Below are 88,930 nucleotides of genomic sequence, written 5' to 3' on the forward strand. Positions count from 1 at the left end.
GCGGCCGGCGGGGGGGGGGGGGCGTTGGGCTGTGGGGGCGGGGGGGCGCGCCCCCGCCCCCCCCGCCCCCCCCCCAACCGCCGGGTCGGCGGGCCGCTCAGCCCTTGTCGGCCGGCTGCACCACGCACACCGCGTTGCCCAGCATGCCGCCGAAGCCGCCGAGCAGCGCGCCGGTGACGCTCTTGCAGGCGGCCGCCTCCTGCGGGGTCTTGGGGCCGTTGTTGCTGCTGCTGTTGATGCTGGTGTTGTTGCCGCTGGTGCTGGTGGCGCTGCCGGCGGCGGCCGCCGACTGGGCGAGGGCGAGCGGCACGGCCAGCAGCAGGGCGCAACAGGCCGTGGCCAGTGCGGAGTTCTTCGCGAGCATGGGGGAGCCCCTTCGGATCGAGACGGGTTCGGCGGAAAGCCGAGCCATCCCTATCCGAAGGGGCTCCCGCGGTCACGGATCCTGGGCCATCCGTGAGTGTGTCCGGGTCAGCGACCGGCCGTCACGCGGTGATCCGCTCCACCGCCCGGATGGCGGCGACCAGTTCGAGCACCCCGTGCTCCTTCAGCACCCCGTAGTGGTCCCCGGCCAGCTCCACCACGGTGGGCGGGACGGCCGAGTAGCCGCTGCTGCCCTCGATGAAGGAGTAGTCGTCGCCCGCGGCCTTGAAGACGGTCACCGGCGCCGCCAGCCGCCGCTCGGCCAGCTCGCGGAAGCTGTACTCGAACTCGTACGTCCCGCCGACGATCCGGGTGATCCGGCGGATCACCTCCTCGCCCAGCTCGGGCAGCATCCGGTGCACTCCGGCGACGAACGACTCCTCGTCGACCGTCTCGGCCAGGCAGCGCTCCAGCTCGGGCCCGCTGATCGCACCGGCGAACACCGAGAACAGGATGGTCAGGTACGCGGGGTTGGCGTACGAGGACTCCCGGCCGTACTCCCGCCCGTCGGCCTGACGGACCTTCGGGTTGCCCGGGCAGATCAGCAGCAGCTGCTCCACCCGCTGGCCGGCCTGCTCCAGCTGCCAGGCCGCCTCGAAGGCGACCCGGGCGCCGAAGGAGTAGCCCCACAGCGTGTACGGGCCCTCTGGCTGCACCCGCCGCAGTTCGGCGACGTCGGCGGCGGCCGTCTCCCGGATGGTGGCGTACGGCGTCTCGCCCTCGTTGATGCCGTGCGCCTGGACGCCGTAGAAGGCGCGGCCGTCGCTCGCCTCCCGGCCGAGCGGCCGCAGGTTCATCGGGTAGCCGCCCAGCCCGGGCCAGCAGAACACCGGCCGGCCCTGCTCCCCCGGCTGCAGCGGCACCAGCCGCGAGGCCGCCGCGCCGTCCGCGCCCGGGGCCGCGGCCGCACCGGAGACCGAGGCCGATATCCGGGCCGCCAGGTCCGCCAGCTTGGGGCACTCGAAGACCACCTGCAGCGGCAGCGAGGTGCCGAACTCCCGGTTGATCCGGTTGACCAGCGCGACGGCGGTCAGCGAGTTGCCGCCGGCCGCGAAGAACTCGTCGGTCACCGAGACCTCCTCGTACTTCAGCGCCTGCCCCCAGGCCTCGGCCAGCCACCGCTCGTGCGCGCTGCCCGGGGCGACGAACTCGCCGCGCACCGCGTCCGCGCGGACGGCCTCGGAGCCGGCCAGCGCCTTGAGGTCGACCTTGCCGTTCGCGGTGAGCGGCAGGGCGTCGACGATCAGCACCCGGTTGGGCAGCATGTAGTCGGGCAGCAGGGTGGCGAGCTCGTCCTTGATGATCTCGGCCGGGCCCTTCATGTGCACGGTGTCCTCGTGCATGCCCTCGCTGCCGATCTGCTCCTCGCTCACCTTCCCGCCGAGGAAGAAGTACGAGGGCCCGGCGGCGATCCCGGCCGCGGCGAGGATCTCGTCGATCCGGCGCGCGGAGGGCAGCGGGTGGCCGGACTTGGAGCTGTAGCCGGAGGACATGAAGCCCAGGCCCAGGCCGTTGCGCTGGAGGTGGTGCAGCTTGGTGCCGAGCGCGATGTACTCCAGCCAGTCCTCGGCGGCCCGGCTGACCGCCGTGATGCCGAACGCGGCCCGGGCGTAGACGGCCTGGTTGATCGCGATCACCTGCCGCGGCTCCACCACCTCGTCCGCGACCCTGGTCAGCCCGCCGTCGGCGTAGCGGTAGAGGCCGGCCGGCAGGCCGTCCACCCGGTCGGCGTGGGCCTGGACGTACAGCTCGGTGTGCTCCTCGGGGGCGGCGCCGCGGTTGCGGTCGACGGTGAAGCTGCCCAGGTAGTGGTCCTCCTCGGCGACGTCCAGCCGCCGCCGGACGGCCGGGTCGAAGCCGTACGGGCGCACCTCCAGCCCGTACTCGGGCAGCACCTCCTCCAGCACGCCCAGCATGTGGCCGGTCTCGAACTCCAGCACCTCGCGGATGTTGTTCTTGTACACCGGCTCGATCGCCCCGGTCTTCCCGGAGAAGTGCAGCGTCAGGTACGGCTCCGGGCGGGCGTCGGCGTCGCCGATCCGGATCAGGGCGTGCTCGACCGGGTGGTAGTAGTACAGCCCGGCGGCCAGCCCGTCCAGGCCGCCGGTCTCCAGGTAGAGCTGGGTCGCGTACAGCGCGCCGGGCGAGGCGTAGGCGTACTTGGGCAGCAGCCGCTCCTCGCTGTGGAACTGGCCGAACCACCGCAGCACGCGGCCGAGTTCGGGGAAGCTCAGCAGGCCGAGCTCGCGGCCGAAGGGGCCGGCCGGGCGGGGGGCGAGCAGCGCGGTGAGGTCGTCCCGGGTGACCGGGCCGCCGTCGTAGAAGCGGTAGGTCTTGCGGGCGAAGACGGCCCGCCGCTGGCTCTCGCTCTCGCGCCGCCCGGGCAGTTCGACCTTCTCCCGCCCGGCCAGCCGGGCGAGGTCCCGCACCCCGGGGTCGGACAGCTGGGCCCTGACCTGGAGCCGGCTGGCCTTGGACTGGTGGTGGCCGCCGTGGTTGCCCTGGTCCATCAGGGCGGCCTCGCGCGGGTTCAGCTCGACGCAGGCGACCAGGTTCGGGTGGCCGGTGCGCTCGTCGCCGGTGACCACGGCGGCCGAGCGGCGGACCCAGGTGTGCTCCTCGATCGCCCGGGCGATCTCGTCCAGCTCGACCCGGTAGCCGCGCAGCTTGACCTGGTTGTCGACCCGGCCGGCGAACTGGAGGGTGCCGTCGGGGTTCCAGTGCACCAGGTCGCCGGTGCGGTACAGCTTCTCGGCCGGGGCGAACGGGGAGGGCACGAACCGCTCGGCGGTCAGCTCCGGCCGGTGCAGGTAGCCGCGGGCCAGCTGGACGCCGCCGATGTACAGCTCGCCCACCGCCCCGGGGGCGACCGGGGCCAGCCGCTCGTCCAGCACGTAGCACTGGGTGTTGTCGACCGGCCGGCCGATCGGCACCGAGCCGGCGCCGTCGCCGAGCGCGGCCGGGTCGACCGGGTGCGCGGTGGCGTTGATGGTGCACTCGGTCGGGCCGTACAGGTTGACCAGCGCGGCCCCGGGCAGGGCGGCGGTCAGTTCGCGGGCCAGTCGCAGCGAGAGCGCCTCGCCGCCGGAGAACAGGCCGGTCAGGCCGGTGCAGTCGGTGAAGCCCTCGGTCTCCAGCAGGGCCTGGAGCAGGGTCGGCACGCACTGCAGGGCGGTCACGCCGTACCGGCGCACGGCGGCGACCAGCGCCTCCGGGTCCCGGTAGAGGCCGGGCGTGCCGGCCACCACCCGGGCGCCGACGGCCGGGGCGAGGATCTCCCACTGGGCGGCGTCGAAGCTCATCGGGGTCTTCTGCAGCACGGTGACCTCGGGGTCGAGGTGCCCGGCGGTGTGCAGCCAGCGCAGCTGGGAGACCACCGCGCGGTGCTCGATCTGCACGCCCTTGGGGCGGCCGGTGCTGCCGGAGGTGTAGATCACGTAGGCCAGCGACTCCGGCCGCGCCCCCTCCTCGGACCGCCCGTGGGCCGCCGGCACCTCCTCGACGGTGAGGATCGCGGTGCCGGCCGGGACCAGCGCGGCCAGCCGCCCGCGCAGGTGCCGCTGGGTGAGGACGATCCGGGTGCCGCTGTCCTCGATCATGTAGCGGAGCCGGTCCTCGGGGTACTCGGGCGACAGCGGCAGGTAGCCGGCCCCGGCGTACAGGACGCCCCAGGCCCCGGCGACCAGCTCCACCGAGGGCTCGACGTACAGGCCCACGCAGTCGTCCGCCCCGGCACCCAGCGCGCGCAGCTCCGCGGCCAGGCCGCGGGCCCGCTCGGACAGCTCCAGGAAGGTGAGGCGGCCGCCCTCGCCGACCACGGCCGGGGACTCCGGCCGGGTGCGGGCCTGCTGGTCCAGCAGCCCGGTGAGGGAGGTGCCGACGGGCGCCCGGCGGGCGTGCGGGAGGCGGCTGACGGGGGTGCCGCCGGGGGCGGTGGCGGAGACGGTGGCGGCGGTGGAGAGGTCGGTGTTGCGCATGGGAGAGCCTTCGGTGCGTGGACGTACGGGCCCCGGCGGACCTGCTCACCAGGAGCGCCGGGCATGGACTCCACCGTCGGCCGCCCGCCGTCCCGGCCGCATGAGGCACCGGTCTGGACCTGTGACGGGTTCGTCCCGGTGGGACGCCCGCGCACCCCCGGGCATTCGTGCGTTCACGATCACGTAACCGGCCGGAAGCGAGCCGTCGGTAGCGTCGAGCCCATGACGGCATCCCGCACCCGCCTCGAACGGCTCTGGCACCGGCCCTTCCGCAGGTCGAAGCACCGGTGCGCACCGCCCGACGGGCAGGCCGCCCGGCTGCCCGCGCCCACCGGCGGCCCGCACCGCCAGCCCCGTTCGCACCCGCTGCCGGCCGCCCGGTCCCAGGAGGTGTCCCGGCTGTCCCTGCCGGACGGGACCGAGCTCTTGCTGCGCCCGGCCGACCCCGCCGACAAGGCGGCGGTCCTGGCGCTGCACGGCCGCTGCTCCCCCGCCTCGCTGCGGCTGCGCTACCACGGCCCGGTCCGCGACGCCGACCGCTACCTGGACCACCTGCTGGACCCCCGGCACGGCCGCAGCCTGGTGGCGGTCGCCCCCGACGGGCGGGTCGTCGCCCTCGGGCACCTGATGTGGGACGAGGACGAGGCGGAGCTGGCCGTGCTGGTCGAGGACGCCTGGCAGCGGCAGGGGCTGGGCCTGGCCCTGCTCCGGCGGCTGACCGCGGCGGCCCGGGCGGCCGGGATCGGCACGGTGTACGCGGTGACCCAGGCCGCCAACACCGGGCTGATCGCCGCGATGCGCCGGCTGGCGGCGCCGCTGGACTTCCACTGCGAGGACGGCACCCTGGTGATCACCGCCACCCTGGCCGCCGGAGCCGCGCCCGCCGCCGCCTCAGCGCCCGCTCCGGGCCGCTGATCGTTTCTTCATCACATCTCTTCACCACATCCTTACCGGGTGCCCGAGGAGCCCGGGGCCGCGGCGGAGCATCCCGCCGGGGACCAGCGGTCCCTCCGTACACCGCCCTCCTTGACGGGCCGTCAGCAGCCCCCGCCACGTCGTCGCAGCAGGCGGCATGGGGTCCGGATCGTCCGGCCGGGCTACGGAGTCGGTAGGCTGGCCCCGTCCCCGCCGCCCGACGGCCCGTTATCCGGCCAGCGGGTGGTGCCGCAGCAAGGAGGAACCACTGAGCATGGCAGGCACCGAATCGGAGCCCACAGGCGCACGCGACGCCTCGCTGCCGGCCCGCGCCAAGATCGCGGTCACGGCCGGCAAGGTCGCCGCCGCCGTGTCCCGTAAGGCCGGTCGCGGAAGCGGCTCGGTGATCGGCGGCAAGGTCGCCCTCAGGCTCGACCCCGACCTGCTCGCCACCCTGGCCGACCACCTCGACGTCGTCCTGGTCAGCGCCACCAACGGCAAGACCACCACCACCCGCCTGATCGCCGAGGCGCTGCGTGCCGCCGGCCCGGTGGTCTCCAACGCCCTGGGCGCCAACATGCCGGCCGGCATCACCTCCGCCCTGGCCGGCGGCACGGACGCCCGCTTCGGCGTGATCGAGGTCGACGAGAAGTACCTGGCGACGGTCGCCCGCGACACCCACCCCAAGGCGATCGCCCTGCTCAACCTCTCCCGCGACCAGCTCGACCGCGCCGCCGAGACCCGCATGATGGCGGAGAAGTGGCGCGAGGGCCTCCAGGACACCGAGGCCGTGGTCATCGCCAACGCCGACGACCCGCTGGTGACCTGGGCCGCCTCCTCCTGCAAGAAGGTGGTCTGGGTGGCCGCCGGACAGGCCTGGAAGGAGGACGCCTGGTCCTGCCCCGCGTGCGGCGGTGTGATGCAGCGCCCCGGCGACGACTGGTTCTGCCAGGACTGCGGCTTCCGGCGCCCCAACCCGCACTGGGCGCTCCAGGGCACCCACGTGATCGACCCCCAGCGCGGCGCCTGGCCGATCCAGCTCCAGCTGCCCGGCCGCGCCAACCTGGCCAACGCCACCAGTTCGGCCGCCGTCGCCGCCGTGTTCGGCGTCTCCCCGCAGGTCGCCCTGGAGCGGATGCGCTCGGTGTCCGCCGTGGCCGGCCGCTACGACGTGGTGCAGTACCAGGGCCGGGACATCCGGCTGCTGCTCGCCAAGAACCCGGCCGGCTGGCTGGAGACCTTCTCGCTGATCGACGGCCCGCCGGCCCCGGTGATCCTCTCGGTCAACGCCCTCGACGCCGACGGCACCGACACCTCCTGGCTGTGGGACGTCGACTACGAGCGCCTCGCCGGGCACCCGATCTTCGTGATGGGCCAGCGCAAGCTGGACCTGGCCGTCCGCCTGGAGGTCGCCGGGCTGCAGTTCCACGTGGTGGACACCCTGGAGCAGGCCGTCCGGATGGCCCCGCCCGGCCGGATCGAGGCCATCGCCAACTACACCGCCTTCCAGCAGCTGCGGAAGGTCGTGGCCGGCTGATGCCGCGCCCGCACACCAGTCTTTTCGTGACGGAAGGCCTTCGAGGATGAGTGAGAGCAGCCTGCGCGTGGTCTGGGTCTACCCGGACCTGCTCAGCACCTACGGCGACCGCGGCAACGCCCTGGTCGTGGAGCGCCGGGCCCGCCAGCGCCATCTCAACGTGACCCGGATCGACGTCCGCTCCGACCAGGCGATCCCCACCAGCGGGGACATCTACCTGATCGGCGGCGGCGAGGACCGCCCCCAGCGCCTGGCCGCCGAGCGGCTGCGCGCCGACAGCGGCCTGGTGCGGGCCTCCGAGAACGGCGCGATCATCTTCGGCGTCTGCGCCGGCTTCCAGATCATGGGCCACGAGTTCATCAACGACCTCGGCGAGCGCGAGCCCGGCCTGGGCCTGCTCGACGTCTGGACCACCCGCGGCGAGGGCGCCCGCTGCGTCGGCGACGTGCTCGCCGACGTGGACCCGCGGCTCGGCCTGCCGCAGCTGACCGGCTTCGAGAACCACCAGGGCGTCACCCACCTCGGCCAGGGCGTCCAGCCGTTCGCGAACGTCACGGTCGGCCGCGGCAACGGCACCGGCGACGGCACCGAGGGCGCCTGGCGGGACACCGTCTTCGGCACCTACCTGCACGGCCCGGTGCTGGCCCGCAACCCCGCCGTGGCGGACCTGCTGATCAGGCTGGCGCTGGACGTCAACGCCCTGCCGCCGGCCGACACCACCTGGTACGACGCGCTGCGCGCCGAGCGCATCGCCGCCACGACGCGCCCCGCGTAGTACTCACCGGTACGCCCCGCCCGGGTGCCCGCGATGCGGTCACCCGGCCCGCGGGCGGCCCCGGACGTACGACAATGGGGCTGCCGGCTGCACACCCTCCTCGGCAGCAGGCTGCAATTCCGCGCGGGGGCGCCGACGGCGCCGCTCCCGCGTCGGCTCCTGCCCGGCCGGACCAGGGGCCGTATGCTCGACTTCGCGGCCGATTTCGGACGTTCTGTCCGGATCGGCCGGTCCATCACCCCGCGGCCACCTCCCCGCCACCCCGGTGGGAGGAACGCCGCGTCACGGGTGACGGCTCGTCGTCCCAGCCTGTAGTCCGGCCGTTCCTCGGTTCTGCTCGGGAGTTGCAAAGCTAATGCGTATCGGAGTGCTGACCAGCGGCGGTGACTGCCCCGGACTGAACGCGGTGATCCGTTCCGTGGTCCACCGGGGGGTGGTCGACCACGGAGACGAGATCATCGGGTTCGAGGACGGTTGGCGCGGTTTCCTCGAGGGGCACCACCGCCCCCTGACCCTGGACTCGGTGAGCGGCATCCTGGCCCAGGGCGGCACCATCCTCGGGTCCTCCCGGGTGCAGCCGAGCCACCTGCGGGACGGCGTCGAGCGGGCCAAGAAGTACTGCGCCGACCTCGGCCTGGACGCCGTCATCCCGATCGGCGGCGAGGGCACCCTCAAGGCCGCCAAGCTGATGAGCGACGCGGGCCTGCCGATCGTCGGCGTGCCCAAGACCATCGACAACGACATCGCCGCCACCGACGTGACCTTCGGCTTCGACACCGCCGTCTCGGTCGCCACCGAGGCCCTGGACCGGCTGAAGACCACCGCCGAGTCCCACCAGCGGGTCATGGTCGTCGAGGTCATGGGCCGGCACACCGGCTGGATCGCGCTGAACGCCGGCATGGCGGCCGGCGCGCACGCCATCGTCGTGCCGGAGCGCCCGTTCCACATCGAGAAGCTCACCGCCGTCGTCCGCGAGCGCTTCGACCGGCAGAAGAAGTTCGCCATCGTGGTCTGCGCCGAGGGTGCCAAGCCCGAGCCCGGCACCATGCACTGGGAGGAGGGCACCAAGGACATCTACGGCCACGAGCGCTTCACCGGCATCGCCACCCAGCTCTCCCGCGAGCTGGAGCACCGGCTCGGCAAGGAGGCCCGCCCGGTGATCCTCGGCCACACCCAGCGCGGCGGCACCCCCACCGCCTACGACCGGGTGCTCGCCACCCGCTTCGGCTGGCACGCCGTCGAGGCCGTCCACAAGGGCGCCTTCGGGCACATCACCGCGCTGCAGGGCACCAACATCAACCTGGTGCCGCTGGCCGAGGCCGTCGCCGAGCTGAAGACCGTCCCGCAGGAGCGCTACCAGGAGGCCGAGACGGTCCTCTGACCGCCGCCCCTCCCCCGGCCCACCGGCCGACACCCGGCCCCCGGACCGCACCACGCGGTCCGGGGGCCGTCGTGCTAACGGGCCTCAGTGCAGCTGGAGTTGACGATGCGTCAACTTGGCGACCCGGCTCAGGGGAAGAGCAGGACCCGGTAGGTGCCGTCGCTCCGGGTGACGGTGGACTGGATCCGCCAGCCGGCCGGGACGGGGTAGCCGATGATGCGGCCGCCCGGCATCAGGATCTCCACGTAGGCGATGACCGTCGTGCCGTGCGGGGCGCCGCCGAGGTAGCTCACCACCGCAGTCTGGCCGTCGAGCAGGCCGCCGACGAGCACCCAGCCGGCCGGCAGTCCCTGGTTGGCGAGCACCGCGACCCTGGCCCCGAAGGGGGCTCCGCCGAGGTACTCGATGAGCTTGTCCTGGTTCGCATAGTTCCGGCTGATCACTGCCCAACCAGCCGGGACGGGGGCGTACAGCGCGATCCGCGTCTGCGCCCCGAAGGGCGGGTTGGCGGCGGGCTTGGAGTGCGGGGCGGCGGCGGCCGCCGGAGCGGGGTGCGCGACCGGGGCGGCGGCGGCAGTGCCCGCGCACCCGAGGAGGACGGCGAGGGCGGCGGCGCAGACGGCCAGGGTTCTTCGACGCATGACGGGTTCCTCTTCCGTGGTGCCGGACAGGGGTGGCAGGTGCCGGGCTTCACGCTCCGCCCCGCCGACACCGGGCGTCAACGCCGTCCGGCACTTTGCCGGGGGCGCAGTGGCGCACCAGCGGCGGTCGGCGGTCGTGAACTCCGCGCCCGCACCGGAGAGGTGGCTCTGCTACCGTCTCGCACATGGTCAAGATCGTGCCGTTCACCGGCGGTGAGAAGGAAAGCCTGCACGCGGCCCTGGACCGGCACCGCGACGCGGTGGTGTGGAAGCTCCAGGGCCTGGACGACGAGCAGCTGCGCCGGCCGCTGACGCCCTCGGGGACGAACCTGCTGGGCCTGGTCAAGCACCTCGGCGGCGCCGAACTCGGCTGGTTCCGGGAGACCTTCGGCCGGGAGACCGGGCCGCTGCCCTTCGACATCGACGCCGACGACAGCTCCGACCTGCGGATCGAGCCGCACGAGTCGACGGCGGACGTGCTGGCCTTCTACGCCCGCGCCCGGGCCGCCGCCGACGAGGTGATCGAGGAGCTCGACCTGGAGTCCACCGGCACCTCCTGGACGGGCCGGACGGTCTCGCTGCGCTGGGTGCTCATCCACATGACCACCGAGACCGCCCGGCACGCCGGGCACCTGGACATCCTGCGCGAACTCACCGACGGCGCCACCGGCGACCACGACCGCAGCTGACCCCGGGGGCGACCCGGGGGCCGCACCGGCCGGACGGACCGACGGCTACTCCGCCGGTGCGAGCTCGGCGGCCAGCCGGCGCAGCTCGCCGCCGAACTCCGGGTTGGCGAGCGCGGCCGCGAACTGGGCGCGCAGGTAGGCGGCGGGGTTGCCGGTGTCGTACCAGGTGCCGGCGATGACCTGCCCGTAGACGGCGCGGCGGGCCGCGTAGGCGTTGATGGCGTCGGTCAGGTAGACCTCGTCCTCGGGCTTCTCGTGCCAGCGGCGGGTGAGTTCGCGCAGCTCGTCGACGATGCCGGGGGTGATGACGTACCCGCCGATGGCGGCGTACCCGGAGGGGGCGTCGGCCGGCTTGGGCTTCTCGACCAGGCCGGTGATCCGCAGCGACCCGCCGCCGAGGTCCTCCTTCACCACCGGCACGCCGTAGCGGTAGGAGTCCTCGGGCGCCATCGGCATCAGCGCGAGCACCGGCGCGTTGGTCTGCTCGAACGCCCGGATCAGCTGCTGCGCGCGGGGCACCTCGGCGACGAACACGTCGTCCGGCCACAGCACCAGGCACGGCTCGTCCCCGAAGTGCCGGGCGGCGTTGAGCACCGGGGTGCCGTTGCCGTACGGGCCGTGCTGGTACAGGTAGCTGATGTGCCCCTTGCGGGACAGCTCCCCGACCTCCTCGACCGCGTCCGCGAACGCCGCCTTGCCGTCCCGGCGCAGCTGCTCGACCAGCACCGGATTGGGGCGGAAGTGCTCCTGGATCAGGCCCTTGTCGCCGTTGACGACGATGGTGATGTCGGTGATGCCGCTCTCGATCAGCTCGCGCACGGTGTGCTCGATCACCGGCTTGTCACCGACCGGCAGCATCTCCTTCGGGGTGGCCTTGGTCAGCGGCAGCAGGCGGGAGCCGAGCCCGGCGGCGGGGATGACGGCTCGACGGATGGTCCTGGGGGCCATGTGATGCTCTCTCATGTCGATGGTGCTGCGCCGCAGTTGAGCGGCACCGTGACCGACGCTACCAAGGATCACCCCATGATCATCCCCGGCCGCGGGGGACGGCGGACCACCACCGCCCTCCCCCGCACCGGCTGTTCACTCAGGCCGTGTAGCCGCCGTCCACCGCGAGGGCGGTGCCGGTGACGTAGCGGCCGCCGGGGCCGGCCAGGAACGCGACGGCGGCGGCGATGTCCTCGGCCTCGCCGAAGCGGTCCAGCGCGGTGAGCGAGCGCTGGAAGCCCGCGGAGTCGCCGTCGGCCGGGTTCATGTCGGTGTCGATCGGGCCCGGGTCGACGACGGTGACGGTGATCCCGCGCGGGCCGAGCTCCCGGGCCAGGCCCTTGGTCAGGCCGGTGAGCGCGGTCTTGGCCGTCGCCTGGAGGACGAAGTTCGCGCCCGGGACCCGCCCGTTGAAGCAGGAGCCGATGCTGATGATCCGCCCGCCGTCGCCCATGTGCCGGGCCGCCGCCTGGGCGGCCAGGAACACCGACCGGACGTCGACGGCGAGCACCCGGTCGATCTCCTCGACCGTCACCTCGGCGAGCGGTCCGTAGGTGAGGAAGCCCGCGTTGTTCACCAGGACGTCGATCCCGCCCAGCTGCCGGACCGTCTCCTCCACCGCCCGGGCGGCGGCGTCCGCCTCGACCAGGTCGGCGCGGATCGCCACCGCCCGGCCGCCCGCCGCCTCGATCTCCTTGACGACCGCCTGGGCCTGGTCCTCCGCCCGGACGTACGTCACCGCCACCGCCGCCCCCTCGGCCGCCAGCCGCTTGGCCACCGCCGCACCGATACCGCGGCTGCCGCCGGTCACCAGGGCCACCTTGCCGGTCAGGTCACTGCTCATCGTTCTTCCCCCTGTCAACGGACGCGGCGTTCGCCGCGCCTCGAAGGTAGGACCTGACACCGGCGTCAGATTCAACTGGTTTCCCGGGCGGGCCCCCGCCCGCCGCGGGCCCGCCGATTGCCGGGCTAGAGCCCCAACACCGTCCGGTACCAGGGCGCCGCCCCGGCGAGGCGGGTCAGCGGGCCCGGGCCGGCCGGGCAGGCGGCGAGGCGCCAGATCCCGTCGCTGCGGTACCAGTGGTCGCGGGCGACCATGGCGAACTGCCGCTCGGAGACCCGCCCGGGCGTGGCGGCGAGCCGGCGGCGGCACTCCTGCCAGGGCAGCGCCGGTCCGTCCTGGGCGGGCAGCAGGCCGAGCCCGGCGAGGGCGTCGAGCAGGTCGCCGCCGCGGACCGGCTCCGGGTGGGCCGCGTGGTGGACGCCCGCCACCGGGGCCGGGGCGTCCAGGGCCAGCCCGGCGATCAGCCGGGCCAGGTCGGCCCGGTCCACCAGGGAGAGCCGGGCCTCGCCGCCCGCCCAGCGGCCGGGGACCCTGCGGGCCAGCTCGGCCAGAGCGGGCACCACCCAGCGGTCACCGGTCCCGACGACCAGCGCGGGCCGCAGCACCGCGGCGCCGGCCGCCAGGGCGTGGCCCTCGCCGAGCAGCCGGGTGCGGCTGGCCTCGGACACCGGCGCGGCGGGCACCTCGTCGACGTCGATGCCCGCGTGCGGGCCCTCGCCGTACACGGCGGTGGTCGACAGGTGGACGATCCGCCGGATCCCGGCCCGGGTGGCCGCCGCCAGCACGGCCGCCGTGCCGCGGTCGTTCACGGCCGCGCACTCCTCGGCGCCGCCGGCGACCCGGGAGGCGAGGTGGAGCAGCACCCCGGCGCCCGAGCAGAGCCCGTCCAGCGCGGCCCGGTCGGCGAGGTCGCCGGGCACCCAGTCGGTGTGCCCGTCCGCGACGGGCTCCCCGCGCACCAGGGCCCGCACCGGGACACCGCGGGCCGCGAGGGCCTCCCGCACGGCCGAGCCGATGAACCCGGTGGCCCCGGTGAGCGCGACCGCCGTCCGCGCCCCGGGCCGCTGTGCCGCCGCCATGACTGGCTCCTCCCTGCCGACCGGCCGGTCAGTCTAGGGCACCGGTCGGCCCGGTCCGCGGACCGGGCCGGCCGGTGCCCCGCCGACCGGCCGTCCACCCGTACGGTGGGGGCGGCGGCACGCCCGGGGTAAGGCCCACCTAGGCTGTATGCCAAGCAAAACGGGCGAACCGGACCCCACCGGGGGCCACCAGGACGGAAAGCGGGACCCGCCGATGGGCGACGGAATGTCAGGAATGCACCACCACGGAGGGATGACCCCGCTAGGCCCGTTCAGCCTCTCGAACGTGTGGACCTGGTCCCCGGACTGGGTGTTCCTGCTCGGCGGCCTGGTCGCGCTGGCGCTGTACCTGACCGGTGTGGTCCGGCTGTACCGGCGCGGGGACCGCTGGCCGATCGGCCGGGTCGTCGGCTGGGTCGCGGGCGTCGCCAGCCTGCTGCTGGTCACCTGCAGCGGGCTGAACGACTACGGCATGGTGCTGTTCAGCGCCCACATGATCCAGCACATGGTGCTGTCCATGCTGACGCCGATCCTGCTGCTGCTCGGCGCCCCGATCACGCTGGCGCTGCGCGCCCTGCGCCCGGCGGGCAAGGGCCGGCCGCGCGGTCCGCGCGAGCTGCTGGTGGCGCTGCTGCACAGCCGCTACGTCCGGGTGATCTCGCACCCGGCGTTCACCATCCCGATGTTCATCGCGAGCCTGTACGGGGTCTACTTCACCCCGGCGTTCGACTTCCTGATGCAGTACCGCCTCGGGCACATCTTCATGATGGTGCACTTCCTCATGACCGGTCTGACCTTCTTCTGGCCGATCATGGGCGTGGACCCGGGCCCGCACCGCCCCGGCCACGTGATGCGGATCATCGAACTGTTCATGGGGATGCCGTTCCACGCCTTCTTCGGCGTGGCGGTGATGATGGCCAGCCACCCGCTGGTGACCACCTTCACCGTCCAGGGCTCACCACCCGGGACGGACCTCCTGGAGGACCAGAAGCTGGCCGGCGGCATCACCTGGGCGTTCGGCGAGATCCCGACCGCGATCGTGCTGATCGCGCTGGTCTACCAGTGGATGGGCTCCGAGCAGCGGCAGGCCCGCCGCCGGGACCGCGCCGAGGAGCGCAGCGGCGACGCCGAACTGGAGGCGTACAACGCCTACCTGGCCTCGCTGCACAAGAAGGGCCAGCGCCCCGCCGCCGGCCCCGCCGCCGGCCCCGCCGCCCCGGCGGCCGCCCCCGTCCTCCCGGCCACCGACGCCGGCTGAGCCCAGGACCCATTCCCCCCTTCGCCGCCCAAGCACCCCGAAGCCCACGCCCTCCCCGGAGGACGTGGGCTTCGTCATACAGCTCCCGTCATGGTGTGGAACGGTCGTTCCACCGGAGGCGTTCGAGGGGTATGCACGCCCTGTTCCTCCTCGCCGTCCTGCTCGGCGGGTACGCCCTGCTCTGGCTGCTCGGCTTCCTCGGCTGCGCGCTGTTCCAGCGCCGCCGCCCGGTGCCCGCCGGGGCCGACTACCTGGTGGTCCTGGGGGCCGCGCTGAACGGCTGCGAGCCCGCGCCGACCCTGGCGGCCCGGCTGGACGCCGCGCTGGAACGTTTCGCCGCCGAGGAGGCCGCCGGGCACGCGCCGCTGCTGCTGGTGACCGGCGGCAAGGGCCCGCACGAGGAGTGCACCGAGGCCGGTGCGATGGCCCGCTACCTGCTCGCCCGGGGCGTCCCGGCCGAGCGGATCCGGCGCGAGGAGCGGGCCGTGAACACCGCCGAGAACCTGCGGTTCAGCGCCGAGCTGATGGCCGCCGAGCAGCCCGGCTACCGCTGCGTCGTCGTCACCAGCGGCTTCCACACCGTCCGCTCCGCCCTGGCCGCCCACCGGGCCGGCGCCCCCGCCCGGACGCTCGGCGCGGACGGGCCGCTCGCCCACGGCCCGTACCAGCTGCTGCGCGAGGCGGTCGGCACGGCGCTCGCGCTGCCGCGGGCCAACGGCGCCGCCCTCCTGCTGCTGACCGGGACGGGAGTGGTGCTCGGCCTGGCCTGACCGGGCCGTGGGATCCGGCCGCCCGGCCCGCCCCGGCCCCCCGCGGCGGCCTGACACGCGGAGAGGCCCCCGGGCCCGCCGCAGCGGACCCGGGGGCCTCCCGGTACGTCAACCCGACCGGCGTCAGCCGAGGTTGGCGATCGCCTCGTTGAAGGTCTTCGACGGGCGCATCACGGCCGCGGCCTTGGCCGGGTCCGGCTGGTAGTAGCCACCGAGGTCGACGGCCGAGCCCTGGACGGCGATCAGCTCGTCCACGATGGCCTTCTCCTGCTCGGTCAGCGCCTTGGCCAGCGCGTCGAAGGCCTGGGCCAGCTCGGCGTCGGCGGTCTGCTTGGCCAGCTCCTGGGCCCAGTACATGGCCAGGTAGAAGTGGCTGCCGCGGTTGTCGATGCCACCGAGGCGGCGGCTCGGCGACTTGTCCTCGTTGAGGAAGGTGCCGGTGGCACGGTCCAGGGTGTCGGCCAGCACCTGGGCGCGGGGGTTGTCCGTGGTGGAGGCCAGGTGCTCGAAGCTGGCGGCCAGCGCGAAGAACTCACCCAGGCTGTCCCAGCGCAGGTAGTTCTCCTTGACCAGCTGCTGGACGTGCTTCGGGGCGGAGCCGCCGGCGCCGGTCTCGAACAGGCCGCCGCCCGCCATCAGCGGGACGACCGACAGCATCTTGGCGCTGGTGCCCAGCTCCAGGATCGGGAAGAGGTCGGTCAGGTAGTCGCGCAGCACGTTGCCGGTGACCGAGATGGTGTTCTCGCCGCGGCGGATGCGCTCGAGCGAGAACTTGGTGGCCTCGACCGGGGACATGATCTCGATTTGCAGGCCGGTGGTGTCGTGCTGCGGCAGGTACGCCTTGACCTTCTCGATCAGCACGGCGTCGTGGGCGCGCTCGGCGTCCAGCCAGAACACGGCCGGGTCGCCGGTGGCGCGGGCGCGGGTGACGGCCAGCTTGACCCAGTCCTGGATCGGCAGGTCCTTGGTCTGGCAGGCGCGGAAGATGTCGCCCGGCTGGACGGCCTGCTCCAGCACGACGTTGCCCTCGGCGTCGACCAGGCGGACGGTGCCGGCGGCCGCGATCTCGAAGGTCTTGTCGTGGGAGCCGTACTCCTCGGCCTTCTGGGCCATCAGGCCGACGTTCGGAACCGAGCCGATGGTGGCCGGGTTCAGGGCGCCGTGGGCGCGGCAGTCGTCGATGACGGCCTGGTACACGCCGGAGTAGCTGCTGTCCGGGAGCACCGCGAGGGTGTCGGCCTCCTGGCCGTCCGGGCCCCACATGTGGCCGGAGGTGCGGATCATGGCCGGCATCGAGGCGTCGACGATGACGTCGCTCGGCACGTGCAGGTTGGTGATGCCCTTGTCGGAGTCGACCATGGCCAGGGCCGGGCCCTCGGCCAGCTCGGCCTCGAAGGAGGCCTTGATCTCGGCGCCGTTCTCCAGCGCGTCGAGGCCGGCCAGGATGCCGCCGAGGCCGTTGTTCGGGTTCAGGCCGGCGGCGACCAGCGCGTCGCCGAAGCGGGCGAAGGTCTGCGGGAAGAAGGCGCGGACCACGTGGCCGAAGATGATCGGGTCGGAGACCTTCATCATGGTGGCCTTGAGGTGCACCGAGAACAGCACGCCCTCGGCCTTGGCGCGGGCGACCTGGGCGGCCAGGAAGTCGTTCAGGGCGGCGGCGCGCATCACGGAGGCGTCGACGACCTCGCCGGCCAGCACCGGGACCTTCTCGCGCAGCACGGTGGTGGTGCCGTCCTGGCCGACCAGCTCGATGCGCAGGGCGCCGTCGGCGGCGACCACGGCGGACTTCTCGGTGGAGCGGAAGTCGTTCTCGCCCATGGTGGCGACGTTGGTCTTGGACTCGGCGGTCCAGGCACCCATCCGGTGCGGGTGGGTCTTGGCGTAGTTCTTGACCGACAGCGGGGCGCGGCGGTCCGAGTTGCCCTCGCGCAGGACCGGGTTGACGGCGCTGCCCTTGATCTTGTCGTAGCGGACGCGAACGTCCTTGTCCTCGTCGGTGTGCGGGTCGTCCGGGTAGTCCGGCAGGGCGTAGCCCTGGGCCTGCAGCTCGGCGATGGCGGCCTTCAGCTGCGGCACGGAGGCCGAGACGTTCGGCAGCTTGATGATGTTGGCGCTCGGGGTCTTGGCGAGCTCACCGAGCTCGGCCAGGGCGTCGCCGATCCGCTGGGCCTCGGTCAGACGCTCCGGGAAGCTGGCGATGATCCGCCCGGCCAGGGAGATGTCACGGGTCTCCACCCGGACGCCCGCCGTCGAGGCGTACGCCTGGACCACCGGCAGGAACGAGTAGGTCGCCAGGGCCGGAGCCTCGTCGGTGTGCGTATAGATGATGGTCGAGTCAGTCATCGGTACTCCGCTTCACGTCTCCAACGTCTTGACGTCAAGATATCTCGTCCCGGGCCCCACTCTCCACCTCCCCCCGCCCCGGAGCGCGCGCCGGTCGGATCCGGAGGCCCGCGAGGAGCGCGCCGCGGGGCCCGCGCGGGGCGCACCGGGGGCCGGATCCACCGTGGTCCTGGGCGCGGCGCACGGCAAGCGGAGCGTTCCCGGGCCGTACGGGACGGGCGGGGTTGGGACGGTTGTACGACACCGTTCGGGCCGAGTTCGGGCCGATGCGGAACTGGTGTAGTCCAATCGGGTGAGCCGGGTGTCAGGAGTGCGTCAACGCACCACCCCATTCGGTCAACGCTGCGTCAGGACCGGCGATGTCCGGCAGGACCCGGCCTAGCGTCGAGCCAAGCAGTTCCGGCAGCAACCACCACCCCACTCGGGAGCATCCGCATGGCCTGCGTCGTCTGGCACGTTCCGGTCACCACCACCGGCACCGGAAGCACCGCCGCCCTCCGCCTCTTCCGCATGCGCAACGGCGTCCGCTGCGCGGTCGGCTTCTCCAGCCCCGAGGCCCTCACCGCCCTGCTCGGGCCGGACCAGGCCTACACCGAGCTCGGCGAGGCCGCCCTGCGCAACCTGACCAGGCCGCTCGGCGTCGACACCCTGGTGCTCGACCCGGGACTGGTCGCCCCGCCCGTCACCACCCCCGCCGCAGTCGGCGCCACCCCCGGCGCGGCCCCCTCCCCGGCCCCGACCGCCCACCTCCAGCACCGGTGACGGCCCCGCTCCGCCTCGTCGCGGACGGGGGCGAACCCGCTCCGGGACGCCCCGAGCGGACCCGGGCGCTGCACGCCATCGCCCGGATCAGCCACGGGCCCGTCCCGCTGGACTTCGACCGGCTGGCGGCGGAGTTCCCGGCCGTCCGGAGCGGCCTCGCCCTCGCCGGGGACGCCGACCTGGAGCTCCGCCTCGTCTGCACCGGCCCGGAGGAGCTGCGGGCGGTCTCCGCCGCCCTCCACCGGGCGGGCGCCGCCAGGGTGCGGATCGACCTGGTGCTGCGCTCGCTCACCCCGGCCCCGGTGACGCTCCGGCCGGTGCCCTGAGTCTGGTCCCGAGCCGAGTACGGCGGGCCCGCCTCACTCGAACCCGGGGCGCGGGTTCGGATTGACCGCCTGGCCGTCGATCTCCGCACCCCAGGCGTCCTCGCCGCTCGCGTCCACGCAGTAGCCGCTGCCCTCGACGTGGCCGCCCGCGGCCCGGCAGGTGGCCGCGGTGACGTCGCGCCGGGCGGCTCCCGCCGCCGAGGCGGTGGGGGCCGCGACGGCGGCGGCGAGGAGGACGGTGGTCGCGGTCGTGACGGCCACCCGGGCCGCGCGTGAGGTCTTCATGCGGCCCACGACAGCACGGCGGCGTGCCCCCGGCGACCACAGCTGGCCCGCCCGGGTGCACCCCGCCGCACCCGCCCGCTACGCGCGGGCCAGGGCCGCGATCGCGGCCAGCAGCAGCGCCGAACCGGCCACCAGGCCCGCCGTGAACGGCTCGCCGAGGAACAGCACGCCGATCACCGCCGCCGTGGCCGGCTCCAGCAGGACCAGGACCGAGGCGGTGGTGCCCGGCACGGCCGTCAGCCCGGTGAAGTACCACCGGTAGGCGAGCAGCGTCGGCACCGTCCCGAGGAACAGCAGCGCTCCCCCGGTCAGCGCCGGCTGCCCGGTGCTCGGCAGCACGCCCTGGAGCGCCGCGAACGGCAGCAGGCAGAGCAGCCCGGTGACGAAGGCCCCGGTACTGGCCCGGGCCGAACCGCCGCCCCGGGCCCACAGGGTCAGCCCGCTCTGGCCGGCGCCCGCGAGCACCGCGAGGCCCACCCCGAGCGCCGGACGCGGCCCGGCCGCCGGGGCCGCCACCAGCAGGACCAGCCCGCCGAGGGCCAGTGCGACGGCGGCCGCCGCCCGCCCGGTGAGGCGTTCGCCGAGCAGCAGGTGCCCGCCGAGGCTGGTGAGCACCGGCCCGGCGCCGATGGTGATCAGGGTGCCCAACCCCAGGCCCGCGTAGTGCACGGAGGCGAAGTAGGCGCACTGGCTGACGGCCAGTCCGAGGCCGGTCAGCACGGCGGCCCCGCGCCGGCCGCCGAAGGCCCCGGACGTACCGGAAGCCCCGGACACCCCGGAGCGGCCGGAGGCCCGCGCGGGCAGCAGCGCCAGGCAGAGCGCCGCGACGCCGAAGCGCCAGCAGGAGACGGCCACCGGGCCGAGCCCGCTGGTGCGCATCAGCAGCGCGGCCACGGCTCCGCCCACTCCCCAGGCGACGGCGGCGGCGGAAATGGACAACAGGCCGTGCCGGAACGGCACGGCGGCGTAGGAGGTCATGCGTCGGTACTCCACGATGGCTCGCCGGTTCAGGTCCGCGGGGTACGCGGGCGGCAGTCATCGCCCCGGCGCCGAGGGGCTCTCCCGCTCGGCCGGGTCGGATCGGTACGCCGCCCGCTAGCGGACCGGCGGCGGGAGGATCACGAAACGCACGGATCCAGCCTACGCCGCACCTCCGACGGCATGACTATGCGGTTCGCGTCATTCCCATAAACCAGCGGGCGATCCATATTGCCCGACCGGACGGCGATCCTCAATTGACGCTCAAATAGTGAACCTACTCGCGAGTCACGTAACACGCTCATGAACAGACGGCCCCCTACCTGCACGGATATCTGGCAAAGAAAGTAAACATTCAGCAATGGAATCTGTGCAGAGGTCTCTGAATAGCCCTACTGTGTGGCAACTCTCCGCGCTCCGCCCACCCCGGAGCCCCCACACACAGAGAGATCTTCAATGGCTTCCCTCAACCAGATCTCGCCGCCCGGCCAGAGCTCCGGCACCGCCGGGACCGCCCACCGGTCGCTCAAGCGCCACGTCGGACTCGTCGGCCTCATGTGGGCCTCGGTCGGCTCGATCATCGGCTCCGGCTGGCTCTTCGGCGCGAAGAGCGCCGTCACCGCCGCCGGGCCGGCGGCCGTCATCTCCTGGGGCATCGGCGCCGTCGCGATCGTGCTGCTCGCGCTCGTGCACGCCGAGCTCGGCGGACTCTTCCCGGTCTCGGGCGGCACCGCGCGCTACCCGCACTACGCCTTCGGCGGCCTGGCCGGCATGTCGTTCGGCTGGTTCTCCTGGCTCCAAGCGGCCACCGTGGCACCGATCGAGGTCGAGGCCATGATCAATTACGCCAAGGACTCGCCCTGGGCCGGCGGTCTGCTGAACGCCGACAAAACCCTGACCACCAGCGGATTCGTCGTCGCGACCGTGCTGATGGCCGTTTTCGTCGCGGTCAATTTCCTCGGCGTGAAGATCCTCGCCCGGACCAACAGCGTCGCCACCTGGCTGAAGATCTTCGTTCCTCTGCTCACGATCTTCCTGCTGGCGATCACCAGCTTCCACGGCTCCAACTTCACCTCGCACGGCTTCGCCCCGTTCGGCGCCAAGGGCGTGCTGGCCGCGATCAGCACCAGCGGCATCATCTTCGCGCTGCTGGGCTTCGAGCAGGCCATCCAGATCGCCGGTGAGAGCCGCAACCCCAAGCGCGACATCCCCCGCGCGGTGCTCGGCTCGGTCGCCATCGGCACCCTGATCTACACCCTGCTGCAGGTCGTCTTCATCGGCGCGCTGCCGGTCAGCGCCTTCGCCGGCGGCTGGGCGAAGCTCGACTTCCCCGGCATCGACGGCCCCTTCGCCGGTCTGGCCACCCTGGTCGGCCTCGGCTGGCTGTCGTACGTGCTGAAGGTCGACGCGGTGATCTCCCCCGGCGGCACCGGCCTGATCTACACCACCTCCACCTCCCGGATCTCCTACGGCCTGAGCCGCAACGGCTACGCCCCGCAGAAGTTCGAGCAGCTGGACAAGAACGGCGTGCCGTGGTTCGGCCTGATCATCTCCTTCGTGACCGGCGTGATCTGCTTCCTGCCCTTCCCGAGCTGGCAGGAGCTGGTCGGCTTCATCACCTCCGCCAGCGTGCTGATGTACGCCGGCGCCCCGCTGGCCTTCGGCGCCCTGCGCCGCCGGCTGCCCGACCGTGAGCGCTCCTACCGCCTGCCGCTGGGCGGCGTGATCTCCCCGGCCGCCTTCGTGGTCGCCAGCCTGATCATCTACTGGGCCGGCTGGCAGACCCTGTCCCGCCTGGGCATCGCCATCGTGATCGGCTACGGCCTGCTCGGCAGCTACGCGTGGTACGCGATCAAGAAGCGCCTGCCGAACGCGCCGCGGCTCAACTGGAAGGCCGCCCAGTGGCTGCCGGTCTACCTGATCGGCCTCGGCCTGATCTCCTGGCAGGGCGGCTTCGGCGACGGCACCGGCCGGATCCCGATGTGGTACGACATGGCGCTGGTGTCGGTGTTCGCGCTGGTCATCTACTACTGGGCGATCCGGGTCGCGCTGCCCGCCGAGGAGATCGAGCGGGAGGTGGCCGACGTCGAGGTGGTCGACGCAGGCGGTCACTGACCCCCTGAGCACCCCCGCAGACCCCCGACACCTGAAATCTGAAACCTGACGAGGACGGGCCCGCCGGTGACGACCGGCGGGCCCGTCCGCGTGCGTCAGAGTCCCAGCACCGCCCGCAGCGCGGCCTCCACCTCGGCCTCCGGGTCGGCCGCCGGCCCCGGCGAGCGCCAGGCGACGAACCCGTCCGGGCGCACCAGCAGCGCGCCGCCCGGGCCCACGCCGTGCAGGACGCCGAAGTCGCCCTCCGGCTCCGGGGCCAGGTCGTCCTCGGCGCCGTCGCCGATCCGGTAGGCGTCCAGCGGGACGGCCAGCCGGTCGGCCGCCCGCCGGGCGCCCTGCTGCCAGGCCGCGCCCTCCTCGTCGGTGAGCAGCACCATCGCCTGCTCGTACAGGTCCAGCGTGGACAGCCGCACGCCCGCGCACAGCAGCCACTGGTGCGGGGCGCGGGTGCCCGGCTCGCCGGCCGACTCGAACTTCTCCGGGACGACCGCGCCCTGCGGGTCGGTGCCGAGCACCGCGCCCCGCGGGTAGCGGTAGCCCAGCGCCACCGCCAGCACCCCGGCCTGCCGCCCGACGCCCGGGACCACCGCGTAGCCCGGGTGGCTGTGCTCCGCGGAGCGGGCCGAGGCGCGCTCGCCGGTGACCTCGGCGACCGGGCGGCGCTCCTGCCCGTACGTCTCCAGCAGGCCGGGCCCGGCCCAGCCGCAGAGCACCGCGGCCAGCTTCCAGGCCAGGTTGTGGGCGTCCTGGATGCCGGTATTGGAGCCGAACGCGCCGGTCGGCGACATCTCGTGGGCGGAGTCCCCGGCGAGGAACACCCGCCCGGCGCCGTACCGCTCGGCGACCCGCTCGGCGGCGTGCCAGGGCGCCTTGCCGGTCACCTCGACGTCCAGCTCGGGCAGGCCGACGGCGGTGCGGATGTGCCGCTCGCAGCGCTCGTCGGTGAAGGCCTCCAGCGGCTCGCCGTGCTCGGGGTGCCAGGGCGCGTGGAAGACCCACTCGGACTGGTTGTCCACCGGCAGCAGCGCGCCGTCCGCCTCCGGGTTGGTCAGGTAGCAGGCGATGAAGTGCCGGTCGCCGACCACGTCGGCCAGCCGCTTGGCGCGGAAGGTGATGCTGACGTTGTGGAACAGCTCGCCCTTGCCGGTCTGGCCGATGCCGAGGCGGGTGCGGACCGGGCTGCGCGGGCCGTCCGCGGCGATCAGGAACTCGGAGCGCACCACCCGCTCCTCGCCGGTCTCCCGGCTGCGCAGCACCGAGGTGACGCCGTCGGCGTCCTGCTCGAAGGACAGCAGCTCGGTGCTGAACCGCAGGTCGCCGCCGAGGTCGCGGGACGCGCGCAGCAGCACCGGCTCCAGGTCGTTCTGGCTGCACAGGCACCAGGAGCTGGGGCTGAACCGGGCCAGCCGCCCGCCCGGGTCGATCTCCCGGAACAGCCACTCCTGCTCCTCGCCGGTCAGCGAGGGCGCCTGGAGGATGCCGTGGTTCGGGGCCAGCACCGAGGCCGCCTCGCGGATCGCCGGCTCGATCCCGGCCACCCGGTACAGCTCCATCGTGCGGACGTTGTTGCCACGTCCGCGCGGGTGATGCGAGGTGTCGGCGTGCTTCTCGACCAGCAGGTGCCGGACACCCAGCCGCCCGAGGAACAGCGAGGCCGACAGCCCGACCAGGGAGCCGCCCACGATCAGGACCGGCACCCGCTCGTCCACCTTCGGATTCATCAATTGCTCCGCCCTGTAAGGGGATTCCGCGGCCCGGCGACCGGGCCCGGCGCCGCCCACGACGGGCCCGCTCAGCCGGGGGCCCCGCTCTTCCATCCCCCGCCCGAGGGGGGCTGTGCCGCCCCTTCGCCCGGATGGCCCGCAAATCTCGCGCCGCGCCCGGTCGGCCGCTCACGATCGACCTCAGGCCTGGCGCCGCTGCCCCGGGCCGACCGCCACCGCACCAACCTCCCCCCGGCCGGGAGCACCCGCCGGACGCGGCCGTCACGGCCCGCCGCGTGCGGCCAAGAGCAGAAAGTGGATCATGACAACTCTGTCCGAACCGCAGCCGAAGCAGCACGAAGAGTCCGACACCCGGCTGAGGGTGGTGCTGATGCTGGAGATCCAGGACGGCGCCCAGCAGCGTTTCCTCGACGTCTACGAGCAGCTGCGCCACCAGGTCGCCTCGGTGCCCGGCCATGTCAGCGACCAGCTGTGCCAGTCCATCAACGACCCCCGCCAGTGGCTGATCACCAGCGAGTGGGAGGACCAGGAGACCTTCCTGCAGTGGGTGGACAGCCCCGCCCACCGCGAGATGGTCAAGCCGATGCACGGCTGCGTCAGCGACAACTTCCGCTCGCTGCGCTACGCCGTGCTGCGCGAGACCTCGGCGGCCGGCTCCACCGGCACCCGGGCCCCGATGGAGGTCCCGCCCGGCCTGCCGCGCAGCGAGCCCGCCGGGCACGTCGGCCCGCCCCGGGCCGACCCCGGCCCGGACGGCGTGGTGCGCCACGCGCTGACCTTCACCGTCAAGCCCGGCAGCGAGGCGGAGGTGGCCCGCATCCTGTCCGGCTACGCCTCCCCCCGGGCGGAGGTGGACGAGCACACCCGGCTGCGCCGCACCTCGCTGTTCATGCACGGCAACCGGGTGGTGCGGGCGGTCGAGGTGGTCGGCAACCTCGGCGACGCGCTGCGCCACGTGGCGATGCAGCCCGAGGTGCGGGCGGTCGAGGAGGAGCTCAACCCGTACCTGGAGGAGGCCCGTCAGCTGGGCGACCCGCAGTCGGCCCGGGCGTTCTTCGCCAAGGCCGCGCTGCCCGCCCGGCACCAGGCGATCGCCAGCTCCGCCGCCTCCGGGCGGCTGCACCGGCACGCCGTGCTCTACCCGGTCCGTCCGGGTCGGGGGCCGGCCGTCGCCGAGCTGCTCTTCGACCACGACAACCTCGCCACCGCCGACCCGACCGGCCCGGTCGCGGCGGCCACCGTCTTCCAGCGCGAGGACACCGTGGTGCGCCTGGTCGACCTGCGGGTGCCGGCCGAGGCCGAGCCGGCCGCCGCGCTCGGCGTGGCCGGCGACCAGGAGGCCGCCGAGCTGGCCGGCCTGCTGGACCTCGGCCCGGCCGGGGACCTGCGCACCGTCGCGGGCCTGAGCGCGTTCCTCGCCGCCCGCGCCATGAGCCCGGTCACCGACCGCAGCTCCCGGAACGACTGACGTCCGGCCAACCCTCCCGAAGGACAGCCATCATGACCACGAAGTTCCCGCCGATCATCAACGTCGACGAGGCCCCGGAGAACCGCCGCCACGGCGCCCTGTTGCGCACCATGCTCACCCCGCCCAGCTGCGGGGCGACCAGCGGCTTCATGGGGCTGGCCATCCTCAAGCCCGGCGAGCGGATCAACGAGCACTACCACCCGTACTCCGAGGAGTTCGTGTTCGTCGTCTCCGGCGACCTGGAGGTGGACCTGGACGGGGAGACCCGGCCGCTCAAGCCCGACCAGGGCCTGATGATCCCGATCAACATGCGCCACCGCTTCCGCAACGTCGGCGACACCGAGGCCCGGATGGTCTTCCACTGCGGCCCGCTCGCCCCGCGCCCCGACCTGGGCCACGTGAGCACCGAGGAGACCGCCGACACCGGGGAGGGCGTCACCTCCGGCCCGCCGGAACACGCCAAGGTGGGCTCGTGACGCGGCGCGTCGCCGTCACGGGGATCGGTGTGGTCGCGCCCGGAGGGATCGGGATCCCGGCGTTCTGGGACCTCCTGACGGCCGGCCGCACCGCCACCCGGGGCATCACGCTCTTCGACCCGACCGGGTTCCGCTCCCGGATCGCGGCCGAGTGCGACTTCGACCCGGCGGCCCACGGGCTCAGCCCCGAGGAGGTCCAACGGGCCGACCGCTACGTGCAGTTCGCGATGGTCGCGGCCGCCGAGGCGGTCGCCGACGCCGGGCTGGACCTGGCCGCCGAGGACCCGTGGCGGATCGCCGTCTCGCTCGGCACCGCCGTCGGCGGCACCACCCGGCTGGAGCACGACTACGCCCTGGTCAGCGCCTCCGGCGCGCGCTGGGACGTGGACCACCGGCACGCCGAGCCCCAGCTGCACCGGGCCTTCGCGCCCAGCACGCTGGCCTCCGCGGTGGCCGAGCGGGTCGGCGCGCACGGCCCGGTGCAGACCGTCTCCACCGGTTGCACCTCCGGCCTGGACGCGATCGGCTACGGCTTCCAGGCGGTCGAGGAGGGACGCGCCGACATCTGCGTCGCCGGCGCCTCCGACTCCCCGATCTCGCCGATCACCGTCGCCTGCTTCGACGCCATCAAGGCCACCAGCGAACGCAACGACGACCCGGAGCACGCCTCCCGCCCCTTCGACGCCCACCGGGACGGCTTCGTCCTCGGCGAGGGCGGCGCCGTCCTGGTGCTGGAGGAGCTGGAGCACGCCCGCCGCCGCGGCGCCCGGATCTACGGCGAGATCGGCGGCTTCGCCACCTTCGGCAACGCCTACCACATGACCGGCCTCACCAAGGAGGGGCTGGAGATGTCCCGGGCGATCGACCACGCGCTCGACCACGCCAAGGTCGACCGCACCGACGTCGACTACGTCAACGCGCACGGCTCGGGCACCAAGCAGAACGACCGGCACGAGACCGCCGCGGTCAAGCGCTCGCTGGGCGACCACGCCTTCGGGACGCCGATGAGCTCGATCAAGTCGATGGTCGGGCACTCGCTCGGCGCGATCGGCGCGATCGAGGTGGTCGCCTGCACCCTGGCGCTGGCCCACGGCGTGGTGCCGCCGACCGCCAACTACGAGACTCCGGACCCGGAGTGCGACCTCGACTACGTGCCGCGCACCGCGCGCGAGCTGCCGCTGAGCCACATCCTCTCGGTCGGCAGCGGATTCGGCGGATTCCAGTCCGCCGTCGTGCTCAAAAGAACGGGGTGAGTTCCATGACGTCACGTCAGCAGGGCCGCCGGGCGGTCGTCACCGGCCTCGGCGTGGTGGCGCCGAACGGTGTCGGGGCCGACGCCTTCTGGAAGGCCACCAGGCAGGGCGTGAGCGTCCTCGACCGGATATCCCGCGAGGGCTGCACCGAGCTGCCGCTCAAAGTCGCGGGCGAGGTGCGGGAGTTCGATCCGCAATCGGTGATCGACAGCCGCTACCTCGTACAGACCGACCGCTTCACCCACTACGCGATGGCCGCCGCCGACCTGGCAGTGGCCGACGCGGGGTTCCGGCCCGACCCCGAACGGCCCTTCGCGGTCGGCGTGGTGACCGCGGCCGGCTCCGGCGGCGGCGAGTTCGGCCAGCGCGAACTCCAGCAACTCTGGGGCCAGGGGCCGCGGTTCGTCGGCCCGTACCAGTCCATCGCCTGGTTCTACGCGGCCAGCACCGGCCAGATCTCGATCCGCGGCGGCTACAAGGGCCCGTGCGGGGTGGTCGCCAGCGACGAGGCCGGCGGGCTGGACGCGGTCGCGCACGCGGCCCGCTCGGTCGAGCGCGGCACCGACGCCGTGGTGGTCGGCGCCGCCGAGGCCCCGCTGGCGCCGTACTCCATGGTCTGCCAACTCGGCTACCCCGAGCTGAGCCTGTCCGACCGGCCGGACGCCGCCTACCTGCCGTTCACCGCGCAGGCCTGCGGCTTCTCCCCCGCCGAGGGCGGCGCGATGCTGCTGCTGGAGGACGAGCAGGCGGCCCGCCGGCGCGGCGCCGCCGTCCGGGCCCACCTGGCCGGGCACGGCGCCACCTTCACCGGCGCCTCCCGCTGGGCGGAGTCCCGGGAGGGGCTGGCCGCGGCGATCCGGATCGCGCTGGACGAGGCCCGGATCGCCCCCGAGGAGGTCGACGTGGTCTTCGCCGACGCCCTCGGCATCCCCTCCGCCGACCGGGCCGAGGCCCTGGCGCTGGCCGACGCGCTCGGCCCGGCCGCCGAACGGGTGCCGGTCACCGCGCCCAAGTCCGGTACGGGGCGGGCCTATTGCGGCGCACCGATGCTGGACGTGGCGGCCGCCGTACTGGCCATGGAGGACGGCGTACTGCCGCCCACCCCCAACGTCACCGAGATCTGCCACGACCTCGCCCTGGTGACCGACCGCGCCCGCCCGGCCGAACTGCGCACCGCGCTGGTGCTCAGCCGCGGGCTGATGGGCTCCAACTCCGCGCTGGTGCTCCGGCGCGGGGAGCGGTCCTGATCCCCCTTGACCCAACGCCCCCTGATCGACCGCACCACGAAGGGACTCCCCGTGAGCAACACCCTCAGCTATCCCGAACTCGCCGCCCTGCTCCAGGCCCGGGCCGGCGTCACCGTCGCCCCGGGCGACCTGGAGCAGCCGGGCGCGCAGTTCGACGACTTCGGCGTCGACTCGCTCGGACTGCTCGGCGTCGTCGGCGAGTTGGAGAACCGGCACAGCCTCAAGGTCACCTCCGGAGCCGAGTCCGCCAAGACCCCGGCCGAGTTCATGGAGCTGGTCAACACCTCCCTGTCCGCGAAGGCGGGTGCCTGAGATGCCCGGCCACACCGACAACGAGATCGTCATCAACGCCCCGGTCGACCTGGTCTGGGAGATCACCAACGACCTGGAGAACTGGCCGGAGCTGTTCAGCGAGTACGCCTCGGTCGAGGTGCTGGAACGCGACGGCGACCGGGTGCAGTTCCGGCTCACCATGCACCCGGACGAGAACGGCACGGTGTGGAGCTGGGTCTCCGAGCGCACCACCGACCGCTCCTCGCTCGCGGTCGAGGCCCGCCGGGTCGAACCCGGGCCGTTCGAGTTCATGGAGATCCGCTGGGAGTACGCCGAGGTCCCGGCCGGCACCCGGATGCGCTGGATCCAGGACTTCGCGATGAAGCCGACCGCGCCGGTGGACGACGACGGCATGGTCAACCACATCAACAAGAACTCCCGGATCCAGATGCAGCTGATCCGCGAGAAGGTCGAGAAGCGGGCGGCCGAACGGTGACCGGGACCCACCGCGCCCTGATCGTCGCCCGGATGAAACCGGAGACGGCCCCGGACATCGCCGAGGTCTTCGCCGACTCCGACCGGGGCGAGCTGCCGCACCTGATCGGCGTCACCGGCCGCAGCCTCTTCCAGTTCGGCGACGTCTACCTGCACCTGATCGAGGCCGACCGCCCGCCGGGCCCGGCCGTCGCCAAGGTCCTCGGCCACCCGGAGTTCCGGACCGTCAGCGACCGCCTGACCGCCTTCGTCCAGGCCTACGACCCGGCCACCTGGCGCGAGCCGAAGGACGCCATGGCGCGCGAGTTCTACCGCTGGGACCGCTGAGCGCCGTCCCGTCCGACCCCGTTCGATCTGGGCCCGCCCCCGGCACCTGCGCCGGGGGCGGGCCCATGCGCGCATCCCGGTGCGCGGCACCCCTAGCACCCCGCGCCGGATCCGAATCACCCGGATCGCCGGGCCACCCGGGTGAACACGCCCCGGACACCACCCGAAGGGCGCACTCTCCGCACCGGCGCTGCCACGCTCAGGTGGCAGGCGGCCCCACCGTGGTTGACGGTGGATCAGGCGCCACTGTTCGCGAGTCCCCTGACCGGCACCGTGCCGGCGGTCGCGGCCCTCGCGCCGGAAGGATCATCCTCATGCGTTCTGCACGCACGCTGCTCGCCGGAGCGGCCGTCGCCGCCGTCCTCACCGTCGGCACCCCCATGGCCTTCGCCGACGGTTCCTCCTCGGACCAGGGCAAGAACCTCACCTGGCAGGAGAAGCAGCCCGACAAGGCCGGCTCCGACAGCTCGAAGGGCTACGACGACAAGAAGTCCGGCGGCTCCGCCTCCGAGGAGCACAAGGGCTCCGAGAGCAAGGGGTCCGAGAGCAAGGGCTCCGGCGAGCACAAGGGCTCCGAGAGCAAGGGCTCGGACGACAAGGGCTACGGGGGCAAGGAGGAGGAGCACACCCCGCACGGCGGCGTGCACACCGGCGGCGGCGGCCTGGCGCTGTCCGGCGGCGGCCTCGCCTCCGGCGCGGTGCTGCTGCTCGGCGGCCTCGGGGCCGGCGCGTACGCGCTGCGCCGCGGCCGCCGCACGACCGGCGCCGCCGCCGTCTGACGCGCGCCACCGCCGCCTCTGGGCGTGTCTTGTGGGTCTTGTCGGATCAGGCCGCGGCGTTGGGGTGCGTGCATCGCAAGGCGGAGGAGGGAGCCACTGCGGAGCATTGGCGACCGACGACAACGCGGCGAGGTGCGTGCCCCGGCGTCGCGGACCCGGCAAAGACCCGCAAGACACGCCCCAGCCTCTCCCGGCCTCTCCGGCCGGGGTGGGGCGCACGGGGGCGGCGGGCCGTCGCGGAACAGGCTACTGACGAAGGACTTCGAGCGGAGGACAGGATTGACATCCTCCCCGCGCTAGAGCGCGGGGATTACGGCCGGGCCTGCGGCACGGGGCCTGCGCCCCGGTCCGGTGGCGTTCCGGTGGGTTCCTGTTTCAACGGGCCGTGCCCGGCGTGGGATCGCCACGCCGGGGCTCACCGGTCCTCCGCAGGCGTTTAGCCTGTCCGCCCGTCCGGCGGCCAGGATGTTCCGATCAGCATTGAGGTCACGGTCATGCAGCACACCGCACGCACCACAGGCCCACTCGCGGATCGCGGGTGGCTTGGGCCCGTCGCGGTGCCCGCACGCCGAGCAGAGCTGGGAGGACGGGAACGCACGGGGCACGATCCCGACGTACCTCCCGTAGCGGGCGGCCTTCTCTTCGAGCAGGCTCCGGAAGGCGGCCCATCCGGCGTCGTGGACGGACTTGGCCAGACGGCCCCGGCCGAGGCCGCGCACGTTCAGGTCCTCCAGGTACACCGCTTGGGTTTCGCGAATGATCCTGGTGGTCTGTTGGTGCAGCCAGTCCATGCGGGTGTCGGCCACCCTGGCGTGCGCCCTGGCGACCTTGCGGCGGGCCTTGGCCCGGTTCTTCGACCCCTTCGCCTTGCGCGAGAGTTCCCGCTGGGCGGCCTTGAGCTTCCTCTCCGCCTTGCGGAGGAAGCGGGGGTTGTCGATCACGCTGCCGTCGGAGAGGACGGCGTAGGTGGTCAGCCCGAGGTCGATGCCGACCTCGGCATCGACCTCGGGCAGGTGCTCGGGTTCCACGTCCACCACGAAACTCGCGTGGTAACGGCCCGCCGCGTCCAGCACGACCGTCACCGACGACGGCTCGACGGGCAGCGCCCGCGACCACTTCACCCGCACGTCACCGACTTTGGCAAGGTTCAACTTGCCGTTGGACCGGATGCGGAACCCGTTCCGGGAGAACCGCAGCGACTGCCGGTAGTCCTTCCGCGACTTGAACACCGGCAGCCCCACCGGGCGCCCGGCCCGCTTCCCGGACAGCGAGTCGAAGAAGTTCCGGTACGCGGTGTCCAGATCGCGCAGCGACGACTGCAACGCGTCCACCGACACCGACCCCAGCCACGACCGGGCATCCGTCCTCTTCGCATCGGTGATCACCGACCTGGCCAGAGCACCGATCGGGATCCTCGACCCGTCCGCCTTCCACGCGGCCTTCCGCAGGGCGAGCGCATCGTTGTACACCACCCGCGCACACCCGAACGTCCGCGCCAGCGCCTGCCGCTGACCCTCCGTCGGATAGACGCGAAAGGAGTACCTGAGATACACGCAATCAACCTACCGGCAGGCACTGACAACCAGATGCGGCCACCCTCACAGCGGTCCAGCCTGACGACGACGCCCCGCCACCTGACCTGGTCCGCAAGCAGTCCGCTTCTCCCCTGCAAGCCGGAGGTACCCCCACCCCCGGCCAAAGCCGGGGTAATCCACGGAGGTCCCCGATGACGGGCGGTCCCGGCTCCGGAATGCCCAGGCTGCTGCGCGGCGGGATGGGCGCGGCAGCGGTCGGTCTGCTGCTGATCTACAACTCGGTGGACACCGGGCCCGCCGAGGACCAGGCGGCCGGCCAGGCCGCTCCCCCGGCGGCCGCCGCCCCCGCCGTCCCGGGCCCCGCGGCGGCCACCGGCGCCGCCCCGGCCTCGCCCGCCGCACCGGGCTCGCCGGCGCTCAAGCGGTCCAAGCCGACCCGGCTGCGGATCCCGCAGATCGCCGTCGACGCCCCCTTCACCGAACTCACCCTCAACCCGGCCGGACAGCTCAACGCGCCCCCGCCGGACGACAAGAACCTGGTCGGCTGGTACCGCGACGGCGTCACCCCGGGCGAACGCGGCAGTTCGGTGGTCGCCGGGCACGTGGACACCACCAAGGGCCCCGCGGTCTTCCTCCTCCTGAGCCTGCTGCTGCCCGGCAACAAGGTCGAGGTGAGCCGCGCCGACGGCACCGTCGCGGTCTTCACCGTCGACGCGGTGGAGACCTTCGCCAAGAACGCCTTCCCCGACAAGAAGGTCTACGGCAAGACCCCGGACGCCCAGCTCCGGCTGATCACCTGCGGCGGCACCTACGACAAGAAGCGCCGGGACTACCTCGACAACGTGGTGGTCTTCGCCCACCTGGAGTCCTCCCACAAGGCCTGAGCACCACACGGCCTGAGCACGACGACGGCCGCTGGTCCCCGAGGAGTCGGGGAGCAGCGGCCGTCGGTGTGCGGGGCCTGGCCGGGCGGGTCAGGCCCGGACGGTGGCCTCGAAGGCGTGGAGGTAGGGGTTGACGGGGCGGACGGCGACGACGTCGAGGCCGGCCTCCTCCATGAGGTGGACCATGCTCTCCTCGGAGTGCTTGGCGCCGCCCACGTTGAGCATCAGCATCAGGTCCATCGCGGTGGTGAAGCGCATCGAGGGGCTGTTGTCGACCAGGTTCTCGACCACCACGACCCGGGCGCCGGGACGGGCCACGGCGACCACATTGGCGAGGGTGCGGCGGGTGCTCTCGTCGTCCCACTCCAGGATGTTCTTGATGATGTAGAGGTCGGCGCGCACCGGGATCTCCACCCGGCAGTCGCCGGGGACGAGGCGGGCGCGGGCCGAGAAGGCGCCGCCGTCGTGCAGGCGGGGGTCGGCGCCGGCGACGACCTTGGGCAGGTCGAGCAGGGTGCCGTGGAGGGCCGGGTGCTTGTCCAGCAGGCTGGCGAGGACGTGGCCCTGGCCGCCGCCGATGTCGGCCACCGAGTCGATGCCGGTGAGGTCCAGGTAGTCGGCGAAGTCCTGGGCGGACTGCCGGCTGGAGGTGGTCATCGCCTTGTCGAAGACCTTCGCCGAGTCGCCGCCCTCGCTGTGCAGGTAGTCGAAGAACTCCTTGCCGAACAGCTCGGGGAAGACGTTGCGCCCGGAGCGCACCGCCTCGTCCAGCTTCGGCCAGGCCTCCCAGGTCCACGGCTCGGTGCACCAGAGGGAGATGTAGCGCAGGGAGTTGGGGGCGTCCTCGCGCAGCAGGCGGGACATCTCGGTGTGCTCGAAGCGGTCGTCGCCGGTCTCGGCGAAGATCCCGTAGCAGGTGAGGGCGCGCAGCAGGCGGCGCAGCTGGCGGGGTTCGGTGTCGAGCCGCGCGGCGAGGTCGGTGACGGTGGCCGGGGTGTCGCCGAGCACGTCGGCGACCCCGAGCCGGGCGGCGGCGCGGACGGCGGCGGCGCAGGCGGCGCCGAAGACGAGTTCGCGCAGGCGCATCGCGGCCTGGGGGGTGGGGCTGGCGGGTGCGGTGGTCATGGTCTGGTCCTTGTCGGTCGGGGACGTCAACGGGGGCGTCAGCAACGGCCGGACGGCTGGGAGACCGCGCAGGTGTTGCGGGCGTAGGAGTTGTCGGTGCCGGTGTCGCGGTCGGCGAGGTCGGCCGGGCCGTTGCCGCTCAGGCGGTTGTCGGCGATGGTCGCCCGGGTGTTGGGGATGCCGACGACGCTCTTGAAGAGGACGATGCCGCCCGAGAAGTCCGAGGCGCCGACGTTGTCGCGGACCTCGTTGTCGGTGACCCGGGTGTCCTCGGTGCCGGTGAGCACGATGCCCGCGCCCTGGATGGCGCCGAGGCGCGGGTTGGCCGGGCAGAACTTGTTGTTGGCGACCACCTTGTTCTTGCGGACGTCGAGGTCCCCGGCGCGGGGCACGCCCTCGTCGCCGACCACGAAGACGCCGCTGCAGTTGCCGCTGATCTCGTTGCCCTGGACGGTGAGCACCCGCAGCCGGCGCACGGTGACGCCGACCCGGTTCCCGGTGAGCACGTTGCCCTCGACGACGGTGCCCCCGGTGTCGGGCGCGCCGCCCTCGCGGTAGGCGTAGTTGGCGAGGAAGACGCCGGACTGGCCGTTGTCGACCGAGCGGTTGCCCACGATGGCGGCCTTGGTGGAGATCTCCTGGCTGATGCCCTGCTGGGCGTTGTCGTGGACGTAGGTGGCGCGGACGGTCAGGCCGGTGGTGCCGCTGGCGTCGATGCCGTTCTTGCGGAAGCCGGTGACGGCGAGCGCGTCGACGGTGACCCCGGGCAGCGGGGCCTGCTCGGTGCCGACCACGCAGACGCCGTGCCCGGCGGTGGCGCAGGCGTTCTCGGTGCCGTCGCCGGGGGTGATCACGGTGGCCGGCCCGGAGCCGCGCAGGGTGAGGCGGGGGGTGGCGATGCGGACGCTGCCGCGGTAGGTGCCGGCGAGGACCTGGATCGTGTCGCCGGGGGCGGCGGCGTCGACGGCCCGCTGGATCGATTCGCCGGGGTGGACGAGGTGGAGGGTGCCGTCGGCGGCGTGGGCCGCGGGTGCGGCGGCCAGGGTGGCGAGGACGGTGGTCAGGGTGGTGGTCAGGGCGGTGGCGGCGGCGGTGGCCGCGGCGAGGTGGTGGACCCGGCGCGTGGGCATGAGTGGTGACCTGTCTTTCGGCGTGCGCGGTGTGGCGGTGGGCGCGGTGGGCGCGGTGCTCGGCTGTGGGAGGGGCGGTGGGACGGTCCGACCCGGTGTGTGCGGGTGGTGACGGTCGGTGAGTGCGGCCGAGTCGACGGTACGGTCGCCCCCGGAGGGCCGCCACCAGGGCTGGGCTGCCGGACTGACGGGGCGTCGGCCGCTGGTGGGACGCCCCGGCGTGGCGTGCGTAGCCGGCGGGGCACGGCGCGCGGGCGCGTCTGCGCGCCGGGCCCGCGCGCCGAAGCCGTCCGGGCCCGTGACATGCTCGGGGGCATGAGCACCACGCCCGGACCGTCCCCCGCCGCCCGCCGCAACCCGATCGGCGCCCACGTCCCGGTGGCCGGCCGCGGCCTGGCCGGTACGGGCCTGGCGTACGCGAGCCGGGTGGGCGCCGAGACGGTGCAGGTGTTCGTGGCCAACCCGCGCGGCTGGGCCACCCCCGCGGGCAACCCGGCGCAGGACGAGGAGTTCCGTACGGCCTGCGCCGAGCAGGGCATCCCGGCCTGGGTGCACGCGCCGTACCTGATCAACTTCGGCTCGGACAACCCGGCCACCCGGGAGCGCTCGGCCGACTCGCTGCGGCACTCGCTGCACCGCGGCCACGCGATCGGCGCGCTCGGCGTGGTGCTGCACACCGGCTCGGCGGTCGGCACCGCGCCCGGCGGCGGTTCGCGCCGGGCCGAGGCGATGGCGCAGGTGCGCGCCGACGTCCGCCCGCTGCTGGACGAGCTGGACGCGCTCGGCGACGACGCGCCGTGGCTGCTGCTGGAGCCGACCGCCGGCCAGGGCAGCTCGCTCTGCTCGCGGCTGGAGCAGCTGGCCGAGTACGTGGAGGCGCTGGACGGGCACCCCAAGGTCGGCGTCTGCCTGGACACCTGCCACGCCTTCGCCGCCGGGCACGACCTGGCCGTCCCCGGCGGGGTGACGGCCGCGCTGGACGCCCTGGCCGCGGCCGCCGGTCCGGGCCGGCTGCGGCTGATCCACGCCAACGACTCGGAGGACGTGGTCGGCGCCCGCAAGGACCGGCACGCCAACATCGGCGCCGGGATGATCGGCGCGGAGCCCTTCCGCGAGCTGTTCGAGCACCCGGAGACGGCCGGGGTGCCGCTGCTGGTGGAGACCCCGGACCGCAAGCACGGCGGGGACGGCACCGGGCACGCGATGGACATCGCGGTGCTGCGGGAGCTGCGCGAGCGGGCGGCCGTGCCGGTCTGACCGTGGTCCGGCCGTCGTCCTCCGGAGCTGCCGGTCGGGCGGGGCGGTGGCAGGCTGGAACGAGTCACTGCCGCCTGGGGGTGGATGCATGTCCACGACTCGGAAACTGGCCGCGCTGCCGTGCGGGCACCGCAGCAAGTGGGTGGTACTGGCCCTGTGGCTGGTGCTGCTGATCGCGCTGGGCCCGCTGGCCGGGAAGCTGATGGGCGCCGAGGACAACCAGGCGTCCAGCTGGCTGCCGGGCAGCGCCGAATCCACCCGGGTGCTGAACGAGCAGCGGGCCTTCCAGCCGGTGGACACCGCCCAGGCCGTCGTCGTCTACCAGCGGACCGACGGCATCACCCCCGACGACCGGGCCGAGGCCGCCCGCGAGGCCGTCCGGTTCGCCACCGTGCCGCACGTGGTCGGGCCGGTGATCGGCCCGGTGCTGTCCGCCGACGGCCAGGCCATGCAGACCATCGTGCCGATCGACGTAGGCAGCAACGGCTGGAACGACCTCAAGCCGGCCGTGGACAGCCTGCGGCAGACCGCGGCCGCCAACGGCCACGGCATGACCACCCACGTCACCGGCCCCGGCGGGATCGCCGCCGACCAGGCAAAGGCCTTCGCGGGCATCGACGGCTCGCTGCTCGCCGCCACCATCAGCGTGGTGATCGTCCTGCTGCTGCTCACCTACCGCAGCCCGGTGCTGTGGCTGCTGCCGCTGCTCTCCGCCGGCGGCGCGCTGACCGTCTCCCAGGCCTTCATCTACCTGCTCGCCAAACACGCCGGGCTGACCGTCAACGCGCAGAGCGCGGGCATCCTGATCGTCCTGGTGCTGGGCGCGGGCACCGACTACGCCCTGCTGCTCACCGCCCGCTACCGGGAGGAGCTGCGCCGGCACGAGGACCGGCACGAGGCGATGGCGTACGCCCTGCACCGGGCCGGGCCCGCCGTGCTGGCCTCCTCGGCCACCGTGGTCGCCTCGATGCTCTGCCTGCTGATCGCCGAGATGAACTCCACCCGCGGCCTCGGCCCGGTCCTGGCGATCGGCGTCGTGGTCGCCCTGGCGGCGATGCTGACCCTGCTGCCCGCGCTGCTGGTGATCGTCGGCCGCTGGGTGTTCTGGCCGGTCCGGCCGGCCTACGGCACGCCGGAGCCGACCCGGACCGGCCGCTGGGCGCACGTCGGCGCCTGGATCGGGCGGCGGCCGCGCAAGGTGTGGGTCGGGACGGCGCTGGCGCTCGCGGCCTGCTGCGTCGGGCTGGTCTCGCTGAACGCCAACGGGCTGAGCACGGCCGCGTCCTTCACCGGCAAGCCGGACTCGGTGGTCGGCCAGCAGGTGCTGGAGCAGCACTTCCCCGGCGGGACGGGCGCGCCGCTCACCGTGGTCTCCGCCGCGGCCGGCGCCCCGGCCGTACGGGCCGCCGCGCAGTCCACCGCCGGGGTGGCGGCCACCTCGCCGCCGGTGGTGCGGGACGGGCGGGCGCTGTTCCAGGCCACCCTCACCGACCCGCCGGACAGCCAGGCCGCCAAGGCCACCGTCGACCGGGTGCGCGCCGCCGTGCACGCCGTACCGGGCGCCGACGCCCAGGTCGGCGGGAACACCGCCGTCATCCTGGACGCCGGGCGGGCCGCCGGGAACGACAACCGGGCGATCATCCCGCTGGTCCTCGGCGTGGTGCTGCTGATCCTGGCCGTGCTGCTGCGGGCCGTCGCCGCGCCGCTGGTGCTGATCGCGACCGTGGTGCTGTCGTACGCGGCGGCGCTCGGGATCAGCTCGCTGTTCTTCGCGCACGTCTTCCACTTCCAGGGCGAGGACAACGCCTTCCCGCTGTTCGTCTTCGTCTTCCTGGTCGCGCTGGGGATCGACTACAACATCTTCCTGATGACCCGGGTGCGGGAGGAGTCCGTCCGGCACGGCACCCGGCAGGGGGCGCTGATCGGGCTGTCCGCGACCGGCGGGGTGATCACCTCGGCCGGGCTGATCCTGGCCAGCACCTTCGCCGTCCTGGGGACGCTGCCGGTGGTGGGACTGGCCGAGATCGGCTTCGCGGTGGCGCTCGGGGTGCTGCTGGACACCCTGGTGGTGCGCTCGGTGCTGGTCACCGCGCTGACCATGGACCTGGACCGGCACATGTGGTGGCCGGGGCGGCTGTCGCGCCGGTCGTCCGACGCGGTGGTGGCGGCGGGGCCGGAGGGGCGTGATCCCGGACAGGTGTGAGCCGCACGGACGGACGTGAGCCCGGGAACCGCTGTGGCGGTCCCCGGGCTCACGGGTGGATCGGGCTGGTCGCCGGATCAGCAGTCGCCGATGCAGGCGTCCTCGCTGCTCGAGTGGGCGTTCAGCCAGCTGGCGTGCGGGCCGAAGAGGCCGACACCGGCCGAGCCCGACTCCAGGCTCGCGCTGGACGACGAGTCCGACGCGTGCCACGCCGCCATCGCCGGGGCCGGCGCGGCGAGGGCGGCGGCACCCGTCACGACGGTGATCACGGCGAACTTGCGGATGTTCCCACGAAGCGACATCTGATGTCCTCTTGGTTCGTCTCTGGTCGTCAACCCGCGCCCCCGAACGGCCAGTTCGAGCCGGTCCGATGGGCCGGGCGGCGCTCCACCGGGGAGCGCCGGGCCAAGGTTGGCACACGAACCCGCAGGCGGCGCGCGCGCCGCAGCCGCGCTGAGTCATTCGGGTGACACATCTCCCCCGGCCGGGCGAACCCGGTCGTACGACCGCATTCCGGGTCGAACGGCCGGACGAAGCCCACCGGACGAGTGCCCGTCCGAGCGACGTACGACCGCAAGACTTGCGGTGATCGGGGCGGCCGGACGAACAAATCCGGGCGATTTGTCACAGGGAATCGCCTGGTCCGAGCATGAACGGTCGCTCCACCGAGCGCGAGCAGGACCACGAAAGGCGCACCACCCTCATGCAGACCAGCCCCGCCGAAACCCGGCAGGCGACCCGACCGAGCAGCCCGGAGACCCCGGCTACGGCTCCGGCTCCGGCTACGGCTCCGGCTACGGCTCCGGCTCCGGCTCCGGCTCCGGCTCCGGCGAAGAACGGCCGCTTCGGGCTGCCCGTCGCCACCGCCCTGGTGATGGGCAACATCATCGGCGGCGGCATCTTCATGATCCCGGCCGCCGTGGCGCCCTTCGGGACGGTCAGCCTGCTCGCCTTCGTCGTCATCACCGTGGGCTCGATCGCGCTGGCGCTGGTCTTCGGGCAGCTGGCCCGCCGCAACCCGCGCACCGGCGGGCCGTACCTCTACGCCCGCGAGGCCTTCGGCGACTTCGCCGGCTTCCTGTCCGCCTGGTCGTACTGGATCACCGCCGTGGTCAGCAACGCCGCGCTCGCCGTCGCCGCCGTCGGCTACCTGGACGTGCTGCTGCCGATCCACCACAACCTCGCGCTGGAGATCACCGCCGCACTCGTCCTCCAGTGGCTGCCCGCGCTGGCCAACCTGGCCGGCACCCGGTACGTCGGGGCCGTCCAACTCGTCTCCACCGTCCTGAAGTTCATCCCGCTGCTGCTGATCTCGGTGGGCGGACTGTTCTTCGTCGACCCGAAGAACATCGGGCCCTTCGACGCCGGCGGCCAGGGCTGGATGGGCGGCATGACGGCCGCCGCGGCGATCCTGATGTTCAGCTACGTCGGCGTCGAGTCGGCCGCGATGAGCGCCAGCCAGGTCCGCGACCCGGAGCGCAACGTCGGCCGGGCCAGCGTCCTCGGCACCAGCGGCGCCGCGGTGGTCTACCTGCTGGGCACCCTCGCCGTGTTCGGCACCGTCGCGCACCAGCAACTGGTCAACTCCACCGCGCCGTTCTCGGACGCCATGAACGCCATGTTCGGCGGCACCTGGGGCGGCACCGTGATCGCCGTCGCCGCGCTGATCTCGATGACCGGCGCGCTCAACGGCTGGACCCTGCTGGCCGCCCAGGCGCCGTACGCGGCCGCCAAGGACGGGCTGTTCCCGGCCGCTTTCGGGAAGGAGAAGCGCGGCGTGCCGACCTTCGGCGTGCTCGTCAGCGTCGCGCTCGCCTCGGTGCTGACCATCGCCAACTTCGCCAGCGGCGCCAAGGGCGCGTTCGACGTGCTGGTCCTGATCACCACCTTCACCGCGGTCGTGCCCTACCTGCTGTCCACCGCCGCCCAGCTGTACTGGCTGGTCCGCGGCGCCACCGACAAGGTCAACAACGCCCACCTCGTCCGCGACGCCGTCCTCGGCCTCGGCGCCTTCGCCTTCTCCATCTGGCTCCTGGCCGGCGCCGGCTACGCCGCCGTCTACCAGGGCGTGCTGTTCCTGTTCGCCGGCATCCTCGTCTACGTCTGGCTGGCCGGCCGCCGGCCCCGCCCGACGGACACCGCCGCCGCCCCCGAAGCCGGCTGACCCGGACGCCCCGGTCGGCGGGCGGGACGGCGGGGCGGGGCCCAGCCGCGGCCCAGGTCGGGACCAAGGTCCTGGCCTGGGCCGCGGTGTGCGTCACCCCCCTTCACGGTTCGCCGGCCTCCTGGTGGAAGTCCTCGTCCCGGACGGCACCTTGGTCGGAGAATGCTCCGGGGACGACGCCGGTGTGGTGGCGGTGGTCGTGGGCTCGGACGGCTCGGTGGATGAGGCCGAGGGCGAGCAACTCGCCGACGGCGTCGCGGCGGGAGAGGAGACGTCAGGGGTCGTCGGGTGCACCGGCGCCGGCGTCGCCGGGTGCGAACCGCCTCCGCCCCCGTTCACCGGGGAGCCGAACAAGCTGTCCGTCACCTCGACCACGCCGCCGCAGGCGAGCAGCACCGCGGCCAGCACGGACAGTCCGACGGAGGCCCGCAGCGCCCGGGGGGCCGGGGTACGCAGGTCGGTGGCCACGTTCAGTCCACGTATTCCTGGGCGACCTGGACGTACTCGAAGCCCTTGACCTCGGTGGCGATCTGCATCTGACCGGTCTGCGAGGAGGCGATCAGGCTGTTGAGCAGGCCGGTGATCGCCCCGCTCAGCGCCGACTCGGTGTCCGAGCCGTCGGCGATGAACAGCGCCTTGGTCGCCACCTCCTTCAGCACGTCGCGCTTGGCGGTGCCGAAGCCGTAGGCGATCACGTGCGGGTGGCGCGGCCAGTTCCGGTCCACCAGCGTGCGGAAGGAGTCCCGCCACCTCGCGTCGGTCGGACCGCCGTCGGTCAGGAAGAAGATCGCCGGCCGCAGCACGCTGTACTGCTGCGCCCGCAGGTCGCTGACGTCCTGTTCGATGCTCTGCCGCAGCTGGTCGAAGGCCTTGCCGTACTCGGTGCCCCCGCCGCAGATCACTTCGGGCAGGCTCGGCACCTGCTCCAGGTCCGACATCGGGATCACCACGTGCACGTCGGTGGAGAAGGCGACCACGCTGACCCGGGCGAACTCCGAGACGCGCGGGTTGGTCGCCAGGTTGTAGTGCAGACGCGAGAGGGTCGCGTTGAGCACCGCCTCGTGCGGCTTCATCGACGAGGAGGCGTCGATCACCACGTAGGTGGGCAGGCAGAGTGACATCGTGTGCACCTCTGGGCTAGTGGTTGGCGGTGATGAGGATGAGGAGGACCAGGGCCACGACGAAGGCGAGCACCCAGGCCCACTTGGCGGCCGAGCGGGTCGCGGGCTTCTGCAGCTGCTTCTGCTTCTGCTTCTGCTGCTCCACGACCGTGCTGATCCGGGAGACGGTGACGACGGGCTCCGGGATCGTTCGCGGAACGGGCTGAGGGGGTATCACTGTCGGTTGTTTCACGGGCAGTTGAGGAAGCGGCGAACGGGTCGGACGCGGCACGGCCCTGAGGTAGGGCCCGTTGTTGAGCGCCTGGTTCAACTGGGCGGCCGCGGGCCGTCGTTCCCGGTCGGTCGCGAGCAGCATGTCCAGCAGTACCTCGGTGACGGCGGGCTGGTTCGGCCAGGGGGAGTCGGCGACGTGGTGGAAGGTGCTCGCGTCGCGCCGGCCGGTCAGGCACTTGGCGACGAGCAGGGCGAGCCGGTAGCGGTCGGTGTACTGGTCCGCGTCGCAGCCCGGCGGCGTGAGCGGGTCGGCCCAGTTCGGCTGGTGGATGTCGGGCATCTTCTTCGGCTGGCAGCCGTCGACGTCGATCAGGTAGACGGAACTCCGGTACGGGCTCCAGAAGGCGTTGGAGAACGACCAGTCCGAGTAGACCAGCCCCAGGCCCTCCAGGATCGCGGCGAGTTCCGTCAGCCGGCGGCAGGCCGTCAGCCGGCCCTCGAAGCCGGGGCACGGCAGGCCGACGCCCCGGATCGACTCGTCGGACTTCGCCAGCCAGTCGATCTCCAGGAACCGGCGTTCGCTGAACTTCCCGCGCCGCAGCTCGGAACGGTACTGCTCGGGCGCCATCGGGATCACGCACCCGACGACCGGGTTGCCGGGATCGTGGATGCGGGCCGCGGGCCAGCACGTCCCGGCGTACAGGCTCGCCCGCTCCGCCTCCGGCAGCGCGTCCGGAGCCGAGATCAGCAGGTCGATCCGGTGGCCGTCCTCCTGGTGCAGCCCGGGCCGGTAGAGCTTGGCCAGCCAGCCCGGATGGCCCGCCAGCGGCCGCACGGCGACGGCCTGGCCGTTGTGTTCGGAGATCGGCTCGGCGAGCGGCCCGAGATCGGCGAGGCCCACGGTCCTCGGCAACGCCCAGCCGCGCGGGTCCGCCGCCGGGGCGCCGTCGCCCGCGGCGGGATCGGCGTCGGTCATGTCCCGCTGCCGTTCCAGACCACGACGGCGGTGCGGTCGTCGAGGCACTGCGGTGCGTCGAAGCCGACGTCGGCCGTGAACCGGGTGGCCGGGACCGGCGCGCGCCAGGCGTTCGCGAAGTAGGCGTTGACGTTGCCCGCCTGGTCCGCCCACGCGTCGCCGATCCCGTCCGTGACCAGCGCGAGGGCGGCACCGGCCGCCAGGGTGACGTAACCGTCCGCGGCCAGCTGCGGCGTGTCCGGCAACCGGCCGGCGACCTCGTTCGAGACCACCGCGGCCGCGCGGTCCTTGGCCTCGCCGACGGAGAACTGCCACCGCGGGACGCGCGGGTCGAGCGTCCAGGCCGAACTGTCACCGAGCCACCCGACCCACGCCCGCGCCACGCCGTTCGCGTCCGGCTCGGCGATCACCGCGGTGATCAGCACGGTGGCCAGCTGCGAGGCGCCGACGCCGCGCCCGACCGCGTGCGCGGCGACCGATTCCGCGAGCCGCCCGTACAGCGCCTTGACGTCGAGCCGGTCGAAGCCGACGGCCCCGATCTGCTCGCGCAGCAGGGTGACGGCCTGGCTGGAGGCCGCGGTGGCCCCGACGTCGGACCAGGGCGCGCTGGACAGGCCGTCGGCCACGGCCACGATCGCGTACCGGCTGTCCGGGCTCCGCCCGATCCGGTAGGAGTCCTGGCGCGGCTCGGCGGGCCGGCCGCAGCGGTGGCCGGGCCCGACGACGGAGGCCGCGCGGATGGTGAGGGCACCGACCGTGGCCTCGTCGGCGGCGATCCCGTTCTGCACCGTGCGCTCCGGCAGCAGCCAGGGGTAGCCCTGGGCCCGCGCGCCGTCGCCGAAGCGGGGCACGCTCAGATCGGTCGGCCGCTCCCGCAGGAACGGCCGGGGCCTGCCGGGCTGGGCCGTCGGCACCGCCGGTGCCGCTGGTGCCGCCGGTGCCGCGACGAAGCGGCAGACCGGTGCCGCCGCGTCGGGCCGGGGCTCCCGCTCGGACCGGTCCCGCTGCCGGGCGGGCGGCGCGGCGGCCTCGGACCCCAGCGCGACCGCCGCGCCGATGGCACCCACCGCCGCGAGGGCGAAGGCGTCCACCAGCCAGCCGTAGTGCCGGTGCGGCGCGCCGACCTCGGCGAAGGCCCCGATGACGACCACCGCGAGCAGCCCCGCCCGCACCCAGCCGTCCGTCACACCGTCCCGGCGGCCGTCACCCTCGCTCACGGCCGATCCTCACGATCACGCGACCTCGGCCCGGAGGCGAAGTGCTGGTCACCGTGCTGCACCGCGAACACCTCACCGGAGCCGGTGGCGGAGTTGACCTGGACGACGACCTCCGGCCGTCGCGCGGTCCGCAGCGCTACCAGAGCCATGACGTCCTCGGCGAGAGCCGGGTTCCGGTCGAGCAACTGGAACAGGGCCTCGGTCCAGAAGTCCAAGGCCGCGGCGTCGACCGCTCCCCTCGTGGCGGTCGACCCCCGCTCCAGCGCGACGGACAGTTCCCTGCGGCGGCCGCCGTGGGCCCGGGCGATGACGCCGCCCATCAGTCGCCTCGCCTCGTTCCACAGATCGGTGCCCATCGCGGACACCAGAGCGGTCGCTCCGCTCGCGGCCAGTTCGGCGAGTTCCTGGTTCATCGGCGCTTCAGTCCCGTTCGTTGTAGCGGATGTGCTGGTCACCTCGGCCGACGGCGAAGACCGTGCCGTTCCCCGTGGCCCGGACGAGTTGCTCCACGGTCCGCGGCTCGGCCTCCACGGTCCACGGCTCGGCCTCCACCGGCCGCTCCCGGGAGCCGGGTTCCGGGCCGGGACCGCCGTGCGGCCCGACCGGGCTGCCCGGGTACCAGAGCCAGGCCCGGGCGGCGTACTCCTTGACCCGGACCTCGGCCGCGGTGAAGGCGCCGGCTTCGAGTCCCTCGTAGCCGTGCCCGACCGTCTCCTCGTAGTAGTGCTGCGAAAGGATCGCGGCCACCGGGGTGCCGTCCGGACCGGCCAGCGCCGCGTGCCGCAGCGGAGGCGAGTCGAGCAGCCGGGCGAGCGTCTCGAGCGGGGTGCCGGAGACGGTGCCGTCCGGATCGAGCCGGACCTCCCCCGCGTGCGCGGCGGCCCGTACCCGCAGCCCGGTGTCCGGGCCCGCGTGCCGGTTGTGCTCGCGGATCCGCGCGCACAGCTCCGGCAGCAGCGGGACCAACAGCCCGACCTTGGCCAACCCGGCCGGGGCGACGAGCCGGAAGCCGTCGCCGGTGTCCACGTACGCGAAGTCCCGCCGGTCCAGCCCCGCGACGCCGAGGGCGCCGGACAGCGCGGACCGCAGCGCACCGCGGATCTCCTGCAGCCGCTGCTGACCGCGGCCCGCGGAACCCGCGATGTCGCACGCCAGCAGAGCTCGGTACTCGTACCTCGGATTCACATTCCCTCCGCGATCACGACGGGGGCCGGCAGGTCGGGGACCGATCTGCCGTCGGCAGCGAATTCCCGGTGCCGACACGATGGTTGACGAGATCGTAGGGGAGGGGTCCTCGGGTAGACCGGCTACTAATACGGCTTGTCCGGCTTCGGCCGGACGCGGGAGAGGGGTCACCGATGGGCAACACACGGACGCGCGGGGCCGAGGCCCACTGGCCGCCGACCGGGCTGCTCGGCCGGGTCGGCGAGGCCGACCGCCGAGTCCTGCTGGGGCTCGGCCACGGCGTGGTCTACCCGGCCGGTCAGATCACCATCCGCGAGGCCGACACCTCGGACTTCGCACTGCTCCTGGTCGGCGGCACGGTGAAGGTCACCGCGCACGCACAGGACGGTCGGGAGGCGCTGCTGGCCGTACGGATGGCCGGGGACCTCGTCGGGGAGCTCGCCGGGATCGACGGCCAGCCGCGCATCGGCACCGTGACCGCCTGCGGCCGGGTGCTGGCCCGCTACATCCTGCCCTCCGAACTGGTGGCGTGCACGAAGCAGCACCCCGCCATCGGGCTGGCACTCAACGCGAGCGTGGTGGCCAAGCTGCGCACGGCGACCGGGCGGATCGTCGACTTCACCGGGTGCGACGTGCTCGGGCGGCTGGCCAGGATCCTGCACCACCTCGCCGTCACCTACCGGCGCCCCGGCTGCAACGAAGCCCGTCTCCCACTGTCACAACCGGAGATGGCCACGCTGGTCGGCGCCGCGGAGTCGTCGATCCACAAGGCCCTACGAGCCTTGCGGCAATCGGGCGCCGTCGTCACGGGCTACCGCAGCATCACCATCCTCGACCTGGACCACCTCGCCCGGATCGCCGCCGCGGCCGAACCCGCCGGTTCGCCGGCGATCTCACCAAACAGATAAAAGCGCCGGGTTCCGACGACGGGTCGGCGCCAGCATGACCGTGGACGGGTCGGCGCCGGTGTGGCCGTGGGCGGGTCGGCGCCCGCATGACCGTGGACGGGCCGGCGCCCGCATGACCGTGCCGGGAACCGGGCGTTGGAGAGGATCGGGGGAACAGATGCCAGAGAACAACGGTGCTCCGGACGGTTCCGGGCGGATCCGGACGGGCGATGTCTCCGGAACGATGATCGTCGGCAACCGGAACACCGTGACCACCCTGAACATCACCGCCGGGCACGGTTCGGCCATCACCCTGAACGCGGGGCCGCCGCCGAATCCGGTCAAGCGTCAGCCGATCTCCCACCTGCCGCGCTCCGGCGCCGATCCGCTGATCGGCCGGGAGCGGGAGCTCCAGGCCCTTCAACAGGCCATCGGGGCACGGCAGTTGGTGCAGATCTGGGGCACCGCCGGGGTCGGCAAGAGTGCGCTGCTGCGCCACCTCGCCCGCACCCTGCCGCGCGGGCCCGAGGGCGTGGCCTACATCGAAGCCGGCGGACGGACGGCCGACGACCTCGCGCAGGCGATCTTCGACATCAGCTTCGACGCGCCGAACTACAAGCCGTCGCTGGAAGTGCTGAAGGAGCACCTGAAAACCCTGCGGCTGCGGATCTACCTGGACGACGCGGGACTCGACGAGAAGGGCCTGCGCCGACTCTTCGACCTGGCCGGACAGTCCGCCTTCGTCTTCACCTCGCAGCACCGGTCGCCCGTCGGCGGCGTCCACGCGATCCGGCTCGACGGACTGACGGACACGGCCGGGGTGCAGCTCGTCCAGACCGTACTGGCCCGCCAGTTGCGGCCCGAGGAAGCTCAGACCGTGGCGGCGCTGTGCGACGCCCTGCACGGCAATCCGCTCCGACTGCGGCGCATCGCCCTGTCGGTCGCGACCGGCAAGCGCCTGCCGACCATCGCCGACCTCCCCGCGCTGCTCCCCGCCCTGCTCAACAGGCTCCAGCCGGCCGAGCGCGACCTGCTGCACCTGCTCGGCTCGCTGTCCGGCGCCGAGTTGGCGGCCCGGCAGCTCAACGCCCTGCTCGGTCGGACGGACAGCGACGCGCTCGCCGGCGGCCTGGTGCGGCACGGTCTGCTGATCGCCTCGGAAACCGGCTACGGGTGTCCCCCGGACGTCGCCGAGTGCGTACTGAAGAGCCGGATGACGCAGTTCCCGCCCGATCGGCTCTGCCGGGCGCTCACCGCGTGGGTCGAATCACGGGAGACCACCCCGGACCAGGTCGCGGCCCACTTCCAGGCCCTGGACGTCGCGGTGCTGGGAGCGGAGCGGAGCGGACAGGCGCAGCTCGGCGTGGAGTTGGCCCGGGCCGCCTCGCCGAAACTGGCGCTCTCCCGGCAGTTCGACGCGTGGGGCAGCCTCCTCGGAGCGGGTTGGGCCGCCGCGAAGAGCGTGGGAGACCGCGCGGGCGAGGAGTTCTTCCTGCGCGAGGCGCGCACCCGCCGCAAGGCGATCGGCCGGGCGGCGCTGACCACGACCCTGGCGCTGGAGGCGGGGGTGCTCTGGAAGGAACTCGCCGCCCTGCAGGCGCACTCGGTGGCCCATCATGCGGCGACGACGGCGCTCACCGCCGTGCCGCCGGTCGCGCCTCTTGCGCCGGTCGTACCGGTTGCGCCGGTTACGCCCGTTGCGCCGGTTGCTCCTGTGACGCCGGTTGCTCCGGTACACACCCCGGTCACCCCGCCGACGGTCACCCACCCGGTGGTCAGCCCGCCGACGGTCCCCCACCCAATCCCCACCCCCACTGCTCCGGCGCCCGTGCACGCGCCGACTCCACCGCATGTGATCGACCTGTCCCAGGCCGCCCAACAGCCCCCACCCACTGGCCACGTACCCACCGGCCACGTACCCACCGGCCACGCGGCCGGCGCGCACTCCCCCTCGCACGCCCTGCCGCACAAGATCGACCTCTCGGGTGCGCACAGCTCCGCCGCCCACTCGACGCACGCCGCCGGCACCGCCACCACGACCAGCACGGGCCACGCGGCGGTCGCCACCGCCGGTGCAGCGACCGCCAAGGGCGGAGCAGCCCTCGCCGTCGCCTGCGTGGTCGGCTTCACAGCCGTCATCGGCGTGGGTGCCGTGGTCTACGCCAAGAACCAGTCGGACCGGACTCCGGCGGCCCAGGCCGCCTACCCGTCGATCCCGACCCGACCGATCTACACCCCCAGGCCTCCGGTCCCGCCGGTCTACACCCCGAAGCCGCCGGCCCCGCCCCCGTTGGTAACGCCGGACCCCGTCGATCCCGTGTGCGCAACGGTGGTAACGGAATTGGGGCAAGAGAACCAGCAGTACAACGCCGACCTGCCCATGGTGCACAGCGCCGTCGAGTCGTACAACAACGCCGTGGACGCGCACAACTCCGGACGGACCTCCGCCGTTCCCGACGACAGCGCGATGAACGCCCGCGTCGACATCATCCTCAAAGACGTGCGCGCGAGCGAGACCACGTTGCGGGGAGCCATATCGCAAGCGCGGGACAGATCCGTGGTAGCCGACCTCAAGGGCCTTCTGACCGCTCGCCAGCAGGACGAGAGCCAGTTCCGCTCGTTCCGGAACAAGACCAGTAAAAGCTACGACACAGCCAGCTCGGCTTCGGCATTCAACTCGGCCTGGCAGAGCCTGGTGCTCCACTGCACGGCTTTCTGATCCGCCACGAGATCGACCAGGAAAGGCCGACCATGCCTACGGAATCCACCCCCGGCAACATCCACGTCGGAGACGTCTCCGGCACCTTCATCGTGGGCGACGACAACCACGTGACGAACACGACCACGCCTCACCCCGAGCAGCCACAGCCCCAACCGCGCCAGCAGAACTCGGCCGAGGACCGGGCCGCCGTCTTCGCTGTGGAGCAGGGCACCATGCACGTCACCTACTACAACGCCGAATCCGCCCCCGCCCCCGAGCCCGAGGACGGAGAAAGGCCTCAGCTTTGATCGGCCAGCAACTCCAAGTCCTGGGCGTTCAGCGTCGCCGTCCGCAGCAGCTCCCGGATCAGGTTGACGCTGAGCATCGAGCCGACCGGCTCGCCCACCTCGTCGCGCGTCAGTCCGCGCACGCCCCGCCGGCGCAGCCGCTCGCGCACGTCCTCGACCGTGTTGGCGGCCGACTTGTGGGTCCAGTACTTGGTCGTGTGGGGCGAGGCGTTGGCCAGCCTGGCGGTGTCCTCCCAGGCCAGCGGGAGCGGGAAGGCGTCCAGGCCCTCCAGGTAGCGCCGGGCGAGCGCGGTGAGCACCAGCCGCTCCTGCGGGGAGAGCACGTAGACCGTCTCGGGAGCCGCGGTCTCGGCCCTGCTCGTGGAACGGGGGTTCCGGTCGTCCCCGTCCACGACGCGGACCTCCACCAGGTGGGACCGCCGCTTGGACGAGTTGATCACCAGCGGGGTGTACCCGGGCCCGATGATCCGCTTGTGGCCGGTGAGCATCAGCACGCCGTCGGGCAACTCGATCGGCAGATTGCCGGTGTTGATCAGCCACCAGTCGCCCTCCGTGCCGGCGCAGGTGAAGACGCCGTGTCGACGGCTGACGGTCGGGTCGTCGACACCGACCGGTACGTGCACGTCCTCACGGTCGCGCCCGAAGAGCAGGGTGTACCGGCGCGGCGGCACGGCGTACCCACCCTCCGGGCCGAGTACGAAGATCGTCCCGGGTGGTGCCGGGGGCACCCGGTCGGACGGACTGCCCGGCGGCAGCATCCGGGGTGGGAAGTTTCCGTACGCCATCTCACATACCTCCGCCTCGGCTCGCGCCAGTGTATGAGCGCACCGGGAGGACCAGTCCTCCTGCCGGCATGCGCGGTGCCGAGCTTGCGGAACCGCCAACTCTGTTTGTCCTGCGTGGATTTGATCGATAGCCTGCCCGCCGTGAGCACGATCAGCCGGCGAGCTGCTGCGATCGACAGCACGGTCGCCGAACCACTCGGTCCGGGCGATCCGCAGGAGATCGGCAGCTTCAGCATCGTCGGCGTGCTCGGCACCGGCGGCATGGGAGAGGTCTACCTCGGGGTCTCGGACCGGGGCTACGCCGCCGTCAAGCTCGTCCGGCCGCGGCTGGTCTCCAGCGAGCGCTTCGAACGGGAGGTCGGCATCCTCTACCGGGTGCCGTTCGGAGTCGGACCGCGGATGCTGGCGAGCGACGCCACTCCGGAACGCCCGTGGTTCGCCACCGAGTACGTCCCCGGGCTCACGCTGGACGAGGCGGTCCGGCTGCACGGCCCGCTGCCCGCCGAGGCGCTGTGGCTGCTGCTGGCCGAGACAGCCGCGCAACTGCGGGCCGTCCACGCCTCCGGGATCGCGCACCGCGACATCAACCCCGCCAACGTCATGCTGGTGCGCGACGGCGTGAAGCTGATCGACTTCGGCATCGCCCGGGCCGCGGACCAGGCGAGGCTCACCAGAAGCGGTGGCGGCTACGGAACACAGGGCTTCTCGGCACCGGAACAGCGGGCCGGGGACGGGGACGTGGCAGCGCCAGCGGACGTCTACTCGCTCGCGGCGCTCCTCATCCACGCCGCCTCGGGCCGCACCCCCGGCGCCGTCCCCGACGTGGAGCCGCTGCGCGCTGTGGACGCCGACCTCGCCGCCCTCCTCGAGCCCTGTCTCGCCACCGCCCCCGGGGCGCGCCCCACCGCCGACGAGGTCGCCCTGGCGGCCCGGACGCACCGGCTCGTCCCTCCCCCGTCCTGGCCGCCCGAGGTCATGTCGCGCATCGACTCGCGACGTGCCTTCGCCGAGACGCCGGTCGGCAAGCTGGAGACCGTCCCGCCACCGGACGCGAGCACGGACCCGGGGCCCGGCACCGGAAACCCGCCCCTCGCACCACCCCGCCGCCCGCGCAAGCGCCTGTTCCTGTTACCGATCGCCTTACCGATCGCCGCGGTGACCGCCCTCGGCGCGGTCGCGGTGTTCGTCCTCAGCCCGTCCGTCTCCCCGCAGAACCCCCACGCGCAAGAGTCCGGCGGCGCGCTGGTCACCGTGGGACCCCTGGCCGGGACAACGCACGAGCCCTCCACGAGCCCGAGCGCCTCGACCCCCGCCACCGCCGAACCCACTCCCCCGCCGCCACCGTCGACCGCTCCGGCCGGCACCACGCGGACAGCCTCCCCGAGCCTGCGGCCCTCGACCTCCTCCACTGCCGATACCGCTGCTGCCCCGCCTCCGACCGCCCCACCGAGCACGGCCACCACCACACCCTCGGCGGCCGTCCCCAACCCTTCCTCGTCATCGATCAGCGGCATCAACGGCAGCGACGACCCGGCACAGGTCAGGGGCTCCGAGGCGGACACCAGTTGGTTCGGCAACGACGCCGCCTGCTCCGCCTGGCTGGACGACAACGGCTCCGGCTCACTCGCGGGCGTGCTCAACACCTCCCTGAGACAGAGCTGCGTCGCCGAGATCGCCCGCAGCGACGGCTTCACCTACACCTTCCGCGCCTCCTGGGGCGCCACGAAGACGAGCTTCGTCCCGGACATCGGCTACACGATGTGGATCTGCGTCCGGAACGCGAACAGCTCATCCGGCGAGCAGTGCTCCGCCCGCTTCGGCATGAACGGCACCACCCCGGTCCGCCGGTGAGACGGGGCTGCCGCACGGCGCAGAGCGGGGCACTGCGACCGACGGGCAGCCGTGGACGGAAGCCGCCTGACCCGAACGCCCCGGTCGGCGGGCGGGTCGGCGGGGCGGGGCCTAGGTTGCGGTGCCAGGGGGCCATCGAGCGAGAGGCTGTTGAGGGCATGGCTGGGAAGTTCGAGCTGTACAGGGACGAGAGCGGGATGCACCGGTTCCGGCTCAAGGCGAGCAACGGGTCCGTCGTGGTGACCGGCGACCCGCACGAGAGCAAGGACGACTGCCTGAGGAGCATCGAGTCGATCCGCAAGCTCGCGCCGTACGCGGAGCTCAAGGAGGCGGCCGGCTCGGCCTGAGGCGGGTAGCTGGGACGACACGCGGGTCGGCGGTGCAAATCGCCGACCCGCGTTCGCTTGTACGACAGATCCCTTTGGCCGGGTGCACGCCGTGTGCGGAGACAACACAGGCATGCGCGTCGCCATCGTCACCGAATCCTTTCCTCCCGAGGTCAACGGAGTCGCCCACAGCGTGCTGCGGACGGCCGAGCACCTGCTCCGCCGGGGCCACCAGCCCCTCGTCGTCACCCCCGCACCGGCGCGGGGCTCCCAGTGCCCGCCGCAGACCTTCGGCTCCGGCGCCGACGCGGAGCGGATCCCCGTCGTGCGGATCCCGTCGGTGCCGCTGCCCGGGTACCCGCAGGTGCGGATCGCCCTGCCGAGCCGGCAGTTGGCGGCCGCGCTCGCCGGGCACCGGCCGGACATCGTCCACCTGGCCAGCCCCTTCGTGCTGGGCGCGCGCGGCATGCAGGTCGCGGCGCGGCTCGGCGTACCGGCCGTCGCGGTCTACCAGACCGACCTCGCCGGGTACGCCCACGCCTACCGGGCCGGACGGGGGCTCGGCGAGGCCGCCGCCTGGCGGCGCATCCGGGCCGTGCACCGGGCCGCCGCCCGCACGCTGGCGCCGTCCACCCCCGCCGCCCAGGACCTCACCGCGCACGGGGTGCCCCGGGTCCAGCTGTGGCCGCGCGGGGTGGACTCGGTGCGCTTCCACCCCCGGCACCGGGACGAGGCGCTGCACCGGGCCCTCGCCCCCGGCGGGGAGGTGCTGGTCGGCTACGTCGGGCGGCTCGCGCCGGAGAAGCGGGTCGACCTGCTGGCCGCCGCGTCCGTCCTGCCCGGGGTGCGGGTGGTGGTGGTCGGGGACGGCCCCTCGGCGCCCGGCCTCAAGGCCTCGATGCCCGGCGCGGTCTTCCTCGGCCGCCGCACCGGCGCGGAACTCGCGCGATGTTTCGCCACCCTCGACGTGTTCGTGCACACCGGCCCGCTGGAGACCTTCTGCCAGACCATCCAGGAGGCGATGGCCAGCGGCGTCCCCGTGATCGGCCCGGCCGCCGGCGGCCCGCTCGACCTGGTCGCCCACCACCGCACCGGACTGCTGGTGCCGCCCCGGGACGGCGCGGCGGTCGCCCGGGCGGTCGCCGAACTGGCCGCCGACCCGGCCCGGCGGGCCGCGTACGGGCAGGCCGGGCGGGCCGAGGTGACGGCCCGGACCTGGGAGGCGGTCGGGGACCTGCTGCTGCGGCACTACGCCGAGGTGCTGGCGGAGCACCGGGGGGTGGGGGTCGCGGTGGATGTAGTCTCAGCTTCCGTCGAGCCGGTGGTGCCGGTGTCGGCGCCGGTGTCGGCGCCGGTGTCGGCGCCGGTGTCGCCGGTGGTGCCCGTCCTGCCGGAGGAGCTGTCGGCATGACGCCCCTGCCCCGCGGCGGGCCGCTGACCATCGTGCGGCTCGCCAACTTCGTCACCCCGGTCTCCGGCGGCCTGCGCACCGCGCTGCGCCACCTGGGCGCCGGGTACCGGGCGGCCGGGCACCGGCCGGTGCTGATCGTGCCCGGCGAGCGGCGCTCCGAGGAGGAGACCGAGCAGGGCCTGGTGGTCACCCTGCCCGGCCCGGTACTGCCGGCCAGCGGCGGCTACCGGCTGCTCGCCGACCGGCGCGCCGTCGCCGCCGAACTGACCCGCCTCAGCCCCGACCGGCTGGAGGTCTCCGACCGTACGACCCTGCGCTGGACCGGCGGTTGGGCCCGGCGGCACGGCGTCCGCTCGGTGATGGTCTCGCACGAGAGCGCCACCGGGCTGCTGCGCACCTGGGGAGTGCCCGGCCCGCTGGCCGCCGCGGCCGCCGACCGGCTCAACACCGCGACGGCCCGCGCCTACGACTCGGTGCTCTGCACCACCGACTGGGCGGCGGCGGAGTTCCGCCGGATCGGCGTGCCCAACCTGGTCCGGGCGCCGCTCGGGGTCGACCTGGCCGCGATGCGCCCGCTGCCCGCGGCCGTCCGGGCGGCGGAACGGGCCCGGTACGCGGCGCCCGAGGACGTGCTGCTGGTCCTCTGCTCCCGGCTCTCCGCCGAGAAGCGGCCCGAGCGCGCCGTCGAGGCGCTGGCCCGGCTGCGGGCGCGCGGACTGCCCGCCGTCCTGGTGGTGGCCGGGACCGGACCGCTGCGGCAACGGCTGGCCGCCCGGGCCGCGCGACTGCGGCTGCCCGTACGCTTCCTCGGCCACCTGAACGGGCGCGCGGAACTGGCCGCGCTGCTGGGCAGTGCGGACGTGGTGCTGGCCCCCGGCCCGGTCGAGACCTTCGGGCTGGCCGCGCTGGAGGCCCTGGCCTGCAGCACCCCGGTCGCGGTCAGCCGCTCCTCCGCGCTGCCCGGGCTGATCGGGCTCGCCGGGGTGGCCGCCGCCGACACCGGGGACGGATTCGCCGTCGCGGTAAGGGAGTTGCTGCGACGGCCGGAGGCGGTCCGGCGGGCCTCGGCCCGGGCGCAGGCCGAACGGTACGACTGGCCCGCGGCGGTGGCGGCCTTCCTGGCCGCACACGGAGTGCGGAGCACGGGCCCGACCGAAGAAGTACGGAACGCACGGAACGTAAGGAACTCCGATGCCCTGGAGGGTGGTTGGGATGAGCATGCTGGACGCCGAGCCTGACCGGACGGCGCCGGACCGACCCCCGGCGGGCGAACTGCTGCGCTTCGTCGCCCTCGGCGACTCGCTGACGGAAGGCGTCGGGGACCAGGTCGGCGAGCAGTGGCGCGGCTGGGCCGCCGTCCTCGCCCGGTCACTGGCACCCGAGGGGCAGGGCGTCGAATTCACCAACCTGGCGTACAGCGGCGCCCTGACAGCTGACTTGACGATACGTCAGCTACCGGCGGCACTGGCTCGCCGGCCCCAGCTCGCGGCAGTCCTGGTCGGCGGCAACGACACCCTGCGGGCCGGCTTCGACATCCGCCGCACCACCCTGGAACTCGACGCCACCCTCGGCGAACTGTCCGGCCACGGCGCCGTACTGCTGACCGCCTGCCTACCCGACCCCGGCACCCTCCTCCGCCTCCCCGCCCCGCTCGCCCGGCCGCTGGCCCGACGGATGCGCGCCGTCAACACCGTGGTGCACGCCCTCACCTCCCGGCACCGGGCAGTACACCTACACATCGCCGAACTCCCCTGGTACGAACGGCGACAACTGCTCAGCGTGGACCGCCTCCACCCCAGCGCCGAGGGGCACCACCTGATCGCCCGCCGGTTCCACGAACTGCTCACCACCCGGGGACACCCCCTCGGCCCACCGCCCACCGCCGAACCCGCCGAACCCCCACCCGGCCTCGCCGCCGACCTCTGGTGGATGGCCACCCGCGGCACCCGCTGGGTCGCCGCCCGCAGCACCGACCTCCTGCCGGGCCTGCTCGCCCTCGCCGCCATGGAGGGCGCCGCCCGCCTGCGCGGATCGAGCGCCCGCCACGACGAACAGATGGCCCGCGCGGCCGCCCAGGCCCTGGCCTCCCTGGGGTGACGGCCCGGTGGGCGGGGAGGTGGGGAGACGGGGAGGCGGGAAGGCGACGGCCCGGGTGCGGGAGCGACCGCGACGCTTCGGCCTCGCCACCGCGGGTGTCCGTCTCGCTCGGCCTCCTGCGCGTCAGTCCGGCAGCCAGTTCCGTTCGTGTGCCAGGGTTTTGGCGACGGCACGGATGCGGCGGTGCAGCGGCGACTGCTCGCGTGGGAGGACCAGGTGGATCGTCAGGCCGGGCGCGCCCCGCAGCGGTCGCCAGGTGAGACCGGCCGGCTGTACCGTGGCCGCGGCTTCTCCGGCCGGGGCGAGGGTGACCCCGTCGCGCAGGTCGCGCTGGGACATGTCGAAGGAGACCGCGGGCGTGTGGAACCGGGGGTGTGGTCGGGCGTCCCGGAACAGTGCGGACAGCTGATCGTGGATCACGGCGTTGGCCGCGCGGTCCGGGAGTCGCAGCGGATACGCGGCCGCGTCGGCGATCTCGATCTCCGGCTGTTCGGCCAGCGGATGGTGCTGCGCCAGCTGGACCCCGATGCGCGCACGCCGCAGCAGGAACCGGCGTACGCCACGGCCCGGTTGTTCACCGCGGGTGATCCCGGCATCGATGCGGCCGTCGGCGACCGCGGGGGAGATCTCCGGCGTCGCCATCGGGACCGCGCGGACCTCGAGTCCGCTGTTGCCGTCAATCAGCCTGTCCACCAGGGCCGGTACCGTCTCGGCCCCGGTGCTGAGGCTGTATCCGATGCGCAGCGTGCCCAGTTCACCGGCCGCCGCGCTCCGGGCGGTGTCCCAGGCCCGGTCCAGCGCCGCCAGCGCGGCCGGCGCGGACTCCGCCAAGGCCGCACCGGCCGTGGTCAGTTCGACACTGCGCGTGTTGCGGACCAGCAGGGCCGTACCGAGTTCCGCCTCCAATCGGCGCATCCGGGCGCTGAGCGCGGGCTGTGCGATACCGATCCGTGCGGCCGCCCGGGTGAAGTTCAACTCCTGCGCCAGCACCAGGAAGTACCGCAGGCTCACCGTATCCGGCGCCATGCGCCCTCCCCGCCGATTGATAACGATCCGTTCTGAACCTATCCCGTACCGGTCTTTCCCCCGGCGGCACATCGCGCCCTAGCCTGCGCATGCCGGGATCGATCGATCCGGGTGTCGATTCGACGTCGGACGTGTCCGGCCGAACACAGGAGGCTGCCATGGCCAAGGGCTACTGGGTCAGTGTCTACCCCGCCGATACCGACCTCGAGAGGCTGACTGCCTACGAGAAGCTGGCCGGTCCGGCTGTCCGGGCCGGGGGCGGGCGCGTCCTGTCCCGCGGCGGTCGGGTCGTCGCCCACGAGGCCGGAATCACGCAACGCGTCGTTCTGATCGAGTTCGACGGCTTCGAACAGGCCGTCGCGGCGTACGAGAGCGAGGCGTACCGGAAGGCGCTGGTGGCCCTCCCCGAGGGCTTCGAGCGCGACTTCCGCATCATCGAAGGCGTCGACTGACCCGGCGGGGCCGAGCCGTCGCTGAGCATCCGTCACCTGAAGCACGCGCGGTGCTGAACGGCGACCCACGAGACAGCTGCCGGGTGGTGGCCGGGGCGGGTGGGAACCATCGGGCGCGTGGGAACCATCGGGTCTGCGGGGATGTCGTCCCCGGGAGACGAGTCGGTGGAAGGAGCCGGGGTGCAGGCGTCGGGTGCGACGGGGCGGGAGATGATGGCGGCGGCCGGGGTGTTGTTCCCGGACGGGGACGGGCGGGTGCTGGTGGTGCGGCTGCCGTACGACCGGAAGCATCCGGTGGCGGTGCCGGGTGGTGGGTGGGAGCCCGCCGACCGGTCGCCGCGGGAGACGGCGCTGCGGGAGATCGCCGAGGAGTTGGGGTTCACGCCCCGGCTGGGGCCGCTGGCGTGCGTCGACTGGGCGATGTCCCCGACCCGGCCGCCGATCGTGGCGTACCTGTACTGGGGTGAGCCGCTGACGGCGGAGCAGGTGGCCGCGATCCGGCCGGACGCGGCGGAGGTCGGCGGGTGGGTGTGGCTGACGGCGGAGGAGGCCGGGCACGCCCTGCCGCCCCGGCTGTCCCGGCGGGTCACGGCCTGTCTGCGGGCGCCGCGGGCGGACGGGCCGCTGGAGCTGGAGGACAGCCGGCCGGTGGGGCACACCCTGCGGGTGCTGCCCGCGGAGGGGCCCGTCCCCGAGTACACGGGGCTGGCCGCCGTGCCCGGGTCGGCATTGGGGGTGCCGGCGGTGCGGCCGCCGGAGCCCCCGATGGACCGGGACACCTACTACGCCACCCGGCCGCGGATCCGGGCGAAGGCGCGGGCGCTGTTCACGGACGGGGACGGGCGGGTGCTGCTGGTACGGCTGCGGCCGTGGGACGGGCCGCGCGGGCTGGTGCCGTACTGGACGCTGCCGGGCGGCGGAGTGGAGGCGGACCGGGAGACGCCCCGCACGGCGGCGCGCCGGGAGATCCGCGAGGAGCTGGGCTGGGAGGTCGAGCCCGGGCGCTTGCTGGCACTGGACTGGCAGCCGGGGGCGGCGGCCGACCCCGGGGCCGATCCGGCGACCGGCCGGGACACCGCCGTGCTGGTGTACGTGTACGACGGCGGCGCGGTGACCGAGGAACTGCTCGGCACGATCGCGCTGCAGGAGCAGGAGCTGGTGGAGTGGCGGCTGTGCGACCCGGCCGAGGCGCGGGCGCTGCTGTCCGGGCCGTCCTGGGACCGGGTGGCCGCCGCACTGGCGGCCCGGGAGCGGGCGGGCGGGCCGGTCGAGCTGGTGCGTGGGCGGCCGGTCGGTCCCGTGGTTGGGAACCGGCCGGTGGGTGAAGACTGGGAGCATGCAGAACGCGATCACTGAGGTGCTGGCCGGTCGGCGGGTCGAGGCGGTCAGCGGTGGGGTCCGGCTCGACCTGCGGCTCGACGGGCCGGTGACCGTACGGGTGGCGCACGAGTTCCGCTTCGCGGCGCCGTCCTTCACCGCGCCGGAGGAGGTCGAGCACTTCTTCCCCGCGCTGACCTTCCGGCCGACGCCCACCCTGCTGTCCCTGGTCGGCCGGACCGTCGGCGCCGCCCGGATCACCCAGGCCGGCGGCCTGGAGCTTGGCTTCGCGGAGGGCGGTGCGCTGTCCGTGCCGCCGCACGCGGTGCTCGCGCCGTGGAGCGTGCTGACCGCCGAGGGGGCGGTGTGCGCGGGGCTGGCCGGCGGGGAGGTCCGGTGGACGGAGCCGGGTGCGGCGGAGCATGGCGGGGCGGAGCTGGGCGCGACGGAGCCCGGCGGGGCGTGAGCCGCCGCCGGGGCTTCGTCCGTGGCGCGGGACCGGGCCCGGGTCCGGTCAGACCTCCAGGTCGGCCTCGATCTTGATGAGCTGGTGGCGGGCCATCGCCAGGTTGGCGCGTCCCTTGTCCAGCGCCAGGTAGAGGAACAGGCCCTTGCCGGTGCGACCGGTGAGCGGGCGGATCAGGTGGTACTGGCTGCTCAGCGTGATGAGGATGTCCTCGATGCCGTCCTGCAGGCCGAGCATGTCCATGGTGCGCATCTTGGCGCGCACCACGTCGGTGTTCCCGGCCGCGGCGACGTTGAGGTCCAGGCCGCCGGGGCCGTCGAGGGTGGCGAGTGCCATGCCGCTGTTGTAGTCCACCAGGGCCGCGCCGATGGCGCCCTCGATGACGGTCATGGCCTGCTTGAGCGCGCCGGCTGCGTCGGTCATTCTGATCAACTCCTGTTTTTTGGTTGGCTGTTCGGTCGGTGATTGGTGGTTGGTGGGTGGGTCGGTGGGGTGGCAGGGGCGGGGCGGGTCAGAGCGCGTCGCGCGGGTCCTTGGGCACCAGGGCGTCGTTGAGCAGCTCGGCGATGTGCCGGGCGCAGCGGCGGGCCTCCAGGTGGAGCCGGCCGACGTTGACCTCCGGGAGCGCCAGCAGGGTCAGCACGCAGCTGCCGCCGGCCGCGTAGGTGGCGACGTAGCCGTGCTCACCGCGCACCACCGACTCGCGGAACTCCCCCTGCCCGGTGGTGTCGGCGAGCCGCTGGGCGAGTGAGAGCGAGGCCGCAGTCATCGCGGCCAGGCCCGAGGGTTCGGTCCCGTGGGTGTCGTGCGCGACCAGCAGGCCGTCCACGCTGGCCACCAGGCCGCCCGCGAGGTGCGGGACGCGACGTTTGACGGCGCGGAGTTCGGCGAGCAGCTCGGTCTCCAAGGCGATCAGTTGTCTCCTTCCGACACGCTGCTTGAGCGCCCGCCTCATGGCCGGGGCGACGGGGTCGCGGGCGGGGAGTGGCTCAAAGTCGGGCCTCCAGAAGGTCTCGGACCCGGGTCAGCAGCGCGATGTCCGGGTCGGGGACGGTCAGCGGGTGGGCCGCTGCCGTGGTGGGCGGTCGGTCGGAGCGCGTGGGGGCGGGGACTGCGGGGTGGCCGGCAGGTGCGGGGGCTACCGGGCCGGTGGTGACGACGGCGCCGGTGGGTGCGGGGCCGGCAGGTGCGGTGCCCGCGCCCGGGAGCTTGCGGAGGGTGGCGCCGGGGACCCTGCGGTGCAGGCCGCCACCGGGCCGGGCGGGTACGGCGGCCGCCTGGACGGGTACGGCATCCAGTCGGGCGGGCGCAGCGGTCGTGGGCGCGGCGGTCGGGAATACGGCGGTCGGGGGTGTGGCGGTCGTGGGTGTGGCGGGCGGCGCGGCGTGCCGGGGGGCGTCGAGCAGTCCGGCGGCGGCCAGGCGGCGGACGTCCGCCGTCACGCCGAAGCCGGAGCGGCCGAGCAGCCGGGCCAGGTCCGCCGGGGTTCTTCGGCCGTCGGCGTGGTCGAGCAGTTCGCGCCGACGGCGGCCGGGCGGGCGGTGCGAGGGGCGCCGGGTGTGCTCGACCGGGCGCACCGGCGCGGTGTCGAGCTGCGGCCAGGGCCAGATCCGGTCGAGGAGTTGGCGTCGGCGCTCGACCTCGCGGCCGAGCCGTGCCGGGTCGACCGGCGCCACCGGGCCGAGCCAGTGCCGGGCCTCGGACTCGAACCGCCAGGTGCCGCCGGCCCGGTCGGCGAGGACGAAGTAGGCGGCGTCGAACAGCGTGCCCAGGTGGCCGAGTTCGAGTTCGCCGCGGGTGAGCAGCCGCCGTTCGACCAGCACCTCGCCGACCCGCCCCTGCGGGCCGTGGCGGAGCAGGAGGTCGGCCCACTCCTCGGGGGTGATCCGGCCGCAGCCGGTGAGCAGGTCGGCCAGGCCGGGTGCGCGCGGGGACTCGGCGGCGGCCACCTGGCCGTCGACCAGGTGGAGGATGCCGAGCGGGCCGCGCAGGGCGCCGGTGGCGCGGCGGGCGGCGAGCAGGGCGACGGCCTCGGCCGGGGTCCTCGGAGCGGTCGGCTCGACCTGGTCGGTCGGTTCCGCCAGGGGCGGCGCGGCGGTCATGCGGGCCTCCGCCGGAGGGTGTCCCGGCCGGCCGGGTTCGGGGCGGGTGCGCGGTCGGCTGGCCGGATCGCGACGGTCGGTGCGGGCCTCGTGTTCACCCCAGCACCAGTTCCTCGGCGAGGGCCTGGAGGCGGAAGCGGGCGACGGCGAGGTTGCCCGACTCGCGGTCGAGCCAGAGGTGCAGGACGAGGCGGCTGTCGAAGACGGTGTCGATGAAGCGGATCAGGTGGTAACTCCGGCCCGCGGTGACGATGATGTCCTCCAGCGGGGAGCGCCGGTCCTCCGCCACGGTGAAGGTCTGGCTCTCAACGGCCGCTCGTACCAAGTCGGTTGCCTCGGCGGCGGCGGTCTCGTGGTCGCCGACGGGGCTGTCGCCCAGGCTGCCGAGGGCCAGTCCGCTGCTCCAGTCGACCAGGCTCGCCGAGCGGGCTCCGGCGATCGCCATCGCTCCGGAGAGACATTCGTCGATACCCGGCACACCGGCTCCTTCGAGGGGGGTCTGGGTGGCCGGGCGCAGCGCGACTCCGGCCGGATCGCCACCAGCAGTGGCAGGTTCGACACGGAAGGCTACTGCCGGATTCCGTATGACGAACATTCCAATGGCATATTCACACCAGGCACGGCGAGTTCCGGCCAAGGTGTGATGCTGCGTCAGACATGCCTACACGGCAAAGCCGCTGGCCGGTCGTCCGCTACGGACCGTCACTCATCGGTCACCTGGCACGGGACCTTGGCCGATACCGGACCGCTGCCCAGGGTTTCGTGAGCGAAAGTGCGATAAGAGGACTCGCCCGCTGGCGGGCCGATCAGTCGGCCGAACGTAAGGAGCCGGACGTAAGGAGCCAGGCATGACGAGCCGGGCGCGACGAGACGGACATGGCGAGCCGGACATGACGAAGGGGCCCGTTCCGCTGGACGGAACGAGCCCCTTCGGGTGGAGCGCCAGGCCCGGATCGCACGGACTCTTCCTACTGAAAGTAGGACGTGCTCTGGTAGCACCGCTGACGCATGTTCGAGGAATCTTCGTTTCGGAAGATCATTTCCCCTCGACGAGAAGAACAGTAGCAGGTCATCAGGCCTGGTCAGAAATCCGCCCGGACGACCGCGGCACGGTGGGGCGGGCGCGAACCGCAGCGGGTCGGAACTGCCCGACGGCCTCGGCCAGCAGCCGGTAGGAGTCGTACAGCGCGATGCGGTCGTAGGTGCTGGTGGCGACCAGGACCTCGTCCGCGCCGGTGCGGGCCACCAGGGCGGACAGTTCGGCGGCGGCCTGCTCCGGGGTGCCCGCGATGTGGCCCTTGAGCGACTGCTCGAAGGCGGCCCGCTCGCGCCCGCTCATCGTCCGCGCCCGGATCTCGGCGGCCGGGGCCAGTGGCGGGAACTCCCCGTGGGTGCGGGAGTAGGCGCCGGCCCAGGCTTCCGGGAGGAGCAGTTCGCGGGCCTGCTCCTCGGTCTCCGCCACCGCGACCGTGCCCGAGACCACCACGTACGGTTCGGCGCCCTGCGCGGAGGGGCGGAAGCGGCTGCGGTAGCCGTCGATCGCGGCGAGCATCCGCTCCTCCCCGCGCGCGACGGCGATGACCAGTGGCAGGCCGGCCTCGGCGGCCAGGTCGGCGCCCGCGCCGGTGGCCAGGACGAAGGCCGGCACGTGCAGGCCCTCGGCCGGGCGGGCGTGGACGTCGCGGTGCACCTGCTGCGAGCCGTCGAAGTAGCCGAGCAGCTCGGTCAGCTGGCCGCCGAAGTCGTCGGCCGCGTCCTTCTCCCGGCCGAGCGCCCGCCGGACGCCGTCGGTGAAGCCCACCGAGCGGCCGAGCCCCATGTCGATCCGCCCCGGGAACAGCGCCGCCAGCACCCCGAACTGCTCGGCCACCACCATCGGCTGGTGGTTGGGCAGCATCACCCCGCCGGTGCCGACCCGGATCCGGCTGGTGGCCGCCGCGACCGCCGCGGCGAGGACCGTCGGTGCCGACCCGGCCACCCCGGGCACGCCGTGGTGCTCGGAGACCCAGAAGCGGTGGTAGCCCAGCCGCTCGACCTCACGCGCGAAGGCCACGGTGTCGCGCAGCGCCTGCGCCGGCTCCTCGCCCTGTCTGGTCCGGGAGCGGTCGAGCACGGAGAGCCTGGTCGCGGGCGGCGTAGCGCTGGTCACGTGGGGGGACAACGCCCGCCCGCCGCGTGGGCATTCCCCCGGCGGCGGGCCGCCTGGGCTCGCCGTCACCGACCCTCGGGCCCCCGCCCGGCCTCGGCGGGGCCGCCCGCCCCGGGTATCCGGCCCGGGAGCGTACCGGCCGCCTTGCGGCGGCCCCAGGGCTTGTACACCGAGAGGATCACGGTGAACAGGTAGAGCGCGAGGGCGACCGCCGGGACGATCACCGTGTTGTAGCGGACGAAGCCGAGGTCCGCCACCGGGATGGGGCCGGTCGGGTGGGCGTCCGCCACCCGGACCGCGTCGTGCAGCCGGGCGGTGAGGGCGAAGACCGAGGCGGCCATCGCGCCGAGCGTCAGCCAGAACTTGGTGCTCACCCAGTAGTACCGGAACAGGCCCCAGGAGGTGCCGAGCCCCAGCGCCACCCCGCTCAGGAAGGTGAGCAGGCTCAGCGGCAGGACGAGCGCGTCGCCGAGCAGCCCCATCGCCCGGTAGGCCGTTCTCAGCCGGTCGGCGTCATCGGTGGTCAGGGCCATCACCGCCAGGGTGAGCAAGCAGAGCATCAGCGCCAGCCAGCTCACCGAGACGACGACGTGCAGCACCACCAGGCGCTTGCGCGCCCCCGGCGACAGGCGGCGGCCGGCGGACCGCCGCCCCGCGCCGGGGGCCGCGACGGCCGCGGTGGACGGGCTGGACGGGCTGGACGGGCTGGACGGGCGCACGGATACCTCCTTCGAGTCGGGTCACGACGACGCGCCCAGACTCCCCCGCCCGCCCCTCATCGGGCATCTGACGGTGGAAGTAACTCCGGCTACTCCCGGGCGAGTACGTCCCCGCGCCTCGCCCCGGCCGACGGACTCCCCCGGGAGTAGCTCACCCCTCAGTCCGCTCCCCCTCAGTCCGCTCCCCCCTCAAACCGCCCCCCCTCAGTCCGTCACCGCGAACCCCCGCGCCGCGCCCAGCCGGTGCAGCGAGTCCCGCCCGGGGATCCCGTCCGCGGCCCCCGCCGAGTACCCGCAGCGCCGCTGCCACCCCGCGTACGCCGTCACGGTGAGGCTCCCGTAGGACCCGTCCACCCAGCGCTGCTCGAGCAACCCCTCGTCCGCCAGCGCCTGTTCGACGATCGCCACCTCGGCCCCGTACGTCCGGTGCCCCTGCTCCGCCCCCGGGTCGGTGCGCGCCGCCGCGGCGACGTGGGCGAGCGAGACGGTGCGCGGCCCGGGCAGGTAGCCGAGCAGTCGGCGCAGCGAGCCCTCGCCCGGGACGCCGTCCGCCGCCGACCCGGAGTAGCCCAGGCTCGCCTGGTAGTCCGCGTAGTTCTCGGTGTCCGCGTCCGTCCAGGTCGGTCCGGGCCCGGAGTGGTAGTGGCCGCCGAAGCCGGCCGTGACCAGCGCCCGCCCGACGGTGGTGACCTGGTAGCCCTGGGCGCCGTAGCCGTACGCCAGGCCGTTGACGGTGGCCTGGTAGCGGGCCGGGGTCGGGTCGGCGGGCGGCACCGGGTGCTGCTGGGAGGGCGGGCCGGAGGGTGAGCCGGAGCCGCCGGTGAAGGCGGGCCAGGAGCCGGGGTCGACGTGGTCGTTGAACGGCACGTGGGCGTGCGCGTACCAGCCTCCGGCGGTCTCCCAGACCCGCTCGTCGCGGTGCTCGGAGAAGTCGGTCGGCCGTCCCATCGGCCACCGGTCGGGCACGCCCCAGGAGGTGATCCAGGCGTGGATCCGGTCCCAGCCCGCACAGGGGGTGTCGACCAGCCGCGGGTAGACGGTGCCCTGGTGGCGGCAGTAGGGGAAGAAGACCGCCTCGATCTGGATCACCACCCGCCCGGCCCGGTTGGTGCGGGTCGGGCTCTGGGCGGGGCTGAGGAGGCTCTTGGAGCGGGAGTCGGCGGGGAAGAGCTGTGCGGTGCGCCCGCTGAACGGGTCCCAGACCAGGTGCGGGGCGTCGCCGGCTCCGGGGCCGGTGAAGTACCGGACGAGGTCCTCGTAGGAGAGCCAGTCCTGCGGTGCGGCGGCGGTGGCGTTGCGGTCCCAGGTGATGTGGGCGATGGCCTTCGGCGGGTACTGGTGATCGGTCGGCGCGTGGTCGCCGAGGTCGTGGATCTCGGCACCGGGCAGCCACGGTTCGGGCATGCTGGCTCCTCCGAACGGCGTCATGACGTCATTGCCGGTATCGGCAGGTACGCGTCGGGAATTGACCCCGGCGGCGGGATCGGCGGCGTTGAACCCCCGGTAACCGCACGGCCGTTCGGATCATCGAGGGGAGTTCGTCCTGGCGTGCGGGCCAGGGGCCCGCAGCGCGCGCCGCCGACCCCGTACTCCGTGCTGCCCGAAACGGGGCCCGGGGAGGGCCCGGAGGCCCCGGAAAGCCGCCGGGCGGGGGCGCATTCCACCTCGCCGCGACCGCCCTGTCAATCGTTGACTTGGGAAGTGGTCTAGTCCACGGTGGTGCGCTCACAGCCCTCACATCGCCATTGCCGCAACGATTCCGACGAACCGACGGAGAGCCGCCGCCATGCAGAGAGTCTGCCTCGCCCTGCCCACCATGCGTTCCTGCCCCGAGACCATCGCGGAACTCGCCGAGGAGGCGGCCTACGCCGTCGCGAACTTCGGGGTCGAGGTGCACCTCCTGATCCTCGACACCACCGGCGCCGAAGCGTTCGCGGAGAACGCGGGCGCCGTGGCCGCGCTGGCGCCGACCCCCGGCGTGGTCGTCCACCACCTGGGCGAGGAGCGGCAGCGGGAGTTCCTGCGCCGGGTGGCCGAGCGCTCCGGCGCCGGAGACCCCGGACTGCTGCTCGACCTGATGCTCCCGCCGGCCGTCGCGTACGGCTCCTGCGTCAACCGGCTCTTCCTCGGCGCGGCCGCCCTGGGCTGCACCTCGGCGCACCTGCGCAACGACGACGCCGACTTCCAGGTCGTGGACGGCCGGAAGGTCTTCCCGATCCACCACGAGCTGCTCTCGATCGGCCGACCGGCCGGCGAGGCGGTGGCCGGCGTGTCCCGCTCCGAGCTCGACCCGGCCGACGCCGACAAGCCGGTGATGCTGGTCAGCGGCTCCTTCATCGGCGAACTCAACGTGGACATCAGCGAGATCCACGAGCTGAACCCGGCCGTCTACCGCGACATCGTCCGGCTGTGGACCCCGCCGGTGTGGTCGGAGGAGGACCGGGACGCGATGGTGGACGTCTCCTTCAAGGGCGCCGGCTCCGAGCCGTTCCGCACCGACGAGTCCGTCCTCGGCGTGCCCGACATCTGGGACGTCTACATGTGCAACATCGCCCTGGACCACCGGGCCTACGAGGTGCTGCCGCTGCTGCCCTCGATCGAGACCATCGGCAGCGACTACGCCCTGCTGCACGCCATGGTCCACTCCCGAATGCCCGGCGTCGTCCACAACCGCCACATCGTCAACTACTACACGCCCGAACGCCGCACCGGCGCCGGCTTCATCAACTACCAGCTGCGGTTCGTCAAGTTCCTGCTCTCGATGCTGTACCTGTACCCGGTCTACGGCGGCATGATCGACCTCGGCCGCGGACTGCTGGACGAGCGGCACGGACTGAAGGTCGAGCCGATCCTCGACCTGGTGCGCGGCAGCGTCGACTGGGACCGCTCCGGGAACGAGCACTGCCTGGACGTCCTGGACCGCTCCTACCGCAAGCTGGGCGGCAAGTACGCCGACCTCGCGGACGTGGTCGCCGCGCGGCGCGGGCAGCTCCTGGACGAGGCCCGCCAGGACGCCGAGCGCTGGGCGGTGCTGGTGGAGGCCTGGGCGCCGCTGGTGGCCGCCGCCCGCGCCCAGGGGCTGGACACCGGCCCGGAAGGCCCGGACGCCGGTGCGGAGGGGGCGACCCGGTGAGCGAGGACCTCCGGATCCGGCGGCTGGCCGACGGGGACTGGGACGCCGTGGTCGCCCTCGAACACGACGCCTACGCCGCCGACGGCCTGTCCGAGGGCCGGGAGGCGCTGCAGTCCCGGGCCCGCAGCTCACCGGACACCTGCTACGTGCTGGAGCAACAGGGCGTCGTCCGCGGCTACCTGCTCAGCCTGCCGTACCCGCCGCTGCGCTGCCCGGACCTCACCCGGCCGGAGGAGACGGCGTACGCCTCGGCCAACCTGCACGTGCACGACCTCGTGATCGCCGAGGAACTGCGCGGCCGGGAGGTCGCCCTGGGGTTCATGCGGCACTTCCGGGAGCGGGCCGAGGAGTCTGGCTTCGAACGGATCTCGATGGTCGCGGTGCGCGGCGCGGACATCCTGCTGCGGCTGCTCGGCTACCGGGCGCACCGGGAGGTCGCGGTGCCGGAGTGCTACGGGCGGCGGGCCGTCTACATGTCGGCACCCGTGCGCTGACCCGGGGCGACGCCCGGACGCCCCCACGCCCGGACGGCCGGACGGCGGCAGCCGGTCGGGCCCGCACGAAAATCGGCGGCGGGCCCGGCCGGGCGGCGGGCAGAATGCGCGGATGCCATCACTCCTGTACGTCGTCGCCGGCAACCCCGCCCTGCCACCCGAGCTGCTCGGGCGGCTGTTCGCCCGACTCGGCGACAGCAACGAGGAGTTGGCGTACGCACTGGCGGAGCGGACGGACCTCGACCCGGGGCAGGTACGGCTGCTGGCCGAACGGTCCGAGGACGCCGCGCGACGGCTCGCCGGCAGCGGCCTGCTGCACGCCGGGGACGTCGATCCGCTCGCCCTCCCGCACGCGGCGCTCACGCTGCTGGAGCAGGGCCGCGGGGAACCGGCCTGGATACCACTCTTGGCCCGGGCCCCGGACGCGTACCTCCGGCAGCGGCTCGCCTCCTACGACGGCCTGCCGGAGGAGGCCGCCGAGCTCCTCGCCGTCGACGAGGACACCGACGTGGTGGCCGAACTGGCCATCAACACGACACTGCCGGACCTGCTGGCGCGCCTGGCCGCCCACCCCGTGCCGAAGGTTCGGCGCTGGGCCGCGGCGAACGAGGCCGCGCCCGCGGAGCTGCTGACCGCCCTGCTGGACGATCCCGAGGTGATGGTCCGCGAACAGGCGGCGGCCAATCCGACCACCCCGGGGGTTGCGGCCGCCCGCCTGGTGGCCGACCACATGATGATCCGCCAGGCGCTCGCCCTCCACCCCGGGCTGCCCGCCGAGACGTACCACCGGCTCGCCGCGGACGAGGTCCCCTGGGTCCGGTCCAACCTGGCCGAGAACCCTGGGATCGACGCCGCACTGATGCTCCGCCTGGCCGAGGACGACGGGTACGACGTACGGCGTTCGCTCGCCCACCACCCGCGCATTCCGCTCGGCCTGCTCACCCGGCTCGCGACCACCGTCCGGGTCGGACCCGCCCTGCTCCCCCGGATCGCCACCGCCGACCCCGCCGAACTCGCCGAACTCGCGGGCTCGCCGGAACCCCGGGTCCGCAAGCTCGCCGCCGCGCGCCGCGACCTGCCCGCGACTCTGCGCGACCGGCTGATGGCCGACCCGAACGCGAACGTGGTCAAGGCGGTGGCCCCGCACCCCGGAGTCACCGCCGCCCAACTCACGGCCGCACTGGACCGGTTCGGGACATCGGTGGCCCCTGCGGTGGCCTCGAACCCGGATGCTCCCCGCGAGCTGCTCGACCGCATCGCCGCCACCCCCTCCCTCCCCGTCAAGGCCCTGCGCACCCTCGCCGCCCACCCGAACGCCTCCCCCGCCGCCCTGGCCACCTGCCTGGCCTCCCCGGACCCCCGCACCACCTGGGCAGCGGCCGCCAACCCCGCCCTGCCGGTGGCGGTGATGGCGGAGCTGGCCTCTGCGTGACGGACGGGACCGGTGGGCCCCCGGGTGCCCGCCACGTCCGGGAGCGGTTGCAGTTGCGTCTCCGTTCAACCGGATGGGGGTGTGGAGCGACCGGCGGTCCGGGATCGTAGGGGGCAACGACTCGTACGGCGGGGGGAGCTGCCATGGGGGACGGCCGGGAACTGGTACCGGGCGTGGTGGGGGCGCTGGTACGGCTGGCCAGGGGCACGCCCGGCGGCCCGGGGCAGGCGGTGGCCGAGGTGGTACGGGCCCGGCTGCGGCTGATGCCCGAGGGGGCGCGGGCGGTCACGGCGATCGAGGCCGGTCCGGACGACCCGGGGGCGCGGGCCGAGCTGGCCGCGGCCGTCACCCGACTGCTCGCCACCGATCCGGGGTTCGCGCAGTACCTGACCACCACCGAGCTCGGCGGACCGACCGATCCGACCACCGTCCAGCTGCGGACGGGCCCAAAGGCGGGCCCGGGGGCGGGCCCGAGCACCGTCCAGCTGCGGACCGGCCCGGGTTCGGACCCGACCACCGTCCACCTGCGGGTCGACCCGGACGCCCCCGTCGGCGGCCCGTCCACCGTCCAGCTGCGGGTCGGCCCGGCCACCGCCGGCGCCCGGACCCTGGCCGCCCGGCGCAGCAACACCGCCGTCCTCGTCACCCTCGCCCTGGTCCTGATCGCCGCGCTGGTCGCGCTCGGGATCCACCTCGGCTCGCGCCCGCTGCTGAACCCCACCGGGCCCGACTTCGCCCACGCCGCCCGGACCATCCGCGACCCCGCACGCGCGCAGGGCGTGCTGCCGGACGCGGCCGCGATGCCGGGCGGCTGGCGGGTGGAGGGCGCGCCGCGCTCCGGGACGGGCAGCGGGCCGGACGTGCCCTGCCTGCTCCCGGACGCCTGCGACCAGCAACTCGCCTACGCGACCGTGACGTTCAGCGCCGCCCCGCTGCCGTCCGTGCAGTTCACCGTGGTCACCTTCGCCTCCGCCGAGGCGGCCGGGCGGGCCTTCGGCGCCCGGCTCGACCTGCTCGACGCCCGGGGCGACGCGACCCCGGCGGCCGTCCCGCCGGTCGGCGACCAGAGCGCCGCCCGCACCCGGGGCGACTCGACGGCGGAGACGGTGGTCCGGGTCGACTCGACGCTGCTGTCCGTGCGCTACGCGGGCCCGGGCGCCGCGGTCGCACTGCCCGGCCTGACCCCGTTCGCCCGGCTGCTCGCCGAGCGCGCCCGGCAGGCCGAGGACGGCCGGACCCCGGACGCCGCCTTCCACGCCACCGCGGGCTGAACCCCCGGCCCCCGGAACCCTCCCCCACAGACTCCACAGGCCCCACCAGCCCCGCAGGCCCCTCCGGCCCGCGGGGCTTCTCCTGTGCATCCCCGCACCTCACGCCCCCCGTCGCCCGAATGCGTGTATCGCTCTCTTGACTGGCGTCACGAGCGCGCCATACTGGCTTCACTCCCGCTCGCACGACGAGGTGCCCGCCCATGGAGCTCTCCCCCTCGGCGCATGTGGACACGTTCTGCCGAGACCATCTCCCGCCCTTCGACCAGTGGCCAGAACTCCTCTTCGAACTACCGGAGTTGGCCTACCCCGACCGCCTGAACTGCGCGGCCGCCCTGCTCGACGACACCATCGACCGCCTCGGACCCGACCGCCGCTGCCTCCTCACCCCCACCAGCCGGTGGAGCTACGGCGAACTGCGCGACCACGCCGACCGGACAGCCCGCCTGCTCACCGAGGAACTGGGCCTGGTCACCGGCAACCGCGTCCTGCTGCGCGGCCCCAACACCCCCTGGCTGGCCGCCTGTTGGCTCGGGGTACTGAAGGCCGGCGGCGTGGTGGTCACCACCATGCCGCTGCTCCGCGCGGCCGAGCTGACCGAACTGACCCGGATCGCCCGCCCCACCCTCGCCCTGTGCGACCACCGCTTCCGCACCGAGCTCGACCTCGCCGACACCCCCGGCCTGCGGATCCTCTCCTTCGGCGGCCCCGGCCCCGAGGACCTCACCGCCCGCAGCGCCGCCCAGCGTCCCGGCTTCACCGCCGTACCGACCGCCGCCGACGACGTCGCGCTCATCGCCTTCACCTCCGGCACCACCGGCCGCCCCAAGGCAACCCTGCACTTCCACCGGGACGTGCTGGCCAACGCCGACACCTTCTCCCGCCACGTGCTCCGCCCGACCCCCGACGACCTCTTCACCGGCACCCCGCCGCTCGGCTTCACCTTCGGCCTCGGCGGCCTGCTGGTGTTCCCGCTGCGGGTCGGCGCCGCCAGCCTGCTGCTGGAGCAGGCCACCCCCGAACAACTCGCCGAGCAGGTCGCCCGCCACGGCGTGAGCGTGCTGTTCACCGCGCCCACCGCCTACCGGGCGATCCTGGCCGCCGGACTGGCCGACCGGCTGGCGGGCGTACGGCGCTGCGTGTCGGCCGGCGAGCCGCTGCCCGCCGCCGTCTGGGAGGCCTTCCACGCCGCCACCGGACGGCGGCTGATCGACGGCATCGGCGCCACCGAGCTGCTGCACGTGTTCATCTCGGCCGCCGACGAGGCCATCCGGCCCGGCTCCACCGGTCGCCCCGTCCCCGGCTACCGGGCGGCGGTCCTGGACCGGCAGGGCAACCCGGTGCCGGACGGCGAGCCCGGACTCCTCGCGGTCAAGGGCCCGACCGGCTGCCGCTACCTGGACGACGAGCGCCAGCGCGAGTACGTCCGCGACGGCTGGAACCTCACCGGCGACACCTACCTCCGCGACCGCGACGGCTACTTCTGGTACCAGGCCCGCAACGACGACATGATCGTCTCGGCCGGGTACAACATCGCCGGCCCCGAGGTGGAACAGGCGCTCGCCGCCCACCCGGCGGTCGCCGACTGCGCCGTGGTGGCCGCGCCGGACGAGCGGCGCGGCACGGTCGTCAAGGCGTACGTGGTGCTGCGCGAGGGCACCTCGGCCGGCCCGGAGACGGTCAAGGAGCTCCAGGAGCACGTCAAACGCACCATCGCGCCGTACAAGTACCCGCGCGCCGTCGAGTTCGTCCCCGAGCTGCCGCGCACCGCGACCGGCAAGCTGCTCCGCGCCGAGCTGCGCAGAAGGGCCGCCGTGACCCCGCAGAACACCGCACCACAGGACTCACCCCAGGACCCGGCACCCGCCGCGATCACCATCGAACGCCGGGTCGAGTGGTCGGACACCGACGCCGCCGGGCACTACCACTTCTCCGCCGTGCAGCGCTGGGCCGAAGCCGCGGAGGCGGCGCTGCTGCGCCGGCTCGGGCTGGCCGAACTGTTCGGGCGGATCCCCCGGGTGCACTTCGAGGCCGACTACCGGGAGCGGCTCTGGTTCGGGGACGTGGTCCGCACCGAGCTGCGGGTGGTCCGGGTCGGCGGCTCCTCGCTGCACTACGCCTTCGAGGTGCACGGCCCGCAGGGGCTGGCCGCCAGCGGTCGGATGTCGGTGGTGCACGCCGCGCCGCGGGTCAAGGGTTCCGAACCCTGGCCCGCCCCGGTCCGCCGGGCGCTCACCGAGGCCGGTCCGCAACAGCCGGAGGTGGTCGCGTGACGGCCGGGCCAAAGCAGCAGGCCACTGGGCCGCGGCAGCCGACGGCCGGAGCCCACCGCATCGCGGTGATCGGCGCCGGCCCCGGCGGGCTCTACTTCGCCGCCCTGGCCAAGCAGTTGGACCCCGGGCGCGAGATCACCGTGTTCGAACGCGACGGCCGGGAGGACGAGTTCGGCTTCGGCGTGGTCTTCTCCGACGAGACCCTGGACGGCATCGCCGACGCCGACCCGCGGGTCTTCGCCGCGATCAGCGCCGAGTTCGCCCGCTGGAGCGACATCGACATCCGCTACGCCGGCCAGGTCCGCACCAGCGGCGGGCACGGTTTCGCCGCCCTGGACCGCAACCGGCTGCGCGCCGTCCTGCAAGAGCGCTGCGCCGAGCTGGCGGTGGACGTGCGCTACCGCACGCCCGCCCCGCCGGCCGACCGGCTCGCCGCCGAGTACGACCTGGTGGTGGCCGCCGACGGCATCCACTCCGGCACCCGGGCGGCCCACCCCGAGGCCTTCCGCACCGAGCTGGACGAGCGGCACTGCCGCTACATCTGGCTCGCCACCGACAAGGTCTTCGAGGCCTTCACCTTCATCGTCGAGGAGTTCGACTTCGGCACCCTCCAGGTGCACGCCTACCCGTACAGCGCCACCCGCTCGACCTTCATCGTCGAGGTCGCCGCCGACGCCTGGCGCCGTGCGGGCTTCGAGGCCCTGGCCGCACGGGAGTTCGCGCGCGGCGAGAGCGACCTGGCGAGCGTGGAGCGCTGCGCGGAGCTGCTCGCCGGGCACCTGGACGGCCACCGGCTGATCCCCAACGCCTCCCGCTGGATCCGCTTCACCACCGTGCGCAACGCCGGTTGGCGCCACCGCAACACCGTGCTGCTCGGCGACGCCGCGCACTCCGCGCACTTCTCGATCGGCTCGGGCACCAAGCTGGCCCTGGAGGACGCCCTCGCCCTGGCCGCCGCGCTGAGCGAACAGCCCACCCTGGAGGGCGCGTTGGCCGCCTACGAGGCGGAGCGGCGACCGGTGGTGGAGTCCACCCAGCGCGCCGCGCAGGCCAGCCTGGAGTGGTTCGAGACGGTGGGGCGCCGCACCGGGCAGGACGCCGACCGGTTCGCCTTCAACCTGCTCACCCGCAGCCGCCGGGTCACCTACGGCAATCTGCGCGCCCGCGACCCGGAGTTCACCGCCGCCGTGGACACCGCCGTCGGCGGCTCGCCCGGGGTGCCGCCGATGTTCCGCCCGCTGAAACTGGGCACGTTGGAGCTGCGCAACCGGATCGTGGTACCCCCACTGGCGACCTTCACCTCCCCCGACGCACTGCCCAGCGCCTTCGACCGGGCCCAACTGACCGCCCACGCGCTCGGCGGCGCCGCCCTGGTGATCGCCGGGATGACGGCGGTCAGCCCCGAGGGCCGGACCACCGACCGCTGCCCCGGGCTGTGGACCGACCGCCAGGAGGGCGCCTGGGCCGAACTCCGGCGCGCCGTCGGCGCGGTGAGCGACACCCCGGTCGGCATCCAGCTCACCCACGCCGGCCGCCGGGCCGCGACGACCGCCCCCGGACCGGACGGCATCGGCCGCCCGCTCGCCGACGGCTGGCCGCTGCTCGCCCCCTCGCCGCTGCCCTGGGACACCGGCAGCCCCGTCCCGCACGAGGCGAATGACGTCCAACTGGCGGCCGTCACCGCCGACTTCGCGGCCTCCGCCGAACGCGCCGCCCGGGCCGGGTTCGACGTGCTGGAGCTCCAGTTCGGCCACGGGCACCTGCTCTCCGGCTTCCTCTCCCCGCTCACCAACCGCCGCACCGACCGCTACGGCGGCCCGCTCGCCCACCGGCTGCGGCTGCCGGTCGAGGTGCTGTCCGCCGTACGCGCCGTCTGGCCCGCCGGGCGGCCGCTGCTGGTCCGGATCTCGGCCGCCGACTGGGCGCCCGGCGGCACCACCGAGGCCGAGGCGGTGGCGATCTGCCGCGCGCTGGGCGAGGCCGGGGCGGACGCGGTGGACGTCTCCACCGGCGAGGTGGTGGCGCACCAGCGGCCGCCGTACGGGCGCGGCTACCAGACGCCCTTCGCCGAGTTGGTCCGCACCGCCACCGGCCTGCCGACCATCGCGGTCGGCGCGATCTCCGGCCACGACGACGCCAACTCCGTACTGCTGGCGGGCCGCGCCGACCTGGTCGCGATCGGCCGGGCCCAGCTGCACGACCCCTTCTGGACCCTGCACGCCGCCGCCGACCAGGACTACACCGGCCCCGGCGCCCCCTGGCCCGCGCCCTGGCTGGCCGGGCGCCGCAAGCCGCCCGGCCCGGGCGCCGACAAGGTCGCCCCGCGCCTGCACCTGCTGCGCGAGGCCGCCCCGCCCGTCCACCGCCGCTGGCGCCCGACCGCCCCGCCGAAGGAGTGACGATGCCGGACCTGCCCCGCTTCACCGCCGCCGCCGTCCAGGCCGCCCCGGTCTACCTGGACCCGGCCGCCACCGTGGACAAGGCCGTCGCCCTGATCCAGGAGGCGGCCGGGCGCGGCGCCGAACTGGTGGTCTTCCCCGAGGTCTTCGTCCCCGGCTACCCGTACTGGAACTGGACGATGACCCCGGTCCAGGGCTCGCCCTGGTACGAGCGGCTGTACCGCGCCGCCGTGGACGTCCCCGGCCCGTACGTGGACACCCTGCGCGCGGCGGCCCGGCAGGCCGGGGTGGTGCTGGTGATCGGCGTCAACGAACGCGGCCGGCACAGCCTCGGGGTGCTCTACAACACCCTGCTGATCATCGGCTCCGACGGCGAACTCCTGGGCGTGCACCGCAAGTTGGTGCCGACCTGGGCCGAGAAGCTGACCTGGACCCAGGGCGACGGCAGCTCACTGAAGGTGCACCGCACCGCCGTCGGCCCGCTCGGCGCGCTGGCCTGCGGGGAGAACACCAACACCCTGGCCCGCTTCACCCTGCTGGCCCAGGGCGAACTCGTCCACGCCGCGAGCTACATCGCCCTGCCGGTGGCCCCCGAGGACTACGACATGGCGGAGGCGATCGCGCTGCGCGCCGCCGCCCACTGCTTCGAGGGCAAGCTGTTCACCGTGGTGTCCTGCTCGACCGTCTCACCCGAGATCATCGACCTGATCGCCGGCGACGACCAGCAGGTGCGCAAGCAACTCGCCCGCCCGCGCAACGCGTTGTCCGGGATCTTCGGGCCGGACGGCCGACCGGTCACCGAACCGCTGGTGGACGAGGAGGGCATCGTCTACGCCGAGATCGACCTCGGCCGGTGCATCCAGCCCAAGCAGATGCACGACATCGTCGGCCACTACAACCGCTTCGACGTCTTCCGGCTGCACGTGGACGACCGCCCGCTGCGGCCGCTGAGGCTGACCGACGAAGAAGCCTGACCGAGGAGGAGTCATGAGCACCGAAGGCAGCTACGACGACGACCGGATCGGCCGGGCCCGGGTCAACGACAGCCCCGAACTGCTCGCCTACTACGAGGAGTTGGCCAAGCACGAGGCCGGCGCCCTGTGGACGGTGGCGAACGAGATCGAACCCTGGTACCCCCAGCCGAAGTCCGTCCCGGTGCTCTGGCGCTACGCCGACCTGCGCCCGCTGGTCCGCAAGGCCCTCCCGCTGGTGAAGGCCGACGACGCGGGCCGCCGGGTGGTGATGCTGGTCAACCCCGGGCGCCGCGAACTCAGCGCCGCCGTCGGCCTGTTGTACACCGGCCTGCAGATCATGGGCCCCGGCGAGGCGATGACCGCCCACCGCCACCAGGCCTCCGCCCTGCGCTTCGTCCACGAGGGCGCCGGCGCCTGGACGATCGTGGACGGGCAGAAGCTCCGGGTCGGCCCGCGCGACTTCGCGATCACCCCCAACAGCACCTGGCACGAGCACGGCAACGAGGCCGAGGACAACCCGGTGATCTGGCAGGACGGCCTGGACATCCCGCTGGTCAACACCCTCGACGCCAACTTCTACGAAGTCCACCCGGAGCTCTACCAGCGGCCCGGCCCGGTCCCGAACTCCTCGCTGCTCAGCTACGGCGGCAACCTGCTGCCGTACGGCGTCGAGAAGTGGACCCGCCCGTACTCGCCACTGCTCGGCTGGCCGTGGGAGCCCAGCTACCACGCGCTGTGCCAACTCGCCCGCGCCACCGAGGGATCCCCGTACGACGGCGTGATCATGGAGTACACCAACCCGGTCACCGGCGGCTCGGTGATGCCCACCATGAGCGCCCACCTCCAACTGCTCCGCCCCGGCCAGGCGACGCACGCCCACCGGCACACCGGCTCGGTGGTCTACACCGCCGCCAAGGGCCGGGGCGTCTCGGTGATCGCCGGGCGGCGCTTCGAGTGGCAGCAGGGCGACATCTTCGTGGTCCCGGCCTGGGCCTGGCACGAGCACGCGAACCTCGACCAGGGCGAGGACGCCTGCCTGTTCTCCTTCAACGACTTCCCGGTGATGCACTCGCTCGGCCTCTACCGCGAGGAGGCCCACCCGGACCGGCACCAGCCCACCACCCCGTAACAGGAGCCCACCCCGATGCAGCTGCTGACCTACCGCGCCGACGGCGACCCCACCCCCCGCCTCGGCGCCCGCACCGGCACCGACCGGGTCGCCGACCTGACCGCCCTCGCCACCGCGGCCGGGGCCGAACTCCCGCCCGACCTGCTGGGGTTGATCCGGGCCGGGGAACCGGCCCTGGCCACCGCCCGCGCCCTGACCGCTGACCGCCGGCTGACCGCCGGGGCGCCGGAGACCCGGCCGCTAGCCGAGGTCTCGCTGTGCGCCCCGCTGCGCCCGGGGAAGATCGTCGGCGTCGGCCTCAACTACGTGGAGCACGTGGCCGAGTCGCACCGCACCCTGGACACCGAGCGCGAACTCCCGGACCGCCCGGTGCTGTTCGGCAAGCCCGCCACCGCCGTCACCGGCCCCGGCCAGCCGATCCTGCACAACGCCGACCTCACCAAGCAGCTCGACTGGGAGTGCGAACTCGCCGTGGTGATCGGCGCGCCCGCCTTCCGGGTGAGCGAGGCGGACGCCCTGCGGCACGTGTTCGGCTACAGCATCGTCAACGACATCAGCGCCCGCGACCAGCGCCGCAGCGGGCAGTGGTTCTTCTCCAAGGGCCAGGACAGCTACGCGCCGTTCGGCCCGGTCGTGGTCACCGCGGACGAGATCCCCGACCCGCAGCGGCTCGACCTCTCGCTGCGGGTCAACGGCGAACTGCGGCAGGACTCCAACACCCGCCACATGCTGTTCGGCATCGCCCGGCTGATCGCCGACATCTCCGCCGGCATGACCCTGGAGCCCGGCGACGTCATCGCCACCGGCTCCCCGTCCGGGGTGGGCGCCGGGATGGTCCCGCCGCAGTTCCTGCAGCCCGGGGACCTGGTCGAGGCCACCATCGAGCGGATCGGCACCCTCGCCAACCCGGTGATCGACGCCCGCTGAGCGCTGATAGGAGTCCGACCCAGATGACCACGTACCGGATCGGCCAGATCGTCCCCAGCTCCAACGTCACCATGGAGACCGAAGTCCCCGCCCTGCTGCGGGCCCGCAAGGCGGTCGCCCCCGAACGGTTCACCTTCCACTCCAGCCGGATGCGGATGACCAGGGTCACCCCCGAGCAACTGCGCGCCATGGACGGCGAGTCCGACCGCTGCGCCGTCGAGCTCTCGGACGCCCGGGTCGACGTGATCGGCTACGCCTGCCTGGTCGCGGTGATGGCCACCGGCCCCGGCTACCACCGCGAGGCCGAGCGGCGGCTGCACCGCCGCACCGTCGAGAACGGCGCGCCCGCGCCGGTGGTGACCAGCGCCGGCGCCCTGGTCGAGGGCCTGCACACGCTCGGCGCGAAGAAGGTCGCGATGGTCACCCCGTACCTGCGTCCGCTGGCCGCGACGGTGGTCGACTACCTCGGCCGGGAGGGCATCGAGGTGCTCGACCACGCCGCCCTGGAGATCGCCGACAACCTGGACGTCGCCGCCCACGACCCGGCCCGGCTGCCCGGGATCGCCGGCGGTCTGGCGCACGCCGACGCGGACGCGGTGGTGCTCTCCGCCTGCGTGCAGATGCCCTCGCTGTCCGCCGTCGCGGAGGCCGAGCAGCAGCTCGGCAAACCGGTCGTCTCGGCCGCGATCTGCACCACCCACCAGCTGCTGCGCGCCCTCGGCCTGCCCGCCGTCGCCCCCGGCGCCGGGCACCTGCTCTCCGGCGCCTACGCGTGACCGGAGCCTTCCCCATGCCTGACCCGGGCCCGACCCGACCCCGACCCGAACCCCGCCTGACCCACGCCCGCCAGTAGTGCCGTCGCTATGATCATCACCAGCCGTCGGGGAGGAGGGCCCACGCATGCCGGAGAGCACGACCCGGCCCAGTTCCCTGATCAACACCATCTACGGCGAGTTCGTCCGCCGCCTCGGCGGCTGGATATCGATCGCCGACCTGATCGCGCTGATGGCCGAGCTGGACGTCGACGGCCCGGCCGTCCGCTCGGCCATCTCCCGGCTGAAGAAGGCCGGCACCCTGCTCCAGGAGCGCCGCTCGGCCACCGGCTACCGGCTGGCCCCCGCGATGGACCCGGTGTTCGACGAGGGCGACCGCCGGATCTTCCACAGCCTGGAGCCCGCCGAACTCGCCGACGGCTGGGTGGTGGCGGTCTTCTCGGTGCCCGAGTCCGAACGCGCCCACCGCCACCAGCTGCGCTCGCGGCTGAGCTGGCTCGGCTTCGGCAACGCCGCCCCCGGCGTCTGGCTGGCGCCCGCCCGGCTGCTGCCGGACGCCCGCCGACTGCTGGAGCGCCTCGGCCTGAGCGCCTACGTCCACCTCTTCCTCTCCGCCGAGTACGCCGGCTTCGCCGATCTCCGTACGGCAGTGGCCAGTTGGTGGGACCTCCCGGCGGTCGAGGCGCAGTACGCCGCCTTCACCGACGCCTGGCGCCCGGTCGCCGAGCGCTCGCGCGGCTCGGCGCGGATCGACCCGGTCGAGGCCTTCCGGGCGTACGTGCCGATGCTCACCCAGTGGCGCCGGCTGCCGTACCTGGACCCGGGGCTGCCCGCGCCGCTGCTGCCCGCCGACTGGAACGCCGTCCCGGCCCGCGCCGTGTTCACCGAGCTGCACGGTCGGCTCGCCGAACCGAGCCTGCGGTACGTCGAGAAGGTCACCGGTCTGTCCCACCCCCAGGAGCTGCCATGACCACCCCGGACCCGACCCCGGTCCCCACCCCCGCCCCGGCCGACCTGCTGATCCGGGCCGCCGCCGTGCACACCCTCGTACCGGGCGAGCCGCCGCAGCGGGCGATCGCCGTCACCGGCGGCCGGATCACCGCCCTCGCCCCCGAACCGGACGGCCTGGACGCCCTGGTCGGGCCGGGCACCGAGGTGGTGGACGCCCCGACGGCGACCGTGCTGCCCGCCTTCGACGACACCCACACCCATCTGATCCTGGCCGGGCACAGCGTCCACGGCGTCCCGGTCCACCGGGCCCGGGACCTCGCCGGGTTCCTGGAGCTGATCCGCGAGCGCGCCGCCCGCACCCCCGCCGGGCAGTGGATCGTCACCACGGTCAACTGGCAGGAGGTGCTGCTCGCCGAGCAGCGGATGCCGACCACCGAGGAGTTGGACGCCGCCACCGCCGACCACCCGGTGCTGGTGCGCCGCGGCGCGTACAACATGGTGCTCAACTCGGCGGCGCTGCGGCTGGCCGGGATCGACGAGTCCACCGAGGCGCCGGACGGCGGGGTGATCGAGCGCGACGAGCGGGGGCGGCTGACCGGCCGGCTGATCAACCGGGCGATCGAACCCGTCGAGCGGGTGCTGCCGCGGCCGACCCCCGCCGAGCGGATCGAGGGCCTGCGCGCGGCCTCCGCCGACTACGCGGCCACCGGGATCGGGACCGTGCGCGACTGCCTGGTCCCGGTCGAGGACCTCGACGTGCTGGACGCGGCCCGCGCCGAGGGCGCGCTCGCCGTCCGGGTCCGGGCGCTGGTCTCCGGCTTCGCGGCGCGCACCCCCGAACAGGTCGACGCGCTGCTGGACCGGATGGACGGCTGGCGCGCGGACGGCCGGGACGACGACCGACTGCGGCTGTGGGGCGTCAAGTTCGGCATCGACGGCGGCTTCGAGGCGGGCGCCCTGGAGCAGCCGTACCAGGGGCAGCCCTGCTACCACGGGCGGCTGCTCTGGGAGCCGGAGCAGCTGCTCGCCGCGGTGGAGCGGGTGGTCGGGCGGGGCTGGCGGGTGGGCGTGCACGCCTGGGGCGACCGCGGGCTGCGGGTGCTGCTGGACGTCTTCGAGCAGGTGGTGAAGCGCCACCCGGGCCTGCCGCCGGGCACACTGGTGGTCGAGCACGGCGGACTGGCCCGGGCCGACCAGCGGGCCCGGGCGGTCGCGCTGGGCATCCCGGTGACGGTGCAGCACCCGCTGCTGCACGACGGCGCGCTCACCCAGCAGCGCGCCTGGGGCGAGGAGCGCACCGCCGCGCTGTTCCCGCTGCGCGAGTGGCTGGACGAGGGAGCCCAGCTGTCGGCCGGATCGGACTTCCCGGTCGGCCCGTACGGCGCGATGGTGTCGGTGTGGGGCATGACGACCCGCGGCACCACGGCCGGGGTGGTCGGCCCCGAGCACGCGATCGGGCGGGCCGAGGCGATCGCCCTGCACACCGTGAACGCGGCCCGGCTGACCGGCGAGAGCGCCGAGCGCGGCAGCCTGCGGCCGGGGGCGTTCGCCGACCTGACGCTGTGGCCGGTCGACCCGCTGGACTGCCCGGAGGCGGCGCTGCGCGGCCTGCTGCCGCTCCGGACGGTGGTCGACGGCTGTACCGTGCACGGAGGATGACGGCCTGACCGTGCACGGAAGTTGATGGCCCGTCAGGCCGCGATGAGCTCCCGCAGGTCGATGCCGCGGTGCAGGGCGCGCAGGTCCTCGTGCAGGGTGGACGGCGGGACGACGAGCACGCCGCCGCGGGCGTGGTCGAGGCAGTAGCGGGCGACCGAGCCGCGCAGCAGCCGGCGGAGTCGTCCACGCGCCGAGCCGTGCCGCCCGGCGCTGATCACCAGCAGGTCGCCGGGCCGGTCGGCCAGTTCGGTCAGCACCGGGCCGGCCTCGCCGCGCATCACCAGCGGCTGCACCGACAGGCCGATCGGCAGGCCGCCGAAGGCCTGTCCGAGCGCGCTCTCCAGTCGGGCCTCGGCGGCATCCTGCCAGGCGCGGAGCAGCGGCGGGCAGGGCCGGGCGCGGTAGTTGCGCTCGCCGCCGACCGGGGCCCAGGCCAGCACCGGGACCAGGACGGCCTGCCGGGCCCGGGCCTCCTCCGCCGCCCGGTGCAGGGCGGTCAGGCTGTGCAGGGAGCCGCTGACTCCGACGATGACGCGGGCGCCGTCCGACATGATCCTTCGCTTTCCGATCTCAAGCCTCTTCAGTGACTGGGATTATGCTGCCACATTCCCACCATGGCCTACAAATCAAAGGCATTCACTGAATATCGCCTTGCATCAGGGCCGCCTGGGGCGCCCCGTCGGGCCGGACCTCCTGGAGCGGCCCCCAGGTGAAATCGGCCGTCCGGCGCAGCAGGAAGAGCTGGAACTCGGTAACCCCGAACCCGTTGATCGCCATACCGGCAGGCCAAGGCGTACCCGACCCCCACCCCGATGCTTATATTCGCGCACCTGTTCGATTCACGGCGTAGGCTGGACCCATGCCCGGCACCGTCCACCTCCAGCCCTCGCTGTTCGAAGAACTCGACGAAGCCGCCGACATCCGGCTCGGCCCGCTCGACGGCGTCCAGCGCCTGCCCCTCGGCGACGGCGCCTGGCTGGACGTGCTGCCCGGCTGGCTGCGCGGGGCCGACCGGCTGTTCGAACAGCTGGCCGCGGCCGTCCCCTGGCGGGCCGAACAGCGCGAGATGTACGAGCGCACGGTCGACGTCCCCCGGCTGCTCGCCTCCTACGCCGCCGACGACGAACCGCCGCACCCCGTCCTCGGCGCGGCCCGGACGGCGCTGAGCCGGCACTACGCGCCGGAGCTGGGCGAGCCCTTCCGCACCCTCGGGCTCTGCTACTACCGGGACGGCCGGGACAGCGTGGCCTGGCACGGCGACCGGATCGGGCGCGGCGCCCGCGAGGACACCATGGTGGCGATCCTGTCCGTGGGCGAGCCGCGCGTCCTCGCCCTGCGGCCGCGCACGGGCGGCGCCGCGGTCGTCCGCCGGCCGCTCGGCCACGGGGACCTGGTGGTGATGGGCGGCTCCTGCCAGCGCACCTGGGAGCACGCCGTCCCGAAGACCGCCCGCCCGGTCGGCCCGCGGATCAGCATCCAGTTCCGCCCGCGCGGGGTCGCCTGAACGGTCCGTTTGCCGCCCCCCGGCCGGGCGCGGAGGCTGAACGGGTGGGGCCCGGCACCCCGGGCGAGGAGGTCGGCATGCCGAAGGCGGGCAGGTACCACGAGGGCGTCCCGTGCTGGTCCGTCCTGACCACCCCGGACCTCCCCCGGGCCCGGCGCTTCTACGGTGCGCTGTTCGGCTGGGAGTTCGTCCCGACCGGCCCCGCCGAGGCGGTCGCCACCCTCCGCGGCGCACAGGTCGCCGCGCTCGACGCCGCCCCGCGGCCCGCCGCCTGGACCACCTGCCTCGCCTGCCGCGACCTGGCCCGCACGGCCGCCGCCGTCCGGGCCGCCGGCGGCCGGATCGCCCGCGAGCCGTACGAAGTCCCCGACCAGGGCTGGGCCGCGCTCGCCGTCGACCCGCTCGGCGTGACCTTCGGCCTCTGGCAGGGCGACGCAGTCGACGGCGCCGGCCTGGTCGACGAGCCCGGCGCCCTCACCTGGAACGAGCACCGCTCCCCCGACCCGGACGCCGCCCGCGCCTTCTACCGCCTGGTCCTCGGCTACGGCTACGACCGCCCCGAGGCGGGCCACACCCTCGCCCGGGTCGCCGGCCTCCCCGCCTGCGGCATCGGCCCCACCGACCCGCCCGGGGGCGCTCCCGGCTGGGTCACCCACTTCGGGACGGCCGACACCGACCACGCCACCACCGCCGTGCGCGCCCTCGGCGGCACCGTCCGCCGCGGCCCCGGACCGACGCCCTTCGGCCGCTCGGCCCTCGTCCGGGACGACGCCGGCGCGCAGTTCGTCCTGATCGCCGTCCCGCCCGGGCCGTCGGCGGCAGCCGCCTGAGTCGACTGTCCGTCACGGCCGCTACGGTGATCACATGAGTTCCTTCCTGACCGCCTATCTGACCCACGTCGAGAACAAGCACACCCTGGCCGGCTGCGCCAGCGAGGCCGTACTCCAGGACGTCCTCGGGTACTTCGACGCGAGTCTGGACCGCGCCGACCGGGAGTTCGCCGACCAGATCGCGGACGGCGCCCCCACCGCCCGCGAGGCGCTGCGCGCGGTGGTGTACGGCGGGCCCTACCAGGAGGAGCACGCCTTCCAGTACCGCTACGCGTACCGGCGGCTGTGCGGGACGGACGCGATGTCCCTGAACAACCGTTCCTTCGGCCCCTTCCGCGGCCTGTGGCTGGACGAGGTCGACGAGGGCCTGCGCGCGTACGGCGTCACCGCCGTCTCGGTCTCGGACTTCTTCTACGGCAGCGGCTTCCCGGCCGGCCTGCCCTACGGCCCCGAGATGTCCTGCGGCGAGTGGTCGGCCGAGCAGTGCCGGGAGGCGCTGCGCCAGTTCGAGCAGGCCGAGCGCGCGGGCCTCGCCCCGGAACTGGACCGCGCGGTGGCCGCGGCCGTCGAGGAGGTCGCCGAATGGCTGCGCACGGCACGGGAGTTCGAGGAGTACGGGGTCATCGGCTTCGTCTCCTGAATCCGGGGGCCTCGGACTCCCGGTCGGGATCCCGGGCTGACGGGCGTCAGTCCTTGACCGCGCCCGCCAGCCCGGACACCAGCTTGCGCTGCACCGCGATGAAGAACACCAGCACCGGCACCGTCATCAGCGTGGACGCCGCCATGATCCCGCCCCAGTCGTTCTCGTCCGGCTTGAAGAACACCAGCAGCGCGGAGGGCAGCGTCTGGTTCTGGGTGGCGCTGATGATGAAGGTCTTGGCGAAGACGAAGTCGTTCCACGCCGCGATGAAGGAGAACACGCTGGTCGCGGCGAGCCCCGGGGCCACCAGCGGCAGCAGGATCCGCCACAGGATGCGGGTCCGGCTCGCCCCGTCGATCTGCGCGGCCTCCTCGATCGAGACCGGCACGGCCGCGACGAAGCCGCGCATCATCCAGATCCCGAACGGCAGCGAGAACGCCAACTGCACCAGCACCAGTGAGGCCAGGGTGTTCAGCCCGAGGCCCGGCGCGAACCGGCCGGCGTCGCGGAACATGAAGAACAGCGGGATGGTCAGCGCCTCGACCGGGATCATCTGGGCGATCAGGAACATCACCATGATCGTGGTGCGGAACCGGAACCTGAACCGGGTCACCGCCACGGCCGCCAGGAACACCACCACCCCCGACAGCACCACCACCGACAGCGCGACCACCAGGCTGTTGACGAAGTACCGGCCGAAGCCGTCCACGCTGAGCACCTGACGGAAGCTCTCCAGCGTCGGGTGGGCGGTCCAGGGCCTCGGATCCAGCGCCTGCACCTCGCCCTTGGGCTTGAAGGCCGAGAGCACCATCCAGAAGATCGGGAAGGCGGTGACCACCGCCAGCAGCACCGCGCCGGTGTTGGCGGCCAGCCGCCACCGACCGCGGGGGTTCCGCAGGGTGTTCACAGCTCGTTCCCCGTCCGTCGCAGGGTGCGGATGTACAGGACCGTCGGGACCACCAGCACCAGCAGCATGATCACGCCGATCGCCGCGCCCAGCCCGTACTGCGAGGAGGCGAAGGCCTTCTGGTACGCGTACACGTTGAGCACCAGGTTCTGGCCGGCGATGCCGCCGCCCTCGGTCATCACGTAGATCTGAGTAAAAACTTTGAAGTCCCAGATCACCGACTGGATCACCACGATGGTCAGGATCGGCCGCAGCATCGGCGCGGTGATCCGGCGGAAGGTGGTCCAGGTGCCGGCTCCGTCCAGGGCGGCGGCCTCCATGACCTCCTCCGGGATGGCGCGGATGCCCGCGTAGAGGGTGACCATCACGAACGGGTAGGAGTGCCACACCACCACCGCGCCGACGATCAGGAACGCCGTCCACTTGTCGTAGAACCAGTTGAACTCGTGGAAGCCGCTCAGCCCGAGCCGCACCAGGGTGTGGTTGACCAGCCCGAGGTTGGTGTCGAACAGGAAGCTCCACACCGTCGAACCGGTCATCGCGGGCGCCGCCCAGGCGGCCATCGCCGCCGTGGTCAGCGCCAGCCGCGGCCAGCGGCCGACCCTGGTCAGCAGCACCGCGAGGGTCGCGCCGACGGCCAGGGTGGCGACCACGCAGAAGGCGGCGAAGCCGACCGTCTGCGCCAGCACCGTCCAGAACTGGCCGTCCTCCAGGATCCTGGCGTAGTTGCCGAGGCCGACGAAGGAGGTCGGGGCGCCGCCGGAGGCCTGGGCCTGCCCGAAGTCCAGCACGGACAACAGGCCGAGCTGGTAGATCGGGTAGGCCACCAGCGGGATCAGGATGACCGCGGCCGGCAGGAGCAGCAGCAGCGGGGGCCGTCGGCGCCGGCCGCCCGGGGGTGCGGCCGGCGCCCTGCCGCCACGGCGCCGCGGCGGGGAGGCCGGCGCCGACGGGGCGGTCGTGGTGGATGCGGACACGTGCGGGACCTGCTCTCTGCTCGGCGGGTCGGTGCGCTGCGTCAATGCGCGAGGGTCAGTGCGCGGCGAAGGCCGAGTTGATCTGCGCCGCGGCGTCGGCGGAGGCCTTCGCCACGTCCGCCTTGCCGGTGACGACCTGCTGCAGCATGGTCGGGATCACCGCCTGGGCGTCGATCTGCGCCCACGCCTGGTCGAGCGGCACGAAGCGGGTGCCGGCCGCGATGGTGTCGGTGAACGGCTTCAGGAAGGCGTCCTTCGCCCCGACCTTGCCGCTGACGGACTTGAGCGTCGGCAGGTTGCCCATCGCGTCGTACATCTGCTCCTGGTACGACGGGCTCGCCAGCAGCTCGGCGAACTCCACCGCCAGCGTGCGGTGCTTGGCCGCCTTCATCACCCCGAGGTTGTTGCCGCCCGCGAAGGCGGGGGCGATCGAGCCGGCCTTCTCCCCGGGCAGCGGCACCACGCCGTACTTGCCCTTGACCGCGCCCGCGTCCACCTTGCTGCGGTTGGAGTTGACCAGGATCGCCATCGCCGACTTGCCGGCCGCGAACAGGTCGACGGTCTTGCCGCCGGTCAGGTCCGCGCACTGCTGGGCGGGGCAGCCGTCCGGGCCGAACAGGTCGGTGTAGCGCTTGATCCCGGCCTGCGCGGCGGGCGAGTCGATGGCGGCCTTGAAGGAGGAGCCGTTCGCGGCGGCGAGGTCACCGCCCGCGTCCCAGACGAACGGCAGCGCGCCGTAGGTGTACTTGCCGCCGACCGCGATGCCGTAGGTGTCCGGGTGCGCGGCGTGGATCCTCCGGCCGGCCTCGACCAGTTCGGCGTACGAGGCGGGCGGGTTGAGCCCGGCCTCGGTGAACAGGTCGGTGCGGTAGTAGAGGGCGCGCACGCCCACCCACCACGGCAGTCCGTAGGTCCTGCCGTCGACCACCGCGGTCTTCGCGATCGCCGGGTCGAGGTCCCCCTTGGCCTGCCACTTGTCCAACTCGGCGCCGATCTCGGCCAGTCCGCCGGCGGCGACGTAGCCGGGCAGGTCGGTGTTGCCGAACTCGACCAGGTCGGGGGCGCTGTTGGGGTCGTTGAAGGCGCCCTTCATCTTGGCGGCGCGGGCGGAGGCGTCGGTGTCGATGTAGCCGACCTTGACCGTGACGCCTTGGTGGGAGGCCTGGAACTCGTCGACGGCCTTGGCCACCACGGCCTCCTTGGCCGCGTTGCCCGCCTCGTTGTACAGCCACACCTGGAGGGTGCCGGTGCGGTCGTCGGCGGCCTGGCCGCCGGCCGGCACGGCGGTGCCCGGCGCGCAGGCGGTGGCGGCGAGGCAGCCGGCGGCGAGCACGACGGCCGCGGCGGCCCGACCGGTGGGTCGCGGCATGAGTCGCATGGGTGGAGACCTCCCCTCCCGACAGGCTGCCGCCGAGACGTGCTCCGCCGGGGACGGGCGCGTCGAAGCAGGCCCTGACCGGGGCCGATGGTGGGTGAGTGGTGGGGTGGACGGCAGGGCGCAGCGCCTCGGGTGGGCGACGCCGCCTGCTCGATGGCAGGGACGTTAGGCGCGGGCGATCGGCCCCAACAAGAGGCCGTTCACGAAGTTTTGCACTGCACAACGTTGTATCGAGGATGCGATGATCCGGGCCCGAAGGGGTAGTTTCTGACAACCGCCGCCGACGTGCGGGGGAACACCAGCGGAACCTGACCAGGGAACGGACCCATGACGGAGACGTCGCCCAAGAAGCCCAGCTCACCAGCGGAGTCGGCCCCAGCGGAGCCTGCGGCGGCTCCAGCACCCGGGTCGAAGCCGACGACCGAACGCAACCAGTCCTCCTCGCTGCGCCGCGCGCTCGCCGTCCTCGGCCACGTCCGGGACCACGGTCACGGGCGCGGCGTCCCGCTCGCCCAACTCGCGGACGCGCTGGGCCTCAACAAGAGCACCGTGCTCCGGCTGGCCGGCCCGCTGCTCGACGAGCACCTGCTCGAACGGGACCGCGAGACCGGCTGGTTCCGCCTCGGCCACGGCTCGCTCCGGCTCGGCCAGGCCTACCTGACCACCCTCGACCTGCGCAGCGTCGCCGCCGAACACCTGCGACGGCTCCAGCGCGAGGCCGGCGAGACCGTCCACCTGACCGTCTGGCAGGCGCCCGGCATCGTCTACCTGGACAAGGTCGAGGACGAGACCAACGTCCGGATGGCCTCCCGGGTCGGCAGCCGGGCGCCCGCCTACTGCACCGCCACCGGAAAGGCGATCCTCGCCTGGCTGCCCGAAGAGGCGGTCACCGAGGTGGTCGCGGCCGGACTGCGCCCGATCACCGCATGGACCATCGCGGACGAGCCCCGGCTGCGCGCCGACCTCGCCCGGATCCGCGCCCGGGGCTACTCGATCGACGACCGGGAGAACGAACCCGAGGTGCGGTGCGTGGCAGCGCCGATCTTCGACCACACCGGCGAGGTGACGGCGGCCCTCTCCGTCTCCGGCCTCACCTCCCGGATGACGGCCGCCCGGGTCCGCGCCCTCGGCCCGGTCGTCGCCCAGGCCGGCCTGCGGATCTCCCGCGAACTGGGCTCCGACCGCCAGCCGTCCTGAACTCCCGCCCCCGCAAACGGAAACGCGGACGGGGCCCGGCACCTGTGAAGGCACCGGACCCCGTCCGACAGTGGAGCGCCAGGCCCGGATCGCACGGACTCTTCCTACTGAAAGTAGGACGTGCTCTGGTAGCACCGCTGACGCCTGACGAGGAATCAACTCCCTCGCGACAGAAGGAATACTAGCAGCTCAACGACCGTGCGACGAACCACGGCCGATCCCCCCGGTCCACCCGGTCGCGGCCCGGAAATGCGGACGGGGCCCGGCACCTGTGAAGGCACCGGACCCCGTCCGACAGTGGAGCGCCAGGCCCGGATCGCACGGACTCTTCCTACTGAAAGTAGGACGTGC

81 protein-coding genes and 2 pseudogenes are annotated in these 88,930 nt (G+C 73.7%); 50 read left to right on the top strand and 33 right to left on the bottom strand.

Annotated elements, in window-relative coordinates; genetic code table 11:
* Positions 1-97: 97 nt before the first annotated feature.
* Positions 98-364, bottom strand: coding sequence for a hypothetical protein (locus ACFVXG_RS31765; RefSeq protein WP_387932406.1), 267 nt, complete (start codon positions 362-364; stop codon positions 98-100).
* A gap of 121 nt (positions 365-485) precedes the next feature.
* A complete protein-coding gene (locus tag ACFVXG_RS31770; RefSeq protein ID WP_387932407.1) occupies positions 486-4,400 on the bottom strand; it encodes an amino acid adenylation domain-containing protein in 3,915 nt (1,304 codons plus the stop codon).
* A 222-nt stretch (positions 4,401-4,622) separates the two neighbouring features.
* Between ACFVXG_RS31770 and ACFVXG_RS31775 the strand changes: the two genes are divergently transcribed.
* The 4 genes from ACFVXG_RS31775 to ACFVXG_RS31790 all read left to right on the top strand — a co-directional run bounded on the left by ACFVXG_RS31775 (position 4,623) and on the right by ACFVXG_RS31790 (position 9,008).
* Positions 4,623-5,315 (top strand): GNAT family N-acetyltransferase, encoded by a 693-nt coding sequence (locus ACFVXG_RS31775; protein WP_387932408.1) that lies wholly within the window; start codon positions 4,623-4,625, stop codon positions 5,313-5,315.
* A 274-nt stretch (positions 5,316-5,589) separates the two neighbouring features.
* On the top strand, positions 5,590-6,852 hold the full coding sequence (locus ACFVXG_RS31780; protein ID WP_387932410.1) for a MurT ligase domain-containing protein: 1,263 nt from the start codon (positions 5,590-5,592) through the stop codon (positions 6,850-6,852).
* A 46-nt stretch (positions 6,853-6,898) separates the two neighbouring features.
* Positions 6,899-7,627, top strand: coding sequence for a type 1 glutamine amidotransferase (locus ACFVXG_RS31785; protein WP_387932411.1), 729 nt, complete (start codon positions 6,899-6,901; stop codon positions 7,625-7,627).
* A gap of 355 nt (positions 7,628-7,982) precedes the next feature.
* The gene (locus ACFVXG_RS31790; protein ID WP_387932413.1) at positions 7,983-9,008 is read left to right on the top strand and encodes a 6-phosphofructokinase; all 1,026 of its coding nucleotides are present in this window, start codon (positions 7,983-7,985) and stop codon (positions 9,006-9,008) included.
* Positions 9,009-9,136: 128 nt separating this feature from the next.
* Here the strand turns inward: ACFVXG_RS31790 and ACFVXG_RS31795 are convergent, their stop codons facing one another.
* Entirely contained in the window at positions 9,137-9,649 is a 513-nt protein-coding gene (locus tag ACFVXG_RS31795; protein ID WP_387932415.1) for a hypothetical protein, read from the bottom strand.
* A gap of 185 nt (positions 9,650-9,834) precedes the next feature.
* On the opposite strand from ACFVXG_RS31795, the gene ACFVXG_RS31800 reads away from it, so the two are divergent.
* The gene (locus ACFVXG_RS31800; protein ID WP_387932417.1) at positions 9,835-10,338 is read left to right on the top strand and encodes a DinB family protein; all 504 of its coding nucleotides are present in this window, start codon (positions 9,835-9,837) and stop codon (positions 10,336-10,338) included.
* Between the two features lie 45 nt (positions 10,339-10,383).
* Here ACFVXG_RS31800 and ACFVXG_RS31805 read toward each other — a convergent pair whose 3' ends face one another.
* From ACFVXG_RS31805 to ACFVXG_RS31815, 3 genes are all read right to left on the bottom strand, one after another.
* The gene (locus tag ACFVXG_RS31805; RefSeq protein ID WP_387932579.1) at positions 10,384-11,286 is read right to left on the bottom strand and encodes a UTP--glucose-1-phosphate uridylyltransferase; all 903 of its coding nucleotides are present in this window, start codon (positions 11,284-11,286) and stop codon (positions 10,384-10,386) included.
* A gap of 139 nt (positions 11,287-11,425) precedes the next feature.
* Positions 11,426-12,169 (bottom strand): 3-oxoacyl-ACP reductase family protein, encoded by a 744-nt coding sequence (locus tag ACFVXG_RS31810; RefSeq protein ID WP_387932419.1) that lies wholly within the window; start codon positions 12,167-12,169, stop codon positions 11,426-11,428.
* 125 nt (positions 12,170-12,294) lie between these two features.
* The gene (locus tag ACFVXG_RS31815) at positions 12,295-13,248 is read right to left on the bottom strand and encodes an NAD-dependent epimerase/dehydratase family protein (protein WP_387932421.1); all 954 of its coding nucleotides are present in this window, start codon (positions 13,246-13,248) and stop codon (positions 12,295-12,297) included.
* A gap of 235 nt (positions 13,249-13,483) precedes the next feature.
* Between ACFVXG_RS31815 and ACFVXG_RS31820 the strand changes: the two genes are divergently transcribed.
* Together ACFVXG_RS31820 and ACFVXG_RS31825 are read left to right on the top strand one after the other, a co-directional pair.
* Positions 13,484-14,506: a cytochrome c oxidase assembly protein gene (locus ACFVXG_RS31820; protein WP_387932423.1), complete on the top strand. Its 1,023-nt coding sequence runs from the start codon at positions 13,484-13,486 to the stop codon at positions 14,504-14,506.
* A 131-nt stretch (positions 14,507-14,637) separates the two neighbouring features.
* The gene (locus tag ACFVXG_RS31825; protein WP_387932425.1) at positions 14,638-15,276 is read left to right on the top strand and encodes a YdcF family protein; all 639 of its coding nucleotides are present in this window, start codon (positions 14,638-14,640) and stop codon (positions 15,274-15,276) included.
* A gap of 123 nt (positions 15,277-15,399) precedes the next feature.
* On the opposite strand, the gene ACFVXG_RS31830 is transcribed toward ACFVXG_RS31825, so the two are convergent.
* Positions 15,400-17,619 (bottom strand): NADP-dependent isocitrate dehydrogenase, encoded by a 2,220-nt coding sequence (locus ACFVXG_RS31830; RefSeq protein WP_387932427.1) that lies wholly within the window; start codon positions 17,617-17,619, stop codon positions 15,400-15,402.
* 435 nt (positions 17,620-18,054) lie between these two features.
* On the opposite strand from ACFVXG_RS31830, the gene ACFVXG_RS31835 reads away from it, so the two are divergent.
* Together ACFVXG_RS31835 and ACFVXG_RS31840 are read left to right on the top strand one after the other, a co-directional pair.
* The gene (locus ACFVXG_RS31835; RefSeq protein WP_387932429.1) at positions 18,055-18,381 is read left to right on the top strand and encodes an SAV_915 family protein; all 327 of its coding nucleotides are present in this window, start codon (positions 18,055-18,057) and stop codon (positions 18,379-18,381) included.
* Positions 18,378-18,707 (top strand): hypothetical protein, encoded by a 330-nt coding sequence (locus ACFVXG_RS31840; protein WP_387932430.1) that lies wholly within the window; start codon positions 18,378-18,380, stop codon positions 18,705-18,707. The genes ACFVXG_RS31835 and ACFVXG_RS31840 overlap by 4 nt, the downstream gene beginning before the upstream one ends.
* A 33-nt stretch (positions 18,708-18,740) precedes the next feature.
* Here ACFVXG_RS31840 and ACFVXG_RS31845 read toward each other — a convergent pair whose 3' ends face one another.
* Positions 18,741-18,992, bottom strand: a complete 252-nt coding sequence (locus ACFVXG_RS31845) for a hypothetical protein (RefSeq protein WP_387932432.1) — start codon at positions 18,990-18,992, stop codon at positions 18,741-18,743.
* A gap of 78 nt (positions 18,993-19,070) precedes the next feature.
* Positions 19,071-19,970, bottom strand: a complete 900-nt coding sequence (locus ACFVXG_RS31850) for an EamA family transporter (RefSeq protein ID WP_387932434.1) — start codon at positions 19,968-19,970, stop codon at positions 19,071-19,073.
* Positions 19,971-20,426: 456 nt separating this feature from the next.
* On the opposite strand from ACFVXG_RS31850, the gene ACFVXG_RS31855 reads away from it, so the two are divergent.
* Entirely contained in the window at positions 20,427-22,085 is a 1,659-nt protein-coding gene (locus ACFVXG_RS31855; RefSeq protein WP_387932435.1) for an APC family permease, read from the top strand.
* A gap of 95 nt (positions 22,086-22,180) precedes the next feature.
* Here ACFVXG_RS31855 and ACFVXG_RS31860 read toward each other — a convergent pair whose 3' ends face one another.
* Positions 22,181-23,806, bottom strand: a complete 1,626-nt coding sequence (locus ACFVXG_RS31860) for an FAD-dependent oxidoreductase (RefSeq protein ID WP_387932437.1) — start codon at positions 23,804-23,806, stop codon at positions 22,181-22,183.
* 304 nt (positions 23,807-24,110) lie between these two features.
* Here ACFVXG_RS31860 and ACFVXG_RS31865 point away from each other — a divergent pair, with 304 nt between their 5' ends.
* The 8 genes from ACFVXG_RS31865 (at position 24,111) to ACFVXG_RS31900 (ending at position 30,127) form a co-directional block, all read left to right on the top strand.
* Complete coding sequence (locus ACFVXG_RS31865) at positions 24,111-25,277, top strand: SchA/CurD-like domain-containing protein (RefSeq protein WP_387932439.1); 1,167 nt, start codon at positions 24,111-24,113, stop codon at positions 25,275-25,277.
* A gap of 32 nt (positions 25,278-25,309) precedes the next feature.
* A complete protein-coding gene (locus tag ACFVXG_RS31870; protein WP_387932441.1) occupies positions 25,310-25,753 on the top strand; it encodes a cupin domain-containing protein in 444 nt (147 codons plus the stop codon).
* Positions 25,750-27,006, top strand: a complete 1,257-nt coding sequence (locus ACFVXG_RS31875; RefSeq protein WP_387932443.1) for a beta-ketoacyl-[acyl-carrier-protein] synthase family protein — start codon at positions 25,750-25,752, stop codon at positions 27,004-27,006. Before ACFVXG_RS31870 ends, ACFVXG_RS31875 begins: the two co-directional genes overlap by 4 nt.
* A 5-nt stretch (positions 27,007-27,011) precedes the next feature.
* Positions 27,012-28,253 carry a beta-ketoacyl synthase N-terminal-like domain-containing protein gene (locus ACFVXG_RS31880; protein WP_387932445.1) on the top strand — a complete coding sequence of 414 codons (1,242 nt, stop codon included), beginning with the start codon at positions 27,012-27,014 and terminating at the stop codon, positions 28,251-28,253.
* 51 nt (positions 28,254-28,304) lie between these two features.
* Complete coding sequence (locus tag ACFVXG_RS31885) at positions 28,305-28,565, top strand: acyl carrier protein (protein WP_387932447.1); 261 nt, start codon at positions 28,305-28,307, stop codon at positions 28,563-28,565.
* 1 nt (position 28,566) lies between these two features.
* On the top strand, positions 28,567-29,022 hold the full coding sequence (locus ACFVXG_RS31890) for an SRPBCC family protein (protein ID WP_350505641.1): 456 nt from the start codon (positions 28,567-28,569) through the stop codon (positions 29,020-29,022).
* A 32-nt stretch (positions 29,023-29,054) separates the two neighbouring features.
* Positions 29,055-29,348 (top strand): TcmI family type II polyketide cyclase, encoded by a 294-nt coding sequence (locus ACFVXG_RS31895; protein WP_387932581.1) that lies wholly within the window; start codon positions 29,055-29,057, stop codon positions 29,346-29,348.
* A gap of 314 nt (positions 29,349-29,662) precedes the next feature.
* Positions 29,663-30,127 carry a hypothetical protein gene (locus tag ACFVXG_RS31900; RefSeq protein ID WP_387932449.1) on the top strand — a complete coding sequence of 155 codons (465 nt, stop codon included), beginning with the start codon at positions 29,663-29,665 and terminating at the stop codon, positions 30,125-30,127.
* A gap of 296 nt (positions 30,128-30,423) precedes the next feature.
* On the opposite strand, the gene ACFVXG_RS31905 is transcribed toward ACFVXG_RS31900, so the two are convergent.
* Positions 30,424-31,680 carry an RNA-guided endonuclease InsQ/TnpB family protein gene (locus ACFVXG_RS31905; RefSeq protein WP_387932451.1) on the bottom strand — a complete coding sequence of 419 codons (1,257 nt, stop codon included), beginning with the start codon at positions 31,678-31,680 and terminating at the stop codon, positions 30,424-30,426.
* Between the two features lie 173 nt (positions 31,681-31,853).
* Here ACFVXG_RS31905 and ACFVXG_RS31910 point away from each other — a divergent pair, with 173 nt between their 5' ends.
* Positions 31,854-32,546, top strand: coding sequence for a class F sortase (locus ACFVXG_RS31910; protein ID WP_387932453.1), 693 nt, complete (start codon positions 31,854-31,856; stop codon positions 32,544-32,546).
* Between the two features lie 90 nt (positions 32,547-32,636).
* On the opposite strand, the gene ACFVXG_RS31915 is transcribed toward ACFVXG_RS31910, so the two are convergent.
* Positions 32,637-33,671, bottom strand: coding sequence for a methyltransferase (locus tag ACFVXG_RS31915; RefSeq protein WP_387932455.1), 1,035 nt, complete (start codon positions 33,669-33,671; stop codon positions 32,637-32,639).
* Positions 33,672-33,709: 38 nt separating this feature from the next.
* The gene (locus ACFVXG_RS31920; RefSeq protein ID WP_387932456.1) at positions 33,710-34,801 is read right to left on the bottom strand and encodes a nitrous oxide reductase family maturation protein NosD; all 1,092 of its coding nucleotides are present in this window, start codon (positions 34,799-34,801) and stop codon (positions 33,710-33,712) included.
* A 315-nt stretch (positions 34,802-35,116) separates the two neighbouring features.
* On the opposite strand from ACFVXG_RS31920, the gene ACFVXG_RS31925 reads away from it, so the two are divergent.
* Both ACFVXG_RS31925 and ACFVXG_RS31930 read left to right on the top strand, forming a co-directional pair.
* A complete protein-coding gene (locus ACFVXG_RS31925) occupies positions 35,117-36,058 on the top strand; it encodes a deoxyribonuclease IV (RefSeq protein WP_387932458.1) in 942 nt (313 codons plus the stop codon).
* Between the two features lie 88 nt (positions 36,059-36,146).
* Positions 36,147-38,261 carry an MMPL family transporter gene (locus tag ACFVXG_RS31930; protein ID WP_387932460.1) on the top strand — a complete coding sequence of 705 codons (2,115 nt, stop codon included), beginning with the start codon at positions 36,147-36,149 and terminating at the stop codon, positions 38,259-38,261.
* Positions 38,262-38,338: 77 nt separating this feature from the next.
* On the opposite strand, the gene ACFVXG_RS31935 is transcribed toward ACFVXG_RS31930, so the two are convergent.
* Positions 38,339-38,563, bottom strand: a complete 225-nt coding sequence (locus ACFVXG_RS31935) for a hypothetical protein (RefSeq protein WP_387932462.1) — start codon at positions 38,561-38,563, stop codon at positions 38,339-38,341.
* 401 nt (positions 38,564-38,964) lie between these two features.
* On the opposite strand from ACFVXG_RS31935, the gene ACFVXG_RS31940 reads away from it, so the two are divergent.
* Complete coding sequence (locus tag ACFVXG_RS31940) at positions 38,965-40,425, top strand: amino acid permease (protein ID WP_387932583.1); 1,461 nt, start codon at positions 38,965-38,967, stop codon at positions 40,423-40,425.
* A gap of 470 nt (positions 40,426-40,895) precedes the next feature.
* Here the strand turns inward: ACFVXG_RS31940 and ACFVXG_RS31945 are convergent, their stop codons facing one another.
* From ACFVXG_RS31945 to ACFVXG_RS31965, 5 genes are read right to left on the bottom strand one after another with little or no spacing between them, the layout of a single operon-like run.
* Complete coding sequence (locus ACFVXG_RS31945; protein WP_387932464.1) at positions 40,896-41,546, bottom strand: VWA domain-containing protein; 651 nt, start codon at positions 41,544-41,546, stop codon at positions 40,896-40,898.
* A 16-nt stretch (positions 41,547-41,562) separates the two neighbouring features.
* Positions 41,563-42,735, bottom strand: coding sequence for a hypothetical protein (locus ACFVXG_RS31950; RefSeq protein WP_387932465.1), 1,173 nt, complete (start codon positions 42,733-42,735; stop codon positions 41,563-41,565).
* Positions 42,732-43,952, bottom strand: coding sequence for a protein phosphatase 2C domain-containing protein (locus tag ACFVXG_RS31955; RefSeq protein ID WP_387932467.1), 1,221 nt, complete (start codon positions 43,950-43,952; stop codon positions 42,732-42,734). The genes ACFVXG_RS31950 and ACFVXG_RS31955 overlap by 4 nt, the downstream gene beginning before the upstream one ends.
* Positions 43,949-44,365, bottom strand: a complete 417-nt coding sequence (locus ACFVXG_RS31960) for a hypothetical protein (RefSeq protein ID WP_387932469.1) — start codon at positions 44,363-44,365, stop codon at positions 43,949-43,951. Before ACFVXG_RS31960 ends, ACFVXG_RS31955 begins: the two co-directional genes overlap by 4 nt.
* 7 nt (positions 44,366-44,372) lie before the next feature.
* A complete protein-coding gene (locus tag ACFVXG_RS31965) occupies positions 44,373-45,137 on the bottom strand; it encodes a hypothetical protein (protein WP_387932471.1) in 765 nt (254 codons plus the stop codon).
* A 173-nt stretch (positions 45,138-45,310) separates the two neighbouring features.
* Here ACFVXG_RS31965 and ACFVXG_RS31970 point away from each other — a divergent pair, with 173 nt between their 5' ends.
* From ACFVXG_RS31970 to ACFVXG_RS31980, 3 genes are all read left to right on the top strand, one after another.
* A complete protein-coding gene (locus ACFVXG_RS31970) occupies positions 45,311-46,045 on the top strand; it encodes a Crp/Fnr family transcriptional regulator (RefSeq protein ID WP_387932472.1) in 735 nt (244 codons plus the stop codon).
* 157 nt (positions 46,046-46,202) lie between these two features.
* The gene (locus ACFVXG_RS31975; RefSeq protein ID WP_387932474.1) at positions 46,203-48,743 is read left to right on the top strand and encodes an AAA family ATPase; all 2,541 of its coding nucleotides are present in this window, start codon (positions 46,203-46,205) and stop codon (positions 48,741-48,743) included.
* A gap of 32 nt (positions 48,744-48,775) precedes the next feature.
* On the top strand, positions 48,776-49,033 hold the full coding sequence (locus ACFVXG_RS31980) for a hypothetical protein (protein ID WP_387932476.1): 258 nt from the start codon (positions 48,776-48,778) through the stop codon (positions 49,031-49,033).
* On the opposite strand, the gene ACFVXG_RS31985 is transcribed toward ACFVXG_RS31980, so the two are convergent.
* Positions 49,024-49,818, bottom strand: coding sequence for an FHA domain-containing protein (locus ACFVXG_RS31985; RefSeq protein ID WP_387932478.1), 795 nt, complete (start codon positions 49,816-49,818; stop codon positions 49,024-49,026). The two genes, ACFVXG_RS31980 and ACFVXG_RS31985, sit on opposite strands and share 10 nt — an antisense overlap.
* 141 nt (positions 49,819-49,959) lie before the next feature.
* Here ACFVXG_RS31985 and ACFVXG_RS31990 point away from each other — a divergent pair, with 141 nt between their 5' ends.
* The 5 genes from ACFVXG_RS31990 (at position 49,960) to ACFVXG_RS32010 (ending at position 55,503) form a co-directional block, all read left to right on the top strand.
* Entirely contained in the window at positions 49,960-51,669 is a 1,710-nt protein-coding gene (locus ACFVXG_RS31990; protein ID WP_387932480.1) for a protein kinase, read from the top strand.
* Positions 51,670-51,827: 158 nt separating this feature from the next.
* Positions 51,828-52,016 carry a YegP family protein gene (locus ACFVXG_RS31995; protein ID WP_387932482.1) on the top strand — a complete coding sequence of 63 codons (189 nt, stop codon included), beginning with the start codon at positions 51,828-51,830 and terminating at the stop codon, positions 52,014-52,016.
* A gap of 112 nt (positions 52,017-52,128) precedes the next feature.
* Positions 52,129-53,406 carry a glycosyltransferase family 4 protein gene (locus ACFVXG_RS32000; protein ID WP_387932484.1) on the top strand — a complete coding sequence of 426 codons (1,278 nt, stop codon included), beginning with the start codon at positions 52,129-52,131 and terminating at the stop codon, positions 53,404-53,406.
* Positions 53,403-54,644, top strand: coding sequence for a glycosyltransferase (locus ACFVXG_RS32005; protein ID WP_387932486.1), 1,242 nt, complete (start codon positions 53,403-53,405; stop codon positions 54,642-54,644). Before ACFVXG_RS32000 ends, ACFVXG_RS32005 begins: the two co-directional genes overlap by 4 nt.
* Positions 54,619-55,503, top strand: coding sequence for an SGNH/GDSL hydrolase family protein (locus tag ACFVXG_RS32010; RefSeq protein WP_387932488.1), 885 nt, complete (start codon positions 54,619-54,621; stop codon positions 55,501-55,503). Before ACFVXG_RS32005 ends, ACFVXG_RS32010 begins: the two co-directional genes overlap by 26 nt.
* A 123-nt stretch (positions 55,504-55,626) precedes the next feature.
* Here ACFVXG_RS32010 and ACFVXG_RS32015 read toward each other — a convergent pair whose 3' ends face one another.
* Positions 55,627-56,529, bottom strand: a complete 903-nt coding sequence (locus tag ACFVXG_RS32015) for a LysR substrate-binding domain-containing protein (RefSeq protein ID WP_387932489.1) — start codon at positions 56,527-56,529, stop codon at positions 55,627-55,629.
* Positions 56,530-56,687: 158 nt separating this feature from the next.
* On the opposite strand from ACFVXG_RS32015, the gene ACFVXG_RS32020 reads away from it, so the two are divergent.
* The 3 genes from ACFVXG_RS32020 (at position 56,688) to ACFVXG_RS32030 (ending at position 58,764) form a co-directional block, all read left to right on the top strand.
* The gene (locus ACFVXG_RS32020; protein ID WP_387932491.1) at positions 56,688-56,981 is read left to right on the top strand and encodes a DUF1330 domain-containing protein; all 294 of its coding nucleotides are present in this window, start codon (positions 56,688-56,690) and stop codon (positions 56,979-56,981) included.
* Positions 56,982-57,161: 180 nt separating this feature from the next.
* Complete coding sequence (locus ACFVXG_RS32025; protein WP_387932494.1) at positions 57,162-58,337, top strand: NUDIX domain-containing protein; 1,176 nt, start codon at positions 57,162-57,164, stop codon at positions 58,335-58,337.
* Positions 58,318-58,764 (top strand): DUF6188 family protein, encoded by a 447-nt coding sequence (locus tag ACFVXG_RS32030; RefSeq protein ID WP_387932496.1) that lies wholly within the window; start codon positions 58,318-58,320, stop codon positions 58,762-58,764. The genes ACFVXG_RS32025 and ACFVXG_RS32030 overlap by 20 nt, the downstream gene beginning before the upstream one ends.
* Before the next feature lie 48 nt (positions 58,765-58,812).
* On the opposite strand, the gene ACFVXG_RS32035 is transcribed toward ACFVXG_RS32030, so the two are convergent.
* The 7 genes from ACFVXG_RS32035 to ACFVXG_RS32065 all read right to left on the bottom strand — a co-directional run bounded on the left by ACFVXG_RS32035 (position 58,813) and on the right by ACFVXG_RS32065 (position 65,138).
* Positions 58,813-59,187, bottom strand: a complete 375-nt coding sequence (locus ACFVXG_RS32035) for a hypothetical protein (protein ID WP_350505656.1) — start codon at positions 59,185-59,187, stop codon at positions 58,813-58,815.
* 88 nt (positions 59,188-59,275) lie between these two features.
* Positions 59,276-59,671: a roadblock/LC7 domain-containing protein gene (locus ACFVXG_RS32040; RefSeq protein WP_350505657.1), complete on the bottom strand. Its 396-nt coding sequence runs from the start codon at positions 59,669-59,671 to the stop codon at positions 59,276-59,278.
* An 82-nt stretch (positions 59,672-59,753) separates the two neighbouring features.
* Positions 59,754-60,866 carry a hypothetical protein gene (locus ACFVXG_RS32045; RefSeq protein ID WP_387932499.1) on the bottom strand — a complete coding sequence of 371 codons (1,113 nt, stop codon included), beginning with the start codon at positions 60,864-60,866 and terminating at the stop codon, positions 59,754-59,756.
* A 94-nt stretch (positions 60,867-60,960) separates the two neighbouring features.
* Positions 60,961-61,344, bottom strand: a complete 384-nt coding sequence (locus tag ACFVXG_RS32050) for a hypothetical protein (protein WP_387932500.1) — start codon at positions 61,342-61,344, stop codon at positions 60,961-60,963.
* A gap of 594 nt (positions 61,345-61,938) precedes the next feature.
* The gene (locus ACFVXG_RS32055; RefSeq protein ID WP_387932502.1) at positions 61,939-63,015 is read right to left on the bottom strand and encodes an LLM class flavin-dependent oxidoreductase; all 1,077 of its coding nucleotides are present in this window, start codon (positions 63,013-63,015) and stop codon (positions 61,939-61,941) included.
* Between the two features lie 65 nt (positions 63,016-63,080).
* Positions 63,081-63,734, bottom strand: coding sequence for a DUF2269 domain-containing protein (locus ACFVXG_RS32060; RefSeq protein WP_387932504.1), 654 nt, complete (start codon positions 63,732-63,734; stop codon positions 63,081-63,083).
* 204 nt (positions 63,735-63,938) lie between these two features.
* Positions 63,939-65,138, bottom strand: a complete 1,200-nt coding sequence (locus ACFVXG_RS32065; RefSeq protein ID WP_387932506.1) for a peptidoglycan-binding protein — start codon at positions 65,136-65,138, stop codon at positions 63,939-63,941.
* A gap of 382 nt (positions 65,139-65,520) precedes the next feature.
* On the opposite strand from ACFVXG_RS32065, the gene ACFVXG_RS32070 reads away from it, so the two are divergent.
* From ACFVXG_RS32070 to ACFVXG_RS32130, 13 genes and pseudogenes are all read left to right on the top strand, one after another.
* Positions 65,521-66,867: a DUF6271 family protein gene (locus ACFVXG_RS32070; protein ID WP_387932507.1), complete on the top strand. Its 1,347-nt coding sequence runs from the start codon at positions 65,521-65,523 to the stop codon at positions 66,865-66,867.
* Positions 66,864-67,361 carry a GNAT family N-acetyltransferase gene (locus ACFVXG_RS32075; protein ID WP_387932509.1) on the top strand — a complete coding sequence of 166 codons (498 nt, stop codon included), beginning with the start codon at positions 66,864-66,866 and terminating at the stop codon, positions 67,359-67,361. Before ACFVXG_RS32070 ends, ACFVXG_RS32075 begins: the two co-directional genes overlap by 4 nt.
* A gap of 112 nt (positions 67,362-67,473) precedes the next feature.
* Positions 67,474-68,793 (top strand): hypothetical protein, encoded by a 1,320-nt coding sequence (locus tag ACFVXG_RS32080; RefSeq protein WP_387932511.1) that lies wholly within the window; start codon positions 67,474-67,476, stop codon positions 68,791-68,793.
* A 143-nt stretch (positions 68,794-68,936) separates the two neighbouring features.
* Positions 68,937-70,064, top strand: coding sequence for a hypothetical protein (locus ACFVXG_RS32085; RefSeq protein WP_387932512.1), 1,128 nt, complete (start codon positions 68,937-68,939; stop codon positions 70,062-70,064).
* A 200-nt stretch (positions 70,065-70,264) separates the two neighbouring features.
* Positions 70,265-71,863, top strand: a pseudogene (locus tag ACFVXG_RS32090) (AMP-binding protein); the annotation flags it as partial.
* Between the two features lie 126 nt (positions 71,864-71,989).
* Positions 71,990-72,334 (top strand): annotated as a pseudogene (locus ACFVXG_RS32095) (acyl-CoA thioesterase); the annotation flags it as partial.
* Complete coding sequence (locus ACFVXG_RS32100; RefSeq protein WP_387932514.1) at positions 72,331-74,733, top strand: FAD-dependent monooxygenase; 2,403 nt, start codon at positions 72,331-72,333, stop codon at positions 74,731-74,733. The pseudogene ACFVXG_RS32095 and the gene ACFVXG_RS32100, both read left to right, overlap by 4 nt.
* Positions 74,734-74,735: 2 nt before the next feature.
* On the top strand, positions 74,736-75,707 hold the full coding sequence (locus ACFVXG_RS32105; RefSeq protein ID WP_387932516.1) for a carbon-nitrogen hydrolase family protein: 972 nt from the start codon (positions 74,736-74,738) through the stop codon (positions 75,705-75,707).
* Between the two features lie 13 nt (positions 75,708-75,720).
* Positions 75,721-76,836, top strand: coding sequence for a cupin domain-containing protein (locus ACFVXG_RS32110; RefSeq protein WP_387932517.1), 1,116 nt, complete (start codon positions 75,721-75,723; stop codon positions 76,834-76,836).
* Positions 76,837-76,851: 15 nt separating this feature from the next.
* Positions 76,852-77,763 (top strand): fumarylacetoacetate hydrolase family protein, encoded by a 912-nt coding sequence (locus ACFVXG_RS32115; protein WP_387932519.1) that lies wholly within the window; start codon positions 76,852-76,854, stop codon positions 77,761-77,763.
* Between the two features lie 23 nt (positions 77,764-77,786).
* Positions 77,787-78,539, top strand: coding sequence for an Asp/Glu racemase (locus ACFVXG_RS32120; protein ID WP_387932521.1), 753 nt, complete (start codon positions 77,787-77,789; stop codon positions 78,537-78,539).
* 124 nt (positions 78,540-78,663) lie between these two features.
* Complete coding sequence (locus ACFVXG_RS32125; RefSeq protein ID WP_387932523.1) at positions 78,664-79,506, top strand: PaaX family transcriptional regulator C-terminal domain-containing protein; 843 nt, start codon at positions 78,664-78,666, stop codon at positions 79,504-79,506.
* The gene (locus ACFVXG_RS32130; RefSeq protein ID WP_387932525.1) at positions 79,503-81,146 is read left to right on the top strand and encodes an amidohydrolase; all 1,644 of its coding nucleotides are present in this window, start codon (positions 79,503-79,505) and stop codon (positions 81,144-81,146) included. Before ACFVXG_RS32125 ends, ACFVXG_RS32130 begins: the two co-directional genes overlap by 4 nt.
* 32 nt (positions 81,147-81,178) lie before the next feature.
* On the opposite strand, the gene ACFVXG_RS32135 is transcribed toward ACFVXG_RS32130, so the two are convergent.
* On the bottom strand, positions 81,179-81,697 hold the full coding sequence (locus tag ACFVXG_RS32135; protein WP_387932526.1) for a universal stress protein: 519 nt from the start codon (positions 81,695-81,697) through the stop codon (positions 81,179-81,181).
* 85 nt (positions 81,698-81,782) lie between these two features.
* A complete protein-coding gene (locus ACFVXG_RS32140; protein ID WP_387932528.1) occupies positions 81,783-81,923 on the bottom strand; it encodes a hypothetical protein in 141 nt (46 codons plus the stop codon).
* Between the two features lie 82 nt (positions 81,924-82,005).
* Between ACFVXG_RS32140 and ACFVXG_RS32145 the strand changes: the two genes are divergently transcribed.
* From ACFVXG_RS32145 to ACFVXG_RS32155, 3 genes are all read left to right on the top strand, one after another.
* Positions 82,006-82,650 (top strand): alpha-ketoglutarate-dependent dioxygenase AlkB, encoded by a 645-nt coding sequence (locus ACFVXG_RS32145; protein ID WP_387932529.1) that lies wholly within the window; start codon positions 82,006-82,008, stop codon positions 82,648-82,650.
* A gap of 77 nt (positions 82,651-82,727) precedes the next feature.
* On the top strand, positions 82,728-83,480 hold the full coding sequence (locus ACFVXG_RS32150) for a VOC family protein (RefSeq protein ID WP_387932531.1): 753 nt from the start codon (positions 82,728-82,730) through the stop codon (positions 83,478-83,480).
* A 34-nt stretch (positions 83,481-83,514) separates the two neighbouring features.
* Positions 83,515-84,120, top strand: coding sequence for a hypothetical protein (locus ACFVXG_RS32155; RefSeq protein WP_387932533.1), 606 nt, complete (start codon positions 83,515-83,517; stop codon positions 84,118-84,120).
* 46 nt (positions 84,121-84,166) lie between these two features.
* Here ACFVXG_RS32155 and ACFVXG_RS32160 read toward each other — a convergent pair whose 3' ends face one another.
* The 3 genes from ACFVXG_RS32160 to ACFVXG_RS32170 are packed head-to-tail and all read right to left on the bottom strand — an operon-like array spanning position 84,167 to position 87,382.
* Entirely contained in the window at positions 84,167-85,027 is an 861-nt protein-coding gene (locus ACFVXG_RS32160; protein WP_387932535.1) for a carbohydrate ABC transporter permease, read from the bottom strand.
* A complete protein-coding gene (locus ACFVXG_RS32165) occupies positions 85,024-86,004 on the bottom strand; it encodes a carbohydrate ABC transporter permease (RefSeq protein WP_387932537.1) in 981 nt (326 codons plus the stop codon). The genes ACFVXG_RS32160 and ACFVXG_RS32165 overlap by 4 nt, the downstream gene beginning before the upstream one ends.
* 55 nt (positions 86,005-86,059) lie before the next feature.
* Positions 86,060-87,382 carry an extracellular solute-binding protein gene (locus ACFVXG_RS32170; protein ID WP_387932539.1) on the bottom strand — a complete coding sequence of 441 codons (1,323 nt, stop codon included), beginning with the start codon at positions 87,380-87,382 and terminating at the stop codon, positions 86,060-86,062.
* Positions 87,383-87,709: 327 nt separating this feature from the next.
* On the opposite strand from ACFVXG_RS32170, the gene ACFVXG_RS32175 reads away from it, so the two are divergent.
* Positions 87,710-88,579, top strand: a complete 870-nt coding sequence (locus ACFVXG_RS32175; RefSeq protein WP_387932541.1) for an IclR family transcriptional regulator — start codon at positions 87,710-87,712, stop codon at positions 88,577-88,579.
* Positions 88,580-88,930: the final 351 nt, after the last annotated feature.

The organism is Kitasatospora sp. NPDC058162 (assembly GCF_042884005.1).
In the GTDB taxonomy this organism is placed as follows: domain Bacteria; phylum Actinomycetota; class Actinomycetes; order Streptomycetales; family Streptomycetaceae; genus Kitasatospora.

Coding starts and splice junctions, on each gene's coding strand:
- ACFVXG_RS32085 (WP_387932512.1), top strand. CDS start 68,937: ATGGGGGACGGCCGGGAACTGGTACCGGGCGTGGTGGGGGCGCTGGTA.
- ACFVXG_RS31870 (WP_387932441.1), top strand. CDS start 25,310: ATGACCACGAAGTTCCCGCCGATCATCAACGTCGACGAGGCCCCGGAG.
- ACFVXG_RS31855 (WP_387932435.1), top strand. CDS start 20,427: ATGGCTTCCCTCAACCAGATCTCGCCGCCCGGCCAGAGCTCCGGCACC.
- ACFVXG_RS32120 (WP_387932521.1), top strand. CDS start 77,787: ATGACCACGTACCGGATCGGCCAGATCGTCCCCAGCTCCAACGTCACC.
- ACFVXG_RS31890 (WP_350505641.1), top strand. CDS start 28,567: ATGCCCGGCCACACCGACAACGAGATCGTCATCAACGCCCCGGTCGAC.
- ACFVXG_RS31995 (WP_387932482.1), top strand. CDS start 51,828: ATGGCTGGGAAGTTCGAGCTGTACAGGGACGAGAGCGGGATGCACCGG.
- ACFVXG_RS32155 (WP_387932533.1), top strand. CDS start 83,515: ATGAGTTCCTTCCTGACCGCCTATCTGACCCACGTCGAGAACAAGCAC.
- ACFVXG_RS31920 (WP_387932456.1), bottom strand. CDS start 34,801: ATGCCCACGCGCCGGGTCCACCACCTCGCCGCGGCCACCGCCGCCGCC.
- ACFVXG_RS31850 (WP_387932434.1), bottom strand. CDS start 19,970: ATGACCTCCTACGCCGCCGTGCCGTTCCGGCACGGCCTGTTGTCCATT.
- ACFVXG_RS31800 (WP_387932417.1), top strand. CDS start 9,835: ATGGTCAAGATCGTGCCGTTCACCGGCGGTGAGAAGGAAAGCCTGCAC.
- ACFVXG_RS31775 (WP_387932408.1), top strand. CDS start 4,623: ATGACGGCATCCCGCACCCGCCTCGAACGGCTCTGGCACCGGCCCTTC.
- ACFVXG_RS31815 (WP_387932421.1), bottom strand. CDS start 13,248: ATGGCGGCGGCACAGCGGCCCGGGGCGCGGACGGCGGTCGCGCTCACC.
- ACFVXG_RS32030 (WP_387932496.1), top strand. CDS start 58,318: ATGCAGAACGCGATCACTGAGGTGCTGGCCGGTCGGCGGGTCGAGGCG.
- ACFVXG_RS31900 (WP_387932449.1), top strand. CDS start 29,663: ATGCGTTCTGCACGCACGCTGCTCGCCGGAGCGGCCGTCGCCGCCGTC.
- ACFVXG_RS31980 (WP_387932476.1), top strand. CDS start 48,776: ATGCCTACGGAATCCACCCCCGGCAACATCCACGTCGGAGACGTCTCC.
- ACFVXG_RS32145 (WP_387932529.1), top strand. CDS start 82,006: ATGCCCGGCACCGTCCACCTCCAGCCCTCGCTGTTCGAAGAACTCGAC.
- ACFVXG_RS31880 (WP_387932445.1), top strand. CDS start 27,012: ATGACGTCACGTCAGCAGGGCCGCCGGGCGGTCGTCACCGGCCTCGGC.
- ACFVXG_RS31805 (WP_387932579.1), bottom strand. CDS start 11,286: ATGGCCCCCAGGACCATCCGTCGAGCCGTCATCCCCGCCGCCGGGCTC.
- ACFVXG_RS31910 (WP_387932453.1), top strand. CDS start 31,854: ATGACGGGCGGTCCCGGCTCCGGAATGCCCAGGCTGCTGCGCGGCGGG.
- ACFVXG_RS32020 (WP_387932491.1), top strand. CDS start 56,688: ATGGCCAAGGGCTACTGGGTCAGTGTCTACCCCGCCGATACCGACCTC.
- ACFVXG_RS31820 (WP_387932423.1), top strand. CDS start 13,484: ATGCACCACCACGGAGGGATGACCCCGCTAGGCCCGTTCAGCCTCTCG.
- ACFVXG_RS31930 (WP_387932460.1), top strand. CDS start 36,147: ATGTCCACGACTCGGAAACTGGCCGCGCTGCCGTGCGGGCACCGCAGC.
- ACFVXG_RS32045 (WP_387932499.1), bottom strand. CDS start 60,866: ATGACCGCCGCGCCGCCCCTGGCGGAACCGACCGACCAGGTCGAGCCG.
- ACFVXG_RS31950 (WP_387932465.1), bottom strand. CDS start 42,735: ATGACCGACGCCGATCCCGCCGCGGGCGACGGCGCCCCGGCGGCGGAC.
- ACFVXG_RS32135 (WP_387932526.1), bottom strand. CDS start 81,697: ATGTCGGACGGCGCCCGCGTCATCGTCGGAGTCAGCGGCTCCCTGCAC.
- ACFVXG_RS31985 (WP_387932478.1), bottom strand. CDS start 49,818: ATGGCGTACGGAAACTTCCCACCCCGGATGCTGCCGCCGGGCAGTCCG.
- ACFVXG_RS32015 (WP_387932489.1), bottom strand. CDS start 56,529: ATGGCGCCGGATACGGTGAGCCTGCGGTACTTCCTGGTGCTGGCGCAG.
- ACFVXG_RS32065 (WP_387932506.1), bottom strand. CDS start 65,138: ATGCCCGAACCGTGGCTGCCCGGTGCCGAGATCCACGACCTCGGCGAC.
- ACFVXG_RS32000 (WP_387932484.1), top strand. CDS start 52,129: ATGCGCGTCGCCATCGTCACCGAATCCTTTCCTCCCGAGGTCAACGGA.
- ACFVXG_RS32150 (WP_387932531.1), top strand. CDS start 82,728: ATGCCGAAGGCGGGCAGGTACCACGAGGGCGTCCCGTGCTGGTCCGTC.
- ACFVXG_RS31780 (WP_387932410.1), top strand. CDS start 5,590: ATGGCAGGCACCGAATCGGAGCCCACAGGCGCACGCGACGCCTCGCTG.
- ACFVXG_RS31795 (WP_387932415.1), bottom strand. CDS start 9,649: ATGCGTCGAAGAACCCTGGCCGTCTGCGCCGCCGCCCTCGCCGTCCTC.
- ACFVXG_RS32110 (WP_387932517.1), top strand. CDS start 75,721: ATGAGCACCGAAGGCAGCTACGACGACGACCGGATCGGCCGGGCCCGG.
- ACFVXG_RS31790 (WP_387932413.1), top strand. CDS start 7,983: ATGCGTATCGGAGTGCTGACCAGCGGCGGTGACTGCCCCGGACTGAAC.
- ACFVXG_RS32125 (WP_387932523.1), top strand. CDS start 78,664: ATGCCGGAGAGCACGACCCGGCCCAGTTCCCTGATCAACACCATCTAC.
- ACFVXG_RS31945 (WP_387932464.1), bottom strand. CDS start 41,546: ATGTCACTCTGCCTGCCCACCTACGTGGTGATCGACGCCTCCTCGTCG.
- ACFVXG_RS31940 (WP_387932583.1), top strand. CDS start 38,965: ATGCAGACCAGCCCCGCCGAAACCCGGCAGGCGACCCGACCGAGCAGC.
- ACFVXG_RS32010 (WP_387932488.1), top strand. CDS start 54,619: ATGAGCATGCTGGACGCCGAGCCTGACCGGACGGCGCCGGACCGACCC.
- ACFVXG_RS31810 (WP_387932419.1), bottom strand. CDS start 12,169: ATGAGCAGTGACCTGACCGGCAAGGTGGCCCTGGTGACCGGCGGCAGC.
- ACFVXG_RS31845 (WP_387932432.1), bottom strand. CDS start 18,992: ATGAAGACCTCACGCGCGGCCCGGGTGGCCGTCACGACCGCGACCACC.
- ACFVXG_RS32170 (WP_387932539.1), bottom strand. CDS start 87,382: ATGCGACTCATGCCGCGACCCACCGGTCGGGCCGCCGCGGCCGTCGTG.
- ACFVXG_RS31830 (WP_387932427.1), bottom strand. CDS start 17,619: ATGACTGACTCGACCATCATCTATACGCACACCGACGAGGCTCCGGCC.
- ACFVXG_RS32070 (WP_387932507.1), top strand. CDS start 65,521: ATGCAGAGAGTCTGCCTCGCCCTGCCCACCATGCGTTCCTGCCCCGAG.
- ACFVXG_RS31975 (WP_387932474.1), top strand. CDS start 46,203: ATGCCAGAGAACAACGGTGCTCCGGACGGTTCCGGGCGGATCCGGACG.
- ACFVXG_RS32080 (WP_387932511.1), top strand. CDS start 67,474: ATGCCATCACTCCTGTACGTCGTCGCCGGCAACCCCGCCCTGCCACCC.
- ACFVXG_RS31935 (WP_387932462.1), bottom strand. CDS start 38,563: ATGTCGCTTCGTGGGAACATCCGCAAGTTCGCCGTGATCACCGTCGTG.
- ACFVXG_RS32035 (WP_350505656.1), bottom strand. CDS start 59,187: ATGACCGACGCAGCCGGCGCGCTCAAGCAGGCCATGACCGTCATCGAG.
- ACFVXG_RS31865 (WP_387932439.1), top strand. CDS start 24,111: ATGACAACTCTGTCCGAACCGCAGCCGAAGCAGCACGAAGAGTCCGAC.
- ACFVXG_RS31785 (WP_387932411.1), top strand. CDS start 6,899: ATGAGTGAGAGCAGCCTGCGCGTGGTCTGGGTCTACCCGGACCTGCTC.
- ACFVXG_RS31925 (WP_387932458.1), top strand. CDS start 35,117: ATGAGCACCACGCCCGGACCGTCCCCCGCCGCCCGCCGCAACCCGATC.
- ACFVXG_RS31765 (WP_387932406.1), bottom strand. CDS start 364: ATGCTCGCGAAGAACTCCGCACTGGCCACGGCCTGTTGCGCCCTGCTG.
- ACFVXG_RS31970 (WP_387932472.1), top strand. CDS start 45,311: ATGGGCAACACACGGACGCGCGGGGCCGAGGCCCACTGGCCGCCGACC.
- ACFVXG_RS32140 (WP_387932528.1), bottom strand. CDS start 81,923: ATGGCGATCAACGGGTTCGGGGTTACCGAGTTCCAGCTCTTCCTGCTG.
- ACFVXG_RS31770 (WP_387932407.1), bottom strand. CDS start 4,400: ATGCGCAACACCGACCTCTCCACCGCCGCCACCGTCTCCGCCACCGCC.
- ACFVXG_RS31895 (WP_387932581.1), top strand. CDS start 29,055: ATGAAACCGGAGACGGCCCCGGACATCGCCGAGGTCTTCGCCGACTCC.
- ACFVXG_RS31860 (WP_387932437.1), bottom strand. CDS start 23,806: ATGAATCCGAAGGTGGACGAGCGGGTGCCGGTCCTGATCGTGGGCGGC.
- ACFVXG_RS32115 (WP_387932519.1), top strand. CDS start 76,852: ATGCAGCTGCTGACCTACCGCGCCGACGGCGACCCCACCCCCCGCCTC.
- ACFVXG_RS32105 (WP_387932516.1), top strand. CDS start 74,736: ATGCCGGACCTGCCCCGCTTCACCGCCGCCGCCGTCCAGGCCGCCCCG.
- ACFVXG_RS32175 (WP_387932541.1), top strand. CDS start 87,710: ATGACGGAGACGTCGCCCAAGAAGCCCAGCTCACCAGCGGAGTCGGCC.
- ACFVXG_RS31915 (WP_387932455.1), bottom strand. CDS start 33,671: ATGACCACCGCACCCGCCAGCCCCACCCCCCAGGCCGCGATGCGCCTG.
- ACFVXG_RS32130 (WP_387932525.1), top strand. CDS start 79,503: ATGACCACCCCGGACCCGACCCCGGTCCCCACCCCCGCCCCGGCCGAC.
- ACFVXG_RS31835 (WP_387932429.1), top strand. CDS start 18,055: ATGGCCTGCGTCGTCTGGCACGTTCCGGTCACCACCACCGGCACCGGA.
- ACFVXG_RS31825 (WP_387932425.1), top strand. CDS start 14,638: ATGCACGCCCTGTTCCTCCTCGCCGTCCTGCTCGGCGGGTACGCCCTG.
- ACFVXG_RS32005 (WP_387932486.1), top strand. CDS start 53,403: ATGACGCCCCTGCCCCGCGGCGGGCCGCTGACCATCGTGCGGCTCGCC.
- ACFVXG_RS31960 (WP_387932469.1), bottom strand. CDS start 44,365: ATGAACCAGGAACTCGCCGAACTGGCCGCGAGCGGAGCGACCGCTCTG.